The organism is Prosthecobacter gellanilyticus (genome assembly GCF_007992435.1).
GTDB classification, from domain to species: Bacteria; Verrucomicrobiota; Verrucomicrobiia; order Verrucomicrobiales; family Verrucomicrobiaceae; genus Prosthecobacter; species Prosthecobacter gellanilyticus.
The window spans coordinates 1-115343 of sequence record NZ_BKAG01000018.1; the positions used below are offsets into that span (position 1 = coordinate 1).

Below are 115343 nucleotides of genomic sequence, written 5' to 3' on the forward strand. Positions count from 1 at the left end.
TCACAGGCGCGGCAGCGCCCCCCCAAACCACCGGCAGGGACGAGCCCCGTTCTCCGTAGCAGAATGCGAAGGATGAATGTGCTCGTCCCAAGCTCAAACTCACCACACTGCGCCACCACCCCCAAGGTCCAAGCTTTCCCAACCCCACCCTCGCCCCTTTCTCCATCTCCCCCGAAGCCCTCCCCGCCCCGCCCATGCCTAATTAATTTTCAGTTTTCAGTCTACAATTTTCAGTCCTCTCCCACTGCGCGCCACCTCCCGTCCCCGTCCCATCTGCGCATATCTGCGTCATCTGCGGTTAAAAAAATCCCCGCCCCCCCAAGGCCCGAGTCTTTCCAACCTACCCTCGCCCCTGCACGCCCCCGAATCTCGCATCACTCCCCATGAGCCACATCCGTCCCATAAGACCTATTGGCTCCCGTCCCCCCGTTCCGGGTATTTCGTAGCCTAAACTTTAAACCCTGCCGCACACCCCAAACCCCATCGAAGAAAAAGCACTTTCAACCTCCACCCTCAACCCAACCAGCTTCCCTCGAAGTGAACCCAGCGTCCACATTCTTCACAACCGAGAACGGTGAACCGCGAACCGAGAACTACCTCACTCCCCCCTCAAAACAATACCATCTGCTCGCTCCGCCCCACCAGCACATCCGCCGCCAGCTTCACCTTCCGGCGCGCCACCTCCACGGTCATCGTGCCGCAATGCCTCTCGGCACACAGCACCTTCGTTTCACGCACCCCCACGCGATGCAGCGACTCCTGCATGCGCTTCACCACACGGTCAGGATCATTGCAGTCATCACTCAAATGCCCGAGCACCACATGATGCAGATCCGGATGCGCAATCTCCTCCAAAAGCTCCGCCGCCTGATCATTGGAAAGATGTCCATGCCGTGAGCTGATGCGCTGCTTCGTCGCCCACGGACGCTTCGTGTCCGCATCCAGAAGCTGCGTGTCATAGTTCGCCTCGATGAAGAGACTGTCGCTCGTCCGCAGGCGATCTTTGATCAGATTCGTCACGTGCCCCACATCACTCAGCACACCGAGGCGCGACTCATCATCCGCGATCACAAACCCCACCGGATCCACCGCATCATGCGGCACAGGAAAGCATTCAACCCGCAGATCCTGAAGCTGAAAGGCACAACCGGTCGACATCACCTTCCAGCCCGGTTTGCCGCGGAACTTCAGCGAGGAAAGCAGCGTCTCCTGAGTCAGCGGCGTCGCATACAAACAAAGATCACGCTTACCGCTCAGCACCTCCAGCCCGCCCGTGTGATCCTGGTGCTCATGCGTGAGCAGCACCCCATCGATCTGGTTCAGCGAGTATCCCGCCGCCTCCAGCCTCAGACAGATCTGCTTCGCGCTCAGACCGGCATCGATCAGCACCGTGGTGAGACCTGTGGACACGACCGCGCAATTGCCTGAACTGCCGCTGCCGAGAACTGTGAGTCGCACCATATCCCCTGGATGTAACTCCACCCCGGCGACGGGCAAGAGGGGATTTTTCGGACCCTCGCTTCTCCCTTGTGTCCCCTGCCCTCTCTGAGGCAAAATCCGCCCATGAAAATCGCCCACTGCCAGTTCGAGTCCTGGTGCGGAGACTTCGACCACAACCTGAAGCGCTTCGAAGAAGGCCTCAGCAAGGCCGACGCGGCAGGAGCGGCCATCGTGACCTTCCCCGAGTGCTTCCTCACCGGCTATCCCGACAAGGAGGAATCCGCCCGCGCCGGTGCCTTTGCCAATGACTCAGACTCCATGATGCGGGTGCTGGATGCCACCAGCCGTCACGAGGCCCTGGCCATCGTCGGCTACAACGAGCTTCGCGGCCCCGACCTCTACAACACCGTCGTCGTGGCGCATCGCGGCCACCTGCTCGGCACCTACAGCAAGTGCTCCGCCTATCAGAAGTTTCACAAGCAGGGCCGCGAGTTCCCCGTGTGGAAACACCAAGGCATGAAGTTCGGCGTCATCATCTGCTCGGACGGTGGTTACATCGAGCCCGCGCGCATCCTCGCTCTGAAAGGCGCCACCACCATCTTCGCGCCGCACTTCAACTACATCCCCGGCCCCAATCTCCTCTCCCACTTCACCAAGGTGCGAGCCGACCACACCGCGCGCGCCATTGAAAACAACGTCTACTTCGTGCGCGCGAACAATGTCGTGCTCGACAACACCAAAAGCGGCATGACCCGCCAGGACGGCGTCGGCTATGGCGACAGCTACGTCATGAACCCCGATGGCGAGATCCTGGTCCAAAGCCGCCGCCATGAGGAAGACTTCCTCACCGTCGAAATCAATCCCGCTCCTCCAAAGAGCACCGCCTGGGGCCTCCCCAAATCCGCCTGGAGCTGGCGCGAATTCCACACGCACGTGGAAGCGGCGATGAAAGCTGCATCCGCCTGAGCATTCGTCACTCTCTGCGGCGTCGCAGGATCAGCCATGCGATGCCAATCATCACCAACAAGCTTCGTGAAGGCTCGGGAATGCCAAGCGGCATTTTGGGACTCGCATTCGGATCTCCAGGGTCCAGCCCTGCTGCGCGATACTGCTCCAAGGTCTCCAGCACCACCGCCCCGGAAACTGGCGTGACGAGATGATGCTGGGCCGCCAGAGCTGCGAGCCCTTCCGCCGCCGCACCGTTTTGATAACCCTTCATGACTTCATCAAAAACAGCCGCGCGAGACAGATGGTCCCACACCTTTTTTCCAGCCGCTGGTGCCGCTTCGCCACGTGCATAGTCCCATCCTAGGTTAGGCCGGAGACCCGAGCATAGGTCCAGCGCCGCAAGCAGAGAAGGCAGGTCAGGACAACGCGCCGGGCTTTCCACCGAAGCGTGGCGGGAGAGCGACTCGAGGAATCGATTCGGTCCCTGCACAAGCGCCAGCGCATGAAGACTCAGAGGCGGGTGGGATCGCTCGATGAGCTGCTGCAAAGCCTGCAGGTCAGCGAAGGCAAAAGGCTGCAAACCATGAAGCCAGAGCACCTCCGTCCCAGGCTCGGTGCGGGCAAGATCAAGAGCATGGGTCAGCGCCGCTGAATTGTCCGATCCGCCGCGAAAGGCACTTGCCACCGGAGTGTCATCCTTGCCCAGCTCTTCATAGCTTCCGCCGATAGCGACCAGCGTGCGAACGGAAGCCGTCTTCCCCAAATGCTCCAGGGCGCTCCGCACATCATTCAGGCGTGGCCGGAGTGATTCTGAACCATCAATCACCACGATCCACTTCTTCACGGGCTCGCCTGCCTTATCACGAGGAGTGGCCGTGACAAAGCGCGGCTTGTCACCTGCCAGTGGATCTTCACACCAGAGAGCTTCGGGTTTCGCAGGGTTGGCCAACCGGCAGCTCAGCATCGCCAAGTCCGCATCCTTCAGTTCTGCCCTCCACCGATAGGGCTGGCCGGATGCAGCCGTTGCCTCCGCGCTGCCCGCACTAAAAGCCGATGTACACTGTACATCCACCGCATGACGTAGCACCTCCATGACCATAAAATTCCGCTCCAGCAAAAGCGGCAGATGCAGAACACCCTCTGGCAGCGGAGCCGTGATGCCCAGGCGGATCTTCATGCTGCCATCCGCAGGCACGGGAAAGCATTGAGTAAGCACACGGTCCGGCCCCACCTGGGTGACCAGCACCGGATCACGACGCTCTTGCACCGCCACCTTCTGATAAGCCTCTCTCACCTTGGCCTGCCCGGCAAAGGCTGCCTCACGCGGCTCGCCGTTCACCCACAGCGTCAGACGTGAAACGAACGCACCCGGTGGCAGCAGCATCTGACAGCGCGCCTCCTGAGCATTGGCGTGCCGGTTGTAAAATTCCAGGGTCCACTCTCCATAAGCAAGACGCGACGCCTCATCCAAATGCCAGTCAATGCGTGATCCCTGAAGCCGGAGGCCTTTCATTTTCGCCCCGCCCACCGTGGTGCCGCCCACATCACCATCCCAGGCAAATCCGTCCGTGGAATCGGGCCCACGTCCCTCTCCATCACCCAGTATCATACTGCGCATGCGGGGCGGACTGTCCGTGAACAGGCGCCCGTAAGCGCGGTAATACAACTCTCTCGCCAAGGAGGAATCCAAGCCAGGACCACTGTCCCACGTGCTCATGACAAGACCACCATTCAAGATCCAGACCCAGGGACCGGAGTTTCCCTTCGTGTTTCCATACGCTGCGGCCTGCAGTGTCCGTTCACTACCCCACTTGCGCACCCGCATCGCGAGCACGGCACGGTCGATGGAGGAAGCCGCCTCGGCTTGCCTGTTTGCCTGAACTGTCACCCATGCAGGAATCTCGACCACGGCGAGGACAAGCAAAGCAACCACGAAACTCAGATCCGATGACAAACGGCTTTTTGATTCAGTCTGCAGGTGCCGCCGCGCTCTCCACAGAAAGGCCCATCCCAGAAGTGGCCCCAACGTTAATGCGGGTAAGAAAGCAAAAATCTGGCCCTGCGCAAAACCCAGCAAGGCGAAGGGCAGCATCATGATGGCATACAAGTTCAACACCGAAAGGCTGGCCGTGTAGAAGGTCGCCACCCCCCAGGCCACCCCCAGCCCGCATCTCTCCCATGTACTCACAGGTGGCGGGTTTGCCAGCCCTGAGCGCCACCAGGCACGCCAACTGATCCCCGGGACGCTCAGCACTGCCAGAACGTTGATCCAAGTGGGCAGCGGATCAAAAAAGGATCCCCCGCAAGCATGGGTGGCGAGCTCAAAGAGAATGGTCGCCAGCGGCCAGAGCACGCCGACCATGAGCCAGAATAAGGAGCGCTTTTGTGCAGGAGGCGGGGAATCGGGAGTTGCCATGGCTGGAGCCTAGTAAGACTCCAAAGACCTGGCGATGCTCAACCCTCATGCGAATAGGCTCACCATGGGTGTTGTGGCCGAATCCGGAACAGGCTAGAAACCCGTAGAACTGCTCATAATGTCCAAACGCCTTTTCCTCCTCGATGGCATGGCGCTGCTTTACCGCGCGCACTTTGCCTTCATCAAGAATCCGATCCGCACCAGTGACGGGGTGAATACCTCCGCGCTCTACGGGTTCACGAACACGCTGCTGGACATCATCGGCAATCAACAGCCCACGCACCTCGCCGTGGTGCTGGACACCTCCGCGCCCACGCCGCGGCATGACATCTTCCCGGAATACAAAGCGCAGCGCGACGAGATGCCAGAGGATATCTCCACGGCCATCCCGCTGATCCACCGTCTGTGCCTCGCCATGAACATCCCGCTCATCAAGAAGGATGGACTGGAGGCCGATGACATCATCGGCATCCTCGCGAAGCGCGCGGAGAAGGAAGGCGGTTACGAGACCTTCATGGTCACGCCGGACAAGGACTTCGGCCAACTCGTTTCCGACTCTGTGAAGATCTACAAACCCGGCCGCCAGGGCAGTGATGTGGAGATCCTCGGCGTCGCGGAAGTTTGCGCGCGCTGGGGCATCGAGCGCCCCGAGCAGGTCATCGACATCCTCGGCCTCATGGGAGATGCGGTGGACAACATCCCCGGCATTCCCGGCTTCGGTGAAAAGACCGCCACCAGCCTCATCCAGCAGTATGGCAGTGTGGAGAACCTCATTGCCAATGTCGCCAAGCTTAAGGGCAAGCAGAAGGAAAAGGTGGAGGAGCACGCCAGCAAGGCCCTGCTCTCCAAACAGCTCGCCACCATCATCATCGATGCACCGGTCGAGGCCACCCTGGATGATCTCGATCTCAAAGGCCACGCCACACCCGAACTGAAAGCCCTCTTCACCGAGTTTGAGTTCAACGCCCTCGGCCGCCGTGTCTTTGGCGATGAGTTTAAAGCCGGTCGTGGCCGCATGCTCGCCAAGGAAGAGAAAGCCACTCCTGCTGAAGGCTCCAGTGACTCGGCATCTGGCGGTGATCTCTTTTCGTCCTCGGAAGTGGCGCAGCAAAGCTCCCACAACCTGCGCACGATCGCGGACACAGAGCATCAGTACCATCTCATCCAGACCTGGGACGAGCGTAAGAAGGTCATCGCAGCCCTCGCTGACCAAAAGAGCTTCTGCTTCGACCTTGAGACGACCTCGCTCGATCCACGTGATACTGACATCGTCGGCATCGCCCTCTCCTGGAAAGCGGGCGAAGGCTACTTCGTCTTCTTCCCACGCGGCAAGGTCGAGGGTCAGAAGGTGCTGGAAGAGTTCCGCGAGGTTTTCACGCGTGAAGGCATTGAGAAGATCGGGCATAACCTGAAGTTCGACCTCAGCGTCATGCTCGCGCACGGCCTCGAAGTCATCGGGCCGTTCTTTGACACCATGCTCGCTCATTCTTTGATCGAGCCGGATCAGCGACATGGCATGGACTACTTGTCCGAAACATTCTTGAGCTACACGCCCGTGCCGATCAGCGCCCTGATCAACACCGGCAAGGAGAAGGACCTCTTCAGCACTCAAAGCATGGCAGACGTGGCCGAGGCCGATCCCCAGAAGATCGCCGACTACGCCGCCGAGGATGCGGACGTGACTTGGCAGCTCGCCGAGAAGCTCCGCCCGCTCCTGCCGCAGCACGGTGCCGAGCGTGTCTTCTATGAGATCGAATGCCCGCTGCTCCCCGTGCTAACACGCATGGAGAATGTCGGCGTGAAGATCGATGTGCCGGCTCTCTATGAGTTCGGCCTGCAGCTTGAGAAGCGCGCCAACGAACTGCACAAGCGCATCCAGGACTATGCGGGCATGCCCTTCAATCTGAACAGCCCGAAGCAGCTCGGTGAGATCCTCTTTGAAAAACTGCGTCTGACCGAGAAGCCAAAGAAGACCACCACCGGCCAGTATCAAACCAACGAGCAGGTCCTGCAGTCGCTCATGGGCCTGCATCCCATCATTGCCGAGATCCTGGAGTATCGCGAGGTGACGAAGCTCAAGAGCACCTATGTCGATGCCCTGCCCGGCACAGTATCCAAAGTCACCGGAAGAGTGCACACCACCTTCCATCAGCTCATGGCCGCCACGGGCCGCATGGCTTCCAGCAACCCCAACCTGCAAAACATCCCAATCCGCTCGGACTCCGGCAAGGAGATCCGCAAAGCCTTCGTGCCCGGACCTCCCGGCTGGGTGCTGCTCAGTGCGGACTACAGCCAGGTGGAGCTCCGCGTCATGGCCGCCATCAGCGAGGATCCCGCGATGATCGAGGCCTTCCAAAACGGCCTGGACATTCACCAGGCCACCGCCGCTCGTGTCTATGGCGTTCCGGTGGATGGCGTGCTGCCAGAGATGCGCCGCACGGCGAAGATGGTGAACTTCGGCATCATCTACGGCATCAGCGCTTTTGGTTTGGCCCAAAGGCTCGGCATCCCGCGTGGCGAGGCCGCCACCATCATCGACAACTACTTCAAACAGTTCCCCGGCGTGCATCGCTACATGGAGCAGATCGTGAAGGACGCGAAGCGCCACGGCTATGTCGAGACCATCACCGGCCGTCGTCGTGTGATCCGTGACATCGGCAGCGCCAATGCCACCATTCGTGGCGGAGCCGAGCGCATGGCCATGAACACTCCCATCCAGGGCACCGCCGCAGACATGATCAAGCTCGCGATGATCAACGTGGATCGAGAACTGCAAAAAGCAGGCCTCAAAACACGCATGCTTCTTCAAGTGCATGATGAACTGCTCTTCGAAGTTCCCGAGAACGAAGTCGCCCAAGCCGAACAAATCATTCTTCAACAGATGCGCGATGCTTTGCCTCTCGGCGATGTTCCGTCCGAGGTCGAGGCAGGCACCGGCATCAACTGGCTCGAGGCTCACTGATATGAACGCCGTCCTCATCCATGCAGACGGCACCGCCGAGGTGGTCTTCGGAGAGTTCTCCGGAGATCTCACCTCCGTCGCCGTGCTCACGCAGGCAGCCATCTCTGCCTTGGAAGAGAGCGCCGGCACAAGCCAGATCATCCAGTGCCATCAGAGCGGTGCCTGCATCACCTTCGTGCGTCGTGAGGATGACTCATGGCTGCGTGTGACTCACGAGGCTGGCGTGCCTGCGGAGCAGGTGCGCGAGTGGGGGCTCAAGCTCAAGTCTAACAAAACATCTGGCAAATCATCGATCTCAGGTCCGCTTAGGGTTCCCAGCCTGGCAGATGCCCTGAACATCGGTATGCCTTGATTCTTGTCGTGGCGGGGTGCGTTTAGACACTTGAATAAACCGGGGGTTCAAAGTCGCTGCGGCTTGTTTTGAGGCTTGATTCACGCCCTCAGAATCCCGTAAAAGTTCAATGAACAAACGCAGGTCCCCCTGCATCAAAGGTGTCATGAGAGCTTTGGCATGGCCTATGCTAAGGTAATCAGAGAAACAACTCCCAAACCAATGATTGCTCGATTCCCCCGCCCCGGTTGCTGGTATCGGTTTTCAAACGCCGATTGGAACTTCATCCGCGACTCCCTTGCCCTGACGCAGCGAGATCGAGATGGTTTGATAGCCCTCCTGGATGACCCAGAGGCAGTGCGCATGATCCTGGATCATCCACGACTCTTCGAGGCCATGGTCATGCCGCAAAAGGCAGCCATCCTCTCTCCGGAGTTTTACTTTTTCGTCATGGTCCGCCACACCCTGAAACGTGCCGGCGTAGATGACCTGGAGGTGGCGGACTACATCGCCGCCGTGTGCGCTGACTTCGGCCTTCCAGCCACCGCGCGCCAGCAGCTCCCTGCGAGCCGCCTGGCCAGCCTTTACAGCGTGGACTACATCCAGGCCCTGGAGAATGCCGGTGCCCATGACCGCTTCTTCATCCACGTACAATGCGCTAACCAATTCCTTGTTCTGACCTGTCTGTATCCGGACTTCCTGCACCGTCGCGCGGAGCGCCGAGGTGCCCCGGATGTGGACTTCTATGAGAAGGTCGTCATCAGTCATCTCGAAGCCGCCGGCAAGCATGCGCTCGCCGAGGAGTTCGCCATGGAAGACACCCTGGCCCATGTGGCCAGCGCCTTCCCGCCCGTGCGCCGTGCCATGAATCATACGGTGCGCGAGTATCTGAGTCTCGGTGCGTGAGGATCATGGCCCTCACAACATCCGTCCAAACTCAACCTGCCCGCACGTCACCGATCCATAGCCGGCCAGCTTTGCGCCGGAGGTGACGATTGCCGGGCAGGTTGATCTTGGCGGGGCCTCCTGGCTGAAGCATGTCAAAGGCAAGCTCGACCTCGGCAAAACCAATGTTTTTGAGATGGTGAACGCTCACCAACCACTGCCGCAAAAGCCGTAGCAGAAGAGCAGGATGCTCTTGCTTCAATTCTGGTGTGATCCGCAAGCTACGATCCGTATTCAAGAAAGTTTCCAGCAGACGATCAGCCTGGCTTTGAAGAGCATCGTCATCCAATGTCGCGAGCGATCCCAAGCGGGCGATGATCGGTGACACATCTCTTTCGAAGATCTGGTTCAGCAAAGGCAGCACGTCCAATCGCAAGCGGTTGCGACGCGGACCCCGGGTCTTGTTGCTCGAGTCTTCGCGAAAGCTCAGCCCATGCTCCTGAATGTAGGCATCGATATCTGATCGGCGCCAGTCGATCAACGGCCTCAGAAGCTGAAGCCGCTGCCCTTGGTGAAAAAGAAACCCTTCATACTGCATCCCCGACAGGCCGCTGATACTGGTTCCCCGGCAGATGTTCGCCAAAATGGTTTCCGCCTGATCATCCGCATGATGAGCCACAAAGACGGTCTGTGTGCCATGCTTCACCGCCATCTCACTCAGGAAGTCGTGGCGCAAAAGCCGTCCGGTCGTCTCCATGGAAAGCCGGTGAGCCTTCCCATACGCAGCCACATCCACCTTCCGCACCTCACAAAGAAGTCCATGCCTCTTGGCAAGCCGTCGAACAAACGCCGCATCCTGCCCTGACTCACCACCTCTCAGTCCATGATTGAGATGGCAGACCACCAGATTCTTCATCCCCTGCCCCAAGAGCCAATGCAACAGCACCACCGAATCCCGCCCACCAGAAACGGCGACGAGTGCGGGCGCGGATGAAGAGTTGGACATGAGCCTGGAAGCTATAGCGAGTCCCGCACCACCTGTCAGCGCCGAAGTCGCGAAGCGTCCTGGAGTGCTCCAGTCCTCTGGAGCTTTCCGCCGGAGCAGTGGATACACACCGCTCCAAGGACTAATTGACCTCGACAGACCTTCGCATGCCCGCTGCGCGAAGGATCTCGTTAGGCCTTGGAAAGCGCCGGAGGACCGGCGCCCTCCACGACGCTCCGCGACAGTCACGCCCCCCAAAAAAACAAAACCGCCCTCAACTTTCGTCGAGGGCGGCTGAAGTAAATAAACCAACGCACCGATCAAGCAAACACACCCGTCACTGGCTGACCGCGGTCAGCAATGGTGAAGGGGCGCTTGCTTGGGCTGTAGATGACCTGGTCCAGAGGCAGGCCGAGGGCATAGGCGATCGTGGCATTCATGTCCATGATCTGCATCTTGTCCTTCACGACCTCGCGGCCTTCGGCATCCGTGGCACCGTAGGTGTAGCCACCTTTCACGCCACCACCGAACATGGCGGCGGAGAAGGCTTTCGGGTAATGGTCACGACCGACGTTCTGGTTGATGTCCGGCGTGCGGCCGAACTCCGTGGTCACGACCACCAGCGTGTCCTGCAGGAGGCCGCGGTTGTGGAGATCACTCAGCAGAGTGGAGAGACCCTTGTCGAGCGTTTCGCAGCGCTCAGGCACAGCCACAAAGTTGGCATTGTGCGTGTCCCAGCCACCGAGGGAGACCTCGACGAAGCGGACACCACGCTCTACGAGGCGACGGGCAAGCAAGCAGCCCTGGCCGAAAGCTTCCTTGCCATAGGAGGCGCGGAGGTCGGCAGGCTCGTCGCTGAGATCGAAGGCCTTCAAGTCTTCCGACCTCATCATGGCGATGGCGTCATCATACATGTCGGCATAGGCCTTCACATTGCGATGCTTGAAGGTGCTGCGGAAATCAGCGTCCAGGTCGTCAGCCAGTTTCAGGCGGGAGTTGAACTTTTCCTCGGTCAGCCCGGGCTGCATCTTCACATTCTTCAGGCCGCTTTCGGGATTGTTCACGAAGAGCGGAGCCTGGGCAGCCGGGAAGAAGCCAGAACCCGGATGGCGGCTGTCATTGCCGACATACACATAGTTAGGCAGAGTGCTGTTGCCACCGCCCTGGAAGACGTTCAGCCAGGCTCCCATGCCCGGATGGCGGATGGTGCCGCGCATCTCATAGCTGGTGTGCATCATGTAGTTTCCCTGCTCATGCGCGCCCTGCGTGGAGGTCAGCGAGTTGATCACGGTGCCGTGGTGCATCTGCTTCGCGGTGAGCGGCAGGTTTTCAGCAAGGCGTACGCCGTCAGCGCTGGTCTTGATGGCCTTGGTAGGGCCGCCAGTGACGGTGCCGGGCTTTGGATCCCAGGTGTCCAGATGCGTCTGGCCACCGCTCATGTAGAGGTAGATCACGTTCTTCGCCGTGGCCACCTGCTTCAGCTTCGAGGAGTGCTCAAAAGCCGCGAAGGAGCGGCTCGTCATGGAGCTGCCGAGCAGCCCGACGCCGAGGAGTGAGGAGGCCGTTTTGGCGGCAAAGTCACGGCGTGTGATTTCGCCAGATTGGAGGAGCTTGGAGGCGAGTTCTTGTTTCATGGGAGGGTGGTATGTGGAGGGTCCTGAGCGCTAGTTTAACAAATGTTGGTGAATTCAGCTTACTGGATGAAGATGAACTGCTGGGTGTTCAGCAGGGCAAAGATGAGGTCCTCGGTGCCGGTGAGGCCTTTGTCCTGGGCATTGAGCCAGGTCTGCTTTTCCTTCGCGGTAGGCTGGCGGGAAAGGATGGCCATGTAGGCGGCAGCGATCTGGTCATCAGGATACTGCGCCTTGCTGATGGAGAGCATGAGCTGGCTGTATTTGCTGAGGATGTTCGGCATGAGGTTGCCGTTCATCATGAAGAGGCTCTGCGGCACACTGGCATCGTAGTTCGCGTTCTCGATGGTCTCGCGGTCGCTCTGGCCGAAGTCACGAAGCGGATGACCGCGCTGGGCGGGGCTCTCCAGCTCGGCGGAGCGGACATAGTTGCGGCCCTGCTCGGCACGGGCGCGGAAGTAGTCGCGCTGCTGCTTCTCAGGGATGCCGTAGTAGCCAGCCTCTTCCTTGTAGGCTTCCTGGCGCTTCGCTTCCTCAGCCTTGCGCTCTTCTGGGGTTGGCTCTGCGCGGTCATAACCAGGGATCTTCACACGCTCGGCACGGATGCCGTTGGACATCATCATCATGCTGTCACCGGCCATCATGCTTGGGATCTCAGCGGTGGCCTCGCCAGGCTTGCCGGGCTTGGTCATCGCCACATTCTGGTAGGGCTTGCCTGTGACTTTCTCATACAGCTTCTTGTAACCAGGAACGAAGACTTCGGCAGCGGTGACGCGGCGGCCTTCACCCTGGATCGTGTTCACCTCGGAGCGGAAGGCCTGGACCTTCTTCTGGGCTTCAGCCACCTGCTTCTCCATCGCGTCACGCTCTGGGCCGGGCTTCAGCATGTCCAGCTTCTCCTGGAGTTCCTTCTGGGCAGCACGCGCCTCGATGTAGAGCTTCTGCTTGTCTTCAGTGCGTGAGCGGTTCTTGCCATACACATCAGCGGCCAGCTTGAGCCCCTTCATCGCTTCCTCAGGAGTCAGTGCCTCGATGCCATCAGCATTTTTCTTCGCCTGGAGAATGCGCTGCTCCATCTGCTCACGGGCGGCGGCATTGATCATCTCCGGATTCGGATTGATGAGGGTCACAAAGCTGTCCCACATCTGCTCGGCGCTCATGCGGCGAAGCACCGGACCGGTGAAGTGATAAGCAATGCCAGGGGCGATCTCGTCACGCGTGACCTGACGCTGATAGGCGCTGGTGTTATAAAGCACACGCAGGTAGGCCTTCATGTCATAGTTCAGCTCCTTCATCAGACCTTCCAGATTTGTCTGGAGTTCGGGGACCATCGGGATGGTGCCATCCATCAGTTCGTCCAGCGGCTCGATCAGCGCGAGACCGAAAGCCTTCTTCCAGAGGCGGTTCACGATCACCGTGGTGAAGCGTGGATTCTCCTTCGCGGTCATCCAGCGGGCATAGGCCTGCAGCGGCGTCTCGCCGGGCTGGGTCACGCACTCATGACCCATCATGGTGCCAGCGGTCACCACGGACTTGGGCTTGGCATCCGTGTATTGATAGTCATGCGGCAGGGTCACCTTGCGGTCACGCTCACCCACGCTGGTGTAGCGCATGGTGTCGCTGATGTCCCGCATCGGCTCCTGGAAGTTCCGGTGCTCCTTGCGCAGAGCCTGACGGGCCTCATCCTGCTTCTTGCGAACTTCCTTCGAGGCGGCCTGATAAGCTTTCTCGTCCTCGTTGTACTTCTGTAGCTTGGCGGCGAACTCCTTCTCCAGTTTCTGGCGTTCCGCACTCTCGCTCACCTCGAGCTTCTGGCGGTCTTCCTTGCTCAGCTTCTGGCGCTCATCCTTGCTGACCTTGCTGTTGAATTGAACTTTGTTAGGGCGCTGCGGACGTGTGGGCTCCGGAATGGCCTTGGCAGCCGCTTCTTCCTTCTCCTTCAGCAGGTCACGCACTTCACCGAGGGTGCCGCCATAGTAATCCTGGGTCTGCACACCATAGGTGAAGGCAGCCATCTTGAAGAACTGCATCTGGCTCCATTTATCAAACGGATGGTTATGGCACTGCGCGCACTCGATGCGTGTGCCCAGGAAAACGCGCACGGTGTTCGCCATGTTGTCCAGCGGCATGCCGCGGTCACGCATGTAGTAGCCGATGGCACCGTTCTCCCACGCCATGCCCTGTGACGCCACCATGTCGCGCACAAACTGGTCGTAGGGCTTGTTATCACGCAGGCTCTTCTTCACGAAGTTCGAGTAAGCTGCTCCCGTGATGGCACCGGTCTGGTTGCCGTTGGAGGTCACGCGCAGCACGTCCGCCCAGTAGCTGAACATGTGCTGGGTGTGGCCTTCGGAGTCGAGCAGCTTGTCGATCAGCTTCGTGCGCTTGTCGGCATCCTTGGAGGCCAGAAAGTCCTCCGCCTCGCGTGTGGTGGGGATGCGCCCGATGATGTCCAGATACAAGCGGCGGACAAAGGTGTTGTCATCCACGGCAGGATTGCCCTGGACGTTGGCCTTCTTCCAGTCAGCCTGGAGGATGGCATCGATTTTCTTGGCTGCATCCTGAGTGCTCGGCGCGGCTTGCGCGGCGAAAGCCAGGACGAGGAGGGGGAGGGTGGTCAGGGGGCGCATGGCGTGCGTTGTTCAGCATAACCAACGGCGCGACTGAAAAATGTTTTTCACAATCCGAATAAAATACTTCTCTAATGCCCTTCCGAACAAACATGATCTGTCCATCAGGAGCCCGCAGTATCAGGCACGCACGCTCAGCGACGAAGCGCCCTTTGGCATTTTCACGCATGCGCATGTCATTTCCCCCTCGCGGCACCATGTGCCCGGCTTGAGATGAAGCTTTGAATCCACCTTCTGCAGCGGCTGCGCTTCACTCTCCGCCTTGGGCTGCCAGTGCGGCACGCCTTCAGCAAAGGGCAGTGACAGCGTGAACTCATCACAGGCAAAGGGTGCTTGCAGCATCACCAGCTCCTCATCCTTCTTCAAAGTGATCTTCGTCAGCTCCTTCGCGGCCCAGTAGCGCGCGATCTCGCTGAGCTTCATCCAGTGAAGATGATCAAAGGTCGCATGCAGGCGCTTCACCACCTCGCGGAAGATCTCAAAGCCGATCTCGAGCCCGTTCCAATAGATGCCTGTCCAGTGACAGACGATGATCGCCGGCTCGCCACGCTGGATCACCTCCACCATGCGGCCAGTCTTGCCATCTTCCGCGATGAAGGCATCCGCACCCTTCGGCGTCACACAGTCCCAGCCACCCGTCCAGTCTCCCGTGCAGCCGAGCACATGCACGACACAGCGCGGATCATCCGAATCCAAGCCAGAAGCATTTTGCACAATGGGTGCCACGCTTTCCGTGCCGCTCGCATGCAGGTCACGGAAGTAATGCGGGATCTCCGTTTGAAACACATTTCGACAGGCCTCAAAAGATGCCTGAGCGAGCTGCGGACGTGCCTTGCCACCGAAACCTCCAGGCGTGGTGATGCCCTCACAAGGCAGGCCGATGTTCTTCAAGATGGTGAGCGCATAGCTCATATAATCCGCGATCTCATCCGCCGAACGACCATTGCACCAATCCCAGTTCTCTATGAAGCGCGGACTGATCTCCGGATACGGATGCCCGGTCTTCGTATCAATGATGCGCGTGTGCGTGACCATCTCCGGATGGATGTCCCAGCTCGGCATCATGCGCTCGCGAACGAGATCAATGCTGTTCTTCAGTTCCTTCTGCGTCCACCCGGGGATCTCACGGTCCAGCCGCCCCACACAGGCAGGAAATGGCACAATGCTGTATTTGCCCTTCACCCCGTTTTCATCGGCCCAGTCGGCAAACTTCCGCACAAAACTGTCCGGGATCTCGTCCGGCCAGCTCTTCCACGGGTAGTGATCATACCTCCCGGGATTCACCGCCGCGAACTGCGGGATGGCAAACTTGTTCAGGTTCACCAGACAGGTGGAGTCATCAATGATGATGCTCACCGGCACCCGGCCCCGTGGATTCAGCACCTTCACGCCCGCATCCTGCCCCGGCCGGTCCCCTGGAACCTGGCCAAACAAGGGCGCCCCCAGGGCCAGGGCAGAGGCTTCCAAGAAACGGCGACGGCTGGGATGGTGGCGCATAGGCTATCCTAAACGTCCGAAGCGCCCCATTTTTCGACCTTGAAAGGCCCCTCCGGACCGCTAAAGAACACGCCCCCCTGCGCCCGGCCGCCTCCGGCGCTTCTTTGCCCCCTTGACCCGTCTACCCAGACTACTCCTCTCTCATGAACAAAGCCCTCCTCGCTCAAGCTGCCAATGAAGCCCGTGGCCTCGCCATGGACGCCGTCCATAAATGCTCCTCCGGCCACCTCGGCCTGCCCCTCGGTGCCGCAGACATCGGCGCCGTGCTTTTTGGCGAGACCCTCCAGTGCAACCCTGCCGAACCCAAATGGCTGAACCGCGATCGCTTCATCCTTTCCGCCGGTCACGGCTCCATGTTCATCTACAGCTGGCTGCACCTCAGCGGCTATGACCTCTCCCTGGACGAGCTGACCAAGTTCCGCGTGCTCGGCAGCCACACCCCAGGCCATCCGGAGTCCTTTGAAACCGTCGGCGTCGAGTGCACCACCGGCCCCCTCGGCCAGGGCATCGGCAATGCCGTCGGCTTCGCCCTCAGCGGCAAGATGGCTGCGGCGAAGTACAACACCGCCGATCACAAGATCCTCGACAACCACATCTTCGCCCTCGCTGGTGACGGCTGCCTTCAGGAAGGTGTCGCCCGTGAAGCCGTGGCCTTCGCCGCGCACAACCATCTCGACAACCTCATCGTCCTCTTCGACTCCAATGATGTCACGCTGGATGCCATGGCCAAGGTCACGCAGAGCGAAGACACGCAGGCTCTCTACACCGCCCTCGGCTGGGACGCTGTGACCATCGACGGTCATGATCTCGACGCCATCAAGGCCGCGATCGAGAAGGCCAAGTCCGACAACAACGGCAAGCCAAAGATCATCATCGCCAAGACCACCATCGCCAAAGGCATTCCAGAAGTTGCCGGCACGGCCAAGGGCCATGGTGAAGGCGGCGCCAAGTTCGTCGACGCGGCGAAAAAAGGCCTTGGCATCCCCGAAGGCACGCACTTCTACGTCAGCCCTGAAGTCACCGCTTACTTCGCCGACCTCAAGGCCAAGCGCGTGGCCGCTCATGCCGAGTGGAACAAGACCTTCACCGCCTGGGCCGCTGCCAATGCGGACAAGGCCGCTGAACTCAAGGCTGCCCGCGAAGGCAAGCTGAATGCAGAAGACCTGCTCAAGGCCATCCCTGAATACCCGGCTGAAGGCAAGGCCGCCACGCGTAACAGCGGTGGCGAGATCCTGAACAAGATCGCCGCCGTGGTGCCAAACCTCATCACCGGCAGCGCTGACCTTTTCGGCTCCACGAAGAACTACATCACCGGCGGTGGTGACTTCAGCGCCACGAACCCGACCGGTCGTAACATTTGGTTCGGCATTCGCGAGCACGCCATGGGCGCCATCTGCAATGGCATCGCTTATGACGGCCTCTTCCTCGCCAGCGGCGCCACCTTCCTGGTGTTCGCCGACTACTGCCGCCCGAGCATCCGTCTCGCCGCTCTCTCCAAGCTGCCCGTGGTTTACATCTTCACGCACGACTCCGTCGGCGTCGGTGAAGACGGCCCGACTCATCAGCCCGTGGAAACCGTCAGCGGTCTGCGCGTCATCCCGAACCTCGATGTCATCCGCCCTGGCGATGCTGAAGAAGCCGCTGCCGCGTTTGCCGCTGCCATCAGCCGTCCAGATGGTCCTACCCTTCTCGCCCTCAGCCGTCAGGATCTGCCCCACCAGGGCAGCGCCAGCGCTGCTGCCCGCCGCGAAGGCACCCTCAAAGGTGGTTATGTCCTCGTGAAGGAAACCGCTCCGCTGGAAGCCATCGTCATCGCCACTGGTTCCGAAGTTCAGTGGGCCGTCGAAGGTGCCAAGGGCAAGCCCGGCGTCCGCGTCGTCAGCCTTCCTTGCTTCGAGATCTTCGACCGCCAGAGCGCCGAGTATCGTGAAAGCGTGCTCCCCGCCGCCTGCACCAAACGCATCGCCATCGAAGCCGGCGTCTCCGGCCTCTGGTGGAAATACGTCGGCACCCAGGGCCAGATCATCGGCATCGACCGCTTCGGCCTCAGCGCCCCTGGTAACACCGTCTTCAAACAGCTCGGGATCACCGCCGAAGCCGTCGCGAAGGCCCTGGCTTGATGCATCCATCGTAAAACGAATTTTCCAATTCGTTTTCCCCGAGACTTCAAAACCTCCCATTGCCTTGCAGTGGGAGGTTTTATTGTTTAGGCATCATCCATTCCGGTGCCTCATGAAATCCTTGATCCATGTGCTTCTCCAAGCCGCCAGGGAGATCGGGAAACAAGCCTCGGATGACACCACCGCATCAGCCCGTGCGTGGTGGGAAGCACGCCGCTGGCGCTACAACAAGGGTCTCGTCATCGCCGGTCTTCTCGCCTTTGTTGGCTATTCCATCGTGGGCTCAGTCTTTCTCGCCGACGATGTGGAGTTTGAGATCACTGTGTTCACCACGATCTTCCAAGGCATCGGTTATCTGTTCATGATGGTCGTGGCAAATGTCTGCTACTTTCTTGGCCCGCTTTCAGAGCGTGGAGTGGACAGTAAAGACCTGGAGCAGCATCGCCAGCGCTACTACCGCCTCGGCTTCTGGTTTTCCGTGCTGCTGCCCTTCTCCATCCCGTTGCGCTGTTGTTGATTCACGCCTGAGCGCCTTGCCTGAAGACCGGCAGAGGCAGCGAGACGGCAGTCATTTCATCGTCCGTGCGCACCTCGAGAAACCAGCGATACACAGGCTTCGTTGAAGCACTGCTTTCATACGGACTTCGCGGCTGAGCAGGCAGCAGGGCATTCACATGGGCTTTTCCATCCGCGTCAGGCATCACCTCCCAGGATTGATCCCACAGCACTTTCACCCACGGGGCGGTGCTGCGCTGCTGCGGAATCTCATGCTGGCAGCGCGCTCTCAGCTTGAGCTTGGTGCCTGGAGGAAGCGGCTTGGTGAACTTCAGTAACCCTTGAAACCGGCCTTTGGGCTTGGCGGGCCATGTTTCGGGAACGAGGGACACCTTTCCCATGACTTGTCGCGCCCTCCAGCGGTGCCGAGCCATGACCAGGGGCCAGGCGACTGCCGCCAAGGGCAGAATGACGACCAGGGCTTCCGGCTCTGCGGACAAAACACCGCTGTACAGCACCGTGACCACCAATGGAGCAGTGACGACACCTAACCAAATACATGTCATCACCCAAGGCCAGAAACCATCCGGGCTGGCGGTGATCTCAGCCCCCGTCCATTCAGGCTGCCATTTCCAGGGTTGTCCGGGATGGCACTGGCGGAGCCCTCTGAGACACCGGCTCCTCGAAAGACCCTTCATGCTCACCCAACACACGTGGGCACCGAACCAAGTGAGCAGGACAAGGGGGATCGACATGCTTGTCAAAAGTCCCCAGCGCAGATCCCTGAACAGGATTGCGTCTTCCGGGTCGGCTGGATTCACCAGGCAGCGAAAAGGCTCCTGGCTGATTTCATAAGGTCGCAGCCGGGCATGGATGGCCGATTCATAGGCTCCACCCCATTCAGAGATCAAACTGACCCGCCGTCCCTTCCGCTGCTGACCTCCGGCTTCATAAGTGTAGAGCGCCTCAGTCATCACGCGCCGATTCCCTTTTGACGTGGTCGTCTCCTTGAGATGCGAGTAGACAACCTTGCACGGCACTTCCTGCCAGTTCCGTGTCTGCCACCACCCGACCAGCCCTGGTATCCAGTAGGCCCAGGCGATGGACAATCCCACACACACGGCCACAACCCCTCCAACCATGGCCAGCAATGATCTGGGCAGGCTCGCCTGATGATCCGGCGGTGTCTGCTGCGCATCGATCATGGATTCGTCGGGCATGATTTAGTGGATGTTGAAGCTGCCTCCATTCTTGAACCCTCACGATTGTCACTCGTCCAGGCCAGTAGTCCCAGAAGCCCAAAGCCAAAGGCATTCAAACTCCCGTGCACAGCCCACATCTGCGGCATCGTGAGAGCGAGAGAGGGAATGAAGTAGCGCACACCAAAACCCAGCGCGAGCAGCATGGCAATGAGCAAGGCCAGCCCCGAAACCACGAAAGCCGCTCGCCGCCACACCGGCCGCCGAGCCTCCACACCTAACTTCATTTGCGACAACGCCACACCCAGAGCTCCTGCCACAAGTACCAGCACACCCAGCGGCTCCACCCAGGCCAACCGGCCGAAGTGAGTCAGTGTGATGCCCGTGGCCACCAGCGGCACACCTGCCAGCACCGCCACGCATGACCATGAGGTCCAGCGCCCGGGCCGCGCCCGACCAAGCAGTCCCGCAATGAGCGGCAGCGTGAACCCGGCATGATGAAAATGCGCCGCCGTGAGCAGCACGATCAAGCCATCAAACCCAAACAGCATCCAGCCCGCACAAAAGGCCACCAGCCACATGGCACCGATGGCCGGAAACACCGCAGCGGCCAGGAGACAGAGGTCCGCCGGATGCGTGGAGGGTGACTTCCGCCACTGCCACAGGGCTCTTACGGCACGGTCAGCACGCACCATCAGCCAGCATGAAGCAAACAGCGCTCCCGCCGCGCTGCCAGCACCCACCAGGCCGTTCACCAAAAAGAGATAGTAGAAGAAGCGCACGGGATCACGCTTTGGCAAAATGCCTGCGGCCATGAGCATGGGCTCACCGAGAGGCATTAAAACCACCGCCGAAAAGAGCAGCAAGGCAGACACCCAGGCGTGGGCAGGATGCATGGACAGCGCCAGCATAAGGTAGCCGAGCCACAGCCCCAGATGTCCCAAGGATCGTAAGGTGGGCGAAAACTCCTCCGAGGAGTCTGTGCGCATGGCCTGCATCAGCATGATCCACAAGCCTCCCTCATCCGCTGCTGCGAGTCACGCACGAACCGGCACTGCCACCAGCGCGCGAGCGGAAACCCGAGCCGTGCCAGCCAGTGCCTTGGCCGCGAGAAGGCCCGGATGACATACCAAACACGGCCTGCTTCATCCATCTCCACGGCGAACATCTCCTCACCGCACTCACTGTGCTCCGGCAGAGTGCCGTAGACGAAGCCATGCCTGCCAGCGGTGTCCACCCGGCGCAGTACACGGCAGGGATTGACCCACCACACGCCCAGGATGCGCACGATCATGGCCACGATGTCTCCGGGCTGCTGGCTTCGATCCCGCTCACGTCTGACCTCTGCCCACAGGGGAAACATTCTCCAGCTGTCCAGGGCGCAGCAAGCATGCTCATAGGTGCTCCCGCCCTGACCGAGACAAATGCGATGCTCATCCAGGATGAAGCCTTCCTCCGGAGGTGAATCCACACCTCCCTCATGCGTGTAGCTCAGCGGCTCATCCTGCCATGAACGGAGCAGCTCACGAAGAGCCGTGTCCGAAGGTCGATGCCGGGAAAGCATGACACAGTCTCTGCACGCGATTCGGCGGAGTTGAAAACAGAATCTCGCCGCTTTCATCACTTCAGCTTTCAAGCCTTTCAGAAGCTGCGGCACACCTTGAAAAACAGCTCCTGCGCATCCCCTGCCGCACGAAAGGCGGCAAGGTGATCACGGAGTTGTGAGAGCAGTTTTTAGCCCCCGAAGTCCAGCGGCCTCGCGGCCTCGTTGATCGTCGGGCGGATGACCACGAACTCTCCCAGAATCTGCTCCTGCTCCACCTGCAGGTGGTTCAGCTTCATGAGCTCCAGCACGGCCAGGAAAGTCACGATGACCTCCACGCGGCTCGCCGCATCGCTGAAGAGTGTCTCAAAGCGCACACGTCCGCCGATGGGGACGATTTCCAGCAGATGCTCGATCTTGTCCGCCACCGTGAAGCGGTCACCCACGATCTCACGGATGTCCGTGGTGTTCTCAAAGCGCTTCAGCACCTTCTGGAAGGCGCGGATCAGGTCAAAAATGCCCACACCGGCCACGGTCATGATGGGAGCCTCGAGGTCGATAGGCTCAGGGCTGGTGGCGAAGAACTCATCCCCCTTCACCTCCTGCACGCCCAGGAACTGCGCGGCGTCCTTGAACTTCTTGTACTCCACCAGCTGGCGGATCAGCTCCCAGCGCGGATCTTCCTCATCCACATCTTCCTCAGGCGGCTGCTGGCTCTGCGGCAGCAGTTCGCGGCTCTTCAGATACATGAGGTTCGCCGCCATCACGATGAACTCGCTGGCCAGCTCCACATTCAGCATTTTGAAGGTGTTGATGTATTCCAGATACTGCTTCGTGATGCGCCCGATGGACACGTCATAGATGTCGATCTCATCCTTTTTGATGAGATACAAAAGCAGATCGAGGGGGCCCTCGAAAATCTCCAGCTTAACCTTGTAATCCTTGTCTTCCACGCGGCCAGCTAGAACGGGAATGGGTGGGAAGCGAGAGGAAAATCACTTCACCGTCGGCGGCTCGATGCCCAGGTCCTTCAGCAGCTTCTGGGTCTCGGAGAGCTGCTCAGGCTTCACAAAGAGCGCCTGGTAGAAATTTCGCTCCAGGACCACAAAGGCCGGCGCAAAGCCGCGAGTCTTGTAGCTGGCCACTTCCTCCTCCATCGACTTCTCGCTGTAGATCACGTCCCAATACCAGCCGTTGAAGCGGATCGCCTTCGAATGGATGGCCCGGTACTGCTCCTTCCCTTCGTGGTACTCGAAGTAGATCATCTGTTCGCCAGCTTCCCGCTTCTTGTCATTCAGCGTCCTCAGCGCGCTGATGGGCATCCATTCCGTGAAAAGCTTCTCGCGCTCCCTCCCTTTGGCGGAACTGACCTTCGAGGGCTTGACCTTCACGGGCTTGGTCTCGGGAGCCTTACCGGGCGCCGAGCCCGGTTTTTCCTGGGCCGATACCTCGGCAAAGAGGCCAAAAATGCAGACAAGCGGGAGAAGAAGTCGGGAGCTCATAATATTCCTTTGGAATTTCACCGAGACGCTAGGGATTCCCCTAAACGAAGTCAATCTTGCTCAAGAGAAACCACCGCCTTCACCACACCGCTACCCGGTTTCACCCATCCCGGCATGCTCTCCGGCAGGTCCGCCAGAGCACAGCGATGCGTGATCCACGGCCGTGTATCGATCTGACCCCCCTCGATCAGCCCCAAAATGCGCGGGAAGTCCGAGGCCACCGCATTCCGGCTGGCCAGCAAGGTCAGCTCACGCCGGTGAAACAGCGGGTCATCCAGCGGCACCGGCTCCTTCGTGATGCCCACGTAAATGATGCGTCCGGTGAAGCGGGCCAGCCGCAGCGTACCCGCCATGGAGCCGGGATGACCGGTCGCATCAAACACCACCTGCGCACAAGGCTCATCCGGCAGTGACTCCACCACCTTCACTCCCGCATAGTGCTGCTGCACAAAGGCACGACGCGTTTCATTCAACTCCAGCACCGTGATCGCAGCCCCCGTGAGACGTGCAAACTCCAGCACCGTGAGACCAATCGGCCCGGCACCGATGATCAGCACATCATCACCCGGCTGGATGGCTGCGCGATTCACCGCATGACAGCCAATCGCCAGTGTCTCCACCAGCGCGAGCTGCTCAAAGCTCAGCGCATTGCCCGCATGCAGCTTGTGCGCCGGCAGGATCATGCGCTCACGCATCGCCCCATCACAATGCACACCGAGCACCTGCAGGCTTTCGCAACAGTTGGTTTTTCCCTGACGGCAGGAATGGCAGCTGCCGCAGTTCAGATACGGCTCCACCGAGCAGCGATCCCCTGGCTTCACGTTCGTCACACCTTCTCCCACCGCCAGCACCTCCACCCCCAGCTCATGCCCAAGAATGCGCGGGCACTCAATGAACGGCATCTTCCCCAGATACCCGCTGATGTCCGTGCCACAGATGCCGATCGCATGAATCGCCACCAACGCCTCTCCCACCGCAGGCGCAGCAGCTTCAGGCAGCTCGATGAACTCAAATCGTTCCGTGGCAGTGAGGCAGAGGGCTTTCATAACTTGTTAAACTTGTTGATTGGGAATGCCAAGAATGGGCTGTAAAGCAACAAACTCTGGATCAACATCTGCATCCCAGGGATAACAACCGTCTTTCCCCGACGGCCACACGACCTGGAAAACCGGGAACTCTTCGCCGTCGTTGAACCGTATGGCCGAGAGAACATAATCCTGGAACTCTTCTTCAGGGACCCTGACGAAAAAAGCGTCGCAGTCTGCAAAGAGTCTATCGGTGGGCTTAGACATGTCGAACGGCGCGCCTTCCCGGGCTTGGTGCGCCATGTCAGACAACACTCCGTGGGCTGTGGACGGAGGCAGGCCGAACACAAGCATCTCCGGGTGACCGTATGACTTGAACAAGCCAACGGTATAGGAATACGAACAAGTCTTGCCCTTCACGGACACCGTGGAGAAGCCATGCTGGGCAATCTGCTTCTCTTGTTCATCGAAGAACGTTTTTTTGAATTCCGGGCTCATTCGTTGTTCCCTTTCGTCTTTAGCCTAACAAGCAGACGAGAGTCATCTTGTCGAGCATGCCAGCTGTATCGATGAGAGTTTTGCCCCGCCGCTCACAGACGGTGAAGGACCATGGATATAAAGGCATCAGGCGGAATGTCTGAATGCCCCAGACACCCCAGCCTCGCGGCTGTAGAAACCGGATCGAATCGACGAATCAATGATGCGCAACTCCTGAGAGATAGAGTCATCATTCTCCTGCCCACACACAATTGTGTGAGCGAAAATCACCAGCCGAAGTGAACGTGGCATGATGGGGACAGCCACATGCCATCTGTAAATGGCCAACGCCTCTCCTTTTTCACTCGCAGGCGCAATGTAGGTGCGCAGTCTTAAACCGTCCTGGAAATCTTCATCCGACATTCCCTCCTCGGGACGGAAAACGGTGCGAACCATGTCGCTCGCGGTAATCGTCTCTGGACCTTCAAAGCCAAGTACATTGAGCCGAAGGGTTCCTGAATCCGGTCGGTCCTCATAAAATGTGGCACCGCCCTCATCTTCATACTCTTCCACCCAGTTGGCAGGCAGCGTAAACTCGAGAATACCACCTCGATACGTGATGCGTTTCATTTCCATAAGGAGCGTCGATCTTTGTTTGGTCTGACTACCGAATAGAATCAATTCTCTCGAGTGGGTCAATAGCATAGAGGCAGTGGCTTTGAGGACGTCCACCGGCAGGCTGACGATATGCCACAAGTCCTTAACTCCACTCTCCCAAGCCCGGCAGTTTCACCACATGCCGCAACATCGCATCTCCCGGCTCGCCCGTGGCACCCAACCAAAAGTGCGTCCACAAAGCCTCTCACGCCACTCCACCAAACCTTCGGTGCCGGTTCTCGTAAGAGCGGATGGCTTTGACGAGGTCCGGCTTGCCAAAGTCCGGCCAGAGCGTGTCGGTGATGTAAAACTCGGTGTAGCTGAGCTGCCAGAGCAAGAAGTTCGAGAGGCGCATCTCACCGCTGGTGCGGATGAGCAGATCAGGATCCGGATAGTAGCGCGTGTAGAGATGCTTCGAGAAGACCTCTGTGTCGATCATGCCCTTGTCGAGGTGGCCCTTTTCCACGCTGTCGATCAGGCTCTTCACACCATCGATGATCTCCTCGCGACCACCGTAACTCAGCGCGAGGATGAGCGTGAGGCCTGTGTTTTGGGAAGTCTGCTCGATGCTGCGATGAAGCTGCTGCTGGCAGGACTGCGGCAGATCATGCAGACGGCCGATGGCCTGCAGCCGCACGTTTTGCTCCATCATCTCCGGTGTCTTCGAGCGCAGGAACTGCTCCAGCAGCTTCATCAGCGCCTCCACCTCGCGCTTCGGGCGCTTCCAGTTCTCCGAAGAGAAAGCATAAAGGGTGAGGTACTCCACGCCGAGCTCGCCACAGGCTTCGGTGATGATGCGGACGCTGTCGGCTCCACGCCGATGCCCCTCCGTGCGCGGCAGGCTACGTTCCTTCGCCCAGCGGCCGTTGCCATCCATGATGATGGCAATATGGCGCGGGATGTTTTTCAGGTCGTCAGTCGCGGAGGCAGGCATGGAGGTCGGAAAATGTCTACGGAATCACATTCAAGCCCGTGAGTCCAAAAAGAGGAGCTGCAGCGAGGAGGTGACGATCATTGGAATAGATTTCGGTGAACTGGTTCTCCGCAGCACAGGCCAGATGCATGGCATCCGCAGCACGCAGATAGGTGGCCGTGGTAGCTTGACGGTAAGCCGCTTCGACACGCTGGATAACGGAATCTGTCAACGGCAGCCAGCAAAGACCGCCCGCCGCAGTATCTGCCTCCATCTGGGCCAGGAAGGCCTCTAATTGTGCCGGAGTCGCAGCACCCTCGCGAATTTTTCGATGACAGGCGGAGACAAATTCCGCTCGCCCATGCATGCAGCAATAAATCACATCCATCGTGCGGACGTGCAGGCCCACCTCAGTGCTGCCATGTTCGCTGCATTGCAGCTTCATGAGGTAGCTCACATCGTAGTAAGCGCGGATCATCGGTCATCACGCTCCCCGGAGATGATGGCGGTGGAATCCGTCCCGTCACGAAAGGCTCCCAGGCGGACGGCCAGCTCGTATTCCGGCAATAGTGGACGCCGGGTCCAGTAGGAACCGCTCCCCGCTGGAGTAGTCGGGGCAGGCACCTGCTCCACCTCAAGCGCAGCCTGGATCAGGTGGGTGGCCTCCTGTGCCACGGACCTGTGATGCGCAGCCGCCACCTGCCGCAGCCGGAGGTGCAGAGTCTCAGGGAAGGAGTCGATGATGAGGGCTGGCATGGTTTCGAACAAAAAATAACCGCCCGCCGCAGGCAAGCAAGGCAGGACATCGCCAACCGTGCTCAAATTCCCTTTTTTCAGATCTGGGCACGTCGGCAAGTCTTGCACATTGGACGCTGACCGTCAGAATCCTAACGATGAAGCCCGCCTCCCGAACATCGGTCCTCTCCGTCTTGGCAGTCCTGGCCACGGTATTCTTTGCCCCCGCAGGATTCGCCGCGGACCGTGATAAGGACTTCAAACCCCTCTTCAATGGCAAGGACCTGACCGGCTGGCAGATCGTCCACCCGGACAAGAGCCGCTGGAAAGTCACGCCTGACAAGCTGCTGGTGAACCCGTGGAGCAAGCGCCAGCCGAGCTCGGATCTCATCAGCGAGAAGAAGTTCAAGAACTTCACCCTGCGCTTTGACTATCTCATTAACGAAGGCGGAAACTCCGGGGTTTATCTGCGCGGCCGGCACGAGATCCAGCTTCTGGATGATGATGGACCGCAGGACCGCAGCATCATCTCCAACGGCGCCATCTACAATCAGGTGGCCCCTTCCGTCTTCGCCTCCAGACCCGGTGGCGCGTGGCAGACGATCGAAGCCACCATCATCGGCAACCAGATCACCGTGATCCTGAACGGCAAAAAGATCCACGATCGCGTGGTCTGCACCAAGCCCACCGGCCAGGCACTGGATAGCAACATCAATGCCCCCGGCCCCATCCTGCTGCAGGGCCGTCTCGGCGACGTCAAATTCCGCGACATTCTCATCAAAGAGCTTCCGGAGTGATCTTCATGCTCTGCGACCGAATGCAGATGGAATGAAACTTTCCCCTGCCCTGCTGTGTTCAAGGTCGTCTCCATGAACAAGCCGCTCTTCCTGCTCGCCCTCAGCCTGCCTGTCACCGCTGCCATTGCTCAGCAGACTCCTCCTGCGCCCGCTGAGCGTGCAGCACGGATGTTTGAGGCGCTGGACACGAACAAGGACGGCAAGCTCAGCAAAGAGGAGATGCCCGAGCGCTTCCGCGAGAACTTCTCCCGCGTTGATGCAAACAGCGATGGCAGCATCTCCAAGGAGGAGCATGTGGCGGTCCTCACGCGCAGTCAGCAGCGGCAGGATCAGGCCAAGAAAAAAGACGGCTCTCAACCACGCCCCGTGCCCGAAGGCATCGAGGCCCAGCGCGATCTCGCCTATGCGGACACGGACAATCCGCGCCAGAAGCTGGACCTGTATCTGCCCAAGGCACGCAAGGATAACAAACCACTGCCGGTCATCGTCTTTATCCACGGCGGTGGCTGGAAGGCTGGCGACAAAAGCGGTGGCCTGAACAATGTCGCCCGCTTTGTGCAGAGCGGCGAATATGCGGGCGTGAGCGTGGGCTATCGACTCACCGATGAAGCGAAGTGGCCTGCGCAGATCCATGACTGCAAAGCCGCCATCCGCTGGATCAAAGCGAACGCGAAAGAATACAATCTCGATGCCAGCAAGATCGGGGTCTGGGGCACTTCCGCCGGCGGACATCTCGTCTCTCATCTCGGCACCAGCGGTGATGTGAAGCAGCTGGAAGGCACGCTCGGCAAGCACCTGGATCAAAACAGCAGCGTGACCTGCGTGGTGAACTTTTTCGGCCCTGAAAACTTCCTCAGCATGGTGCGTCAGCCCAGCACCGTGGACCGCACGAAGGGCAAGGACTACCCTGAGGCGCTCCTGCTCGGAGGTGCCGTGCCCGACCGCGAAGCCGTGGCCAAGGAAGCCTCTCCTGTGACTCACGCGAGCAAGGGTGACGCTGCCTTCTTTACCGCTCATGGCACCAAGGATCCGCTGGTGCCCTATGCGCAGGGCGAGGAGATCCATGCCACCCTGCAAAAGGCCGGTGTGCCTTCCCTGCTCCAGGAAATGACCAATGGCGGCCATGGTTTCCGCAGCCCGATTCTGGATGAGCGTGTAAAGCAGTTCTTCGACCTGCATCTGCGCGGCATCCCGGCAGAGATCGTCACCTCGCCCATCATGGTCGAGGGCAAATGAGCGAATCTGTCCGCGAGCCACGTTTAAGGGCGCATGAGATTTCTCCTCTGCGCCTTTTTCGTCGCTGCCTCGTCCGCATATTCGGCGGAGCTTTTTGACATCGTCCTCACCAACGGGCGCATCGTGGATGGCACAGGCTCTCCTTGGTATGTCGCTGATGTCGGCATCCGTGCGGGTCGCATTGCGAAGATCGGCAGGCTCGCCGATGCCGAGGCTCCGAAGAAGATCGATGTCAAAGGTCTCATCGTCGCGCCGGGCTTCATCGACATGATGGGCCAGACAGTCACGCCGATGATCGACAAACCCGAGGTCGGTTTAAACCTCATCACCCAGGGCATCACCACCATCCTCGCCGGTGAAGGCAGCTCAGGCGCGCCGCTTTCAGATGCAGCCGCCAAGCAGATGGGCTGGAAGACGATGGCGGAGTATTTTCACATCGTCGAACTCAGCGGCCTGCCAGTGAATGTGGCGCAAACCGTGGGTCACACGCAGGTGCGCCGTCTTGCCATGGGCGAGGAAGGTCGCAAGCCCACCGAAGCCGAGCTCAACCAAATGAAAGCCATGGTACGTGAGGCCATGGAAGCCGGTGCCATCGGCGTTTCCACCTCATTGATCTATCCACCAGCCGTGTATGCAGATACGGATGAGATCGGCGCGCTCGCTGCTGTGGCCGGAGAGTTTGGCGGACGCTATTTTACTCATATGCGCAATGAAGGTGACCGACTTCTCGAGGCCATTGATGAAGCCATTGAGATCGGTCGCAAAGGCCGCACGCCCGTGCACATCTTCCATCTGAAAACCGCAGGCCGTGGCAACTGGTCGAAGATGGATGGCGCGGTGAAAAAGATCCGCGATGCACGCGCCCAAGGCACGGAAGTCACCGCGGACATCTACCCCTATATCAACAATGGGTTAGGCATCGAGGCGCTCGTGCATCCGCGCCACTTCGAAAAAGGCCGTGAAGCCTTTGTCAGCAAGCTCAACGATCCCGAACTGCGCAAAACCATCCGTGACGAAATGGAATCTGATCAAGGCGAGTGGGAAAACTGGTACAAACACATCGGCCGTGACTGGAACAAGCTCATCATTGGCAAGAGCAACAGCCTGCGGCACAAGGTGGAACCAGGCTCCAGTCTCGCCGGTGCGGCGAAGACGCTGAACCTCGATCCCTGGGAGCTTTTCTACCATCTCGTCGGCACCGGTGCCTTTGTGATGCCCGAGACGATGAGCGAGGACAATAAGCGCCGCCTTATCGGTGAGGATTTCATTTCCTTCTGCACGGATGTCGGTCCTGCTGGTGGCAGTGGCATCGCCTCTCATCCCCGTGCCTATGGTTCCTTCCCTCGCCTGCTCTCCCGCTACATTCGTCAGGACAAGGCAGCCACGCTGGAGCGCTTCATTGCGCAAGCCTCCGCGCTCGGAGCCAACGAAGTCATGGCCCGGGATCGTGGCCGCATCGCCGAAGGTCTCGCTGCGGATGTGATCATCTTTGATGAGGCCAAGGTCACGGATCATGCAGACTTCGCGAATCCCGCCAAGCTCTCCGAAGGCATGAAGCACGTTATCGTGAACGGCCAGCTGGTGCTTGAAGATGGCAAGCAAACCAAGGCACGTCCGGGCCGTGTGCTGCGCGGTCCAGGTTGGCGCAAGGATCTGGCGTCCTCGTCCATCATCACAGGTGACACTGTGCCTGAACTCACGGCCCTGGACCGGCTCATGGCAGGCTTCATGGCCAAGCATAGCATCCCCGGAGCCTCCCTGTCCGTCACCGATGGCGATCGACTTGTCTATGCACGCGGATTTGGTTATGCCGATGTCGCCACGCGTGAAAAAGTGCAGCCCGAAAGCCTATTCCGCATCGCCTCCATCTCCAAGCCGCTCACCGCCGTGGCCATCATGAAACTGGTGGAGGAAGGCAAGCTCTCGCTCGATGACAAAATCTTTGATGTGCTCGATCACTACGATCCGCCGAAGCCGGATGCGAAGATGGATCCAAGGCTCAAGCAGATCACCATCCGTCAGTGCCTCCAGCACACCGGCGGCTGGGACCGCGACAAATCCTTTGATGCCATGTTCCGCTACCTGGACTTCGCCAAGGCTCTGGACCTGCCGCCGCCTGCCGACCAGAAGGCCATCATCCGCAACATGATGGCGCAGCCGCTCGACTTTGATCCCGGCAGCCGCCAGCTTTACTCAAACTACGGCTTCTGCCTGCTAGGCCGCGCCATCGAAAAGCGCACTGGCCTCGCCTATGATGCGTTTGTGCGCCAGAGCGTGCTCGAGCCCCTCGGCGCGCGCACCCTTGTGCAGGGTCACACCTTGCTGGAACAGCGTCAGCCTAACGAAGTGCATTACTACACACCGCTTCGCGGCCAGTCTGTCTTCGCCAACTCCCTCGGCACCATCGTCCCATCCACCTATGGCTGCTGGAACCTCGAAGCCATGGACTCTCACGGTGCCTGGATCGCCTCCTGCGTCGACCTTGCAAGGTTCGCCACCCGCTTCGAGTCCCTGCTCAAACCAGCCACCGTGGAGATCATGAAAGCCAAGCCTCCAGGCGGCGGCGCGCTGGATGACAAAGGCAAGCCCAAAGAGGTCGTGTACGTGTGCGGTCTCGCACGTCGCGAAACTCCCGCAGGCACCTCTTTCTCCCATGGCGGTTCACTTCCCGGCACCTCAACCCTGATGATGAAGCGTCCAGACGGCCGCACCTGGACCGTCCTCTTCAACACCCGCTCCAGCCCCCAGTCCGATGCCCTCGCCCGCACCCTTCAGCTCGACCTTGATAAGGTGCTCGACAGCATCCGCACCTGGCCAAAGCATGATTTGTTCGGCAAATTTCCGCAGCATGTGCCCTCGAAGTCGCGATAGCGTCCCGGAGTGCGGTGGCAAGCGCTAAGGCGCGACACCGCTAGGTGCGCAGAGAATACTTTCGAAGTGCCTGATGATGTGTGCGCTCGTTAGCGGTGTCGACGATGCACGGTGGCCCGTGCATCTCTGCCACCGCACCCCGGGACGCTCCGCGACTTCAGCGCTTCATAAACTCCAAAATCGCCACACGTGCCGGATCCCCTTTGTCTGCGATCTTGTTTCCCACGCTGCTGTGATCACGATCCGAGATAACCTTGCTGGTCACGCTCTTGTTCTTGGCGCCTTTAAGCACCGCCACCAGAAACGCATTCTCCTCCGCACGTGCCGGCATGTCTTTATCCGCCCAGATCACCAGCATGGGGGCGATGCCCTTCGCTTCAGCCCAGCGCACAGGAGCAGCCTCATCCGCGATGACGCTGAATTTACCGAGACCACGCTCTTCACGAATGGTGTAGTGAGTCATCGTCTGCGCGCTCACCGGAATCAGGCCCGCGAGGCTGCTGTGTTTCACATCAAACTTGGCCAGGCGGCTCTCATCCATGCCGAGCATGAGAGTCAAATAAGCACCGGCTGAGTGACCGCCGACAAACACACGCGTGGCATCTCCACCATGCTGCGAGATGTTCTTCAAGGTCCACGCCACGGCAGCGGACGCATCGTCGATATACGCCGGATACTTCGCCTTCGGGCTGAGGCGATAGTTCGGCACCACGACAGCAATGCCTTCCTCAGCGAGGCTGGCTCCAAGGCGCTTCATCACCTCGCCATCCTTGCTGCCGTTCGTCAGACCACCGCCATGAAACCACACCAGCGTGGTGAAGCCTTCTTTCTTCGCGGGCAGATACAGGTCCAGCTTGCAACGTTCCTTCTCATAGACGCTCAGTTCATCGCCTGACTTGTAAGCAATGTTGGTTGGCGCACGATCATCTGCCGCATGAGCAAGGCAGGTCAGGACGAAGAGGATGGAGGCAACGAGACGCGTCATGCTTCAGTCTTGCTTCACAAGGCGCACATAGTCGAGTCCGACATAGCGCTTTTGCACCGCGCTGGGATTCGTGCCGGTCAGGCGGATGGTGAGCTTGTGATCCCCCGCTGCCAGATCTCCCAGCTTGTTCTCTAACACGCCCGTCGTGCCGACCTTGCCAAACTGATACAGGTCGATCGGCGCTCCGAGGTCCTTCCCATCCAGAGTCAACTGCACGATGGCAAAGTCAGGTGCCTTGGTGAAGACGGCCTCAAGCGTGTAGGAACCCGCCGCAGGTGCGGCGACCTCAATCTCAAGACTGTCCCCTTCCTTGGCCCCCGTCCAGAAAAGCTGCGCGCCGCCGCTCCAGCGGCTGCCGGTGAAGTTCTTCATGTTCTGCACCTTGGCCGTGCCTGCGCTGGCCTTGGCATTCGCCGCTAGTGCCTCGCCTTCGAGAGCACCGGGCACATTCCCAGAACTCGCATCGATCGGTGCTGCTTTGCCATCCGCTGCGGGAGCTTCATCCGTGATCTTCACGGGCTGTGGCTGTGCGGCCTGCCACTCGGCCTCGCTCACCTTCTTCACCTGATGCAGCAGCACATGTGCGCCTTTCATTCCGCCGGTGAGAATGTCCGGCAGCTTGTCACCATTCACATCTTTGACGATGATCTGCCGGCCGATGCCCGCTTCACCATCGGCCTTCATCGGCACCCAGTCGACACCCTCCTTGCCACGCACAAGTTTGAACCAATAGACCACGGCACCATCGTCCCAGCCCTGAGACTTCTTGTGATGCGACCAATAGGTCTTTCCGGTGACGATGTCCTTCAAGCCATCGCTATCCATGTCGGCAAGCTGCACACTGTGAAGTTCGCTGAAGTGGATTCCATAATTGTTCAGCCCCGGACGATCTCCCATGATGAGATGCTCTTTAAAACCTTCCGGCGTCTGCTCATGCCATGCGAGCCCATACTCATGCGCGGCGAGGCTGGTGATCACATCATTGTCACCATCACCATCCACATCATAAGCATACATCTCCGCACCCCCGGCCTGCGCAAAATTGACCTTATGCAGATCCCAGTAGCCCTGCGTGAGGTCTTCCGGTTGTTCGAGCCAGCCATCCTTCATCAGGATGTCCAGACGACCATCCTTGTTGATGTCTCCCACGCCAAGTCCATGACCAAATTTGGTTGGGGCAATCTTCTCCGAGAGCGGATAAAAATTCCACGGCTCGAGACCATTCGCCGGATTCACCTCCACGTAAACAAACTGTCCGTCACGGGTGCAGACCAGCTCCGGCGGATCATCGCCCACAAGGTTCACAAAGTGCGGTGACTCATTGGAAACCCAGTCATAGACCTGATGCTTCGGCCAGGGCTTGTCCATGCCCTCCGGACCCGGATTCTCATAAACATAGGCCGGTGTGCCGGGGAAACCGGCCGTCAGCACATCCACGCGGCCGTCTTTGTTAAAGTCATAGGGCCAGGAGAAGAAGTTGTTCGCATAGGCCTCGCGATTCTGCGGCGGGGTCTGATAGATGATGTTCTCCTTTTTGAAATCCGGCCCAGCAAACCAGAACGGGCCGTGGATCACGTCCATGTACCCATCGCCATTGATGTCCGCCGCATTGATCCCCTCCGAGTAGTAGCGGTCCATGAGCTGGACTCGCTCAAAAGTGTGCAATTGAGGCTCAGCCGCGTGTGCGAACCCTGTGACGACCAGAAACCCGAGGAGGATGGAACCCGTGTTCATGCGGCGAGACTACGTGGCCGGGTGGCCCGGACGAAGCCAAAAATGCTTTTCAGGCCTCAAATGGCCTCCCGGAACCTCTCTGGCAGCTTGCAAACCGCCTGCGCAGAGGCAGCATCGCGGTCCAATGCCGACCCCCATCCTCCAGACTGACACCGGACCCCTCATGCACAAAGCCGTGGAGGAGGCCACGCGTCTGCTGAAAGCCGGGGAAGTCGTGGCCCTGCCCACGGAGACCGTCTACGGACTGGCGGCCGATGCCCTGAACCCGGAAGCCGTGGCCAAGGTCTTCGAAGCCAAAGAGCGCCCCAGTTTTGACCCCCTCATCGTCCACCTGCCGAACAAGAAGGCCCTGGACCAGGTGGCGGAGGTGCCTGCCGACATCCAGCCCGTCGTGCAGAAGATCATTGAGCAAATGTGGCCCGGCCCGCTGACCATCGTCCTGCCGAAGAAACCCTGCGTGCCCGACATCGTCACCGCAGGCCTGCCCAGCGTGGCCGTGCGAGTGAGCAAAAACGCCGTCTTTCGCCGTGTGGCCGAGGCTCTGGGCCGCCCCATCGCCGCTCCCAGCGCCAACCGCTTCGGCTCCATCAGTCCGACCTCCGCAGGCGCTGTCGCTGCGGAGCTGGATGACCGCATCCCTCTCATCGTGGATGGTGGTGCCTGCCTCTGCGGCATTGAGTCCACCATCATCAAGATCGAACCCGGCTCGCCAAAGCCCATCATCACCATCCTGCGCCCCGGCCCCATCACGCCGGACGACCTGAAGGTCTATGGCAAGGTGAAGCATGCCAGCCGCACCGTGGTGGATGAAGCCACCGAGGCCCCCGGCCAGCTCGCCAGCCACTATGCCCCACGCACCCCGCTGCGCCTGCTGAGCAAGCCCGAGGACTTCATCCCCGAGCCCGGCAAGCGCTATGCCCTCATGAGCTACCGTGGCGATGTCGAAGACGGCTACACCGGCCTCACCGAGTGGGTGCACGTGCAGATCCTCAGCCCCGGCAAAGGCAAGCTCCCCGAGGCAGCCGTGCGCTTCTTCTATGTCCTGCGTGAGCTCGACGGCCTGGGTGTGGACGAGATCATCGCCGAACCCATGTTTGAGCACGGCATGGGCATCGCCATGATGGACAAGCTCCGGAGAGCTGCGGTGAAGCATTGAGACTAGACCTCATGAGCTCCCCCAAGAAAGAAAACAACTCCCAGGCCAAAAGCACCAGCATCGTCTCCATCGCGATCCTGTGCAGCCGTGTCCTGGGACTGGTGCGGGACCAGTTGCTGAATGGCCTCTTCGGCACCCACTTCACGGGCATCTTCACGGCGGCATTTCGCACGCCGAACATGCTGCGCGATCTCTTTGCGGAAGGCGCTCTCTCCACAGCCTTCGTCACCACCTTCACCAAGAAGATCAAGACCGAGGGCGATGACGCCGCCTGGCAGCTCGGACGCAAGATGCTGGCGCTCTCCATCTGCTTCATGAGCATGGTGGCGATGGCTGGTGTGGCCGTGGCCCCCTGGCTGGTGCGCTTCCTGAATCCCGGTTGGGACAGCGAGGCCAGCATCCAGCTCTGCACGCAGCTCGTCCGCATCATGTATCCCTTCATCACACTGGTCTCCGTGACCGCGCTGGTCATGGGCATGCTGAACTCGAAGAGGGTCTTCTTCATCCCGGCGGTCGCTTCGGCTTTTTTCAATCTCGGGTGCATCGTCGGGGGCATCGCCATGGCCTGGGTCTTGGATCCTGGTTTTCGCGAAGGGCACATCACGGAGAAGGGTCTCATCGGCTTTGCCATCGGCACCCTGATCGGCGGTGTGATGCAGCTCGCCATCCAGCTTCCTTCCTTGAAAAAAGTCGGCTTCAAATTTGGCCTCGACTTCGACTGGAAAGACTCCGGCGTGCGCGAGGTGCTGCACCTCATGTGGCCCTCTCTCCTCGCCGCAGGCGGCACGCAGATCGGCGTGTTTCTGAACTCCATCTTTGCCTCGATGACACCAGGCAAGGAAGCCGCCGGCGCCTGGCTGGCGAACGCCCAGCGTTTGCAGCAATTGCCGTTAGGCCTCTTCGGCGTCGCCGTGGCCACCGTAACCTTGCCCATGCTCTCACGTCTCGCCTTGGAGGGCATCACCCCAGCCTTCCGCGGCGCCTTGGCCAAAGGTCTGCGCCTTGTGCTGTTCCTCACCCTGCCCTGCGCCGTGGGGCTCTCCCTGCTGGCGCATGAGATCGTCTCCATCCTCTTTGAGCACGGCAAGTTCACCGCCGCCGATGTGACCGCGACCGCCGCACCACTCCAGGCCTATGCCTTCGGTCTCGTCTTTTACTCCGCCATCAAGGTGCTGCAGCCCGCCTTCTACACCATCGGCAAACGTTTCATCCCCATGCTCGTCAGTCTCGGCATCATCGCCCTGACGGCCACCATGAACTCCATCACGGTCTTCATCCTGCATTGGGACCATACCGCGCTCGCCTGGGGCACCGCCATCGGCCTCGCCGTGAACTTCGCCACGCTCTACCTCTGCATGCGCAAGTTCGCCAGCGGCCTGGAAACCACCTCGCTGGTGCAGAGCCTCATCCGCCTGCTCATCGGCATCGCCGCCATGGGTGCTGTCTGCTGGGCCGCGAAGCTCACCATCCTCGTGGGATGGGCCAAGATGAGCTTCCTCATGCAGGCAGCCTCTCTGAGCGGCACCGTGGGTGTCGCAGCCATCGTCTACTTCTTCATCACTCAAAAGCTGCGTGTCGAGGAAGCGGGCGAGTTCATCGGCATCATCTCGAAGCGCTTCAAACGCTGATTTCCGCCTAACCAATAACCCACCATGCCACGCCAGCGCATCTGGATCACCGCCACAGTCCTCCTCGCGGCCATCTGGGGAGCCGTGGCCCTGGTCATGCACCAGACAGATGACCACGTCTCCTGGCCCGGCAAGGTGCAGACACTCGTGGAGGAAGCTCCCTGGCTCGCGGGTGAAAAGTGGAGCGATGAAAAACGCCGTGGCTATCTGGCGAAGGTCATCACGAACTACCAGCGCCTCGATGCCAGCCAGCGCAAAACCCTGCGTGAGGATGCCCACGACTCTCTGGACAAGTTCTTCGCCTCTCTCACCGAGGCCGAACAAAAAGAATATGTCGACCGCACCATCGAGCCGCTGTTTGAAGTGATCGACAAAGGCCTGAAGGTCATGCCGCTGGAAGAACGCAAGCGCATCGTCACCCGCATGCGTGGCGATGTGAAAGGCATGCGTGGCAACAATGCCGAGGGCGACCGCCTGGCCGAGCAGGACCGCAAGTTCATGGAAGACATCATGGCCGAAGATCCCATGCTCTTTCTGCGTGAGGCCAGCGTGAAGCAGAAACTGGAGCTGGCCCCCGTCCTGGAAGACATGCAAGGCCGGGTGCAGGGTCTGCGCCGATAGTCTTTTGCCGGCTGTTCTCGAGGGCCACGACAGACTTTCGCCTGAATACAAAGGGCGTTTTGACCGTATATTTCACAGGTCCTTTCCCTCGAAAAAGGAGCCCCAAACGCCACCGCCGCTCTTTTTTGTATAAGGAATAGTTTTCAACAATGGCGCAACGTTTTCGTCATAACCGCCTGCGTATTTAATCGCATAAGAAACTACCCCCACCCCCATGAAAAACCTCCCCCGCATCACCCTTGCCTTCGCATCGGCCAGTTTGCTCGGCCTCACGCTGCTGAAGGCGGACATCAAGGCCCCAGCGGTCAAGATCAGTTCTGATGAGTTCCACAACCGCCTGCTCAGGGACGAAACCGCCCTGCCCGCCGGTGGACAGCTCCAGATGAGCTACGCCAATGTCGTGGACAAGATCCTCCCCAGCGTGGTCACCGTCTTCTCCTATGGTGAGAAAGCCGGAAAAAGCCAGGGCGGCATGCCCGACCTCGACCGCCTGCCTCCTGGCTTCCGTGAGCAGTTTGAGGAATGGTTCCGCCAGCAGCAGGAAGAACAGGGCCAGGACGAAGAACAGCCCCGTCAGGCCCCGCGCCGCCGCGGCCAGGGCCAGCAGCCGCAGCAGCGCCAGGCCCCTCAGGAAAAGAATCTCCAGCCAAATGGCGTGGGTTCCGGCGTCATCATCTCTCCAGACGGCTACATCCTGACCAACAACCACGTCGTCGGTGATGCGGACAAGATCGAGACCATCGTCACGATCAATGGCAGCACCCGCCGCTATGAGGCCAAGGTCATCGGCGCTGATCCGCAGACAGACGTGGCCCTGATCAAGATCGAAGGCACCGGCCTTCCCGCCGCCGTCATTGCGGATAGTTCGAAGCTCCGCGTCGGAGACGTGGTGCTCGCCCTCGGCGCCCCCATGGAGCTCAGCCGCTCGGTGACCCAGGGCATCGTCAGCGCCCTCGGCCGCAGTGGCATGGGCATCATCGGCCGTCGTGACATGCAGGGTTATGAGGACTTCATCCAGACGGATGCCGCCATCAACCCCGGCAACTCCGGTGGCCCGCTCGTCGATGCCCTCGGCCGTGTCATCGGCATCAACACCGCCATCTACTCACGCTCGGGCATGAATGCCGGCATCGGCTTCTCCATCCCCATCAATCTCGCCCTCCGCATCGCTGAGGACCTGACAGATGACGGCGCAGTCTCCCGCGGCTACCTGGGCATCCTGCCTGCGGATATCGACGCGGAGACGGCCAAGCTTTGGAACCTCACCGATGAAAGCGGAGCCATCATCAAGACCGTGAAGAAAAACTCACCCGCCGCCAAGGCAGGTCTTCAGGTCGGTGACGTCATCCTCTCCGTTTCCGGTCAGCGCATCGAAAGCGCCTCCAAGCTGCCCGTCATCGTCAGCAACTACAAGCCCGGCGCCGAGATCAATCTCGACATTATCCGCGAAGGCAAGCCAATGACCAAGACGGCCAAGCTCGCCACGCTGACCCCCGAGATCCTCGCCGGCGGCGAACCTAACCAGGAAGATGACAGCGCAAAAACGGCTCCGGCCAGCGCCAGCGTGGGAGACATCCTTCCCGGCGTGACCATCCAGAACCTCACCCCCGGCACCCGCGAGCGCTATGAAGTGCCCGCCGAGATCACGGGCGTGGTCGTCACTCAGATCGATCCTGAAAGCCGCGCCGCCGCCATGGGAGTCGAGGAAGGCGACGTCATCACCGAAGTCGGCCGCAATCCCGTCCGCGCCGTCGGCGAAGCCCGCCAAATGGCCAAGGACGGCTCTGCCACCACCCTGCTCAAAGTCTGGCGCAAAGGCGACACCATGCTCTTCATGGTGGGTAACAAATAATTCAACAACGAACCCTTAACCCTTCACCGGCCATCCCTTCTAAAGAGGGATGGCCTTTTTCATGGGTGAGCGTCACGCACGCCGGACCAGAATGCAGGGCTCGGAAACATCCCTGTTCCCAGCCCCACTCCATCAAATCATCACTCCACCGTCACGCTCTTCGCCAGATTGCGCGGCTTGTCCACATCACAGCCACGAGCCACCGCAGTGTAATACGAGAACAACTGCAGCGGAATCACCGTGAGCAGCGGGCTCAAGTAGGACGGGCAGTCCGGCACATAAATCACATCCTTGGTTAGGCGCTCCAGCTCCGTGCGACCTTCCGTGGTCACCGCGATCACCGGCCCCTTGCGTGCCAGCACCTCCTCGATGTTGCTCACGTTCTTGTCGAAGACCGCATCATCCGGCGCGATGAACACGCTCGGCATGTCCGGCTTCACCAGCGCGATGATGCCGTGCTTCAGCTCCGCGCTCGGGTGTCCGCTCGCATAGATGTAGCTGATCTCCTTCATCTTCAGCGCGCCTTCCATGGCCACCGGATAGTTCGCCTGGCGGCCCATGAAGAGCATCCCTTCGGCATTCGCATGCTTCTCGGCGATCGCCTTGATCTTGTCTGCCTGCTTCAGGATGGAGGTGATCTTGTCCGGGATCGCCTCCAGCTCATCGATCATCTCCAGACCGTCCGCGCTGCTCAGGTGATGAATGCGGCCAAACAACATCCCCAGCAGTGTCACCATCGTCACCGTCGAGGTAAAAGTCTTTGTCGCGGCCACGCCGATCTCCGGCCCCGCATGGATGTAGCAGCCACCGTCACTCTCACGCGCGATCGTGCTGCCAACGCTGTTCACGATGCCCAGACAGCGGATACCCTTGCGCCGCGCCTCGCGCAGCGCCGCCAGCGTGTCGATCGTCTCGCCGCTCTGGCTCAGCACAAACTGCAGCGTGTTCTTGTCCGCCGGCACATTGCGGTAGCGGAACTCCGAGGCGATCTCCACCTCCGTCGGGATGCGCGCCAGCGTCTCGATCACATACTCACCCACCATCGCCGCATGGAAAGCGGTGCCACAGCCGCTCAGGATGATGCGGTCAATGCCACGCAGCTCCTGCGGCGTCATGTTCAGACCACCCAGGATCGCCGTCCCCTCATCGCGGGAAAGACGGCCGCGCATCGCATTTCGCAGAGACTGCGGCTGCTCATAAATCTCCTTTAGCATGTAGTGCGGGAAGTCACCCTTCTCCGCATCGTCCGCAGAGAACTCCACGCGGCTCACCTTCACCTGCGCCGCACCACCGGCCATGCTGGCCACATCAAAGCGGTCATTCGAAAGGCTGACGATGTCATGGTCATTCAGATAAACCACGTCCCGCGTGTGCGCCACGATGGCAGACACATCTGAGGCCAGATAATGCTCACCCTCGCCCAGGCCCACCACCAGCGGGCTGCCCAGACGAGCCCCCACGATCACTCCCGGCACATCCCCATGCAGCACCGCGATGCCGTACGTGCCCTTCACCTTCCCCAGTGCAGCCTGCACCGCAGAGCGCAGACGTGTCGGGCCATCCGTCTCATCACTCGCGTCAAAATATGTGCCCACCAGATGCGCCAGCACTTCCGTGTCCGTCTGGGATTCAAAAGAGTGACCCTTGGCCGTCAGCTGGTCGCGCAGCGTCTGGTAGTTCTCGATCACCCCATTGTGCACCAGCACCAGCTTCCCGCTCTGATCACGATGCGGATGCGCATTCTCATCCGTCGGCGCACCATGCGTGGCCCAGCGTGTGTGCGCGATGCCCGTGGCACCCTGATGACTCACCTCGGCCACTGCCGCGCGCAGGTTGTCGATCCGACCCGCCCGCTTGATGATGTTCACCGTCGCGCTGCCATTCAGCAGGGCAATGCCCGCCGAGTCATAGCCACGATATTCCAGCCGGCTCAGCCCATCCAGAAGGATCGGGCTGGCCTGCCGCTTGCCAATGTAACCAACAATGCCGCACATAAATGATTTTGTGACCGCTTCAGGGAAGGAAGCGGGCCGGACTCTAAACCCCAGAATCCGCCCAAGACAAAGCAAAAGGCAGACCGCCCGGGTATTTCGATTCGCAAAAAAGCCCCCTCTCCCACTCCTCACCGTCTCGCCCGGCCCGCACCCGAGGAATCGGCTTGCCATCCCCAGCCACTTCGCCTAAAAAATCAAATTCGAGGTGCATCGGCGACGTTGCACGCACGGAGTTTCCGGATCGACTCCGCCTCACGAAAACCACAGATTCGGGCTGTAGCGCAGTCTGGTAGCGCGCTTCGTTCGGGACGAAGAGGTCGTGGGTTCGAATCCCGCCAGCCCGACCACCCCAAGGGTTGTCTGAATCGAAAAGTTACAAGGGCCATCCTTCCCCTCGGCCAAACCGCCCGCCGCCCACGCTCAACGAGTGTCCTCGCGTCTGTGTCCAAACGTGCTTCCAGCCGACCGCTCGCTGCCCGAAGCCCCATTCCACCGTGCGACGCATCTTGCGACTACAGGACCACCCCACAGACCTCTCGAAACCAGCCAACCTGGATTGAGTTGGATCAACCTGGGTTGCCAACGTGGCCACATCTCTCCGAAAGCCGAGCCCGTCTCGGTAACGGGCATCCTTTCCCTCTCAGGACCAAATCGGACCTGGGTCTACTTGGATCCTCAGCCCGCGCCGAGCCTAAATCCCCTCTCCTGTGAAAATCGGCGTAGATTCACCTTGGCCGGAAATGGCGTCAGGGAGTTGCATGACTCGGAGGCAATGTTCAAATCTCTGAACAGTGATTCTACCAGCCGGTCCCCATCCTCTTTCGATCAGCTGCCGAAGGTGAGGCTCACTTTGGTAGCAGAACTCCCTCCCCCGAGTTTCCACCTTCATTTGAGATCCGATTGTGGTGTAGGTTGTCAATTTTTGCACACTGCCCCCATTTCCAGAATCAACTGGTAGGGCTCGTTTGGCTGACGCTTACATTTTCAACAATGCCAACCATGTACAACTGCCAAGTCCAAACGGACCGCAGCCACCGTCAACGCAATCAGCGCACTAACCGCAGCACGCATCTCCTCCGTCGGTGTTAGGTTCTCCCCTTCATGATCCTTCTCCATCTTTTGACACCACAGATTGGTGATGACATCGACGGACTCAAGATCACATACCGAAACGTATTTGACCCAATCCGGTGCAACTGAAAGAATCCCTCCATCTTCAGTATCAACGACAACCTTTAAATGTGGCCGCAAAAAAGTGGAATTACGGCCAGTCACTTCACCAAAGCACTCCGATAGCCGATCAAGATCTGTCGGAATCAGATGCAGTGAGAAGTCAGCTCTCAATAGATCGTCGTCGCGATCTAGCAGCCAATCGTACCAGTTCCCAGCAATGGCCTCTTGAACCGCATGCTCCGGCCCCGCTATAAACTCGAGTGACAGTCCCATATACAAAAAGTCTTTCTATCTAGGCCCGCCAGCCATCACCCTCTGACAACACAAGCGCATGTAGTGATACTCTGCCAGGAGATACCCGTCATACACCATGCCATCCAGCAACTGGCTCACGTTGGGGAAGTCGATCTCGGCTGCTTGGGCCAGCTTCGCGATCAAGGATGAAACCTCCTCACGGCGCTGGATTATCGAACTCGGTGAATAGGGCAGGTCTCCCGAAAAGTTGCCAAGCACCACATTTGCAAGCACCCCTGGAAACACCTTCCCCTTGCCGGATTTCCCTATTCGTCTCAATTCGCGAGTGGATTCCTTCATCCGCTGGTCTGGCCCAAAGACCTTTGCATGCAGATGCCACACCAACCACACGTCCATCCCGCCAGCCAAGTCCTGATACTGAGCCTGGTTGCCGCGAAGCCAGTCCGCATAGGGCGCGTCCGGGTCTTCATTTAGAAACCATTTCAGCATTCCCAGCAGCAGATATTCCATACTTGAGGTTCCACCAAATCCAAACACAAGTCGCTCGGCAACAATCAGAGCATCATGATGCTCATCCAGAATCATGAGCGCAAAGAGCTTGTTGCGAAGGTCAAACTTGCGATCGGAATCTGTTGCTGCGAGCGCCTGGAAATCGGGCTTAACGAAGTGCTCCTGTGGTGGGGTCATAATGTAATGCCTCTGTATCTTTCGGTAATTTGCCGCTCCTAATCTCCCTTGCCACTGTTTTTCGCCCATTTGCCGTATCGGGCTTGAAGTCGGCGTAATTATTGGCCGGACCCCAGGTTGAACCCGGATAAACCGTCTGGTCGGATGGGTGAATGCCACCGACGATTTCAACATCTGCCCCCCTTTGACCACGGGGCGTGTGCCTAAATACTGTTTGTGGATAACGGATATCAAGAGCGGTCGGCAGCGCCGTACCCGTTCCACCATTGCGGCTATCATAATGCACTTTGTTGCCAAATTGCATTTGCGCATATGTGTTATGTGTCAGCGTGTGGGTCTCACCGACAAAGTAACAGTGCTCCGACTCCACCTCGACGTTGTAAACCTGATGGATTCCGGGATTGGCGGTGACGGCGGCAACGCTCACGGTGCCTTTGTCCGTGCGGAGCATTTCACCAGTGCGCAGTTCGGACACAGGAACCCAGTCGTTGCGCTCGGCGGAGAACATTCGATGCGGGGCGGTGACTCCAAGAGTTTCACCGGAGGACAGCGTCAAACTGCGCACGATGTTGTTCTGGTGCGTCACGGTGCCTGTGATGACGCGGCCTTTGCCTCCATGCAGCGTAGGGCAGGGCAGAATTTCGACCACATCGGCCCAGCCTTCGGCTTTCAGTTCATCGAACTTGATCCAGACCTGCCTGCCTTCTTTTCGACTGTTCTCCTGAAGCCACTGCATCGGACGCAGCAATGTCACATTCCAGATGTCGTTCTCTCCGCTTTCCGCGTCACGGAACTGCACGCGGAACTCGCGCCAACTGGCAGGATCGACCTGGGTTGAGGTTTGACCGCTGCTGATCGAGTCTGGCGTGCAAGCACGCATGCCGACATGAACAGTTTCAATAGCCTGTTCACCATCTGTGGTCAGCACCCTGGTTCCAGGAAGGAAGCAGGTCTTCGAATACGCCCCCGCTATGCCACCCGTGGCAGCGCCAATGCCGAAGGCTGTCCCAGCTCCATTGCTCCAGTGTTCACCGTTCACCACGTTGGAGACGATTTGCTCGCCAGCGGCCACCGTTCCACCCGTCGCTGCACCCGCGACTGCCTTGGTGACAACTCCAGCAGCACAGCCAACTAATCGTCCCGCTGCATCTCCTGCTACACCTCCCAGAGCACCACCTACTGCTGCTCCCTTCCATCCTTCGTGCCACTCATTGCCGTTGGCGATATTTGAGTTGGCATTCCCTGCCACACCTGCGGCAGCGCCGATGGCTGCGACGGCTGCCACCTTTGCACTCGCCGTAATTGCAGCTCTTGCAACAAATGCGGACGCGCCACCTGTAACAAGACCAATAGCCGCAGCCCCAGCAACGCGAGCATAGTTTACGTTCTTGAGGCTATTGCCTTCGATAACTGTCTGAACAAACAGATCAACGCCTGCGCCAATGATTGCCCCCCAGAACAACCCTTCAGGATCGAACTTCGTCCAAGGGTTTTGTTGGACATAGGCATAGAGGTTTGGGCCGTCCACAAAGCCCGCCGGGTCACGGCTTAGCCACACTCCCGTCTCGATGTCACGATACCGGAACCCTTCATTGAGCAGTCCCGTTGGATCCTCGTCCTTCGTGTTGGCGCGCTGCTTGTCCGCGTTCGCGCCGGTCTCCTTCGTGCGTTTACCGAAGGCTTCGTAGCTTGTGGTCCAGGTCAGCGCTCCGCTGCTGTCACTCTGTGCCACGATGTCTCCGCGACCGTTGCTCAGGTTGTAGCGCTGGGTCACCGGGTTCTGCCCGTTCGGGGCTGTTGGCAGGCCTGTGCTCGCATTCAGCGGATTGCGCACGGTGTAGAGAAGCCCGCCCACGCCCCCGCCCATGTCCGGTCCCCGGATATACTGCACCGCCGGATGGCGGCCTGTGGCGATGTTGCCCGTAGAGTCGTGGGTCACGAACTCCGCCACGCTCAGCCCGCCACTGAAGATCACAGCGGTAAACTTGCTTGGCTGCCCACCCGCATCATCCTGGCCGATCGCCACACGACGACTCCGATAGTCATAGGTGTACGTGTAGGCTTTCATATCCGGCATCTGCACCCCCACCAGCTTGTCCAGCGCATCCCAACGGTAGAGTGTCTCCTGCGCGGCTCCACTGCCCACCACTCGGCTGCTCTGCTTCCGGTTGCCAAAAGGATCATAGGTGTAGGTGATCACCTCCGACGGAGCTCCGCCTGTGAACGTCTTGTCTGTCCTAACCAATTGGTTGGCCGCGTTGAACTGGCACACCGTGTTCCCAGCCTCAGATCCTCCGACGATAAGCTTACCGGTGCGATTGTTGGACGCATCGTAGCTATAGGTCGTGCTCACGCTGGCTTCACCGCTTTCCGCGATCGTCTCCACATTCAGACGGCCCGCCAGGTCATAGCTCATTGTCGTCGCACGAGATCTTGCCGCGCTGCCGCCTGCTGAGGCTGCCCAGCTTTCCTGCTGATGCGTCACCCGGCCCAACTCGTCATGCTCCCAACTGAAGGCTGCCAAGGTCGTGCTGCCAGAGCTGAGCGCGCGCGTCTTCAACCTCCCGATAAGGTCATGACCGTTCTCCGTTCGGTTCACCGTCTGCGTGCCGATCTTCTCCTCCAAGGTGACCGCGCGCCCTGCCAGATCATAGCCATAGAGCGTGTGCCGGTCGTCTGTCGTGGTGGCCGTGGTACCGTTGTTGTCCGTGATGATGTAGGGGCGGCCAAGCGCATCATGGCTCGTCGTGATCACCCGCGTCACGGCTCCGCACTTCAGGGTCGTCTTGCTGCGGTTACCCGCTAGGTCGTACTCGTGCACATGCGTCTGGCTCAGGGATGTCTCGCTCGCCAAGCGGCCCAAGATATCATAGGTGTAAGCGGAACCGGCGTAAGAATTCCAGTTCTCTGCAATCCCCGCGCCAGGCATGGCTCCGCTGAGACCTGTGTCCGTTACCGAGGTCAGACGACCGTCCGTGTAAGTCAGGGTGGAAGTTCTGTTCCCGCCGTTGGCCGGATCCTCGTTCACCGCATTCCTAGTGACCAGGCGGTGACGCTTGTCGTAGATCATGCCCACGTTACGGGCTGAAATGCTGCCCTTCCAGGTCAGGTCTAAATACCGCTCAGGAACATCGCCCGAGACACCGGCCTGATAAGAAGAGAACCACTCCGTGCCATCGGCGAACTTCTCGCGGATCACACGCCCAAAGGCATCGTAGGAAAACGTGGTCGTGCCACCACGCCCGTCCTTAACTGACATGCGGTTGCCATTCACATCATAGCTGAACTCATTGACGATCCCCGCCGCGTCCGTGGTGCTGGTCAGGAAGCCTAACGAACTGTAAACATTGCTTGTGGTCTGGTTCAGCGCGTTCGTTGTGCTCAGCACCTGGCCCGCCGCGTCATATCTCATGCGGCTGCGCTGGTTCAGTGCGTCAAAGCTGGCGATCACACGGCCTGCGGGATCATAGACACTGCTGGTCACCGCGCCGAGCGGATCTGTGACAGCAATCACACGCCCCAGCCTGTCATAGGTAGTCTGGGTCACCGGATGCACAGGAGCCGTGGAGGTGGAAGAAGCATCCATCACCGGCGGCAGCACCGTCATCACCAGACGATTGCGCCCGTCATGGATCTGGCGGGTCTCATGGCCTAACGGATTGGTGATCGTCGTAGGATTCCCTGACAGATCATAGACGGTCTGCGTCACGGGATTGAGGGCGCTGTTCGTGGTGCTCACCTGCACCGTGCTCTTCACGGGCAGCCCGGCGGAGTTATACTCCATGAACGTCCACAGGCCGAACTCATCTTTGGCTTTCCAGGGCTTGCCAGCGGGAGCGTAGTGTGTCTCGACCGTCTTGCCATCTGGAAGAGTCACCAGACGGGCATTCCCCAGAGCATCATAGCTGGTCAATGTGGCACCGTAGTCCTGATGAGCCTGGGAGGCGCCGGGCGCGCAAGGCTCGGTGATCTTAATCACCTGGCCGAGGTCGTCGTAGGTCTTGTGGATGATGCTGACGTTCAAGCCCCCAGGCAAATCCGCGTCAGGCCGGATCTCTTGCACCTGCCGGTAGTGGCCGTCATACACGAAGGAGGTCTTGAAACCTCGTGGATCCGTGACACGCACGGGTCTAAATCCACTGATGTCAAAGACACTGCTTCCAGCCTCAAGGCCGCCATTGATGCCCGTTGCCTTATACTCATAGGTCGTCACCTGGGCGGGATCGGTGGTGGAGGGTGTCTCGCGCCAGTTCACCGTTTTTTTCGTCAGGCGGCCCAGCAGGTCATACTCCAGCTTTGTGACCACCCCGCGCCCGTCCGTGATGGTGTCAGGCAGGTTGAACCGATTGTAGCTCGTCTCCGTGACCAAGTCCCCATTGTAAGGTGAGCTGGCGGGCGATGTGAGCGGTGCCGTGACATCCGCGTTCACCACGCTAGTGTAGCGCGCATCCGGCACACCATTGCGGTTCAGGTCCAGCGTGGTCTTGATGCGCCGGTTCAGCGCATCATAGACATGGAAGGTGGCGGTGCCGAGTTCGTCCGTCTCCTGGATCAGATTTCCATGCGCGTCATAGGCCAGAGCTTTGAAGGAATCATCCGGATGCGTGACTCGGATAAGGCGGTGCCGTGCATCATAGTCAAAGGTGGTGATGTGCCCGCGCGGATCCCGCACCATGCGCTTGTTGCCATTGAAGTCACTCCAGGTCGTGGTGGTGGAGTTTTCTCCATGGATCTGCACGGTCTCACTGATGGTGCGCCACCAGGCGGGATTGACGTCATCATCCGCAGGCTTGGGTTCCGTGCTGCGCTTCGTCACCACTTCGGGCACCTGGCTCTCCATGGGCACAGTGTTGGTTGGGCCATCCGTGGTCGGGCGGACCTGGGGAGTCGTCAAACGCTGCTCACGCACAAAACCCGGCAGGAGCACGTTCGCATCAGGCACGCCATTTTCATCCACGTAGCCGTGGAGGAAGGTCTGCTTCCTGCCTCCTGAGATGCTGCTGCCATTCACACCCTTCACCGTTTCCGCGATTCGACGGCCCAGGCCGTCCACCTGATACTCCGTGATGACGGCATCATTGGCCGCAGAACTCCTGGAGACCGTGGTGCTTTTTAGAATGCGCGTTTCCGAATCATAGACCATGGTCTTGGTGATCGTGTGCCCGCCAGATGTGCTCGTCTCCCGGGTCGGATCATCATAAGGGTAATCCATGTCGGGGGGGGAATCACCATACTCAAAGACGGTGTCACGACCGTTGCGATCTCTCACACAGGTCAAGACCATGCTGTTGGTAGAGTCATGTTCCGCACGATTCTCCAGGTAGTCGTAGAAATAGGTTTCCACGCCGGAATCCGCTGGCGCATAGTCTGGAGCAGTCCCCTGAACTTTGTCGGGTGTGGTGATGACCATCTTCTTGTAACCCATCGTCGAGTGATCGGTCTGTGTGGATGAGCCGATCAAAGGAATCACCTCAGGATCCGAGAACACATAGAAATACGGTTTCTGTGCTCCAGCGGGCAGGATCCGCACTCGGACTCCGGGTGGAGAAAAGTTACTAGACCCCATGGAGAGGCGGGGATTGTCCTTGCCAAAGGGAATTCCTCCATGATCCGTTACATCGATATGGGTCGTGCCGATGAGCGGCGATGTCACATCCGTCAGGAACATTGGCTGCCCCCAGGCGGTGACCATTGAATCCCCGCCCCAACTGGCTACGGAATAGTTTGGCTGATAGGTGAAGCTGTAGATTCCGCCGCGCTCGTCCATGATGGAAGCCAGTTCCAGATTCGTATAACGGACGGGCTTGTCGACGAGCGGATCTATCACCTCGTTCTCGGTGACGATGGTGTCCGTACGCCCATTCACGTGCACGGTGTTCATGAAGTAGCCATACTGGACCATGTCCGTCCCGCCGGCGTTTTTCTTCACGCGAAGCAGGACCCCAGAGGCACCGTCAGCAGGCAGTTCTCCCGCAAGGTTGCCATACTCATAGGTGATGGTATCCCCACCAGGACCGCGCACTCTTATCACGCGACCGCCATCCTCCTGGATAAGGATCTGATGCCCTGCCCGGGCCGGGTCATGGATGCGTGATGGAATGAGGGTGGAAGAGTTTGGCGGATATTCGTAGAGCAGCACGTTGCCCATGCGGTCCGTCACCTTGGTCAGGCGGGCATAGAGATGGGTGGTGTAACCGCCGTCTCCTTTGATGCGGTCTCCGCGATAGAGCTGCCTGAACCCTCCGGTGCCGCCCGGGTTGATGGTCTGATATTCGCAAACGGTGCCGAATTTTTTGACCAGTTTGATGTTGTTGTAGACAGTGTAAATCATGTTGTCCAACACCGGGAAGGTGGGGTTGTCCGTGGTCAGGCGGTTCATGAAGCTTTTCATATCCCGTGCTTCCTGACCGTCATGATGCCACAGTGCCCCGCCACCGTTCAGGAAGCGCTGGCTGCCTCCAGACTCATCCACCACGTTGGCGGTGATGGTATCATCCGTGTAATCAAAGCGCACATGGCTGCAAATGTTTGACTGCCAGCCCGGACCGAAGGGTTGGTTAGGCCGCTCATCCGGGCGCAAGCCGTGACGGTCGTTCCAAGCATCAGATGCCACATCACGCCTGACGGTCAGCGGCAGCAAGGTGGCCTCGTCAGTCACATACACGTCACTCACCGAGTGGCGCAGCTGGGCGGAGAAAGCGTCAATATACGTCTCCTCTTCTTCCTCACCATTTTCATTTTGCACCTGAGGTTTGGAGTCAGGCATCGGAATGCCATTCAGGCCCACTTTGCGGTAACGAGGACCGGCGGCATCTCCGACTGAAAAGGGAGACGGCGGAGCATCCTCAGCGTCTCCAAAGTCGGGCGTCAGGATCACGAAAGCTCCTTGGTGAAGCAGATCATGCCGGTGAAAGGAAGCCCCTGCCGGTTCGCCTGTTGCGTTTGAAGAAATCTCCAATTCAGAGGTCCAAATGAAATCAGCGGAGAAACTTGAAAAACGCCCCTCAGCGGAGAAGCCTCTGACGATTGCATTGGGATTTGCAACCTGGCGGCTGATGTAAATCTCCACTTCCTTAGACCACGTTTTGGCATAGGCATTGTCACAGTAGTTCTGCGTCATAGAGAGAGGTGGGTTCTGCATGGTGTAGTTGATGCCGAGCCACTGGTACCCATTGGCACCGTTGATTGCCACGAAACGGTCGGTCGTGCCATGTTGACATCCACACTTCGTTTGGTTCTCAGTAATGGGACTCACACTTTCGATTGGGATGACGGCCTCGCATTGGGTAGGCAAACTATCGAGCGATGCCTCCACAGGTCCCCTCGCAATTCGCCACTGAGGGTTGCCCAGAACATTATAGTTTTTGTCTCTTTCAACGATACGATAACGCCATTGCACACCCTCGGGAGGGGGATCCTCATTGTTAGAGTCGCTCGATCCCAAATGAACAAAATTGAAATCTCCCGAATTTGAAGTCCCCGGAGATGTGGACGGCTGGAGGTGCAGTGGCGGGGCTGTGCCGCTATTGATGTGAGGATCCGCAGGGCTAGTCGGTGCAGGAACGGCACCGCTGGGATCCACTACCAGAGGATGGCGCCAAGTTTGGTATTCAACGAGGTTGCTAAAGATGTCTCCATCCAGGTTGCCGGCAGCATCGAGGGCATTGTGCAGGTCCATGCCGTCTGCGGCTGTATGGGTGAGGGTGCGGTAGCGGTGCTCCCAGAAGTCCGGGATGGTGTCATTATCCGCGTCGCCATCACCGGTGCCTTTGACCACATGCGCCAGATTCATGCGCTGCACGAAGACGGTGTAGTCTTCGCTGCCGGTGATGGAATGGGCGTTCAGCAGGTTCAGACCGCTGCGTACCTCATCATAGTTATTCACGCCATCACTGTCCGGATCTTCCACCGCGTCATTGAAGCGCAGTTTGTTCAGCGAGCCGGGGGACATCACGTTGTAGTAGTCTTCCATGGCATTGGTGATGCCGTCCCCATCCGTGTCCAGGATGCTCAGGCCGTCCAGCAGGGAGATGCCCTGCTGGTAGCGCTGAAGGTTTGTCAGCGCACCTCCGCCGATGATGCCCGAGGCATCCGCCGGATCGTTCGGGTTCAGGCCGAACCAGCGTTCGACGGCGTTGGGGATTTGGTCATCGTCATCGTCTTCAAAGGCCGTGCTCTGCGTGCTCTGCACGTAGTAGAAGTCGACTTCCGTCTGGCCGGGGGTGGTGCGGATGGCCAGAGGATTGGTGGCGAAGATCATCAACTCCTCATAGTCGGTGAGGTAGTCACCGTCCGTATCCACCAGGTAACGATTGGTGTTGTGGGTGACGGTTTCCTGATAGTTGGTTAAACCATCGCCGTCATCGTCCGCGTTCTGCACGGAGTCATTCCAGCCATTGTTGTCAAAGTCTTCCCACAGGGTGCCGTCTTCAGGATGGCTGTCCTCGCCGATATTATAGCCGTCATCATCCATGTCATCCCAGCGAGCTGCGTTTCGCGGATGGGAATCGTAAATATCTGCGACGGTGTCCTCATCACCGTCGGTGTCGTTGTTGTCTCCATCGCCGTTCCAGTCACTCCACAGGCTGTTGTTCGTGGGGTGGCTGTCGTCATCGTTGAGATGGCTGTCCCCGTCCACGTCCGAGTTGTCATTGATGCCATTGTTATCCCAGTCAGTCCACCAGGATGGATCATAGGGATGGGAATCGCTGGCATTGGCCCATCCGTCCTCGTCATAGTCATCGTCACTGTTGTCACCGTCGCTGTTCCAGTCAGACCAGAGGCTGGGATCACGGGGGTCGCTGTCCTGCTCATTGGGGATGTTGTCTTCATCCCCGTCGCTGTCATTGTTGTCTCCATCGCCGTTCCAGTCACTCCAGTAACTGTTGCTGTAGGGGTGGCTGTCATTGATGTCCAGCCAGCTGTCGAAATCGGTGTCCACCAGCTCAGCGTCGTTGGTTCCGTCACCATTGAAATCAACCCACAGCCCCTGGTTGCGGGGGTGAGTGTCTGATCCGTTGGCATAACCATCTTCATCGCCATCGTCTTCATTATTGTCCCCATCGTTGTTCCAGTCACTCCAGAGATAGTTGACCTGAGGATGGCTGTCGTTGGCATCTGAATAGCCGTCAGTATCGGTGTCCAGGCTTTCGGGGTCGTTGGTGCCGTCATTGTTCCAGTCACACCACAGGGCCGCGTTGCGGGGATGGGAGTCAGCTCCGTTGGCCTGGCCGTCCTCGTCGCCATCGCTGTCGTTGTTCAGGTAGTTGCCATCCCAGTCGCTCCAGAGAGAGTAGTCTGCCGGATGGCTGTCATTGGCATCAGAGTGTCCGTCGCTGTCTGAGTCTAGCGACTCGGGGTCATTGTTGCTGTCATTGTTCCAGTCACACCACAGGTTTGGATTGCGGGGGTGGGAGTCCGACTCGTTGGCGTGGCCATCTTCGTCGCCATCGGTGTCGTTGTTGGTGGTGTTGTCGTTCCAGTCACTCCAAAGCCCGCTGTTCTCCGGATGACTGTCATTGGAGTTGATCCAGCTGTCACCATCGTCATCAAGGCTGCCTGGGTCATTGGTGCCGTTATAGTCCCAGTCACACCAGAGGTTTGCATCTTTAGGGTGTGAGTCATTGGAATTGAGATTTCCATCCTCATCCCAGTCATCAGAGGAGTTGTCCCCGTCACCATTCCAGTCGGTGTAAAGATATTGATCCGTTGGGTGGCTGTCCTCGGCGTTAAGCACGTTATCCTGGTCGACATCTTCGTCATTGTTCGTTCCATTGTTATCCCAGTCACTCCAAAGGTTGGAATCAGACGGGTGACTGTCTCCATACTGAGTGCTCCCGCCCGACCACCCATCGCCATCCCAGTCGTCCCAGAAGGCTGGATTGTGGGGATGAGAGTCAGAGCCGTCCGCGGTTCCGTCTTCGTCCCCGTCATTGTTGTTGTTGTCTCCATCTTGGTTCCAGTCACTCCACAGACTGGAGTTGGCTGGGTGGGAATCGTTTTCTGAGTTATATCCATCCCCGTCCGAGTCACTCCAGAGGTAGGAGTTTTCGGGGTGCGTGTCGTCTCCGAGATTGTGCCCGTCATTGTCCCAGTCGGACTGGAGGCCGGAGTCAGTCGGGTGGCTGTCCAGTTCGTTCGCCACTCCATCCCCATCGTCATCCTGGATGTTATTCGGATCATCCGGCCACGAGTCTTCGTGATCCATCATGCCGTCATTGTCACGGTCAAATGGAAGGGCGTCCGCCAGATTGGGAAGGCTGTCGCCGTCCGCATCATAGTAACTCGCGAAGGTGAAGCCGGAAGGTAGGCTGGAATAGTTGACATTGAAAGGCGTGGAGTGAAGCCAGTGGTAGAACTCGTCGTGGTCGGAGTAGCCGTCTGAATCGCTGTCCCAAAGCCATGGATTCGTGGAAGTCACCCCATCGATCATCGGTGGGGTTAGATCACGCTCGTCGCGGTCGGTAAGGCCATCGAAATCGGAATCGATGCGGTAGGGATCTGAGCCGAAGAGCGCCTCTTCAGCATTGGTCATCTGATCACCATCACCATCTTCCTCCCACCACGAATCCTCGGGTGAGGGATCCTGCACCCAGTCTTTATCACCGTCGTTATCGATGTCCGACCAGTAGGAATTGACGGTCAGAGGCTGAAGAATCATGCAAAGCATGGCCACCAATTGGAGAGCCTGGGTCCAGCGATTACGGAAACGAGCAAGAATAGGGCGATAACTTTGCATATACGTATGACAGAAAATGCGTTTTTAAAGACGGCGGGTTTGGGTTGCTAGTAAATTACTTGTTTAATTTTCACTGTAAGAAATTCGTTTGAACACTTCAACATGATTATATTGTCCCGCTGTCAACAAGTGTGAACTAGTCGCCAACGTGTTTCTATCCTCTCTGAGATACCTAACAACGATTAGCGAGTTATCCTTAGAACCCAACAGCCTGATCCTGATCGAGTTAAATGTGATCAGAACTTTCAAGCGAGGTTTCGAAACACCTGACAAGTGGAGCTCATCAGCCATAACGAGGGCTTTTCGGATCTTTCCTGGTGTCCTTGTTTGGAAACGTGAAACACAGCAGTCAAAACGCTAGTTCCACCATGATTTTTGGCCCCATCAGTCTTCGGCGGGCGAAGGAAGAGCTGAGACCCTTGTGTCTTGAGGGGCGTAGCCATTCTGCCCGTTTCGGGGAGGGTCATCTGAACTGACTCATCATGAGCTATCGTCTTCGAAAGCAATCCATCTCCCATGAGGTGCGTCGTGTGGCGCGGAAGGCGCTCGAAGGGGGGCTGAAGGAGATGTTGACCCTCGATGAGCGCGGTAGCGACACGGCAGTGCATGAGGCCCGCAAGCACCTCAAGAGAGTCCGCGCTCTGATCCGGTTGATTCGTCCCGCCATGGGTGATGCTTTCTACAAGCGGGAGAATGCCGCGTTGCGTGAAACGGCCCAGCGCATGGCATCCATTCGGGACGCTCACGTGCGCGTGCAGACCATCCAGAAACTGATCGCTCGCTCAAGGTCACATCGCGCGGCGTTCGACTATATCCATGAGGCGATGAATGCCCGGCTGCAGGAAGTGCTGGATGAAAGCGGAACGAACCACTGGAACCGTCACGTGGCAGCTGACATCGAGCACGCGATTTGCCGCGTCGACGACTGGCCGGTGCAGGAGCTCGAAGCCAGCTCATTGAGGGATGGATTGAAGAGCGCCTTCAAGAAGGCCCGCCGTGCACTGGCAACGGCGCAACTTGACCTAACCGACGATCATCTTCACACCCTGCGCAAACGCATCAAGGATGTGAGGTATCATCTGCAACTGCTAGGAGGCGATCATCTACCGCAGATCGAGGCATTGACCCAGAAGTTCCGCGATCTTGGTGACACCCTGGGCGACGATCACGACCTAGCAGAACTGCTGACGGCGCGCGATGAAACTCCCCTACCCCACTCAGTCGACTGGGCTAACCTCGAAAGGGCAATCGCCGCGCTTCGGACGCGATCACAACGCGCCGCGCTTCGTCTCGCGACCAGCCTTCTGGCGCCGAAACCTCGAGCCTTTGCAGATCTCATTTTAGATCATTGGGAGAAGTGGCGATCAAGCCCATGAGTGTTGATGCTCGGATCGCGACTGAGCAGTATGACAGGTTGTTGTTTTGAGTGAAACGTGCACGGCTGGTAGTGTGCCGTGGTCGGGACTGCGTTTCTTGGACTGCCTGGATGAGCGCTTCCGAGCTTATCTTCGGCTCAGCCGCAGCCATCAAAATGTCACTGCGGCGAACGCTCGCAGACATACCCCGATGATCTCACCCGCTCCATACTATGAGACTGTCACCCTCTCATGGCCGCTGGCGATTCACCGGCAAGCCCACAGTCGCGCCATCGCCACAAGGTCGTAGAACAACTGCTTATGCCATAAAATTAACAACAAACCATCAGGCTAGGTCTCAAGTTAGCTATTTTCTCAAAATTGACACGCGGTGGCAGTTGACTGTTTGAGGTCTTTCGGATCAAAACAGAAAATACCTAAATATGTATAAACTGCTATCGCTCCCCACGGTTTCTTTCGCTTTAGTAATAATACTCTCCGCCTTAGCAACTGCGCAGGCAGATACCGGGACAGGCACAGCCATCGTCCGTCACGGACCGAATATCAGCGGAGCCACGGTGGAAGGCTCGCTACAAATGATTCTCCCTGAATCGTTGGATATCAATGGAAACACCACGGTCACCCGGGAGTTGCAGGTGCCAGGAAGCCCGACCCTGATCCGCCAGGGAAACACCAGCATCGGAGCCGTCATCACCGGCACGGGAAGCGCATCCCCCACCAACTATCAAATCCGGCTGAACGGCCGGGTAGCCATCGGCACTTTCCGATCCCGGGTGGATGCCGTCACAATGCCTACGGTGGCTGTGCCTCCGTCCCCGGCGGGGACCCGGTCCGTCAACGTGAACGGCCCGGGCCAGAACCTCGGCTCCTGGGCGACGATCCGGAACCTGACTCTCAATGGCAATTCAGGCAGCTATGCGGTCCCGGCGGGTAACTACGGCAGCTTCACAGCCGGTGGAGGCAGCACCTTCACCATCGGCGTCGCCGGAGCCACCACCCCCTCGGTGTATTCCTTCCAGTCTCTCACCATCAATGGCGGCGGGCAGATTGCCGTCGTGGGTCCGGTCGTGGTGACCATCGACACCAGCCTGACCATGAATGGAAACAGCGGCACCACCGCCAACCCATTCTGGCTGGACCTGCGTCTGGCCCGCTGCGGTGTCACGCTCAATGGGAATGTCTGCCTCGCTGCCAATGTCACCGCTCCAAGCGGAACCGTGATCATCAACGGAGGATCACGTCTTGAAGGTTCTCTCATCTGCGACCGCCTGACCCTGAATGGCAATGCGCTGCTTCGTCTTTGTGATAACACAACGCCGGCCAACCAGCCGCCGAATGCTCTTTCCCAAACGCTGACCACGGCTGAGGACAATGCGCTTGCTGTCACGCTGACAGCCACGGACGCGGAGAACAGCACGCTCACTTACAGCGTCCTGACCCAGCCGGCAAAAGGTGTGCTCACCGGCACTCCGCCCGCGCTGACCTACACGCCGAATGCGAACGTGAGCGGCACCGACAGCTTCACCTTCCATGCGAACGACGGCACCCAGAACTCAGACACTGCCACGATCAGCCTCACCATCACGCCGGTGAATGACCTGCCGGTGGCGGAAGCGCAGTCTGTCTCCCTGGCCGAGGACACGCCAGCCTCCATCGTGCTGGCAGCCAGTGATGTGGAGGGAAGCGCCCTAACCTACAGTGTGACCACGGCACCCGCGCACGGCACGCTCAGCGGCACGGCTCCCAGCCTGACCTACACACCTGCGGCGGACTACCACGGCACGGACAGCTTTGTCTTCCGTGTGAATGATGGGACGGCCGACTCGGCGCTTGCGCTGGTCTCACTGACAATCACCCCTGTGCAGGATCTGCCAGTGGCATCACCCTTGACCGCTTCTCTGCTCGAGGACAGCAGCACCACACTCGCGCTCGGCGGCTCGGATCCTGACAATGATCCTCTTACCGCCATTGTGGTCACCCAGCCGGCTCACGGCACTCTGGGTGGCACACTTCCAGATCTCACTTACACTCCGGCGGAAAACTATTTCGGGGCGGACAGCTTCACCTACCGTGTCACGGATGGCAGCAGCAACTCCGCCATCGTCAGCGTGTCTCTGACGGTGATCGGTGTGAATGACGCACCGGTTGCCCAGCCTAAAACAGTGCCCCTGGCCGAGGACACCAGCGCGGCTTTCGTGCTCAATGCATCGGACGTGGATGGCAATCCGCTCGCCTGGACTTTGGTGACGACTCCCGCACATGGCGCGCTCAGCGGCACGGCACCGAACCTGACCTACACACCGGCTCCAAACTTTCACGGTGCGGATGGTTTCACCTATTCGGTATCGGACGGGATCGAGAGCAGTGATGTCGTGGCAGTCTCTTTTGTCGTGACCCCCGTGAATGACGGCCCCGTTCCTGTCTCCGATGTCGCGACGACTCCCGAGGACGGCCCTCTGCAGCTCGTGCTGCGCGCGGATGATGTGGATGGTGACAACCTCACCTGGACCCTCACCACGCAGCCTGCTCATGGCACGCTCTCCGGCACCGCGCCGAACCTGACCTACACGCCGAACGCCAACTTCTCCGGCACGGACAGCCTCAGCTTCGAAGTCACGGATGGCACCGTCACCGCCACCGGCACGATCAGCATTGTGGTATCGCCGATGAATGACCTGCCCACAGGCCAGACCCTGGCGTTCACAGGCGGCGAGGACGGCATTTTTAACTTTCTGTTAGGTGGCGCGGATGCGGATGGTGATGCGCTCACCTTCACCCTGCTCTCCATGCCGGCTTATGGCACGCTCACCGACAGCCTGCCCTCGCTGAGCTATGTGCCGAATGGCAACTTCCATGGCACGGACGGTTTTAGCTACGTGGTGTCAGATGGCCAGGGTTCCTCCGCACCCGTGACCGTGACCTTCACCGTCACCTCCATCAATGACGTGCCTGAGGCCCACTCGCAGTCACTCACGACTCCTGAGGACACGGCTCTGCCGGTCACGCTGGCGGGGACGGACGCGGATGGTGATGCTCTCACCCACGTGATTCTGAGCCAGCCTTCTCATGGCACTCTCAGCGGCGCCGCGCCAAACCTCAGCTACACACCGGCCACGAACTACTCCGGCGCAGATAGCTTCACATACAAGGTCAATGACGGCACCGCCGACTCAGCCACGGCTACCATCAGCATCAGCGTGGGACCGATCAATGATCGCCCTGCCGTGAATCCAATCGCGGTCACCACGGCCGAAGATGAAGGCGTGGAGATTGAGCCCGAGGCTTTCGATCTGGATGGTGATGAGCTCACTCTCAGCGCCCTGACTCAACCCGGCCACGGCACTTTGACCGCCACTGCCAGCGGCTGGCTCTACACGCCGAATGCCAACTACAACGGCACGGACTCCTTCAGCTACCGTGCCAATGACGGTCTCGCTGACTCAGATGCCGCCATCGTCACCATCACGATCACCGCCGTGAATGACGCGCCGCTGGCCCAGGCCCAGTCATTGACGCTGGATGAAGATGATGTCGCCTCCGTGACCTTGCTCGGCTCTGACGTGGAGGGTTCGGCGCTGACCTTTGAAATCCTCACCCAGCCAGCTCACGGCACCCTCAGCGGCGCCGCGCCAAACCTGGTCTACACACCTGCGGCTCACTTCCACGGCGCGGACAGCTTTACCTTCCGCGTAAATGATGGCGATCTCAATTCTACTCCCGCCACCATCAGTTTGCAGGTTGAGTCCATCAATGATGCGCCCGTGGCTGACTCCCAAAACCTGTCTCTGGATGAAGATGGCAGCCTGGCCATCACACTCGATGCCACGGATGGTGACGAGGACACCCTGACCTACACTCTCACCCAGCTTCCAGCTCACGGGACACTCTCCGGCACGGCTCCCAACGTGATCTATGCTCCGGAAGCCAACTTCCACGGCACTGACAGCTTCGCCTTCACGGTGAGCGATGGCACCGCTGCCTCTTCTCCTGCGTATGTCAATCTGACGATCCAGCCAGTGAATGACACACCGGTTGCCCAGGCTGCCAGTTTCACGACGAATGAAGACACCGCTGCCAGCATCGTGCTCCAGGCCACGGACATTGATGAAGATACGCTCACTTACACTCTCGTCACCCAGCCCGCGCATGGCCAGATCAGCGGCACAGCACCCAGCCTGACCTACACACCTGAAGCGAACTACCACGGCGCCGACAGCTTCACCTTCACGGTGAACGATGGCACGGTCGACTCCACCACGGTGCAGATCAGCCTCACCGTGCAGCCAGTCAATGATGCGCCAGAAGCCATCGCTGGCACGCTCACCACACCGGAAGACACTTCCGCAGCCCTCGTGCTGACCGCCACGGATGCCGAGAACGAGGCACTCACCGCCCAGATCACCCTGCAGCCTCAGCATGGCACACTGAGCGGCACCTGGCCTAACTACACGTATGCTCCAGAGGCCAACTCCCATGGCACGGATGAAGTGCGCTTCCGCGTGAGCGATGGTCAGGCCTTTTCAAACATCGCTGCGGTGGTCATCACGGTGACACCGGTCAATGATGCGCCCACCGCCCTTGCTTTTGCCGCGAGCACTCCAGAAGACACCGCCCTGCCACTGGTTCTCACCGGCAATGATGTGGACGGTGACACACTGACCTACGCCGTCACCCAGCAGCCGCAGCATGGCACGCTCAGTGGCACCGCGCCGAACCTGACCTACACACCGGAGCAAAATTATCACGGCCCTGACAGCCTGGCCTTCACCGTCAGCGATGGCGCGGACACCTCCGCCGCAGCTCTAGTCACACTCACGGTTGGGCCGGAGAACGATGCGCCGGAAGCGTATCCCCTGGCCTTCACTCTGGATGAAGACAGCAGCGTGGCCATCACGGCAGATGGATCCGATCTAGATGGAGATGAGATCACCTTTGAGGCCGTCACAACACCTCAGCATGGCAGCCTCGTCGCCACCGCTGAAGGCTGGATCTACACTCCTGAGGCGAACTATCACGGCAGCGACTCCTTCACCTACCGCGCCAATGATGGCCTGGCAGACTCCGCGCCCGCTCTGGTCACGCTCACCATTGAATCGGTGAACGACACACCTGTCGCCAATGCAGTCGCTCTCAGCACCGATGAAGACACCGCTCTCACGGGCACACTCACAGGCGGTGACGTGGATGAAGACACCCTCACCTTTGCCATCAGCACAGCTCCACAGCACGGACAGGTGCTGCTGATCGATGGCGACTTCACCTACACGCCTCATGCCAACCTCCACGGTGGAGACAGCTTCAGCTTCACCGTGAATGACGGCACCACCTCATCCACGCCAGCGCTCGTCAGCATCACGGTCAATCCAGTCAATGATGTGCCAGTTGCGAACGCAACGTCGATCACGCTTGCTGAAGACGGCTCGACCTTGATCACCCTGACTGGCAGCGACACCGAGAACCAGACCCTGACCTATCTTTTGGTTAGCCAGCCCGGCCACGGCACTCTCACTGGTTTTGCGCCTCATCTCACTTACACACCGGAAGTAGACTTCCATGGCGCGGACAGCTTCAGCTTCCGCGTGAATGATGGTCTCGCAGACTCGGCCCTCGCCACCGTCAGCATCACGGTCGAGTCCGTGAATGACACACCCGCCGCCGTGGCTCAGAGCATCACGGTGGATGAAGACAGCAGCGCCCCTGTGACACTGGCTGGCACGGATGTGGATGCTGACAGCCTAACTTACACCGTGACCGTGCCACCTGCGCATGGATCTCTCACCGGCACGGCTCCGAATCTGATCTATACACCGAATGCTGACTATGCCAGCACGGACACTTTCAGCTTCACGGCGAATGATGGCACTGCCACCTCTGCAGCAGCGGTCGTTTCGATCACTGTATCTCCGATCAATGATGCGCCCGAAGCCGAGAATGTGATCGCCACCACTGCGGAAGACACGCCGTTGAGCATCGTCCTTCCAGGCAGTGATCCCGACCAGGATGCACTCACTTACATCCTGAGCACACTGCCAACTCATGGCACCGTGGCCTTGATCGATGACACCGTCACTTATACCCCTGACGCAGACTTTCATGGTGCCGACTCCTTTGGATTCAAGGTCAGCGATGGCCAGGTGCTTTCTGCGGAAGCCACCGTGCAGGTGACCATCACGCCGGTGAATGATGCGCCAGTGGCGCAGAACCTCAGCGTCGCGGGCATCGAGGACACGGCCACACAGATCACACTGACCGGCTCCGATGTGGATGGTGACACGCTGAGTTATGAGCTGCTCACGGCTCCAGCGCATGGCACCGCCACTCTCGCGGGTAGTGTGGTCACTTACACGCCTCATGCCCAGTTCCACGGTGCGGACAGCTTCACCTTCCGGACCAGTGATGGCACCTTGGCCTCCGCTTCCGCCACGGTCGAGATCCATGTGGCTCCGCGCAATGATGCGCCTGTTGCGCTCGCGCAAGAGGTGACGACCCAAGAAGACACTGCCGTGCCCTTCGTGATCACAGGCACGGATATCGATGGCGATGTGCTCACCTATGCCATCGTCACCCAACCAGCCCATGGCACGCTTTCCGGCACAGCACCGAACCTGACTTACACGCCAGCGGCTGACTTCAATGGCAGCGACAGCTTCACCTTCACCGTCGCAGATGCTGAGCTCACCTCGCCTCCGGCCGCTGTCACGCTGGTGGTCGGTTCGGAGAACGATGCGCCCGTGGCATCTCCAGTCACGGTCACACTTGCGGAAGATACTCCGACCACGATCAGCGCCATCGTCAGCGATCCCGAGAATGACACGACCACGCTGCAAACCATTATTCAGCCAGCGCATGGCACTCTTGCTTCAACCGCAGGCGGCTGGGTCTACACACCTGATGCCAACTACTTCGGCAGCGATAGCTTTACCTATCGCGCCAATGACGGCATGGCCGACTCCGCACCCGCTGTGGTCACACTGACGGTCACCCCCGTGAATGACACGCCGCTGGCCGCCGCGCAAAGCGTGAACGCGGTGGAAGACACTAGCACTTTGATCACGCTGAGTGGCAGTGACGTGGAGGACTCCACTCTCGTCTTCACCATCGTTTCCCAGCCTCAACATGGCACCTTGCTGCCTTCCGGCACCCAGTGGGCCTACCAGCCTGCCGCTGATTACCATGGCTCGGATGCCTTCACCTTCACAGTCACGGACAGCGAAGGTCTCGTCTCCATCGCGGCCACGGTTTCCGTCACAGTGAATCCCGTGAATGATGCCCCGGTCGCCCTTGCGCAATCTCTGACGACTCCCGAAGACACGAGCCTCGGCATCACGCTCACGGCCAGCGACATTGAGAACGAGGCGCTGACCTATGAGGTCTTGTCCCAGCCGCAACACGGCAGCCTCAGCGGCACGGCACCTCATCTCACCTACACACCGACGGCGAACTATCACGGCAGCGAGAGCTTCACCTTCCGCGTGAATGATGGCACGGCTGACTCTGCTCAAGCCACCATCAACCTCACGATCACCAGCGTGAACGACACCCCGGTGGCCGCGGCTCAAGCCGTCACGTCGAGCGAGGACACCGCCACTTCCATCACTCTGACAGGCACCGATGCTGATGGCGACACCTTGACCTATGCCGTCAGTGATCAACCTCAGCATGGCACCCTGAGTGGCACAGCGCCTGAGCTGACCTACACACCGGATGCCAACTTCCACGGCAGCGATAGCTTCAGCTTCACCGCCAATGACGGAACAGTTAGTTCGGCAGCCGCCGCTGTGACTCTCACGATCACGGCGGAGAACGATGCTCCGATGGCCTTGGCACAAAGCCTCGGGTCGGCTGAAGACACAGCCCTTCCCGTGACACTGACCGCCACCGATGCGGATGAAGATGACCTGACTTACACGGTCGTGACGCAGCCATCCCATGGTGTGCTCTCTGGCACCGGCGCAGCCCTCACCTACACTCCTGCGGCGAACTACTCTGGTCCCGACCTCTTCACCTTCCGCGCTTCTGATGGCACCGCCAGCTCCGCGGTGGCCAGCGTGGAGATTGTCATCTCTCCGGTCAACGATGCCCCTGTGGCTAATGCGGTCACGGCAAGCACGGCGGAGGATACCTTTGTGGACATCCTCCTGACAGGCACGGATGTGGAAGGAAGCGCCCTCACTTTTGAGCTGACCTCGGCACCTGAGCATGGCGCGGTCTCGCTCACCGGTTCCGTGGCACGCTACACACCTGCGACGAACTACCATGGTGCGGACTCCTTTGAGTTCCGTGCCTTTGATGGCGCGGCGCATTCTGCCCCGGTGAGCGCCTCCATCACCATCACCCCGGCCAACGACGCGCCTCTGGCCGTTTCGCAGCAGGCCAGCACTCCGGAAGACACCGCCCTGCCGCTGACTTTGCTCGGCACGGACACGGACGGAGACGCTCTGACCTATGCCATCACTTCCCCGCCTCAGCATGGCGCTCTCAGCGGCGCGGCGCCTAACATCATTTACACACCTGCCGCCAACTACCACGGTGCCGACAGCTTTGCCTTCACGGTGAGTGATGCTGATGCAACCTCCGCATCTGCGTTGGTGATTCTCGAGATCGGCCCGATCAATGATGCGCCGTATGTCAGCGACATCACCGTGGCCCTGGATGAGGACACTACCACGGAGATCACTCCTGAGGGCGATGACTTCGATGCGGATGAGCTGACCTTTGACATCGTCGCCGCCCCACAACACGGCTCGCTCACCGCCACGGCCACGGGCTGGATCTACACTCCTGCGGCTGACTATCATGGCGCGGACTCTTTCACCTATCGTGCCAATGACGGCCTTGCGGACTCTGCTCCAGCACTGGTGAGCATCACGGTGCGTCCCGTCAATGATGCGCCGACTGCGACCACTCAATCTCTGGTCGCCGTGGAGGACACTCCTCTCTCCATCACGCTTTCGGGCAGTGATCCTGAAAACACCGCGCTGACCTTCGCCATCACCTCCCAGCCTTCTCATGGCACGGTGACTGTCGCTGGCGCAGCCTGGACCTACACACCGGCTCTGAACTACTCCGGCGCGGACAGCTTCACCTTCACCGTAACGGATGAAGGTGGCCTCGCCTCTGCTCCAGCAACCGTGAGTCTCACCGTCACGCCCGTGAATGATGCCCCGAGTGCGCAGGCGCAACAGCTCACGCTCGCCGAAGACACATCATTGCCTGTCACACTCACAGGCTCTGATGTGGATGATGCCGAGCTCACCTACACGGTGCTGACGGCACCTGCTCACGGGGTGCTTTCGGGCACCCTGCCCGCTTTGACTTACACTCCGAATGCCGACTATCATGGCACGGACAGCCTAGTCTTCATCGCCCAGGATGGTGAGACGGATTCCGTTCCTGCCACGATCAGCTTGGTGATCACACCGGTGAATGATGCACCCGTGGCGCTGGCTCAAGCCGTGAATGCGCAAGAGGAGATTCCTCTGCCCATCACCCTGACTGGCACGGATGCCGATGGCGACACGCTCACTTACACCATCACCACACAACCCGCGCATGGCACGCTCACTGGCACAGGCGCGCAGGTCACCTACCAAGCCTCGGCGAACTACTTCGGCGCGGACAGCTTTGCCTTCACCGTGTCCGATGGCACGGCCACCTCGGCCGCAGCGCAGATCAGCATCAGCGTGACAGGCATCAATGATGCACCCGTCATCGCCACAGTTCCTGCCCTAACCACGAATGAGGACACGGCCCTGGCAGGCAGCCTTACAGTGACCGATGCCGATGAAGATCCTGTGACGGTGGCTGTCACCACGGCTCCAACCCATGGACAGGTCGTCTTCAATGGCCTCAGTTTCACCTACACCCCCGGGCTCAATTACCATGGAAGTGACAGCTTCGCTGTGAAGGCCAGCGATGGTGAACTGGAGTCCGCTGAGCGCGTCGTCTCCATCACCGTCACGCCCGTGAATGATGCTCCCGTGGCCGCGAACCAGTCCCTGGTCTACGTCAACGGCACACCGCTCTTCCTGCCCTTCGCCGCGACGGATGTGGATGGCGACGCCCTGACCTATCGAGTGGTCACTCCTCCGACGAAGGGACAGGTCACCGCACTGCCACGCGGCACGAGCTTTGACCTGGCCTATCTGCCCAATGCAGGCGGCAGCGGCGATGACACCGTGGCCTTTGTGGCGAATGACGGCCATGTGGATTCCAACCAAGGCATCGTCACCATCACCCTCGGCAGTCTCTTCACCAGCAAGACATGGACAACGACCGCTGACTTCTATGAAGGCAGTCTGGATGGCCTGGGTGCCGTGGGCGACAAGCTCGCCATGGAGCTGAATGCGAAGAGCATCAACTTCGTGCATGTCCCGCTCAATGACGGCAGGCTCCTGCGCATTGATCCCGACAGCGGCCAGATCATCGGCGAATTCCGCACCTCACCTGATGGTGAGCATTCCCTGCCCTCACGGACAGCGGTGGACCAGGAAGGCAACCTCTGGGTGGCCAACCGCGCCACCAACAGCCTAACCATGATTGCAGCACCCGGCAGCGGACGCTGGGTGGACCGCAACGGCAATGGCAAGCTGGATACCTCCACCGGCATCATGGACCGCAAGGCCTGGCCTGTGGGAGGTCAGCCCGTGGATGAATTGATCGTCACCCATGTGACTCTGCAGGTCACCACGCCTAACAGCCTGGCCGTTTCTTATGACAACCGTGTGCTCGTCGGTGGTGGTGGTGGCTGGCAGTGGCTCTCCTGGCCCGCAGCCAATACGCTGGAGATCGAGCCGCACCGCAATCTGGGAGGCTATGGCAGCATCATCAGCACCCAGGGAGTGCACTGGTCCGCGGGCAAATTCCTGCGCTGGCCGCTGAGCCAGAAGCTGGCTGAGGTGGACCTGAATGGTTCATGGAATGATGGCACCACTCCCTGGTGCGTGGCCGAAGCGCCAGATGGTCATATCTGGACTGCCTCTGAACCTGGAGCTGAGGTCCGGAAGTACACCTCTGACGGACGTCTCGTGGGCAAATACAAGCACGGCTGGCCGGATGCCCAGGGCATCGTGGCCGACCATCGCGGCCACATCTGGGTGGCACACACGCACTGCGGATCCACGGTGGGCCACCTCCTGCCGGATGGCACACTGGTGGGCGTGGTCCGGACTGCGGGAGGTCCCGTGGCCGTGGATGTGGACCGCTCTGGCCGCGTGTGGGTGATCGCCTCTCGCTTCATCCAGCGTGTCGACACCAACGGCGGTCCCTTCGGCTCTGATGGAGTGACACGCCTGGGCGCCGTGGATCTGACCATCCCGCTGCCGGAGACCTCACGAGCGCATTCGCAGTTCGCCCGTCCCGGTCAGGTGCTGCACAGCACCGAGGGGACATGGACTGGTGTGTTTGACTCCGGCATCGTGGGTGCCGCCTGGGAGCCCGTGCGCTGGAACGCCGACGTGTGCAATGATGGCTTGGTGGAAGTCTCCGCAGCGCTCAGCGCGGACGGTGTGACCTTTGGCGCATCGCAGGCGCTGACCTCGCTGGGAGCAGCACCCGCCGGTGCCGGGCGCTACATCCAGGTGCAGGTGCACATGGCTCAGAATGGCAGCCTCGTCTCTCCTGCCCTGAAAGATATCACCGTAGGCACCACGGGCGCTCCGGTGCCGGTTCCCGCGGCGGGCTGGTCTGCCTCTGCAGGCGATGACTTTGAAGCAAGCTGGCCCACGCCGATGAAACTGCGCGGACAGTTCTGCCACGCCGACCAGCCCGGCTATGAAGCCGCCACCTATTTGTGGACCAAGGTCAGCGGCCCCGGCCAGTTGATCGTCAATGGCAGCGGTCCAGAGCCGCTGGTGAACTTCACCGCCTCAGGTGACTATGTGCTGCGTTTCTCCGTGACGGTCGATGGCCTGACCCAGACGGACGATGTGAATGTGAAACTGCGTCCGGTGAACCAGCCGCCTGCCATTAGCCTCCGTCAGCGCCACTATCTGCGTGGTTTCTCAGACGTGTTCCAGATCAGGCCTGAGATCACCGATGACGGCCAGGGCAGCGCAGCCCTGAGCGCCACCTGGCAGCTCCTCTCCGGCCCTCCAGGAGCCACCGCCACCTTCACGGCAGTACCGGCGTCCGGAGTCGGCGCGGTGGACGTCACGATCGGAGGCAGCACCAGCTTCCCCTACTCAGGACTGGCAGAGTACCTTTTCAAGGTGACGGCCACGGACGGCCAGCTCGCCAACACCCAGGTGATCAGCATGCGCCGCGCTCTGATCAATGCCAGCGAAGCGCCGTCTGGCATGATCTCATGGTGGGAGATGAACGACGCCGGTGAGGAGCATGTGCACGGCAACACCATCTTCCCCGAGCAGAATGCGCGCTTCGTCACCAACTCGGGCACGCGTGCTCTCGAGCTGCTGGGCACGAACGACCGGGCCCGCGCCTTTGCCTCCGAGTCACTGAACTCGTCCGTCAACGGCCAGGGCTTCAGCTTTGAGTTCTGGATCAACGACGCCCAGAGCACGACGGGAAACTATACGACCGTGCGGCCCATCATGGGCTGGTCCAGCGCCACAGGCTACACCACGCACCTGGCCATGACCCGCACCTCCGCCAGCGTCGGCACGCTGAACCTTAAATTGTTAGGCCTCGATGGAGCCACCCGGGATCTGGTCGGCACCATTCCAAGCACGACGCTGACCGGCAGCTACCCGCTGATGCACGTGGTGGCCACCTATGACTCGGCCACGAAGACCGCGAATCTGATGGTGAACGACGTCGTCATCGCCACCCAGACGTTCAGCAGCCTGATTCTCGACACCTCAGGCGACTTCGTGCTGGGTTCCCCAGTCAGTGGCGGTGCCAGCTTCGGCGGCTATCTGAAGCATGTGCGCCTGTATGACCGCGCCCTCACAGAGGACGAGTCCTACACCATCTGGAAGGGCGCCCTGGACGGCATGTCCCCGCCGGACAACAACACGCCTCCAGTGCCAAGCGCAGGTGAGGACATCGTCTTCCAGCCGGAGAACTACAACCTCGTGGCCAATGGCCAGGGTGTCTGGCCGGTGATCTCCATCACGGGCTCTGTCAGTGATGATGGCCGCACCAACCTCACGCCCGGCACCAAGACGACCTGGCGCTTCATTTACCCCCGGTCCAACATCTCCGGAGCAGGCACGACACCACCTTTCTCCAATGTCAATGGACTGACGACTGACGTGACCATCTATTCCAGCGGCGTCTACCTGCTGGAGCTGACTGCCGAGGACGGCTCCTTCACCCGCCGTGACTACCGCGTGCTCAGAGCCGGCCGCCTAACGAATAGTTCCAGTGGAGGGGGGGCGGGCTCCGTCTCGCCAGACCTGCTGGCCTGGTGGCCCTTCATGGAAGGCAGCCGCTATGACATCATCGGCCAGAAGCCGGTGGATCTGCACTACGACGCGGTGCTGGATGACACCAAGCTCACCTTTGACGGAGCCCGCGACTATGGGCAGGTGGCTCCATCTCCGACCTTTGACTTCACGGACAAGCCTGGCTTCAGCATGGAGTTCAACAGTGTGGACTCCAATCAAACCACCGGACCGATCAGCGGCGATGCATGGTTTGCCTGGCAGAAGTCCGGGCAAAACGTCATCTCACTCCGCCGCTTCTATCTCGGTGGCAGCTCGTGGAAACTGCGTGTGGATGGCTTCAAAGCCGATGGCCAGCCCTTCTTCCTCGAAGCTCCGTGGACGGTCGTCAGCAATGCTGGCAACAACTACAGCGAATACCACCATTCGTGGACCTATGATCGTGCCACAGGCCGCATGGCCCTGGCGCAAAATGGCTATGTTCGTGCCGAGGCCATCGTGGGTGACATCAGGCTTCCTGACGCAGCAACCACCCTCTACATCGGTGGCGTGCCTGGAGAGGCTGTCTCCATGAAAGGCTGGCTGGATGACGTGTGCATCTATGGCCGCAGCCTCTCAGATCAGGACACCTATGACATCTCCCGCTACAACAACGTGGGCAAGCAGCTCTTCATCACCAACAAAGCTCCGGTGGTGAATGCCGGGCCTGACCTGATCCTGGGCAACGGGCCGCAGACCATCAATCTTCAGGGCCTCGTCACCGATGATGGCCTGCCGGTGGGTTATCCGATCAAGTCCACCTGGAGCATGCTCAGGACCTCTTACGGCGGTTCCGTGCCCTTTGCGAACATCAACTCGCCCACCTCCAGCATCACCCTGCCGGCGAATGGCACCTATCTGATGCAGTTGATGGCAGATGATGGTGAGCGCTACTCCACGGACATCGTCCACATCCAGGTAGGCAGCCAGGCACGCTCGCCAGTGCCAGATGGTGCCGTGGCATGGTGGCCGTTTGATGGCAGCAGCAAGGACGTCATCCAGGGCATCAATGCTGAATTGAGATACGGAGCACGCATGATCGTCTCATGGCCGGGTGGAGGCAGCGGCCTCATGCTCACGCTGGGCAGCCCGAGCAGCAACGCCACGGACCACGCCTTTGTCAGCCCCAATGCGGGTCTCGACTTCACCGGCACGGATGGTTTCACCTGTGAGTTCTGGGCCACCGACCAGAGCGCAGTGACGGCGACAGCGCCTAACAACAAGGTTCCCGTGATCACCTGGCACAATGGGCAGCAGGTGACCCTGCAGCTGTCCCGGCAGTACAATGCCACCGCTGGCAGCTCGCAGTATCTCACCCTCGAATATCGCAATGCACAGGGGCAGATGCAGTCAATCGGCGCTGTGCGGCCTCTTTATACCTCCATCCAGGGCTTCGCCACCACGCCGCTGCATGTGGCCATCACCCATGACAAGGCCACCGGAGAGCTGGTGCTCTACGCAGGTGGAACCGTGCTGGCCTCCGTGATAAGCCCCGGCATCCAGATGCCGTCCTCCTCGGACACCATGTATCTCGGCACCGCGCCTGGCACCACGCTGAATCAGAGCGGCATCATCGATGAGCTCACGCTCTACAACCGGGCCCTCTCCTTTTTCGAGATCAACGAGATCAACAACATCCCTTCAGCCTGGGGCAAGCTGGCTGATGATGGCAACCTGGCTCCGGTGGTGGATGCCGGCCCGAACCGTGATGTCCTGACCTCCGGCGGCTCCATCACCCTGACCGGAACAGTCACGGATGACGGGCTGCCTTCTAACTCCACTGTCCGCACGACCTGGTCGGTGATTGATTATCCTGGGAGCACTCCCACTCTCGGCACTCCGAATGCCACCAGCACGACCATGACCGTCCCTTCCGACGGTTACTACATCCTCCAGCTCTCTGCTGACGATGGCACGCGCATCAGCAAGGACACCGTCATTGTCCGGGTGGGCCGCAACGCTGGCATCAAGGCACCCACCGGCCTCGCCGCATGGTGGCCCTTCAATGGCGATGGCAGCGAGCTCGTCCGCAACATGAAGGCCGAACTCTCCAGTGGTGTGGAGTTCAACTCCTATGCAGGGGTCAACGGGCACCTCACGCTCGTGGGCAGTGACATCGTTCATGTTCCGGCTGACCACACTCTGGATTTCAGCAGCAGCCCGGGCTTCAGTGTGGAGTTCGGCCTGCAGGACTCCATGCAGTTCTCCAGCGGCACAGCGCTGCCTCGTGTGATCCCATGGCTGACCTGGAGCAATGGCTCTCAGGTCGTGCTCCGCATCAAACGTCACAGCACCACGATCGGCGATCTCGGCAGACAAGGTGTCATCACGCTGGAATACCTGACATCCGCCGGCGTCCCCCAGAGCGTCAGCCTCTCGCCTAACCAGCGATGGGATTTCAGCCGCTTCCTGCTCACGTATGACAAGGCCTCAGGCACTGCGAGCCTGTATTCAAACGGCCTCGTCATCGGCACCGCCCAGATCGGCAGCATCCAGCTGCCTTCGGCGACCAGTGAGATGAACGTGGGCTGGAAGCCGAACATGGACACCCAGCAGTTCAGTGGCTATGTCGACGAGCTCTCCCTCTACGCCCGCGCACTCACGGCGGATGAGTCGGCCCTGCTCGCCTCCGCCACGGTGTGGGGCAAAGAACCGCTGGATGGCAACCAGGCCCCGCTGGCACTCACGGGCGGCAATTTCAGCGGCAGCTCCGGCACCAATGTCCCGATCACCAGCACCGCCAGTGATGACGGTCTGCCCGCCGCCTATGGCCTGGCCACCAAGTGGACCAGTGTGACCACCGGAAGCTCGGTCACTTTTGGCAACTCGGCAGCTCAGAACACGACCTTTAACAGCTTCTCCAGCATGGGACTGGCTGTCCTGCGCCAGGATGCCCAGGACGGGGCCCTGACCACCCCTGCCTATGCGGAGTTTCGATTCACCAACACTTCGGCGGCTGCGGTGCCTGCCAATCTCGTGGCCTGGTGGCCGTTCAATGTCAGCCTGTACGATGTGGCGGGCACCAACCATCTGGTGACCACCTACGGCCGCCCAGCCTGGGCCGGCGACTCGCTGGTGGGTGCGCATGTCAGCTTCGACGGCACCGATGACCGTCTCGTCATCACACCAAATGCCGCGATCAGCTTCACCGGTGCTCCCGGCTTCACCGCTGAAGCCCTGGTCTATGACAACGCCAGCCACGTGGCCGGCAGCGAAGTTCCATGGCTGGTCTGGCATGATGGCACGCGCGCCATCATGCGCCTGCACCGCATCACCACCTCCAGCTCCACGGACTACTATGGCACGATGGCGCTCGACTACATCGACAGCACGAACACCGAGCAGACCATCCTGCTGACACCGAGCGAGCGGGCTGACACACGCCGCCACATTGCCCTAACCTATGATGCTACCAGTGGTGAGATCCGCTACTACAGCGCGGGCACCTTGAAGTCGACCACCACCGTGGGCAGCATCCGCCTGCCGGCGGGCACGGACACGCTGCACATTGCCAATGCCCCGGGCGACACACGCTTCTGGCGTGGTGGCATCGATGAGCTGTCCCTCTACTCCCGCGCGCTCACGCAGACGGAGATCAATGGGCTCGTCACCGCCAGCACCGCACGCCAGGGCAAGGTCAGCCCCGCGCGCAATCAGACGCCGCAGGTGAAGATCAACGTGCCTCTCACCGTCCGCGTGGGAGACATCGTCAACATCACCGCCAATGCCCAGGATGATGGCCTGCCCGCCGGCAGCTCTCTCAGCTATGCGTGGACGATTTCCTCAGGGCCTTTCAGCGTCACTCCAAGCTCGGCGACGAGCGCCAGCACCACGGCGGTCTTTGCTGAAGCGGGCATCCACCGCATCGAGTGCGCGGTGTCAGAGGGTCAGCGCACCGGACTCGGCTCCGTGGACATCCGTGTCCTGCCGCCGCTGGTCAATGTGACTCCATCTGTCACACTCTCCGCGCCAGCCATCGTGCAGCTTCCCGCGAGCGGTCATGCTTCAGTGGTGGCCACGGACGATGCCCTGCCTGCAGGCTCCAGCCTGAGTTATACCTGGAGCAAAGTCAGCGGCCCGGGCACCGTGACCTTCAGTGCGTCCACAAGCGCCGCCACCCAGATGACCTTCAGCCTGGCTGGAACCTATGTCATCGCCGCGGCTGTCAGTGATGGTGATCTGACCACGAATGTGCAAGCCACCGTCACCGTGCAGGCGGCTCCGCCAAACCGTGCGCCTACCATCTCCTGGATCAGCCCTTCACCCACCACGGCACTGATCACGAACCAGAGCCTGACCTTAAAGGCGGCAGCGCAGGATGTGGACGACAACATCACCCATGTGCAGTTCTTCGATGGCAGCACCCTGCTCGCCACGGACACCACACAGCCCTATGAGCACACCATCACCAATGTGGCTGAAGGCCCGCACGCCTACTCCGCCAAGGTGACCTCGGCCGGAGGGCAGACAGCCACCACGGTGACGCTCGCCCTCACCGCGCTCACGCCGGAGGATCCGAACCATGAGGAGATCGTCATCATCACCGCACCCACGGATGGCACGGTCATCACCGCACCCACCAGCATTCGCGCCACGATCGATGTGCAGAACGGTTATCGCTGGGTGCTGCAGCGCCGTCTCACCGGTGCGCGCAATGCCATCTGGCAGACCTTTGCCACGGGCGAGTACAGTGGCATCCTGACGGATCAGGCCATCTCCTCCTTTGATCCCACGCTGCTCGAAAACGGTTCCTGGGACATCAAGCTGCAGGCGCACAAGCGGAATGGTGTCTACTATGAAACCGTGCCCACCACCGTGCAGGTGGATGGCGCGATGAAGCTCGGCCAGTTCACACTCGCCTTTGAGGACTTCACGCTGGACGTGCCCGGCATCCCGATCTCCGTCACTCGCAGCTATGACTCACGCATCGCCGCCACGGGCAGGCCGGGAGACTTCGGCCCGGGCTGGCGCGTCGGCATGCGCAGCGTCACGATCAGCAAATCAGGCACACTCGGCGAAGGCTGGTATCACAGCCTCGCAGGCTTTGCGGATGTCAGCTGGTTCCCGCTGCCGATCTACAATCTCTCGCCGGTGGGCAAGAAGCGCGTCGTCGTGACTTTCCCAGACGGACGTTGTGAGATCTTCGAGACCACCGTCGTCACCGCAAACTCCTCCGGTATCACCGTCGGCCCGGTCAGCATCCCGGCCACGGATTCGTCCAATCAGTATGGCAGCCCCATCAACGTGGCGAACATCGGCTTCAAGCCCGTAGGTCCGTCGCGCGGCACACTGCGCATCGCAGGCACGGAAAGCGCCAGCCGCTTCGTGAATGTCGGCGGAGCCTTGGGTGATGTGGACCTGCGCCTCGAAAGTAATCTCTTCAACACTTTCGATGCCTCCACCTTCATCTTCACCGATGATGACGGCACCGAGTACACTATCAACGAGTCCACCGGTCTGCAAAAGGTGCGTGATCGCAACGCCAACGAGCTCACCATCGCCACCAACCAGATCGCCCATAGCAACGGTCAGAAGGTGCTCTTCACCCGCGATACCGCCGGACGCGTGACCGCCATCACCGATCCCGCCGGGAAGCAGATCCTGTATACTTACAACACGCTCGGCACGCTCGGGACCGTGACGGACCGTGTGAACAATGTCACCACGTTCCAGTATCAGAACAGCAGCTTTCCTTACTACCTCACCGGCATCATCGACCCGCGTGGCATCCAGGCCATCCGCACCGAGTATGACACCGCCGGCCGCATGATCCGCCAGCTCGATGCCGATGGAAACCCCATCCAGATCCAGCATAACGTCACCGCCCGCACCCAGCGCATCACCGACCGTCTCGGCCACGCCACCGTCCACACCTTCGACGAACGCGGCAACATCACCCGCACCGTCGATGCCCTCGGTGGCGTCATCCTACGGACCTATGATGCGAATGACCGAGAGATCACCACCACCGATCCCCTCGGTCACACCACCAGCCGCACTTATGATGCGCAAAACAACGTGCTGACCGAGACGAACCCGCTCGGACACATCACTCGTTATACCTATAACTCGAAGAAGCAGCCGCTGACCATCACGGATCCTTTGGGACGTGTGACTAGCATGGCCTATGACAACCAGGGCAACATGACGAGCGAGACGGATGCCCTCGGCCGCACCACCGGCTTTGTGCCCACCAGCAACGGCAGCATCTCTCGTCTGCAAGTACCCGGCGGCATGACGTATGATTTTACCCTGGATGGCAACGGCAACAGAACCTCGCAAATCATGCGTGGAACCGATGGCAAAGTGGCCGCCTACCAGACCTTCACATACAACTCTGTGGGGGACACCACCGGACAGTCTGACTATCTAGTCCCAGCCAACGCAACGGATGTGGTCGCTGCCACGAAGCTCCGTGATAATGTCCATACGTATGATGCTGAAGGGAACATGACAGCCACACAAATCAGGGACGCGCTGGGCAATGTGCTGCAAAGCCAGTCTTGGACTTACAACGCCAACGGCGACGAAGTGACGTACACAGACCCGATGGGCAAGGTTTCCACTGAAGAGTACGATAATCAGGGCCGCAGCATTCGCAGCACCTACACGGACAACACTGAGAGCCAGCTGGAATATGATGCTGAAGGCAACATCACCCGCTCTGTAAATCGTAGCGGCGGCGTCATGACCTATGAGTTTGATGCCTTGGGGCGTCAGACCCAGATCTCCAATGTGGACGGCACTTTCTCCACCGTCGTGTTCGATGCCGCAGGACGTGAGATCTCCAAGACCAACGAACTGGGTCAGACCACCACACTCACGTATGATGATGCAGACCACTTGCTCACTGAGACCAATGCCGCAGGCGAGACCGTGACCCACACTCTGGATGCCGCCGATCAAAACACGGCCGTCACAGATGCGCTCAACCGCACTACCAGCACGGTGCTGGATTTGGTCGGTCGCCCGACCCGCATCACCCATCCAGACGGCAGCTTCACCAGCATCGGCTACAACTCAGCCAACCAAGCCATCACCCGCACCGATGAGGCAGGAAACACCACCCACTTTGACTACGATCCGCAGGGCCGCCTGCTGGGCGTGGTGGATGCGATGAACCACGGCACAAACATGGTGTATGACAGTGTGGGCAGGCTGCAAAGCTGGACGGATGCGGAAGGCAACAGCACCAGCTACACCCATGACACCCTGGGCCGCCGGACGAGCCGCACGCTGCCAGGCAACCAGACCGAACACTTCACCTGGGACAGCATGGGCCGCCTCCAGACCCACACGGACTTCAACGGCTTCACCACCAGCTACTTCTACGATGCGGATCACTACCTTGTCGAGAAACGAGCCGATCCGGGGCATCCATCCCTCTCGCTGCCTCATGCGGCAGCGAAGGTTCTCTTCACCTACAATGCGTTCGGCGAGCCTGCGACGGCTGAGGTGCGCAATGCCAATGGCACCGTCATTCACAGCCAGATCTGGAGCTATGACGACTACGGCAGGCTCACGGGCACCAGCACACCGCATGGCAATCTTGGTTATACACATGATGGTCTGGGCCAGGTCTCCGGCCTTGCCACCTCTCATGCGGAAGGTCCGCAGCTCGCCTATGAGCGTGATGATGCGAACCGGCTCGCCGCCATCAATGACCTGCGGACGCAGCCATCCAAGCAAACCAGTTATGGTTATACTCTCACAGGAGCTTTGAACCAGATGACCGCTGCCAACGGCATGAGGCACTCCATGACCTACAACACGCGTGACTTCGTCAACTCTTTGAACGTGACAGATGCAGCCAGTGCAGGCATCGAGAGTTTCAACTACACCTTGAACGCCTTGGGTCAGCGCGAGCGCATCGATGAAGGCAATGGCCGTGTGGTGCAATTCCAGCGCGATCCCCTGGGCCGCCTGACGCATGAGCAGATTAGCAACGCAGGGCCCGCCTCCTCCGGCATCCTTGGCTACAGCCACAACAGCGTGGGCTACCGAACCGCACGAACGAGCACCCAGCCTGCAGTGCCCGCCCAGTCCCTTACGCTCAATGCCAATGGCCAGGTCGCTGGCGTGAGCTACGACAGCAACGGCAACACCCTCGCTGCGAATGGCAACACAGATGTGTACGACTTTGAAGACCGTCTCATCCGCCGAACCAAGCTTGATGGCACAATTATCGACTTCGTCTATGACGCCAATGGCCAGCGTGTGGAAAAGCGCATGACCGGGCGCCAGCCCCTGGGTTACCTGATTGACACGCAGAGTCCCTCTGGATGGCCGCAATGCGTGGCCGAGGTGGCATGGACTGGCACTGAATGGCAGCCGCTCACCACCTACACTTACGGTGCGGCAGGCCCCATTAGCCAATGGAACCACATTCAAGGCGAACACTACTTCCTGCGTGATGCTCATGGAAGCATCCGCGCTCTGGTAGATGCCAACGGTCAAGTTGTCAGCGCCATGGACTACGACTCCCATGGCGTGCCTCTCAGCGTCACACCTGCCGGCGCACCGAAATCTGCCCTGGGTTACAATGGCGAACATTTCGATGCCGATCTTGGCCTCGTCTATCTGCGGGCACGCTGGTATGACCCAATGTTAGGCCGGTTCCACACGCGCGATCCGTATCAGGGCATGTTCGAGGACCCGATGAGCCTGCAAGGCTACCTCTTCGCTCATGGCGATCCTGAAAGTTTCATTGACCCGAGCGGGAATCTAACTCTTGCTGATGCATTGACCACACTGCGCATTCAGATCAAGCGCATCAACGACAGCATCGTTAAGCTAGACAAGATTGTGAATCCTGCGATTCAAGTGGTGACCGCGATTGAGGTTTTGAAAAATTATGCCTCCACAGGTGATTCCATTCTTCAGCACGGATTTCAGGGCAAGCCTGGTGATTTCTTCAAATGGGGCCGGATGACTCTGTCCATGCTGCCTGCGCTCAAGTACCAATACGCCCAGCTCAAGATACTCAAAAACGAGAAACAAAAGAGTGGAGCCGTGAACTCCCTTAGAAGGTGGAGCTATTTTGGGCAGCTGCAAAAGGCACTGGCTACTTCCAAGAGAAACGCGATTGCGAGTGGACATACATTCATCGTGAAGAGCAACGGTCTGCCAGACCTAACTCCGAACGCTTCTGCATCGATCTTCCTTAAAGGAGGGCTAACAGGCCGTAGATCTACAGACAACACCCGATCCCAGGCTCAGGCCCGAAGGGCCACAGGCACTTGGCATCACCATGAGGTCATGGGTATCATGCAGTCCGTCGATGTGACAGCACACAGTGCGGTGTCTCATCATGGCGGGGTATATTTCTGGAGTCTCTGCAACAACAAGACATATAAAAAATAGACATCTCGCAAAGCTCATCATTGGTGAGCGGCACTCATTCATGCCGCTCACTCGATATCGACACGGCAGGCCTGATCCAACCATCACTAACCCATTGAGGATAACGCAGTGGGGGTTCTGAACTCGGCTACCTCCGCAGCCATGTTACCCAGCTTGATTCTCGCTAAACAAAGAACGTATCCTCGTGCGAATACGGCGGGGCGCAGCAGCAGAGGAAGCGGAGGGTTTGGGTGGCGGTGATCTGGTGCCAGGCACCCGGAGGGATGAGGATGGCATCACCAACGGTCACGGGGCGTTCTTCGCCGTTGATCTCCATGGTGCCCTGGCCTTCGAGGATGAAGTAGAATTCCTCACTCAGCTTGTGGTAGTGGCGCTCGGTGGGGCGGCCGATTGGGACGGTGGCTTCAGCGAGGCTCTGGTTCTGCACGGGGGCATTCGTGCGGTCCAGGATGCTGCGGATGGTGCTGCCATCCTTGGTGGTGAAGGGCGGCTGCTCGGAAAGCTGGTTCAGGGTCATGGGGGAGGGTGTAGGCACCTTGGAAGGTGATGCGAATGTATTTTCCGGAAAAGCGTACGGCTCCATGAAACAGAGAACCCTTCTGCGCACAGGGCTGGCCTATGCGAAGAAGGGTTTAACTGTGCGATCAAGGTCGCTCGCTCATCACATGGAGTGTGATGGCTACTTTCCGGCGCGCACCTCGTTCACGAACTCTTCCATGAGGTCCATGGCTTTGACGATGAGGTCGGGGGCGGTGGCGTAGCAGCAGCGGACGAAGCCTTCACCGGCCGCGCCGAAGGCACTGCCAGGGACAACGGCGACGCTCTTCTTCTCAAGCAGGCCGATGGCGAATTCCTTACTGGTGAGACCGGTGCTGCGGATCTCGGGGAAGACGTAGAAGGCTCCGCCGGGATTGAAGCAGTGCAGGCCCATGCCGTTCAGGCGGCTGACGATGATGTTGCGACGCATCTCGTAGCTCTGGCGCATTTCCTCATAGGCGCTGGCACCCATCTTGAGAGCCTCGATACCGGCGATCTGGCTCATGATGGGAGCGCAGAGCATGCAGTACTGATGCACCTTCATCATGGCCTCACGCAGGGGCGCAGGAGCACAGGCATAGCCGAGGCGCCAGCCGGTCATGGCAAAGGCCTTGCTGAAACCGTGCAGGAGCACGGTGCGCTCACGCATGCCGGGATATTCGACGATGCTCTTGTGCTGGCGGTTGTCGTAAAGCAGCTCGCTGTAGATCTCGTCGGTGAAGACGAACAAATCATGCTTCACGGCCAGGGCGGCGATCTTCTCCAGCTCCTCAGGTGGCATGATGCCGCCGGTCGGATTGGTGGGGAAGTTCAGCGCGATGATCTTGGTCTTCGGCGTGATGGCCTTTTCCACGTCCGCAGCCATGAGGGCGAAGTTGTTTTCCTCGCGTGTGTTCACCACCACGGGCACGCCGTAAGCCATCTTGATGCTGGGGCTGTAGCTGACGTAGCACGGCTCATGATAGATGACCTCGTCACCCGGATTCAGCACGGCACGGAAGGCGATGTCGAGCGCCTCGCTGACACCGACGGTGACGAGGATCTCGGTCTTCGGATCGTAGGTGACGCGGAACTGCTTCTGCACGTACTCGCTGATGAGCACGCGCAGCGGCTCAAGACCGAGGTTGGAAGTGTAGCTGGTCTGACCCTTTTCCAGGGAGCGGATCACCGCTTCACGGATGGGCCAGGGAGTGGATTTGTCGGGTTCACCAACGCCGAGCGAAATGACATCGCTGCGGCCAATGACGAGCTCGAAGAAATCGCGAATGCCAGAGCGCGGAAGGTCGCGGATCTGGGTGCAAAGTTTGTTATCGTAGTCCATGAGGTTGGGCAAAGACAGTGGGGCTCAGGGACAAGATCACGGGCTCACCGGCAGACGTTCCTCGTCGCCGGAACCATTGGCCAGGAAACCAGCCTGCTTGTAGGCTTTAAGCTGGAAGTGCGTGGCCGTGGAAAGCACACCACCGATGGTGCTGAGCTTCTCGGCGATGAAGTTGGCCACATCGAGGAGGTCTTTGCCCTCGACGATGATGGCGAGGTCGTAACCACCGCTCATGAGGAAGCACTCACGCACCTGATCAAATTTGGCGATGCGGCGGGCCAGGCGGTCGAAGCCACCTTCACGCTCAGGGGTGATCTTCACCTCGACCAGCGCGGTGACGCCGCGATGGCCAGCTTTCTGACGGTCCACCACGGCATTGTAACCCAGGATCGTGCCATCCGCCTCGGCGGCGGCGATGCGGCTGCGCACTTCGTCTTCCGTGAGGCTGAGGATTCCAGACAGCTCCTTGGCGGAGCGGTTGGAGTTGATGGCGAGGAGTTGAATCAATGGGTCCATAAGGATGGGGGGCGGATTTAAGCACGGTTCGTCCACTGCGCACGCACTTGTTGCACCCGGGTCACTTCCGGACGTGCAAAGCCAACTTTGGGTGCAATACCGCCGGAGCCGGAAGCGTGATGTCTGACCTTCTTTTCCACCATGAATTGCCTACGCACCACGCTCCTCCTGCTAGCCCTCGCGGGCATCGCCACCGCCCAGACTGCCAAAGCACCGGCCAAACCGGAGGCTGCCAAGGGCGCCGAAGGCTCTGATGTCTCCAAGCTGGACCCCGCCATGGGGGCGAACAAAGCCGCTGCGGAGAACGTGGAGTGGCATGATGTGACCCAGTGGGGCGTGGAGGGCCGCATCCTCCCCGACCAGGAGCGCAAAAGCTGGTTTGACCGTCTGCCTGCCAGTGCCGACGGCAAAGTGACTCCCACCGTATGGCAGCTCAGCCGCGACAGCGCGGGCATGATGGTGCGCTTCAAGACGGACTCCGAGGCCATCCATGTGCATTACAAGGTGACCAAGGCCACGCTGGGCATGCCGCACATGCCAGCCACGGGCGTCAGCGGTGTGGATCTCTATGCCCGCGACAAAGATGGCAAGTGGAAGTGGGTCTATGTGACCAAGCCCGCCACGCAGGAGATCAAGGTGGAGGTCATCAAAGGCCTGGCCCCTGGCGAGCGCGAATACGCGGCCTACCTGCCGCTCTACAATGGCGTGGAATACCTCAAGATCGGTGTGGAGAAGGGCCGCAAGTTCACGGGTCTCGAGCCACGCAAGAAGCCCGTCGTCTTCTACGGAACGAGCATCACGCACGGCGCCTGCGCCAGCCGTCCGGGCATGGTGCACACGGGCATCCTGGGCCGTAAACTAGACATGCCTGTGGTGAACCTGGGCTTCTCCGGCAACGGCCGCATGGACAAGGCCGTGGGTGAGTATCTGGTGCAGGTGGATGCCGCTTGTTATGTCATCGACTGCTTGCCTAACATGCAGCCCGCGATGGTCACGGAGAAGTGCGTGCCGCTGGTGAAACAACTGCGTGCTGCGAAGCCTGAGACACCGATTGTGCTCGTCGAAGACCGTCGTTTCACGAATGACTGGATCACACCAGCCAAATACAAGTTCCACACGGACAATCACGCCGCGCTGAAGGCTGCCTATGACTCGCTGGTGAAGGAAGGCGTGAAGAACCTCTACTACATCCCGGGTGATGTGCTCTATGGCGATGACACCGAAGGCGCCACCGATGCCTCCCACGCGAGCGACCTGGGCTTCATGCGCCAGGCGGAGATCTTTGAACCCGTGCTGCGCAAGGCTCTGGGCAAGTGATCTGGCCTAGCCAAAAGTATGGTTAAAACAAAACTCCCCTGCCCTGCTTTCTAGGGAGGGGAGTTTTTTGTGATCTATCGCAGAGGCTTATTCAGCCTTCTTCTTGGCGGCAGTGGCTTTGCCTTTGCCCTTTCCTTTGCCTTTCGCGGCAGCAGGAGCTGGGGCCACTTTCTCACCGGGTTTCGGCAGAGCAGCCTTCGCGGTTTCCCAGCCGGGATTCAGCGTGGCCTCGCGGATGGTGAGATTACGGAAGTCGACCGACTGTCCAGCGACGGTGAAACCAGGAGCGGCCTTGGTGGTCTTGAAGAGCGGATCGCTGCCCCAGGCAATGAGGTCATCCACCTGACCGACCAGGGTATCTCCCACCATCTCGAGCCGCACCTTGTGCCAGGTGCCCGGGACAAGCTCAGCGGGGAAGCGAGCGAATACGACCGCCTTGTCCGGACCTTCGTGGTCGTTGTCATCACGCTGGATGGCGATGGATTTTGGCGTGATGGAGATGCGCGCCATGTGGTCTTTGACCGCATTGATGGAGAGGCTGGTGCTCTTGCCGCCTTCAAACTTGAACTCATACTCGACCACGAAGTCTTGCAGTTGGTTTGGCAGACGGGTCACAGCACCGTGCTTGTCTTCCGCGAGTTCAGAACCGCGCAGCACGCCCTCCACTAGCTCCCATTTGCCTTTCGCCGTCTTCCAGGGAGCGCCCGGGGCGGTGTCGAGCTTGCTTTCATAGATGACCTTGCCGGGGACGGCGAGGAGCGGCTGGGCATCCGCAGCGAAGGCTCCAGGGCTGGCTAAAAGGAGAGAAAAAAGGAGGTTAGAGGGTTTCATGGGTGCCCGGAAACGATAACTCTTTGGCATTATTGCCCCAAAAAAGCTGGTTCTCAGTGAACAAATGTGCCGTAATCCCGACTAACCCCCGTCTCCTCGACACTATGAAGAACATCGTACTCTCCCTTCTCGCCATCGTTTCCATCTCCTCCTGCGCCACCGGCCCGAATGCCCAGACGGGCACTGTTGTGGGTGCCCTTGGCGGTGCTGCGGCAGGTGGCATCATCGGTCACCAGAGCGGTCGCGGCCTTGAAGGCGCAGCCATCGGTGCCGGCCTCGGCGCCCTCGGCGGCAACGCCATCGGCAATGCCCAGGACCAGCGCAACCAGCAGTATTACAACCAGCAGCGCTATAACCAGGGCTACGGCAATCAGGGTTACCAGCGCCAGCCAGACGGCTACTATCCGAACGGCCAGCCTTACTGGCGTTAATCATCATTTCCGGTCTCCGGAAATCCTTCACGAAGCGCGACCTGGATGCAGGTCGCGCTTTTTTGTGCGCTGATCCATGCCAATGGGTGCATGACTGCTCATCATGAAGAAACCGGAATTCGTCTTTGCCACCTGCCGCGCTGGATCTGAACCCTCGCTGAAACGCGAGGTGGCTGCACGTCATGGCGGCTGGCTGACGCCGGCCTTCATGCGGCCGCAGCTGATCACCTTCAAGGCCAAGACGGAGATGCGGCCGGACTTTGAGCTGGATGCGGCCTTTTCCTCCGTGAGCGGCTTCTCCGCAGGCATGGCCAAAACACCGGAAGAGGTGGCTGCAAAGGTGCAGGAGCAAGGTCTCGAGGTCTCACAGGTCCATGTCTATCCGCGGGTGATCGGTGAGGATGGCGTGGCGGATGAAGTCTGGCAGCGTGTGGATGCCATCCATGGGCAAATCACGCCTTTGGTTAGTCTGACGAAGACGAGCCAGCTGATCCTGGACGTCATTATCGGCGAAGAGGGCGAGCCTTGGTTCCTCGGCATTCATCGTCGCACGCCTGCAGCGCATCCCAGCCCCGGAGCACTGCCACGGGTTCAGCTTCCACCCGAGGCCCCCTCACGTGCCTGGCTGAAGATGGAGCAGGCGCTTTCTTGGTTAGGCCTGGATGCGCCGGACGCCTTGAAGGGCAAGACGGCGCTCGAGCTCGGTAGCGCACCGGGTGGCGCTTCGTGGGCACTTTTGCAGCGTGGCATGAGGGTCATTGGCCTGGACACTGGCAGCATGGATGAGCGCGTGCTTCGTCATCCGAACTACCATCACCTCTCCATTCCTGCTGGCGATGTCTCCTTGCGGGAGCTTCCACGCGAGGTCGATCTCCTCGCCTCCGACATGAACCTGCACCCAGGCCTCGTGGTGAAGTACATGGAGCGCTTCACTCGTGAGCTGAATCCGCGCTGGCTGGCGCTGACGCTGAAGATGAATGACGGCCAGGTGGAATCCCAGATCCCAAGTCTGCTTCAGCAACTCCGCCGTTTTACCCCCGGCGAGGTCTATGCCCGCCAGCTCCCGGCGAACCGCCGGGAGATCACGGTCATCAGCCATTGAGGCCGGGCGACCTTACTTAAACTCTGGGTAGAAGGGATTGTGCGCCTTCTCCTCACCCACCGTGGTGAGCGGGCCATGACCAGGCGCGACGACGGTTTCACACGGCAGGGAAAAGATCTCCCGGCGGTTCGTCACCAGAGCATCGGCATAGGAGACCATGCCGCCGCCCATGGAACTGGCAAAAAGCGCATCTCCCACCACCGCCACAGGCTGGGCCAAACCACTCACGACGTAGGTGATGCCGCCCTTGGAGTGTCCCCAGGTGGAGCGTGACTCGATCGTCAGCCCGCCCAGTTCCCAGGAGGCTCCTGGCGCGAAGGTCTCTGCCCCGTCATGCGGCTCGTTCTTGCCCACATACACCTCGGGCGCATTCAGCGCGGCGATATCTGCCACGTGGTCGGGATGCGTATGGGTCAGGAAGAGGTATTTCAGCGTCAGGCCCAGTTCATTGATCTTCTCCAGCATGGGGGCTGCCGTGGCCCCGGTGTCAAAGGCGGCCGCCTCCAGGGTCTGCTCATCCCACACGAGGTAGGAGTTCACCGTCATGTCATGGTAGGTCGTGTTAAACTGCGCCAGACCGGCCAGCGACACCGGTTTGGGATACCACTTGCCCTCCGCCATGGCCACCAGGGCCTGGCCATGCAGGCCCAGCACGGGGGCCAGCTTCAGCAGTACAGTGGCGTCATTGTCACCGGCACGGGCGGCCTCGATCTCGGCCTCCGAGACATGGGATTTCTCAGAAAGCGCCGCCAGCGAGAGGCCGAGCCCCCGCTGCGCTTTGCTCACGACGTCATTAAAAAGGTCTTCGAGGGGAATGCTCATGCCCCATCCAAAGTCAACCCGCCCGGGGCGGCAACCCCAATTTGGAGTATTGCAAATTCAGTTTCGGCTTGCAGATTTCAGCCGTAAATTCCCCGTATGCTCGAAATCTTCTCCAACCCCTTCTACACCTTCTGCATGGGCCTCGGCCTCGGTGCTGTGTTCCTGGTCATGGCCGTCATCAACCACTGGAAGACCAAGGGTGAGTTCCGCCGTTACAAAACCCACCTCAGTGACAAGCTGGAGCTGGAAGCCCGCCAGATGCAGGAGACCAACAAGGAGAAAACCCGCCTCTCGGGTGAGAACGAGAGCCTCCGCGTCCAAATCGCCCGCCTGAATGAGCGCCCGGACAACAAGCTCTCCCGCGAACTGGAGATCCTGGCCCGCGCCGAGAAGCACATGATGATCAATGCCCCCGGCTTCGCCCCCGCCTGGGAGCTGGCCAAAGCCTCCGCCATGTCCCAGCTCGAGTCTGAGGAAAAAGGCTCCTCCTTCCCCCAGAAGATCTTCCGCAAGCTGATCGGCAGTGGCAGCGGTAGTAATGGCACTGGGCCGACCTCCCTGCCTGAGGCTTCGGTGAGCTCGGGCAAGTCCTCCTCCACCAGCACAGCTGCCGCCTGATCCTGCCATGATCCGGCCCGAGAAGGTCAAGTTCATGATCCTCGCCGCTGACATGAAGCGCGCGGTCAGATTTTACAAATCCGTCTTCGGGCTGGATGAGATCTTTGTCAGCGATTTCTGGAGCGAGCTCGCGCACGGCACCGCCGTCATCGCCTTTCACGGCGGTCACGATGGCTCGCCAAATTCCACCGGGCTCAGCTTCCAGTTTGAGGATGTCTTTGATGCCGCTGAACGGATCGAGAAAGCCGGTGGCACCGTGCTGGAAGTGCCTAACCAAAGGGATGGCGAACCCATCCTGCTCGGCCGCTATCGTGATCCTGAGGGTAATGAGGGCTTCATCACCCAGTATGCTGGCTGAGGCCGGCGGGAGACGATCACCGCACCGCGCCTCAGTAGGCGTCCCTCATCGCTGAGTCCGCATCACGTGCCGGCGGGGCCGTGGGAGGTGCGAACCCCTCCGTGGACATCGCATCCGGCGGGGCATCATCCAGCACACCCACCTCCACCGTCTCGTTGTCAAAGAGTCCCTGCATCAGTTCCCACGCGCCTCGCATGTCACCAGACTCAGCCAGCACGGAGGCCATCTCCCGAGGGAGGAAGACCGGGCTCCCAGGCAGGCCCATCACCCGCTCCAGCGTCTTGCGCGCAGATTTCAGATCACCGGCGGAGCGCTGCGCATAGTAGAGCTCCACCCCGGGCAGCGGGTCGATGGGGTTCAGCACATGCGCACGTTCCAGACGCGGGATGTCCGCTGAGGTCAGCGTGGCGGACCGTGCCGGAGCCGGCAGGTAGCGTGCTGCCAGCTTGAAGGCCTCCTCAAACTTGCCGGAGGCGGCCAGATCCTTTGCCAGAGCCTGCCAGCCGTAGGGTTGCAGTGTTGGATGGTCCTGAAGATAAGCCACCATCTCCTTCAGATCTCCCGTCTGCTGCCAGCGTCGGAAAAAGAAGCGCTTCTGCGGCTCATTCAGTCCCACGAGCGCCGGATGCTGGGCCAGGAACTCCCGCTGGCACTTCAGCCAGAAATCTCTCGGCTCGTTCACATGAGCAAGAAACACCAGTTGCAGCGAAGGACGATCCGCCACCCTCCAGAGCTGCTGGCTGATCTCCGGAAAGGCCTTCGCCTCCAGCACGATCTCCTGAAACCTCGGCATCGCATTGCTAAACTCCCGCGGGTATCGGCGCATGCCCTCCTTCCAGGGGATCAGCGCCATCGGTGGATCAAAGAACAACCAGTAGCGGCCTTCCTCAAAGCATACCGGACCATAGCGCGGCTCCAGCGCACGCACACGGCCGAAGTCCTCCAGCGCCACGGCACTGCCATGGCGCATCACTAGATGCAGCTGCGCGCGCAGGAAGTACCAGCGGTACTGCAGAGGCGTCAGCTCGATGGCACGGTTGATCAGCCGCATCGCTTCCGCACGCTGCCCCTGGGCTGCCTGCGCCACGGCCCGGTCATGCAAAAGCGTGGCCCCGGAGGCGGTGCTGACCTCCGTCTGGCCAAAGGCAAAAGCCATCCACAAAGCTCCCCACGCAGCCACAGCCACACCCGCGCCACGGAAGGCCAGGCTCAGCGCCGGCTGGATGCGCGCGGTCAGGTAGCGGCCACGCACTGCCTGCGCAGTGACCAGGGCAAACACCATGAAATAACCAAAATTGTGCAAAGGCACATCGAAGATGCCATGCATCAGCGCCAGCCCTGCGGCGATGCCGAAGGCGCGCCGCACACGTCTGCCCGCACGGCTGTCCTGGCTGCGCTTCCTTCTCCGGGAAGACATCCACGGTCCTGAGGTCTGAAACAACCAGCCCACCAGGATCAAGCACGGCAGCACGAGCATCAGGCCGCCCTCAAACAAGGCCCACAGAAGATCACTCTCCGGATGCATCGTGCGCGCATCGGGATAGAAGCCATCACAGACCTGCGGAAACACATGATCAAAGACACCCAGCCCGCGCCCTGACCACGGCGCGTCCGCCGTGGCCCGCAGCACATGCCCCGCCAGCCACAAACGCAGATCAGAGCTCAAGGACGTGCTGATTGACTTGTCAGTCAGTCGTTCGCCCAGGCGCCCGCCCGAGGCGACCGCGATGGATACCACCGCCGCGATGATGGCCATCGTCACCACCAGCTTGCGCATCACCCCGCGTCTCATCGCCGTCGTCGCCAGCCAGAGTGTCATGCCGGTGAAGAAGAGCAGCAAACCGGCGCGCGAGGTGTTCACCAGAATGCAGCCCAGCAGCAGGAGCACTCCAGCGCCGAAGATCATCCATGAACGTGACTTCTGCTTGAAGGCATCCACCATCGCCGCGGCACACAGCACACTCATCCACGCAAACAAACTGGAGCTGTGGTTCTGGTTCGCAAAAGGACCGAAGCCCGTGGCGTCTTGGGTCGTCGCGTCCGCATGGCCCCGCGGCCACCAGAAGGCATCCACCCAGCCCGCCTTGTCCAGCAGGGAGAGGACCGCCAGTGGCAGCACGCCGAGACAGAGAAGACGCAGCAGCAGGCGGCGTCCGCCATCACTGAAATTCTGCGCCAGGCAGCACCAGAACCAGGCCACGCCCACCACCGTCACCAGCCATGCCTCCAGTGTCAGCTTCCATTCAGGTGAGAGCGTCGAAGGCATGTCAATGCCCCACTCCTGCCCCAGCGTCTGCCGCCACGGCTCCATACCGCCGAACCAACTAGATGGCAAAAGCCCCGCTCCCGGCACCAGGGCCAGGATCACCAGGATCATGGAGGGCAGCGGCCGCAGCTTCATGCGCGGCGGGGCCATCACCATCGCTCCGCCCATCAGCAGCAGCGCCAGTCCGCGGGCCCAGGGCTCGCGCGCTGCCCCGCAGAAAAGGACTACCATCACCACGATGCCATACACCCACGCACGCCAGTACGGTCTCCGCCCGGCGGCCACGTCCTCGGCATCCAGCGCCTCCGTGGCGGAGTCAGTGTCCTCGCTGTCAGGCAGCTCGTCAGCCTCCACAGGTTCAGATCGGTTGTCGGCATCGGCCGGCTCCGGTGATGAGAGGGGGGCACTCATGAAGCGGCGGTTGGGGAAAGCTTGGTGAAGGAGGAAGTCGGGCGCCCCTCCTCGATCTCAGGACCTGGAATCACAAAAGACGGCAGCGTCCCCCAGCGCTCCAGGCAGCGCTCAAAGAGGCCGGAAAAGGCATCCGCGCGGTTGAACCAGTCAGTCTCCAGACCATCGTTCACCGGGCAATGCAGCACCACCTTCGTCCCGCCCTTCATGGGCAGCAGCACCGGATGCGTCAGATCTGAGGGCGCGGTCTTGAACCCGATCCAGCGAAAGCGATGCCCCAGCAGATCGCTAAACTCCTCTAACGAAACGCATTTCTCGATGTCGAACTCCAGCACCCGGGCATGCACACGGATGTGCTCCAGCCGCTTCCTCCGGTCCAGCGCCTCCGCCACCTGGCCACGCAGTTTGCTCCAGCTCTTCACATAGCCCAGGTAGCGTGCCGCGCCGATCGCCAGCAGGAAGAACACCGCTCCCGCCACCGGCAGGGCCACCCCCTTCGTCAGCAGGATGCTGATGCCCACAAGACTCAGCACCAGGCAGACGCAGTACATGGCCACCAGCGCCCGCCCCTTGCTGTAGCCTAACAAAATAAGCCGGTGATGAATGTGCTCCGCGTCCGCGCTGAAGATCGGCACCCCGCGGATGCTGCGCCGCAGGATGGCAAAGAACGTGTCCAAAATCGGCACGCCCAGGGCGATCACGATCACCAGCAGCGCCGCGATCACGGAGCCCTTTTGCGAGCTCTTCAAGGACACCGACGCCACAAAGAAACCAATCAGATAAGCACCGCCATCGCCAAGGAAGATGCGCGCCGGCGGGAAATTGAAGAAAAGAAATCCCGTGAGGGCTCCCGCCATCAGCACCGAGAGCAGCATCACCTCCGCGTGACCGCCCACATAACCCACAAAGGCCAGTGTCAGGGATAGGAACAGCCCGAAGCCCCCCGCCAGACCATCCATGCCATCGATCAGATTGATGATGTTCGGGATCGCCACCAGCCAGAAGAGCGTGATCGGCAGGCTCCACCAGCCCAGATGCAGCGCCCCCTCGCCAAAAGGATTGCTCAGCATGTCGATGGAGATGCCTAACGAATAAAGAATCAATGCCACCCCGATCTGCCCCACCAGTTTCACCCGTGCGCCCAGCGCCTTCAGGTCATCGAAGAAGCCCACGCTGAAGATCAGCAGGTTGCACAGCATCAGCGCTCCATATTCACCCCAGCGCACGCGGTCCAGCCCCAGCATCACCACAGATCCGATCACCAGCGCAGCAAAGATGGGCGCGCCACCCAGGCGCGAGATAGGCTTCTCATGGTGCTTGCGCCGTCCGTCCGGAGCATCCAGGCCGATCGTTCCTTTTCTGCCGACGATGTAGAGGGTGCCCACCAAGGCCACGATCAGCGCCAGGACATAGTAGACCGTCAGTTCCGGCCAGAGCGGCATCTGGGGCGCAGGAGGCCCGATGAATGCTTCAGCGCTGGCGGCGGCGATCATGCAGAAAGGAAAAAGGGTGGCAGGTCGGTTTTCAGGCAGCGTGTCCCTGCCCTGCGGCAGCAATCACGTCAATCAATCGCGGACGCAAGCGGCTCTGTGAGAACTCCGCGGCAAGCGCCCGGCTCTCCTCAGAGGGTGGCAGAGGCCCCGTGGCAGCCGCCTCGCGCAGCACCTCCACCAGCCCCTTCACATCCCCATGCCGGCCTATCCGCGCATACCTGCGGTCAGGCAAACGTGCCGCCAGATCTGTCAGATGACACTCCTCCGGGCCTATTCCCAGGAACGGCAGCCCCAGCGCCAGAATGTTGTACACCTTGCAGGGATGCACCATCCCCACAAACGGCGTCCCCATCACCACCAGGTGCAGGTCCGCAGAGGAGAGTGATGACGAAAGCCTCTCCTTCGGCTGATACGGCAGGCAGGTGATGTTCTTCAGTCCCTGGTTCTCCGCAAAAGCCCTCACCTTCCCATGCTCGCTGCCCCCGCCGACGAAGAGGAAGTGCAGCGTCGCATGACCGGCCAGTTCCTTCGCCGCCTCCAGCACCGTGTCCAGCGGATGGCAGGGACTGTGATTCCCCGAATACATCACCACAAACTTCCCGGTAAGACCGTGTTCAGCACGGAAAGCCTCCCTCCCCGCCACATCCCAGCGCACCGCATCATCGTGAGACCACGGCGCATCCACATGGATCGCATCCGCCCTCACCGACTTCGCCCGCAGCCGTTCCGCCATGAACCGGTCCAGCGCCACAATGCGCGCCGCCCGGCCAAAACTCCACTTCTGCAGCGTGCTCATCACCTGTTCAGCCAGACCGCCCTGCTTCAGCCAGCCAGCGGCCACAGCCTCATCCGGATTCAGGTCCATCACCCACGGCACCACTGCCCCACCTTTGAGTGAGGCCATCACCTGCCCCAGCGATGAAATCAGCGGCGGTGACGTCAGGCACACCGTCACATCAAAGCGCCGCAGCCTCAGCAGGATCAGCGTCGCATTGATCCAGAAGGTCGCAAAATCCACCAACCGCCGCCACCTTGCCTTCTTCCCCAGGCCTGGAGTCCAGATGCGGCGGATCTCCACGCCCTTCCAGGTTTCGCGTACCGGAAATCGCTTCTCCGGATTGTCATACCCACGGCTGGAAGCCACCGCCACCACCTCATGCCCGGCCTCAGCCAGCCCCTCCGCCAGATCCGTCAGATGCTGCGCCGACGACACATGATCCGGATAAAAGCACTGGTTCAGCAGCAGTATCCGCAGCCTCCTCCCCTGCCCCTTCCTTTCACGATCAAGATGCGATACCGGCAGGTCTGAAGACATGTAAAAGAGAGTCGGACAAAGTTGGAGTGAGGTCCCGTGATACCCCAAACCCACCCCCCAGCGCAAGGTGCGAGTGCCCCAGCCCCACCCCCCGCCGCCAAAAAACAACCTGGATCAGCCTGGATTCACCTGGATCGCCCCCTGTAGCGGCTGGCGTCAGCCTGCCGTTCTTTGAACCCGCAAACCGCCTTCCGCTCCATCCGCCCCGAGCAGGTCGGATCCGGTCGGATTGACTCGGATCGGCCCCAATGTGGCCAGCTTTCTCCGAAAGGTGAGCCGAGGACTCTCGAACCACCCCTCAGCTTCGAAAAACAGCCTGGATCCACCTGGATCAGCCTGGATTCGCCGACAGCCCCCCAAGCGAAGCGCTTCAGCAAAGTAGCCATCGCACTCCGAGTGATGAGCCCAAGACCCCGCAAACTCTCCTCCCCACCCCTACCGCGATCAGGTCGGATCCACTCGGATCTCCTTGAATCAGCTCTCCTCTTCCCAAACCACCGTAAACAACTGCAAACCACCGTGAACAATCCATTCTCCGAAGCATTCTGCGAAGAGCGAGCCGTAAACGCCGCCCTCCCAAATCCGTCGAAGAAAAAAGTGCATTCATCCTCCACTCATAGCCCCAAACTCACTCCACCCAAGTGACCCAAGCGGACCCTTTGGACACCGCGAATCCCCCCTCCTTTTGGCCCTGCCCATGAACTCTCCCGACAACTTTCACATCACCCAGGCAGACCTCGCGCGCCCAGATCACCAGCAGGCCACGCTCCAGATGATGGATGCCTATGCGAACGATCCCATGGGCGATGGCAGACCTCTCTCAGCTTGGGCCAGAGAGCATCTCATCTCCGGCCTCCGCGAGCATCCTACCACCCTTGTCTTCCGCGCCTTTCGCGACTCCGAACCCGTCGGCATCGCCACCTGCTTCCGCGGCTTCTCCACCTTCGCAGCTCGACCTCTCCTCAACATCTCCGACTACTACGTCCTTCCTCAACTCCGCGGCACTGGCATCGGCCGCCAGCTTCTGCAAGCCATCGAACAATCCGCACGCTCGCTCGGCTGCTGCCGCCTCACCCTCGAAGTCCAGGAAAACAACCATCGCGCCCGCGCCATCTACACCGCCGCCGGTTTCGCCCAGGCCATCTACGTCCAGGAAGCTGGAGGCTCGCTCTATTTGACCAAGCACCTTTGAATCATCTTTCAGAACCACCCTTTCACGCTCATCTTTATCTTGTGCATGAGCGATCATCGACACCATCTGCTCAATCTGCTGACATGACCGGCCAGCAAACACCCAAAGTCACCACGGCCGACGTCACACGCATCATCATCCGGGACTTCGGCCCCGATCGCAGCGATGAAGTGACGAAGATCCTGTCTGCCTATGGCAGGGAGGATTGGCAGCAGGAGACTCCACGCGTCTATCTTGCCATTCTCAAGCTTGCCAGCGGTGATCTCGAGAAACTCCGCCATGAAACCAAGATCGCGTGCTCGGATTTCCGGGACGTCATCAGCCCTGCGGAATACCGGCGCTATGCCGAGATCGGATGGTCTGCCTCAAATCCTGACAAGCACGCTGAAGAGAGAGCGATGCAAGAAGACTGGAAGGAGTACCAGGAATGGCTGAACCGGCGGTAACGCAATAGTTGCAATGGCCGCTGAACGAACCCCATGCACCCCTCCGATCTCGCCACCAGCTACGACACCATCGCCCATCAATGGCTGGAGCCGCACCTCGCCAGGAATGGCATCCGCCAGCATGAGCACGCGCTGAAATTCCGCGAAGGTGGCGGTCTGGCCCTGGATGTCGGCTGCGGTTGCAGCGGCCGCTTCATCGACCTGCTTACCAACCATGGTTACCAAGTCGAAGGCCTTGATGTCTCCGCCCAGATGATCGCCCTGGCACGGACACGACATCCAGACACCGCCTTCCATCACGCCGACATCTGCACCTGGCAGCCGAACCAGAAGTATGACTTCATCACCGCCTGGGACAGCATCTGGCATGTGCCGCTGGCGCATCACGAAGACGTCCTGAAAAAACTCTGCGCTGCTCTCGCACCCAGCGGCCTCTTCATCTGGACCACCGGCGGCCTTGATGCCCCCGAAGAAAAACAAGACTCCTCCATGGGCCCGCCCGTCCACTACAGCGCCCTCGGCATCCCGAGAACACTGCAAGTCATCACCGAAGCCGGCTGCATCTGCCGCCACCTCGAATACGATCAGCTCCCCGAAAAACACCTCTTCATCATCGCCCAAAAGCCCTCATGAAAGTGGTGCAAGCTTCCAGCTTGCTTGCCCGTCCATCAAACGAGCGAGGCACTTCACTCCATCGCTCCCTCTTGAGCGCCAACGGCGCGGGCCATACCAGCCTAGGGCGCAAGCCCTAGGACCTCATGCGCACACTGCGCCAAGCGCTGAAAGCGCGCCTCATGCACGCCTAACCACGAATGCACCCACAGCCATGTCACCTCACAACGACTTGTTCCCCTTCACGATCTCGTCATAGATCCACGCATAGGTCATCTCCATGCCATCACGCAGGCGCGTGCTCGGCTCCCAATTGAAGACCTGCTGAATGAGCGTGTTGTCACTGCTGCGGCCGGCCACACCCTTCGGCGCGTCCAGTTGATACGTGCGGTGCAGCTTCACGCCGGCGATCTCCTCCACGATGTCCACCAGCTGGTTGATGCTCACCATCTCCGCACTGCCGATGTTGATCGGCTCCACGTAGTCGCTGTTCGTCAGCATCTGCGTGCCATACACACAATCCGTGATGTACATGAAGCTGCGTGTCTGCTCGCCCGTGCCCCAGATGTCGATCTCCGGGCGGTTGTTGATCTTGGCCAGCGCCACCTTGCGGCACACCGCCGCAGGTGCCTTCTCACGACCACCATCCCACGTGCCGTAAGGTCCGTACACATTGTGATAGCGCGCCACACGTGTCTTCAGGCCGAAGTCCTCGCGGAAGTGACGGCACATGCGCTCGGAGAAAAGCTTCTCCCAGCCATAACCATCTTCCGGCAAAGCTGGATAGGCATCCTCTTCCTTCAGCGCGGGCACCTGAAACTCCTTCTGCTTGTCGCCATTGTACACACAGGCGCTGGAGGCATAGAAGAAACGCTCCACACCCGCATCCTTCGCGGCCATGCAGAGATGCGTGTTGATCAGCACGCTGAGCATGCACAGCGCCTTGTTGTTCTCGATGAAGCCCATGCCGCCCATGTCCGCCGCCAGATTGTAAACCGTGTGCGCATCCTTCACCGCCTTCTCGCAGGCTTCCTTGCCCTGCAGGTCCAGCACCAGGTTCTCCACATCATCAAAACGCTGATACCACTGGTCCAGCGGCTTCTGGTCCACGGCACGGATGCGGGTGTAGCCTTCCGAACGCAGATTTGCCACCAGCGCGCCGCCGATGAAACCGCCTGCTCCGCAGACACTGATGAGTTGGTCGTTTGCCATGGAAATGAGGGACTTGGATGGGGAGCCGAGGCTCCGGAAAACAAAAGAGGCGGGATTATTGAAATCCCGCCTCCGAAAGCAAGCTGCGAATATGGGGTGATTCACCCCTTTCCCTGCCGCCAGACCGCCCTCCGGGCCCGGATATGCGCCACATCCCGGGCCATGCGCCAGGAATCCCGCACAAGGTGCACCTTCCCGCCAGGGGTCTCATGCCAGTCGATCGGCACCTCCCGGATGCCGCATCCGGAATCCAGCAGCGCCACCATCAGCTCCACGTCAAAGGCAAAACGCATGATCGTCAGGCGATCCGCGATCTTCTCATAAGCCACCCTCGGCACCAGCTTCAGCCCGCACTGCGAGTCATACACCGGGATCCTCAGCATCTCGGACACCAGCGTGGCATACACACGGCCCAGCAGGTGCCGCTTCAGCAGCCGTTCCACCTTCCGCCCCAGCATCTTGATCCGCGAGGCAAAGATCGCCGTCAGCTCGCTGGGGTGCTTAAAATTCTGCTGCTGCGCCAGGGTGATCAGCCTCCCCACCTCGGCAGGTGAGCAGGAGCCATCCGCATCCACAAAGCCCAGCCACTCCGCTCCCTGGTGATCCTCCCAGCCCGCATACACCGCACCGCCCTTGCCCACATTCTGCGGCAGCACTTTCAGCGGCAGCAGGCAGGGAAACTGCGGCCGCAGCCGCTGGATCAGAGCCTGCATCTTCGCCGCTTCCTCAGGTCCAGAGCCATCCTCCACCACCATCACATACACATTCCCAAGCGCCGTCACCTCACGGCACAGGTCTGGCAGGAAGCTGATGATGCGCCCGCTTTCCGTATGACACGGAACCACCAGATGAATGCGCGGCACTTCAATCATGGTTCAGCTTCCTCTCGATGAGCCTCAGCGCCAGCAGCATCTCGGCGATCACACGTTGCAGCGCATAATACCAGCCGCGCCAGCCATCCCAGATCGTGCCTTTCACCAGCAGTGTGTAGATCAGGGACGCAGGCACCGCCGCCCAGCATGTGAGCCGCAGCTTGTCCTGCATCCGCAGCTTGCTGCGATCAGCGGCACGGAGCTTCTCCGCCTCCAGCAGCGCATACTTGTCTTGAGAAGAAAGCCACCTCGTCAGCGGCTTGCGGTCATCATGATCGATCTTGCTCGTCAGATGCCCCAGCACTCCCGGCACATGCAACAACTGCGTGTGCCCGTCCTGCACATAGCGGCAGCGGCTTTTCTGAAACAACACCGCACGCGGCGGATACAGCGACCCACGCAAGGCCTGACCAAAAATGAGGTAACGAAATCCCGCATCATACGCATCTACAGCACCATCCAGCGCCGCGAGCTCCTTCTCGAAACCTTCCCCCAGCACATAGTCAGCATCCAGTGCCAGCACCCATGCAGTGCTCGTGGCATCCACACCGTGATTCCACTGCTTGGTGTGGTCATCGAAAGCCCGCACCTCAAAGCGCACATTCGGAAACCGCGCCGCGATCTCACGCGTGGTATCCGTGCTGCCACTGTCTAGCACCACCACCTCACGCGCCCAGGCCAGCCGCGCCAGCGTGCGCTCGAGGTTCGGTGCCTCGTTCCACGTCAGGACCAGCGGGGTGATGTCAGCAAGGTTCATGTCACAGGTTTGTCGACACTCACCACCATGGTCATCCACAGCAGAGGCAGCCTACCAGCTCCGCGAAACTCGAAGTTCGCAAAACCGGCCTCCTCCAGCACAAAGCTCAGAGTCTTCGGACTCCAGAGCTTGATGTGCCCCCCGTCCCACAAAGGCGTCCAGTGCTTGTCCCAGCCATTGGTCAGTGAGATCAGCAGGTTCTTCCAATACCCATGATAGGGAGTCGTGCAGATGAACCGGCCTCCAGGCTTCAGCGCCTTGAACACACCCCGCACATACGCACGCGGATCATAGAGATGCTCGATGACTTCCGTGCTGACCACGATGTCAAAGGGCTCCACCCCCAGATTTTTCAAGACATCATCATCCGCTCCCAGCACCTCAAAGCGGGCTCCCGGGTGTGACTTCCGCGCGATCTCGATGCCGCTCTGACTCAGATCGATGCCTGTCACTTCGCAGCCCTTTTCCAGGAACATGCCGCAGGTGTATCCATTCCCGCAGCCGACATCCAGCACCCGCGTTCCAGGCTTCAGATCCCCGGCCAGCTCAAACACTCGCGGCATGAAATGACGGTGCATGTGGGAAGCTCCGTCATTGAAAAAACGATAGTCTGAAACAGGGGCGCTCATGGGTCGGTTGCAGGGTCAGGGAAAGACACCAGACGGCGATACAGTTCTTTCAGCCGGGATGCCATCAATTCGCTGGAAAACGCGCGCGCGGCCACTCGTGCACGACCTGCCAGTGCGGCGCGTGCCGTCGCATCGCTCAAAAGAGAGAGGCAGTGACCGGTCAGCGCGTTCGCATCATCGACTGGTGAGATCACCACGGCATCACGGCAGTCTTCCTCATGCACCAGGGCCACTCCCGGCGTCGTGACACAAGCCAGACCGGCAGCCATCGCCTCAAGCAGCGCGATCCCAAAATTCTCGGATCGTGAGGGCAGGACAAACACATCAGCACCGCCTAGAAGCGCACGTTTGCTCTCACCCTCCACATGTCCCGTCCAGAGGACAGCATCGCCTAACGAAGCAGCGCGCTCCTTCTGCGCCTTCACATAGTCAGGCGCTCCGCTTCCTGCCAGCACGAGCACGACATCAGGCCTGGTCTGCCGGATCTTCGCAAAGGCATCGATCAAACACTCCACACCCTTCTTCTCATCCAGGCGCGAGAGAAACAGCAGCACTTGCTTGCCAGAGGTCACCGGCCACTCCGCCTCCATGGCGGACCTGGCAGGCAGCGTGTCGAGACCGCTCAGATCAAAGCCCAGCGGCAGCATTTCCACAGGACTGCGCAGCCTCAGAGCCTTCACCTCCCCGGCCTCCTGCACACTGGTACAGTGGATGGCCGCTGCCGCATTCAGCACCGGCCGGTCCAGCAGCCGGAACGAAGCCCACTTCAACCAGCGGCGCCGATTCTCCATGCCCCAGGCACTCAGCGTGCCGAGCGGGCGCACCACGAAAGGCACGTGGCGTAGCATCGATGCCCAGCCTGCGGCCAGCGTGGCAAAGGAAAACACCGCATGCACATGCACCACATCGTAGTTCCCGGCCTCGCGCATCAACCACCTCAGCAGCGGCAGCGATACCTTGTAGAACTCCGTCTGCTTGGGGAAGTAGCGCAACCGCCAGCCATCCTGGATGATCCAGCCTTGCGCACACACGTCGTCCAGCCGGCAGCCTGGACCATCATCATCCGTGGTCACCACGTCCACCTGCACGCCTTCGGCCACAAGGCCCGCCGCCATCACCGGCAGCACCTTGCTCGGTCCGCCATGCTTGACCGAGAGTGAGGGAATGACATGCAGCACCTTCATGGTTTCATTCCCAGGCTCTCAATGCAGTGCTTCAGCACAAACACGCTCCATACCTGATACCAGTTCGGCATCGGCACGGGTGCTCCGGCGCCTGCCCTGGCAAACTCATCTCCCCATTCGCTGCCCAGCCATTTTTGATACGGGAAGAGAAACCCGCGCTTCTTCTGGTTCACCACCCATTCCGGCACCTCCGGCACCGCCTCCGTGAGCAGGGCCTTGTTAGGGCGCAGACGCTGCGGCGCGGGGATCTCTGTGATCCTCTCCGCCAGCACCCGGTCCACAAACGGCACGCGCAGTTCCAGGCCACGCGCCATGCTCATCACATCACTGTCACGTAATAATTGGTTGCGCATGTAGCGGGTGAGCTCGAGCTCGGAAATCTGATCCTGGGCGGCGCCATCATTCTTCCCGCTCTCCAACCGTGAACCGGGAACTGCGAACTGCGAACCTTCCCCCGTGATCCACCTTGTCAGCGCCGCAGCCTCCCCTTTGGAGAAAATCCCGCGCAGCGCCCCAAACGCATCCGCCACCGTGCCCGGGCTTCGCAGAAAGTCCGCCAGCCTTCGGTGCTGCGGCTTGCCTCTTTGCAACAGCATCGGCAGCCCTGGCACGCGGCTGAGCACGGGATGCAGGCGCAGCATCTTCGGGATCTTGGAGAAGCTTGAGTAACCTCCGAAAAGCTCGTCACCTCCCAGCCCGCTGAGCACCACCTTCATCCCATGCTGACGCGCCAGCGACGACACCGTGAAAGTGTTCAGCCCGTCGATGCTCGGTTGATCCAGATGCTTCAGGAACTCGCCAAAAAGGCCGCGCGCCACTTCCGCATCCAGCCTCATCTCATGATGATTCGATCCAAAGTGCGCCGCCGTGCGCCGCGCGATCGGCCCCTCATCCGCCACCTCATCATCCACCGTGATGGAAAAGCTGCTGATGCCTCGGTGTCCCGCCTCATTCGCCAGCGCCAGGATGGCCGTGGAGTCGATGCCACCGCTCAAAAACACACCCACCGGCACATCACTGACAAAATGATGCCTCACACTGTCAATCAGCGCCTCACGTGCATGCCGGATGTCATCACCGCTGAAATCAGAGCCGAAGCTCAGGTTCCAATATCGCTGACGCTGAGTCTTCCCAGCTTTCCACACCAGCGTGTGACCAGCCTCGAGCATGCGAACCTCCTTCGCCAGCGTCAGCGGCTCGGGAACCGTGCCTGTCTCAAAGTAACGGCACACCGCCTCTGCATCCAGCGCGGGCTTGAAGATCCCGCTGCCGCAGAGCGCGCGTAGCTCGGAGGCAAAGGCCAGTGTTCCGTTGGCTTCATGAACATACAGCGGCTTGATGCCCAGCGGGTCACGGGCCAGCAACGCTTCTTGTTTGTCCTCATCCCAAAGACAGAAGGCAAACATGCCGCGCAACTGCCTAACCATGTTTTCACCATGACGTGCATAAAGCTGCAGCAGGACCTCGGTGTCAGACTGCGTGGCAAAGACCACACCACGGCTTTCCAGATCAGCACGCAACTCGCGGAAATTGTAGATCTCCCCATTGAAGCAGATCACCCGCCGTCCATCAGCCGAGATCATGGGCTGATGCCCCGCCGATGAGAGATCCAGGATCGAGAGCCTCCGGTGCGCCAGTCCCACACTGCGGATGCCATCCATCCACACTCCACCATCATCCGGCCCGCGATGCAGCAGCGCGGATTGCATCCTCACAAGATTCGCCTCCAGGTCAGTGAGACCCGCAGGGCTGGAAAGAATGCCGGCAATACCGCACATGATCGTTAGTTAGGCAGCAGCTCGTTCAGCGCTCGTTGCAGATACATCTTGAAGGCTTCGTGACCATAAAGCTTCACCACCTCCCGGTGCAGAGTCTCCGGCTCATGCAGCCACGGCTGCTCATGCTCACGGCGGAAAAACTTCAGGATGGCCGCTGCAATCTTCTCCGGATCCCGTGGCGGCACCACGAAGCCCAGGCGGCCGTGATCCACAGCCTCCGGCGAGGCATCCTCACTCCCCACCAGGCAAGGGCGACCGCAGGCCAGAGACTCCAGATACACAATCCCAAACCCTTCCCCCGTGCTCGGCATCACATAGAGGTCAGCCAGCCGATAGTAGTCCGCCAGCTCAGCCTCGGGAATGAAGCCCGTGAAGATCACATGCTGCTCCAAACCAAGCTCCGCCACCATCTGGCGCAGTCGCGCTTCATCATCACCGCGCCCACCGATGACGTAGCGCAGTGTTGGCAGCGTCTGCACCAGCTTGGGTAGTGCCTGCAGCACCTGGTCCTGCCCTTTGTAGCGTTCTGTGGCAGAGAGCCTGCCGACCGTGAATAGCACCGGCTGGGCCGCCTTCAGTCCATGACGTTCCAGCAGATAAGCGGCCTTGGGGCCTGGAGAAAAGTTTGCTTCTCTGAACGTGTTCGGCACCACTGGCATCCGGCTCAGCGGCACCTGCCCTTCACGCTGGATCACATCTCGCGTGAAAGCACTGACCGGCAGGATCCCGGTCATAGAGCGCAGAGCGCTGCCAAAGCTTCCGCCGAGCTGCCCCCATACCTCGATGCCATGCGCCGCCGTCAGACACGAAATGCCAGCCCATCTCAGCGGAGACATCGCCTTGGCAAAATGCGGATGCGTGCTGAGCACAAAATCCGGCTTCTCCTTCAGCGCCCACATCACACCACTCGCCGCAAACGCCAGCGTGCGCGCCATCCCGCTTCTACTGCCGAAAGCATGAAAACCTCCCGCCGGATCATCACGCATGTCGTTCTTGCTGAACACGCGCAGCTCCGCCTGCGGATAAAGCTCCCTTAAAGCCCGGACACAGCAGTCTGAGTAGTGCTGGATGCCTCCAGTCTCCTCAATGCCGCTGACCCAAAGGTGGATGCGCTTCATACTAACAAATATTGCGGCAGTCCGGCCAGTTACTCCGGATAGCGCGGATGCCGCAAAGGCTTCACAGGCCTGTTGACAGGGGGCGCCGCGTAGGCAGCCCGCGCCGCCTGGAGCTGACCAGCCACATCATAATACCTTTTGAAGAAGGCCGTGTGTACGATCCAGACGAACACCGCGAAGGCCGCGCACGATCCCGTGGCTTCCGCCACAAGTCCGCCCGGCTGGAGGAGGCCCAGTCCAGGCAGGGCCCAGCGCGTCATGCTCCAGTAGTCACCCTGGTGGTAGTAAAACCCCGCCCTGCGGTCAAACATACCCGTGATAAAACCAATCACCAGGAAGCCGATGCAGACTCCATACCAGCCGAAGTTCACATACAACTCCAGCACGTTTCCGGCACCCACGCTCGTCCCTTCCGCGAATTTTTGCCCCGTGAAGTGACTCACCACCGTGCCGCTCCCCCCTGTTGCAGGCTTGTTGGGCCAGATGATGCGCGGCACCCACGCAATCGCGGCCACCCACAGGGTGTAACCGTGGGCATAGTCCACCTTTCCCTGCGCCAGTTGCCGGATCGCTTTGCCCACAAGGTTGTTCTGATTCAACCGCAAGTCGATCGACTCCAGGTGATACTGCGTGTTGACGTTGAGCAGCTCGAAGTTTTCGATGAGGCCATAGAAGCGGTCGACACGGTCCTCCAAAGTTTGCTCGCCCCAAACGGACTGCCGGATCTGCGCACGTTCACGCATCCAGTTCACATAAAACGTCAGGCCTCCGTACACCACCAGCGTCACAACGGCGAGCGAAAGCCAGCGGGGCCGGTAAAAGCGCAGCACAAACATCCACACCATCGACGCCGCAGTCGCCCCATAACTGGCGAAGCCTAGAAAGACAATCGTGATGAACGGGAACACGGCCGTCGCCAGCAATCCCAGCGCCAGTCTTTTCCCGTCCTTCAGATAGAAAGCTCTCGAGCAGTAAATGAAAACCGCCATCACAGAGACATAGGCACCCGCTGTCGCCATACTGCCCAAACTGGGAATCCGCTTCAGGATCGGGGCGCCGAAGAAGCACAGCAACGAGATCACCAGCAGCGTTCCAGGAAGCTGTGAGGTGATGCGCCGGTCCGCATGGAAAGCTTTCGGTTTGGGATCCGTACGCATCCACAACGTCGCAGCCAGAAGCCCCACCACAAAAAAGCAGAACCCAAAACAGGCCGCGCGAAAGCCCAGGAAAGTGTTTTGTAGCGTCACCCCATCCTGGATCAGAATCTCCGACCTTGGAGTGTAACCCGGAAGTCCATGTACAAAGGCCCCCACAGCGTAAATGAACGTGAAGGAAAAAGTGTAGGCGGTCGGCAGGCCGATCGCACGCCTGGAGTTCCACTGCTGCACCAGCAGCACCGAGACGGCGGCCAGATAGATCACCAGCAGGGTGTTCAGGTTGGCCTTGGTGGGTTCGGCTAGCAGGTCTTCAAACATCAGAGGACATTCGGTGGAGCATTGGGGGGTGGGGACGAGCGGGACATACGCGCAGGCGGCTCAGAATCCAGTGCGCAATAGGTAGCTTCACCGGACATCCGGTATGGCAGCTTCAGGTTCGGCGCAGCCCGGCGTAGGCTTTCTCGGACATGGTGAGGAAGTCATCCGCCACCAGGTCCCAGCCCCGCTTGTCTTGGATCAGCCAGAGATTCTCCACCTGTCTCGCCAGGGCTTCCCGGTCTTGATCATAGGAGGACAGCCGCTGGATAAAAAGGTCCGGCCGGCGCGTGGGGAGCACCCACCCCGTCAGGTCGTCCGTGATGAGGTCGGGACCAGCGCAGTGACTGGTGCAGAGAACAGGCAGACAGGCCGCCTTGGCTTGTGCCAGCACAGCAGCGAAACCGTCATGCAGGGTGGGAAAGAAGAACACATCCGCCTGATTGTAGATTCCAGGCAGCTCTGACTCCGGCACCCGCGGCACAAGCTCAAACAGCTCCGATGCGCCAGCCACCTGGCTCATGGCATCCGGGGTGACACCTCCCACAAGGCGGAATTCCATGCGCCCTCGCAAAGCCCGGGCCACGCTGATCATGTCCCGCACACCTTTTTGCAGTGAGACATTGCCCGTGAAAAGCACCTTCAAAGGTGCGCCAGAGCGGATGCGAGCCAGCCGCTGATCCACCACCTCGCGCGAAGGCCGGAACATCGTGTAATCACTCCCGAGAGCAAGACGGAGGATCTTATCTTCTTCATACCCACGTTGAAGGAAGGAGTTCCGCGCGTAGGAGGAGAGGGTGACGATATTGTGAGAGACCTGATACTCCTGCCGCTCACGATGCATCATCCATGTGCTCGGCAGCTCCACTTGAGCTCCGGCAAGGCGTGATTCACGGTGGAGCTCCTTGTATTGATCACTGATGTGGGCGGATCCCCGCATCAGCAGGCGCAGCACGGGTCGCCGACGACGTTCCAGGTCACGATACGTTTCCAGCGCCACTCCGCTAAAGGCATGCACAATGTCCGTCTCATCCTGCATAATGCATCGGCTGGTCCAACGGGAGAACCCCTGATGAAGCAGACGCTCGAGGGCCTGGCATTTCTCCACCCAGCCCCAGCGGTAACCATAACGATGCAGCAACCCGAGCAGGGGAAGGCATTTCAAGTTACCTCTCGGCACACCAAACTGCTCCGCTTTGAAGGCAGGGTAGTTCGTGTACAGCTTCAGCGGCACACCTTTCTTGATCAGCGCCTCGGCCAATGCGAAGGCGTGAAAGCGGCCCTGAACCACGATACTGACTGACAAGGGTGCGCTCATGCAGAAGGAATAAAACGTCCTTGCTCATGACCGAACAAGGTTTGCTCCATGGTTTCGAGCCTGCAGGCGTAAGTTGCGCCGGAGCTAATAACACGGTCACGTGCCGCAGCCGCCATGTGGGAGCGTTCAGACGCCGGCAGGGCCAGAAGCCGGCGCGCCTGGGACGTCATGGAAGCCGTGTCCGTGAAGTAGCTCACCGCCTCCCCCTCTTCGCCAAAAAGCCTCCGGTGATCTTCCGTGTCCTCCACCAGCAGGCAGCCTCCGATGGCGGGCAGTTCATAGCTCCGCATCGAGTGTCCGTCACGATTCGCCCGCCGCACAAGGCAGAGATTGGCACCCGCAGCCGCCACAATCTTCCGGCAAGTGGCCGCGTCCGCATGACCGTGGGCGTGCGCGGCGAGGTCCGGATAGTTCTGCCAGTAACCTCCCCACAGTCCCAGCGGCACACCAGCGTCATTGAGCGCACGTGCGCAGGCCACGCGATCAGCATCCGCACCGCCGATGAAAGCCACCAGGCCTCCCCAGCGCTGCCGGTCGACCTCTGTGACATCGTCCGGCGGAAAATGATCCTCCGGCGCATAAGCAAAGGGCAGGTAGAAGACTCCCCTCACACCGTGCGCACGGAGGTCATCTTCATTCGCATGCCTCGGCGTGAACACATGCCGATAGTGCGGGAGAGCGCGCATGAACCACGGCGCACGGTGCTGCCGGTTCCAGGGATCATCCGTCAGAAAGTTCACCACCGGAATCCCGGCCCCATCCATTCTCTGCAGCGTCACTTCATTCAGAGGCGCCAGCCCGGTCACCAGCACCCAGTCAGGCTTCACACTCTGGCACCTCGCCCAGACAGCCTGGCTGAACTGCCCCATGCGCGGAGCCCGATGTCCCAAAAGGTGCCAGCAGACACGCCTCCACCACACGGGCCCTACGCTGGCGGCGTTTACATCCAGCAGTTCCACCTCGTGGCCCGACGCGCGTGCCGCATTCAGAAAATGCAGGCCCACATGAGAGGGTTGTGGAATTCCAATGATGAGCAACCGCACGGACAGAGAAGCAACTAAAGTTAGGCGTATTTCACACGCTCCCAAGCCCGGCACACCCCAGCAGCCGCCTGCACGATGCTGTAGCGCCCCACCAGCTCTCGGCAGCGCCGGCGTGTGGCTGCGGGATCCTCGAGCGACCATGAGGCGCAGCGCTCCAGCGCGCAGGCCAGGGAAACAGCATTCCCCGCCTCGCAGACCTCGCCTGTCCTCCAGGAAGCGATGAGGTCCGGCGCACATCCCACAGCATCACTCACCACCGCAGGCAGTCCGTGATGGAGGGCATCATTCACCACCAGGCCCCAGGTCTCCATCTCTAGGCTCGGCAGCACCAGCACATCCGCCGCATGATACCAGGCGCTCAACCCTGACTGGTTCACAAATCCCGTGAAATGGCAGCGCATCCCCAAATCACGCGCGCAGGCCTCCTCCAGATCCTGCTGCAGCTCGCCTGAGCCCACGCAGACCAGATGCCCACGGTCACGCAGTTTCTGGGGCAGCGATCTCAAGGCCTCGGGCAGCAAAAGCACCCCCTTGCGCCGGGAGAGTTTTCCGGAAAACAAAACCACCCATGCATCCGCGGAAACGCCAGCCTTCACACGGGTCGGCAGGCGCAGCGCCTCCCGCGCGGCCTCGCCCGTTTGAAAGGCAGATGTGTCCACGCAGTAGGGAGAATGAATGAGGCGCTCCTCATCATCCACACCTAACCTTTGATAGTGTTGGAGCGAACGCTCCCCAAGGTAGAGACAGACGGAGCAGCGGCGGTACAAGCGCCGGAGCATCATGTCCCGCAGCAGCGCCCGCCACCAGTTGCGCTTGGAGTGTGGCACATCACTTGTCTCGCCTCGGAAAAGCAGCGGTACCTTTCTCTTCACGGCCCATTTCAAAGCCGCCCGATCCAGCGGATGATGATACCCCAGCGCCAGCACCGCAGCGGGCTTCATGTCATCCAGCGCAGCCTCCAGGCCTGCGGCAGTGACACTTTCATAATCAGCCGCGGCGGGCTGCAGCACTTGATGGGAATAACCGGCCAGCAGGTCCGTCTCCCACTGGAAAGAAGCTCCAAACTCCCGGTCGCGATATCCACGGACACTGAAATCACCTCCGTAGATGACATGCAGCGGCACCTTCTCGGCCGCACGCCTCCAGACCGGCGCATGATACTGCACCGGATGAGTCTCAATGATGGCGAGCCGGCTCATTTCAGGTGTGACGCCTGACTGTTCATTTGGGGTGAGCGGGGAGGCACCGGCCTTCTCCGGGTGATCGGATCTCCAGCACGCTCCTCCATCTGTTCCAGCACACTCGCGAACTGCTTCTCATAGTGCCACTCTGCCCGTGCCATGGCGTGACCACGCCGTCCCATTTCAGCCACTTCATTCCTGTGACCGGCCATCCAGCAGAGCACATCGGCCAGCTTCTCCGCATCTCCCATCGGGCAGCTCATGGAGCAGCCCACGGCGGCATACAGACGCTCCCATTCAGCATCCGGAGGAATGATCAGCGCCAGCCCCTGCGAGGCATAGTCAAAAGGCTTGTTTGAGGCACCGGACATGTGTTGCATGTTGATGTCTCCCTCATGGATGCGCAGCATGCAAAGCCCCACATGGCAGCTGGATCCGCGCGCCATTAGCTCCGCACGCTGGGGAATGGTGCCCAGGTATTCAAACCGGTCGCTCACCCCCAGCCGCGCAGCCTCCGTCATCAGCACATCCCGGTACGTCATGTTCGAAAGCGGGAAATAACCGATCAGCGTCAGCCTCACGTCCGCCTGGCACAGCGCCAGCGCCTCCAGGATGAACACGCCAAAGCGCTCAGGCACGATGGAGCCGTGATACAGGACCTTCAGCGGCCCCTCCAGCGGACGTGATGGAGCAGACTCAGGTATCTCGTCCAGACTCGGGCAGTTCCACACGCAGAAAGCAAGCCCGCGAGAGGACGTGGTGTCGAGAAAGTGATCAAGGCGCTTTTGGTTAGGTAGCAAGATCAGATGCGCATCACGGCCCAGACGGTTTCGGGACTTCCGCACCTGGCGCAGCACGCTGCCGTCCTGGGCTCCGCACCCGACCGGCGAGTCGTGCTCATGATAGACCAGCCTGGCCAGCCTCAGTTTCAGGATGATCTCCGCCGCCGGTGCCGACAACACGTCCGAGGCATACACCCACGCCGGCCGCCAGCGCAGCGCGCCCCACACGCACCAGAGGATAAAGCCCAGATAATGCAGCTTCTGCATCACACCCGGCTTCTGATACCTGATGCGCCGGACCCGCACACGCGGATGCGGCGCGAACTCCAGCCCGTCTGAGCCGTTGCTGTGGATGCCGCGGAACTCCACCTCCCATCCTGAGCGGGCCAGCATGCGCGAGGCATGCTCCAGCGGCGGATAGCCCGCAGGATTTGTGTACTGGATGAAAAGCACACGCCGCGCCTTGGGCGCAGCGCTCAGGCGCACCACCAACCGTCCATCCCTGGACGTTGAGGTGAGCAGGAACCGCCTTTCCTTTTGCCGGTGATGGCGCCAGACCTCCAGCAGCGAATAACGCCGCACATACCCTTGGTAGTGGATGGCATGCGGCAGGCTGTAGGCGAGCTGACGCAGCAGTTCCAGCCAGCCCACCTCATGCCGGTGCCTCCACACATGCCTCACCGCACGCACCCAGCCCCACGGCTGGCCGATCCTCGGAAACCGCAGATAGGCCAGCAGCACTTCATTGCGGATCCACGGCAGCACGGAGTGCCCGTGGTCCGCATACGGACGGTCATGCCAGGCGCGCATCCACAGGCAGGACAGTATGCTCCAGCCAGCCGCCTGAATCTGCAGGGACAAGTCTGCCTCCTCCACACCATAGGCCGCAGGCACGGGCACATACCCCGGAAGCTGCGCATACATGGATTTCCGGTTCACGGAGGCGCTGCCCTCAAATGACCTAACAAGGGATGCTTCCAGCATCGGCATCAGTATCGGTTTCTCCCGGAGATACACCGCGGGTGACATCACTGCCGCGTTCGGAAAGGCCTCCATCACAGCCAGAGCTTGGGCGAAATATTCTCGATCCAGCGGCCAGGAGTCATCGTCAAAACTGGCGATGATTTCACAAGCCGCCTCATGGAAGAGGCGATGCCTTCCACCACCCGGCCCTACATTCTCCGCCGACTTGATGAGCCGGACTGGAACGGGCAGTCCCGCGAATGCCCCGGCAGCCAGTTCCCAGCCGCCATCACAGTGAATCAGTATCTCCTGGGGCAAAGGCCTGCAGTCACAGATATAACGCAGCGACCTGCAAAGCGTCTCATCACTTCGATACGCAGGTATCGCCACACTGACAGGCACGGAGTTAGGAATCTGAGCAGCCTCCATCAGCACAAAAGTTCACGGTAAATTTCATCCATCTTTCTCGCCACATCCGTCATGGTCGGCGGTGGTTTAATGCCTGCACGCAGGCGCTCACGCAGAGAAGAGTCCTGGGTGAAGCGCCTCAAGGTCTCTGCCCATGCCACCGCATCACCTGCGGGTGCCAGCAGACCATTCTCTTCATGAGTCACCCATTCAGCGATGCCCCCGAGATCCGATCCCAGCACCGGAACGCCTGCGGCAAAGGCCTCCAGCATCACCAGTGGTCCAGTCTCAAGACCAGTCGAAGGCACGGCCACTGCATCATAGCCAGCCATCGTCTGCACCACCTCGTCCGGAGATACTGGCAGATGGATCCGCACTCTCGCATCAGCCATCAGCATGTTGAGGAGATCCTGCATCCCCGCCTGAATATCCTTCTCGCGGACCAGATGACAGTGCAGTTCCAGCCGCAGGTCCGCCGCGTGTCTCAGCGCGGCTGCCAGCACATGCAGGCCCTTCACCGCATCCAGACGCCCAAAGAAGCCGATCTTCACAGATCCCTTTGAATCCTTCCTCGGGCTTCCAGCCGCCTCGCACGCCTTCACGGCCAGCCCATGGCGCACAATACGGAGTTGTTCGGCGGTCACTCCATTTCGCCGCATCACCTCTCCACCCCATCGGCACAGTCCAATGACTCTCGACTGTCCTGCGAGCCACCTCAGCGCTGCCTCGGTGCGTCTCCGCACCAGCGGCCAGGCACGGAAAGGCACGCGCCCGCTGACATGCTGCATGACGGGTGAAGACAGGGTCAGCGCCCATGAAGCAGCGCTGCCCACACCCAGTCCATGGAGCATGCAAGCAGAGCAGCGCAGAGGCCTCATCTCACCATCACACGGGGTGTGTCCCCAGCGCATCAAAGTCCCTCGCATGCATGTCATTGTGGGCGTGTGATAGGTGTAGACACAAGGCAGCCCCCTTTGTCTCGCCGCCTCCAGCCACAGCACGGAGACGGCCGGACTGTACGCATGAAAATGCACCACGTCTGGCTTCTCCGCATCCAGCACTTCCGCGAACCCGCGTGCCGTCTGCACCTCTCCCGCGCCATACAGAGCCGCCTGCGTGAGTTTCTCGGGCATCTGGATGCGGTGCACCAGCACTCCATCCAGCACGTCCTTTCCACCATCCTCCGCCGGTACCGCCACCTGGCTTGACCATCCTAGCGAGGGCAGCTCCCGGATCAGCCCCCGCACATACACCTCCGTGCCACCGCAGGCCGCCGGAAACCACGTGAAGGGAATGTGCAGCACCCTTTTCATTCAAAACCCGTGCATGCCCGCGGGCACATCGCCATCAGCCCTGGGTGCGGGATCTCCAGGAAGCACAGATCTCCTCAAACACCTGATGCAGCGGCACCGTAATGCCCCAGTTAGGATAGTGGGCACGGCACTTCGCCAGATCACTGATATAGCAGATGTGGTCCCCTTCTCGGTTCTTGTCGAGGTACTCATACTGCATCTTCTTCCCGCTCACCTCTCCGGCGATCTCGAAGGCTTCCAGGATAGACACACTGTTCGCGCGCCCGCCTCCAAGGTTGTACACCTCACCACAGCGCGGCGCCTTGGCGAACTCCTCAATGAAACGCGCCACGTCATGAGAGTGGATGTTGTCCCGCACCTGCTTGCCCTTGTAACCAAAGACCTTGTAGAGACGCCCTTCAAGATTGCACTTCACCAGATAGCTGAGGAAGCCGTGCAGCTCCACACCGCTGTGATTTGGTCCCGTGAGACAGCCACCACGCAGGCAACAGCTCTTCAGGCCAAAGTAGCGGCCATACTCCTGCACCATCACATCTCCAGCCGCCTTCGAGGCACCGAAGATGCTGTGCTTCGACTGGTCGATGGAGAAGTCCTCGCGGATCCCGTCATAGTCGTCGGCATCAGCATAGTCCCAGCGCGTGTCGAGTTCCTGCAGCGCCAGCGTGTTCGGGCGGTCCCCATACACCTTGTTCGTACTCATGTGCACAAACACTGCCTCCGGAGCATGGCGGCGCGTGGCCTCCAGCAGGTTCAGCGTGCCCACCGCATTCACATCAAAGTCATCAAAGGGCCGGCTTGCCGCCAGGTCATGACTCGGCTGCGCCGCCGTGTGCACGATCACATCCGGCTGGATCTCCTCCAGGCACTTCAGCACATTCGGACGGTCACGGATGTCCAGCTCACGATGCGTGAAGTCAGGAAAGACCTCCGTCAGTCGCTGCTGGTTCCACCGCGTGTCACCCTGCGGCCCAAAGAAGTCCGCGCGCATGTTGTTGTCCACGCCATAGACCTTCCAGCCCAGCTTCGAGAAATGAGTGACGACCTCCGAGCCGATGAGGCCGGAGCTACCGGTGACGAGCAGTTTTTTCATGCGTGAAGGTTTCTTAATAGGGAATGCATACAGATTGGCAAGGTCGGCACCGGGGGCAAATGCATGAGCCTTTAAAATAGCTCATGGAGCACAGCTCCACACCGTGTTTCCAAAGGTGAGCTCACACATGTAACCGCAGCTTGCCAGGAAGCGCTCGATCTCGCTGCAATCCTTGCCACGCGAGTTCAGAAGACTGGGGTGCAGCTCCAGGGCCAGCGCACGCACCCGGTGCTCTTGAAACACACGCGGAGAGCCCAGGATCGCCTCAAACTCATAGCCCTCGATGTCGACCTTCATCACGTCCACGGAATGCACCTGCTGCTCATCCAGAACCTGCTCCAGAGTCATCACCCGCACCTCCTGGGTGGGCACCTTGTATTTGGTGGCGCAATGCAGACCACTGCTGCCCGTGTTGGTGCTGGCCGCCAGATGTATCAGAGCCGTTCCCGCCTGCTCGCCCACGGCGGCATTCACCAGAGTGACATTGGCCAGGCTGTTCAGGCGCAGGTTTTCTTCAATCACCGGCTGGAGACGAGTCTGGGGCTCGATCGCGATGACACGCCCTCCGGCACCACATAAGCGAGCACCGATGACGGTGAAGTATCCCTCGTTCGCGCCAAGATCGACAAAGGTTCCTCCAGCCATCAAACATTGCTCCAGAGTCTGGATCATTCCTCTTTCATACACCCCTTGCTGGCTGAGGGCCGCCCCCATCACACTGACCGGATCGATGAAGAAGACCCCTTGCGGTGTCTCCAGAGGCACACGCCGGACCCCTAGCAGTGATTTGAGAAAAGCCGCCAGCGTACTCGGGCGGACTCGCATGAGCACAGCCTGCAGGATAGACTGATACATTGTTAGTCCAACGCGGATCATCATGGCATCTTCGCTCCCCAAAAGAGCGTCTTCACTCTGTCATAAATTCCTGCGGGCAGAAACGCAGCCAGCCACAATCGCAGATGAGGACCGCGTCTGAACGAGCCAGGCTGCCACCTCCAGGCTTCCGCGAAGCAGCGCCTCGCATCTCGCCTCATCCGGTGGCCGAAATATTTGTGGGCAAAGTCGAGATACTGGCTCGCATGAACGTCCCCCTTGGCAGATTGCTTCTGCCGTTCCTGTTCAGCCTCCGGCTCAGCCTCAGCATACACCATCTGAAGCAGCCTCATGACCGAGCGTTCCTCACTGCCATCCACGCTGATCTTGCTGTGATGATTGCTGCCGTGCACCCGGTAGTCCGCCAGCACACGGTCGCAGTAATGGAACTTCCAGCGCCGGGCCAGCATGATGTTGAAGTACCAGTCATTGAAGGCCAGCCCCTCAGGCACTGGCCATGCCGCCATCCACGCCTCCCGCCGCGCCAGCACCGTCGGTGCGCAGATGAAGTTTTTCTTCAGCAGCGGAATGAATTCGTTCCCGGTGAAGTCATGACCTCCGTGCTGGGAGTCAGCCCTTTCCACGGTCACGGATCCACGGTCATCAATGATGTTGATGTTTCCATACGCCAGCCCGATGGATTCGTCGGCTTCCAGCACGGGCACCAGAGTCTCGAGGAAACAGGCATGATGCCGGTCATCGGGATCAATGCGCACCAGATACTTGCCGCGAGCCTCGGCGATGCCCTCATTCACCGTGAAGATGTGCCCGCGGTTCACCTCATGATTGATCACCCGGATGCGCGCATCCTTGCTCGCATACTCCTGCAGGATCGCCAGGGACTCATCGGGAGAGCAGTCATTGATCGCGATGATCTCAATCTCGCATTTCAAAGTCTGCGCCAGGACTCCATCCAGGCAGTCACGCAGATATCTGGCATAGCCGTAGCACGGCATCACAATGCTGACGAGCGGCACGCTGCTCATGATTTTGATTCCTTCACCGGGCAGATGAAACAGTCCCTGCCATGCACCGCGCGCAGCCCGTCCTGTCGCAGCAGCCCCTCCGGAGTAATGGCATGATAGCTGTAGGCCACCAGGGACTTCGCCAGCGCGGCCTCGATCCCCGCCGCATACTCCGGCAGCACTTCCAACAAAATGTCCGGCCGGTGGCTGGCCAGCACCGGGGCCAGGGACTCCAGCACATTCGCCTCATAGCCTTCCACGTCGATCTTCAGCAGCATATGCCTGCATCCGTCTAACAAAAACCGTAGCATGGCAGCATCCACCACCAGCACCGGCCTTGACCGCACGGCCTCGCTGAACTTCCCAGCAAATCCCGCCAGCAGTGATCCATTCGTCAGACATCCCTGCGGCTCAAAAAACATCTGGAAGGACGTCTCGCTGCCCACGGCAGCATTGAAGGCATTCACCTGCTCCAGCCCGTTCAGACGCAGATTCTCCACCAGCCGGCCATAAGCCTTCGGCGCGGGCTCGAAGGCATAAATCTTCGTCGCAGTGTTTCGCAGCTTCTCACCGAACATGCAGGTAAAGACGCCTACGTTTGCACCGATCTCCACTACCACGTCATAACTGCTCAGACGGCCCTCCAGAAAGTCAAAGACCTCGCGTTCATAGTCCAGAGTGCCTCTCAGAACCGCGGCAAAATCAAACTCCCTCTCATGCGGCGTGAAGCGGATCACCGGCCCTTTCGCACCCAGTTTCACACGCCGTGCGCACAGGCTCGCCGCAGGCCATGAAGTCGTGGAGAGTGAGTTCAGCAGTTGCTGCCTTCTCTTCGTACTCAGGAGCGGGGCCACCAGCGTCACCACCTGTAGATACAGCCACGCCAGAGGAGAAAGCGCAGCCATGAGGCGGTGCCACACGGAGGCTGCTTTCACCAGCCAGACTGGCGCGGGATCAGTATTCATGCTGAGGCATGCTGGCGGATGATGCGCGCTGGCACACCCACGGCGATCACTCCCGGCGGCAGGTCGCGGATCACCGCGGCACCCGCACCCACGATGGCGCCTGCGCCAATCTTGATTTTCTCGATCACAGTCGCGCCCGCGCCGATGGAGCAGCCATCACCGAGATGCACCGCACCACACAGGGTCACACCTGGATTGAGATTGCAGAAGTCTCCCACCACGCAGTCATGCGCCACACTGGCTTTGACATTCAAAATGCAGTGCCTTCCGATCCGCGCGCGGGTCGTCACAAGACTGCCAGGTGCCAGCAGGGTCCCCTCACCTGCCTCGACATCGTGTCCCGTCCACGCAGAGCCATGCATGACATTCGCAGCCTTCAGCCCTGCCAGATCGAGATCTTCCAGCTGCCTGACAATCTTCCGCCGCAGCAGGTTACTGCCAAAAGCAGTAATGTAACGCACCTCCCCATGGATCCGGACCAATTCAGGCAGCACTTCCAGCCCGCCCAGAATTCGTGAGCAATTCCACTCTCCCGGCGGCTTGCCATCGTCCAGCACACCCAAAAGATTCAAACCAAGGTCATGGGCGTAAGCCGCCACTTCGGCCCCATGACCACCTGCTCCAACGATGACCCAGGGCGCTTTCATGAGAGGGTCGCAACCACATGCCCGTAACGAGAAATGCCGGCCACAGGCTCCCCGTGTAAATCACAAACTCGGTAGCCATGCATGCTCAACTCCTTCAAAAGAGACTCTGAAGTCGTGCCCGGCGGCCCCCAGGCATAGGGATGCACCTCCACCACCATCATGCGTGGCCTGCGTTTCTCGTCAGACAGCAGTACACGGGCTCCGCGCAGCACCTTCTCCTCGAAGCCTTCCACATCGATCATCATCAAGGAGTACACACGCTCTCCACAAACCTCATCGATCTTCCTCAATGAAATGGAGGTGTCACCCTCCTGCCTGACTTTCGATTCCAGGCTCCCCGAGACGATGAAGCCCTCGCCACTCTCATCAGACATTCCAGCCGGCACCACTTCCACGACCTGGCTGAGGCAGTTCAGCTCGATGTTGGCACGCAACAGATGCAAATTGGCCGGATCAGGCTCAGCAACCAGCACATGACCTGACTGGCCCACCCGCAGACCGAATGCCACGGCGTATAGTCCCCAATGCCCTCCCACATCGATGACCGCATCTCCCGTCTTCACGCACTTCATCGCCTCCGCCCACACTTCCGGCTCATAGGTCTCTCCGAGCACACGACACTCCGGATGCAGACGTAATTCGTCCGTGCCGTTCATCCGGCGCACCAAGCCGCTTCTGCCAATGAACGCCAGTGTGCGGCAATACAGGGGACGCACAAGGTCCCAAAGTGGCGCCACCCCTTTGAAGAGAGAGGAGTGCCTCACAGATTTCGCCAGACGTTCGAATCGATATAGAACCGCCATAGTGTTTGCTTGGGTTTGGAGATTTGATCCAGCCAATGAGACCTTTGGACAAAAGTTCAAAGCGCCGGAACACCAAAAGCCTGGCTTCCGGCCAGCCGCGCCTGTCTCCATTTATCGAGGGGATCTTCCACGTATCGAAC

At 60.0% G+C, this 115343-nt stretch carries 74 protein-coding genes and 1 tRNA gene (1 of these 75 running past the window's edge); 24 read left to right on the forward strand and 51 right to left on the reverse strand.

Features of this window, described 5'->3' with window-relative positions; translation table 11 throughout:
- Positions 1-609: 609 nt before the first annotated feature.
- On the reverse strand, positions 610-1461 hold the full coding sequence (locus tag BGE01nite_RS13680) for an MBL fold metallo-hydrolase (RefSeq protein ID WP_146851040.1): 852 nt from the start codon (positions 1459-1461) through the stop codon (positions 610-612).
- A 102-nt stretch (positions 1462-1563) separates the two neighbouring features.
- On the opposite strand from BGE01nite_RS13680, the gene BGE01nite_RS13685 reads away from it, so the two are divergent.
- A complete protein-coding gene (locus BGE01nite_RS13685) occupies positions 1564-2406 on the forward strand; it encodes a carbon-nitrogen hydrolase family protein (RefSeq protein WP_146851041.1) in 843 nt (280 codons plus the stop codon).
- Positions 2407-2413: 7 nt separating this feature from the next.
- Here the strand turns inward: BGE01nite_RS13685 and BGE01nite_RS13690 are convergent, their stop codons facing one another.
- Positions 2414-4321: a VIT domain-containing protein gene (locus BGE01nite_RS13690; RefSeq protein WP_170266778.1), complete on the reverse strand. Its 1908-nt coding sequence runs from the start codon at positions 4319-4321 to the stop codon at positions 2414-2416.
- Between the two features lie 601 nt (positions 4322-4922).
- Here BGE01nite_RS13690 and polA point away from each other — a divergent pair.
- From polA to BGE01nite_RS13705, 3 genes are all read left to right on the forward strand, one after another.
- Positions 4923-7766: a DNA polymerase I gene (gene polA, locus BGE01nite_RS13695; RefSeq protein WP_146851042.1), complete on the forward strand. Its 2844-nt coding sequence runs from the start codon at positions 4923-4925 to the stop codon at positions 7764-7766.
- Between the two features lies 1 nt (position 7767).
- Positions 7768-8118 carry a hypothetical protein gene (locus tag BGE01nite_RS13700; RefSeq protein ID WP_146851043.1) on the forward strand — a complete coding sequence of 117 codons (351 nt, stop codon included), beginning with the start codon at positions 7768-7770 and terminating at the stop codon, positions 8116-8118.
- 342 nt (positions 8119-8460) lie between these two features.
- Positions 8461-9003: a hypothetical protein gene (locus BGE01nite_RS13705; protein ID WP_146851044.1), complete on the forward strand. Its 543-nt coding sequence runs from the start codon at positions 8461-8463 to the stop codon at positions 9001-9003.
- Between the two features lie 31 nt (positions 9004-9034).
- On the opposite strand, the gene tilS is transcribed toward BGE01nite_RS13705, so the two are convergent.
- The 4 genes from tilS to BGE01nite_RS13725 form a co-directional block, all read right to left on the reverse strand.
- Complete coding sequence (gene tilS / locus BGE01nite_RS13710) at positions 9035-9988, reverse strand: tRNA lysidine(34) synthetase TilS (protein ID WP_170266779.1); 954 nt, start codon at positions 9986-9988, stop codon at positions 9035-9037.
- Positions 9989-10287: 299 nt separating this feature from the next.
- The gene (locus BGE01nite_RS13715) at positions 10288-11601 is read right to left on the reverse strand and encodes a DUF1501 domain-containing protein (protein ID WP_146851046.1); all 1314 of its coding nucleotides are present in this window, start codon (positions 11599-11601) and stop codon (positions 10288-10290) included.
- A 59-nt stretch (positions 11602-11660) separates the two neighbouring features.
- Positions 11661-14228 (reverse strand): DUF1549 domain-containing protein, encoded by a 2568-nt coding sequence (locus BGE01nite_RS13720; RefSeq protein ID WP_146851047.1) that lies wholly within the window; start codon positions 14226-14228, stop codon positions 11661-11663.
- Between the two features lie 120 nt (positions 14229-14348).
- Positions 14349-15725: a hypothetical protein gene (locus BGE01nite_RS13725; protein WP_146851048.1), complete on the reverse strand. Its 1377-nt coding sequence runs from the start codon at positions 15723-15725 to the stop codon at positions 14349-14351.
- A gap of 143 nt (positions 15726-15868) precedes the next feature.
- Here BGE01nite_RS13725 and tkt point away from each other — a divergent pair, with 143 nt between their 5' ends.
- Both tkt and BGE01nite_RS13735 read left to right on the forward strand, forming a co-directional pair.
- Complete coding sequence (gene tkt / locus BGE01nite_RS13730; RefSeq protein WP_146851049.1) at positions 15869-17845, forward strand: transketolase; 1977 nt, start codon at positions 15869-15871, stop codon at positions 17843-17845.
- A 112-nt stretch (positions 17846-17957) separates the two neighbouring features.
- The gene (locus BGE01nite_RS13735) at positions 17958-18362 is read left to right on the forward strand and encodes a hypothetical protein (RefSeq protein ID WP_146851050.1); all 405 of its coding nucleotides are present in this window, start codon (positions 17958-17960) and stop codon (positions 18360-18362) included.
- A gap of 1 nt (position 18363) precedes the next feature.
- Here BGE01nite_RS13735 and BGE01nite_RS13740 read toward each other — a convergent pair whose 3' ends face one another.
- The 11 genes from BGE01nite_RS13740 to BGE01nite_RS13790 form a co-directional block, all read right to left on the reverse strand.
- Positions 18364-19560, reverse strand: coding sequence for a DUF3592 domain-containing protein (locus BGE01nite_RS13740; protein WP_146851051.1), 1197 nt, complete (start codon positions 19558-19560; stop codon positions 18364-18366).
- Entirely contained in the window at positions 19542-20528 is a 987-nt protein-coding gene (locus tag BGE01nite_RS13745; RefSeq protein WP_170266780.1) for a YndJ family transporter, read from the reverse strand. The genes BGE01nite_RS13740 and BGE01nite_RS13745 overlap by 19 nt, the downstream gene beginning before the upstream one ends.
- Positions 20529-20536: 8 nt before the next feature.
- A complete protein-coding gene (locus BGE01nite_RS13750) occupies positions 20537-21103 on the reverse strand; it encodes a DUF1990 domain-containing protein (protein ID WP_146851053.1) in 567 nt (188 codons plus the stop codon).
- A 170-nt stretch (positions 21104-21273) separates the two neighbouring features.
- Positions 21274-22035, reverse strand: coding sequence for a segregation and condensation protein A (locus BGE01nite_RS13755; RefSeq protein WP_146851054.1), 762 nt, complete (start codon positions 22033-22035; stop codon positions 21274-21276).
- 42 nt (positions 22036-22077) lie between these two features.
- A complete protein-coding gene (locus tag BGE01nite_RS13760) occupies positions 22078-22584 on the reverse strand; it encodes a hypothetical protein (protein WP_146851055.1) in 507 nt (168 codons plus the stop codon).
- A 50-nt stretch (positions 22585-22634) separates the two neighbouring features.
- Positions 22635-23630, reverse strand: a complete 996-nt coding sequence (locus BGE01nite_RS13765) for a zinc-binding alcohol dehydrogenase family protein (RefSeq protein ID WP_146851056.1) — start codon at positions 23628-23630, stop codon at positions 22635-22637.
- A 6-nt stretch (positions 23631-23636) separates the two neighbouring features.
- Positions 23637-24107, reverse strand: a complete 471-nt coding sequence (locus tag BGE01nite_RS13770; RefSeq protein ID WP_146851057.1) for a DUF4262 domain-containing protein — start codon at positions 24105-24107, stop codon at positions 23637-23639.
- Positions 24108-24233: 126 nt separating this feature from the next.
- A complete protein-coding gene (locus BGE01nite_RS13775) occupies positions 24234-24716 on the reverse strand; it encodes a hypothetical protein (protein WP_146851058.1) in 483 nt (160 codons plus the stop codon).
- Between the two features lie 232 nt (positions 24717-24948).
- Positions 24949-25677 carry an undecaprenyl pyrophosphate synthase gene (gene uppS, locus BGE01nite_RS13780; RefSeq protein WP_146851059.1) on the reverse strand — a complete coding sequence of 243 codons (729 nt, stop codon included), beginning with the start codon at positions 25675-25677 and terminating at the stop codon, positions 24949-24951.
- A 16-nt stretch (positions 25678-25693) separates the two neighbouring features.
- Positions 25694-26134: a type II toxin-antitoxin system VapC family toxin gene (locus BGE01nite_RS13785; protein WP_146851060.1), complete on the reverse strand. Its 441-nt coding sequence runs from the start codon at positions 26132-26134 to the stop codon at positions 25694-25696.
- Positions 26131-26412: a FitA-like ribbon-helix-helix domain-containing protein gene (locus tag BGE01nite_RS13790; RefSeq protein ID WP_146851061.1), complete on the reverse strand. Its 282-nt coding sequence runs from the start codon at positions 26410-26412 to the stop codon at positions 26131-26133. Before BGE01nite_RS13790 ends, BGE01nite_RS13785 begins: the two co-directional genes overlap by 4 nt.
- 137 nt (positions 26413-26549) lie before the next feature.
- On the opposite strand from BGE01nite_RS13790, the gene BGE01nite_RS13795 reads away from it, so the two are divergent.
- From BGE01nite_RS13795 to BGE01nite_RS13805, 3 genes are all read left to right on the forward strand, one after another.
- Entirely contained in the window at positions 26550-27188 is a 639-nt protein-coding gene (locus BGE01nite_RS13795) for a 3-keto-disaccharide hydrolase (protein WP_146851062.1), read from the forward strand.
- Positions 27189-27260: 72 nt separating this feature from the next.
- On the forward strand, positions 27261-28424 hold the full coding sequence (locus BGE01nite_RS13800) for an alpha/beta hydrolase fold domain-containing protein (RefSeq protein ID WP_146851063.1): 1164 nt from the start codon (positions 27261-27263) through the stop codon (positions 28422-28424).
- 33 nt (positions 28425-28457) lie between these two features.
- Positions 28458-31295 (forward strand): serine hydrolase, encoded by a 2838-nt coding sequence (locus BGE01nite_RS13805; protein WP_146851064.1) that lies wholly within the window; start codon positions 28458-28460, stop codon positions 31293-31295.
- A gap of 157 nt (positions 31296-31452) precedes the next feature.
- Here the strand turns inward: BGE01nite_RS13805 and BGE01nite_RS13810 are convergent, their stop codons facing one another.
- Positions 31453-32280: an alpha/beta hydrolase gene (locus BGE01nite_RS13810; RefSeq protein WP_146851065.1), complete on the reverse strand. Its 828-nt coding sequence runs from the start codon at positions 32278-32280 to the stop codon at positions 31453-31455.
- A 3-nt stretch (positions 32281-32283) separates the two neighbouring features.
- Positions 32284-33918, reverse strand: a complete 1635-nt coding sequence (locus tag BGE01nite_RS13815) for a carbohydrate-binding protein (RefSeq protein ID WP_174770049.1) — start codon at positions 33916-33918, stop codon at positions 32284-32286.
- Positions 33919-34138: 220 nt separating this feature from the next.
- Between BGE01nite_RS13815 and BGE01nite_RS13820 the strand changes: the two genes are divergently transcribed.
- The 4 genes from BGE01nite_RS13820 to BGE01nite_RS13835 all read left to right on the forward strand — a co-directional run bounded on the left by BGE01nite_RS13820 (position 34139) and on the right by BGE01nite_RS13835 (position 39271).
- Positions 34139-35170, forward strand: coding sequence for an L-threonylcarbamoyladenylate synthase (locus BGE01nite_RS13820; protein WP_246145724.1), 1032 nt, complete (start codon positions 34139-34141; stop codon positions 35168-35170).
- Between the two features lie 11 nt (positions 35171-35181).
- On the forward strand, positions 35182-36798 hold the full coding sequence (murJ, locus tag BGE01nite_RS13825; protein ID WP_146851066.1) for a murein biosynthesis integral membrane protein MurJ: 1617 nt from the start codon (positions 35182-35184) through the stop codon (positions 36796-36798).
- 24 nt (positions 36799-36822) lie between these two features.
- Complete coding sequence (locus BGE01nite_RS13830; protein WP_146851067.1) at positions 36823-37419, forward strand: hypothetical protein; 597 nt, start codon at positions 36823-36825, stop codon at positions 37417-37419.
- A gap of 214 nt (positions 37420-37633) precedes the next feature.
- A complete protein-coding gene (locus BGE01nite_RS13835) occupies positions 37634-39271 on the forward strand; it encodes a Do family serine endopeptidase (RefSeq protein ID WP_146851068.1) in 1638 nt (545 codons plus the stop codon).
- A 140-nt stretch (positions 39272-39411) separates the two neighbouring features.
- On the opposite strand, the gene glmS is transcribed toward BGE01nite_RS13835, so the two are convergent.
- Positions 39412-41265: a glutamine--fructose-6-phosphate transaminase (isomerizing) gene (gene glmS, locus BGE01nite_RS13840; protein ID WP_146851069.1), complete on the reverse strand. Its 1854-nt coding sequence runs from the start codon at positions 41263-41265 to the stop codon at positions 39412-39414.
- 270 nt (positions 41266-41535) lie between these two features.
- Here glmS and BGE01nite_RS13845 point away from each other — a divergent pair.
- Positions 41536-41612 (forward strand) — tRNA-Pro (locus BGE01nite_RS13845).
- 637 nt (positions 41613-42249) lie between these two features.
- Here BGE01nite_RS13845 and BGE01nite_RS13850 read toward each other — a convergent pair.
- The 3 genes from BGE01nite_RS13850 to BGE01nite_RS13860 are packed head-to-tail and all read right to left on the reverse strand — an operon-like array spanning position 42250 to position 54040.
- Positions 42250-42711 carry a hypothetical protein gene (locus BGE01nite_RS13850; RefSeq protein WP_146851070.1) on the reverse strand — a complete coding sequence of 154 codons (462 nt, stop codon included), beginning with the start codon at positions 42709-42711 and terminating at the stop codon, positions 42250-42252.
- Between the two features lie 15 nt (positions 42712-42726).
- Entirely contained in the window at positions 42727-43380 is a 654-nt protein-coding gene (locus BGE01nite_RS13855) for a hypothetical protein (protein ID WP_146851071.1), read from the reverse strand.
- Positions 43352-54040 carry an RHS repeat-associated core domain-containing protein gene (locus BGE01nite_RS13860; RefSeq protein ID WP_170266781.1) on the reverse strand — a complete coding sequence of 3563 codons (10689 nt, stop codon included), beginning with the start codon at positions 54038-54040 and terminating at the stop codon, positions 43352-43354. The genes BGE01nite_RS13855 and BGE01nite_RS13860 overlap by 29 nt, the downstream gene beginning before the upstream one ends.
- Before the next feature lie 560 nt (positions 54041-54600).
- On the opposite strand from BGE01nite_RS13860, the gene BGE01nite_RS13865 reads away from it, so the two are divergent.
- Complete coding sequence (locus BGE01nite_RS13865; RefSeq protein WP_146851073.1) at positions 54601-55494, forward strand: CHAD domain-containing protein; 894 nt, start codon at positions 54601-54603, stop codon at positions 55492-55494.
- A 575-nt stretch (positions 55495-56069) separates the two neighbouring features.
- Positions 56070-78242 carry an Ig-like domain-containing protein gene (locus BGE01nite_RS13870; RefSeq protein WP_170266782.1) on the forward strand — a complete coding sequence of 7391 codons (22173 nt, stop codon included), beginning with the start codon at positions 56070-56072 and terminating at the stop codon, positions 78240-78242.
- Between the two features lie 163 nt (positions 78243-78405).
- On the opposite strand, the gene BGE01nite_RS13875 is transcribed toward BGE01nite_RS13870, so the two are convergent.
- The 3 genes from BGE01nite_RS13875 to BGE01nite_RS13885 all read right to left on the reverse strand — a co-directional run bounded on the left by BGE01nite_RS13875 (position 78406) and on the right by BGE01nite_RS13885 (position 80616).
- Positions 78406-78759 carry a cupin domain-containing protein gene (locus tag BGE01nite_RS13875; protein ID WP_146851075.1) on the reverse strand — a complete coding sequence of 118 codons (354 nt, stop codon included), beginning with the start codon at positions 78757-78759 and terminating at the stop codon, positions 78406-78408.
- A gap of 162 nt (positions 78760-78921) precedes the next feature.
- Positions 78922-80100 (reverse strand): aminotransferase class I/II-fold pyridoxal phosphate-dependent enzyme, encoded by a 1179-nt coding sequence (locus tag BGE01nite_RS13880; RefSeq protein ID WP_146851139.1) that lies wholly within the window; start codon positions 80098-80100, stop codon positions 78922-78924.
- Between the two features lie 36 nt (positions 80101-80136).
- Positions 80137-80616 (reverse strand): Lrp/AsnC family transcriptional regulator, encoded by a 480-nt coding sequence (locus BGE01nite_RS13885; RefSeq protein WP_146851076.1) that lies wholly within the window; start codon positions 80614-80616, stop codon positions 80137-80139.
- A 141-nt stretch (positions 80617-80757) separates the two neighbouring features.
- On the opposite strand from BGE01nite_RS13885, the gene BGE01nite_RS13890 reads away from it, so the two are divergent.
- Complete coding sequence (locus tag BGE01nite_RS13890) at positions 80758-81933, forward strand: SGNH/GDSL hydrolase family protein (RefSeq protein ID WP_146851077.1); 1176 nt, start codon at positions 80758-80760, stop codon at positions 81931-81933.
- A gap of 87 nt (positions 81934-82020) precedes the next feature.
- On the opposite strand, the gene BGE01nite_RS13895 is transcribed toward BGE01nite_RS13890, so the two are convergent.
- Positions 82021-82764, reverse strand: a complete 744-nt coding sequence (locus BGE01nite_RS13895) for a 3-keto-alpha-glucoside-1,2-lyase-like domain-containing protein (protein ID WP_170266783.1) — start codon at positions 82762-82764, stop codon at positions 82021-82023.
- Positions 82765-82868: 104 nt separating this feature from the next.
- On the opposite strand from BGE01nite_RS13895, the gene BGE01nite_RS13900 reads away from it, so the two are divergent.
- Both BGE01nite_RS13900 and BGE01nite_RS13905 read left to right on the forward strand, forming a co-directional pair.
- Positions 82869-83195: a glycine zipper domain-containing protein gene (locus BGE01nite_RS13900; protein WP_146851079.1), complete on the forward strand. Its 327-nt coding sequence runs from the start codon at positions 82869-82871 to the stop codon at positions 83193-83195.
- Between the two features lie 103 nt (positions 83196-83298).
- Complete coding sequence (locus BGE01nite_RS13905) at positions 83299-84297, forward strand: SAM-dependent methyltransferase (protein ID WP_146851080.1); 999 nt, start codon at positions 83299-83301, stop codon at positions 84295-84297.
- Positions 84298-84309: 12 nt separating this feature from the next.
- Here the strand turns inward: BGE01nite_RS13905 and BGE01nite_RS13910 are convergent, their stop codons facing one another.
- A complete protein-coding gene (locus BGE01nite_RS13910; protein ID WP_146851081.1) occupies positions 84310-85119 on the reverse strand; it encodes an MBL fold metallo-hydrolase in 810 nt (269 codons plus the stop codon).
- Between the two features lie 96 nt (positions 85120-85215).
- Between BGE01nite_RS13910 and BGE01nite_RS13915 the strand changes: the two genes are divergently transcribed.
- Both BGE01nite_RS13915 and BGE01nite_RS13920 read left to right on the forward strand, forming a co-directional pair.
- Positions 85216-85737 (forward strand): hypothetical protein, encoded by a 522-nt coding sequence (locus tag BGE01nite_RS13915; RefSeq protein ID WP_146851082.1) that lies wholly within the window; start codon positions 85216-85218, stop codon positions 85735-85737.
- A gap of 7 nt (positions 85738-85744) precedes the next feature.
- The gene (locus BGE01nite_RS13920) at positions 85745-86095 is read left to right on the forward strand and encodes a VOC family protein (protein ID WP_146851083.1); all 351 of its coding nucleotides are present in this window, start codon (positions 85745-85747) and stop codon (positions 86093-86095) included.
- A gap of 31 nt (positions 86096-86126) precedes the next feature.
- On the opposite strand, the gene BGE01nite_RS13925 is transcribed toward BGE01nite_RS13920, so the two are convergent.
- From BGE01nite_RS13925 to BGE01nite_RS13935, 3 genes are read right to left on the reverse strand one after another with little or no spacing between them, the layout of a single operon-like run.
- Positions 86127-88772: an O-antigen ligase family protein gene (locus BGE01nite_RS13925; protein ID WP_146851084.1), complete on the reverse strand. Its 2646-nt coding sequence runs from the start codon at positions 88770-88772 to the stop codon at positions 86127-86129.
- Positions 88769-90265, reverse strand: a complete 1497-nt coding sequence (locus tag BGE01nite_RS13930; RefSeq protein ID WP_146851085.1) for an MraY family glycosyltransferase — start codon at positions 90263-90265, stop codon at positions 88769-88771. The genes BGE01nite_RS13925 and BGE01nite_RS13930 overlap by 4 nt, the downstream gene beginning before the upstream one ends.
- A gap of 31 nt (positions 90266-90296) precedes the next feature.
- Positions 90297-91580 carry a glycosyltransferase family 4 protein gene (locus tag BGE01nite_RS13935; RefSeq protein ID WP_146851086.1) on the reverse strand — a complete coding sequence of 428 codons (1284 nt, stop codon included), beginning with the start codon at positions 91578-91580 and terminating at the stop codon, positions 90297-90299.
- Positions 91581-92277: 697 nt separating this feature from the next.
- On the opposite strand from BGE01nite_RS13935, the gene BGE01nite_RS13940 reads away from it, so the two are divergent.
- The 3 genes from BGE01nite_RS13940 to BGE01nite_RS13950 all read left to right on the forward strand — a co-directional run bounded on the left by BGE01nite_RS13940 (position 92278) and on the right by BGE01nite_RS13950 (position 93851).
- Entirely contained in the window at positions 92278-92772 is a 495-nt protein-coding gene (locus BGE01nite_RS13940; protein WP_146851087.1) for a GNAT family N-acetyltransferase, read from the forward strand.
- Between the two features lie 83 nt (positions 92773-92855).
- Complete coding sequence (locus BGE01nite_RS13945; protein WP_146851088.1) at positions 92856-93218, forward strand: hypothetical protein; 363 nt, start codon at positions 92856-92858, stop codon at positions 93216-93218.
- 33 nt (positions 93219-93251) lie between these two features.
- Positions 93252-93851, forward strand: a complete 600-nt coding sequence (locus BGE01nite_RS13950) for a class I SAM-dependent methyltransferase (protein WP_146851089.1) — start codon at positions 93252-93254, stop codon at positions 93849-93851.
- A 201-nt stretch (positions 93852-94052) separates the two neighbouring features.
- On the opposite strand, the gene BGE01nite_RS13955 is transcribed toward BGE01nite_RS13950, so the two are convergent.
- From BGE01nite_RS13955 to BGE01nite_RS14050, 20 genes are all read right to left on the reverse strand, one after another.
- On the reverse strand, positions 94053-95042 hold the full coding sequence (locus BGE01nite_RS13955) for an NAD-dependent epimerase/dehydratase family protein (protein ID WP_146851090.1): 990 nt from the start codon (positions 95040-95042) through the stop codon (positions 94053-94055).
- A 101-nt stretch (positions 95043-95143) separates the two neighbouring features.
- A complete protein-coding gene (locus BGE01nite_RS13960; protein WP_146851091.1) occupies positions 95144-95914 on the reverse strand; it encodes a glycosyltransferase in 771 nt (256 codons plus the stop codon).
- Positions 95907-96671 carry a glycosyltransferase family 2 protein gene (locus BGE01nite_RS13965; protein WP_146851092.1) on the reverse strand — a complete coding sequence of 255 codons (765 nt, stop codon included), beginning with the start codon at positions 96669-96671 and terminating at the stop codon, positions 95907-95909. The genes BGE01nite_RS13960 and BGE01nite_RS13965 overlap by 8 nt, the downstream gene beginning before the upstream one ends.
- Positions 96668-97300 (reverse strand): class I SAM-dependent methyltransferase, encoded by a 633-nt coding sequence (locus tag BGE01nite_RS13970; protein WP_146851093.1) that lies wholly within the window; start codon positions 97298-97300, stop codon positions 96668-96670. Before BGE01nite_RS13970 ends, BGE01nite_RS13965 begins: the two co-directional genes overlap by 4 nt.
- A complete protein-coding gene (locus BGE01nite_RS13975; protein WP_146851094.1) occupies positions 97297-98484 on the reverse strand; it encodes a glycosyltransferase in 1188 nt (395 codons plus the stop codon). The genes BGE01nite_RS13970 and BGE01nite_RS13975 overlap by 4 nt, the downstream gene beginning before the upstream one ends.
- Positions 98481-100262 (reverse strand): asparagine synthase (glutamine-hydrolyzing), encoded by a 1782-nt coding sequence (asnB, locus tag BGE01nite_RS13980; RefSeq protein ID WP_146851095.1) that lies wholly within the window; start codon positions 100260-100262, stop codon positions 98481-98483. The genes BGE01nite_RS13975 and asnB overlap by 4 nt, the downstream gene beginning before the upstream one ends.
- A 5-nt stretch (positions 100263-100267) precedes the next feature.
- Entirely contained in the window at positions 100268-101380 is a 1113-nt protein-coding gene (locus BGE01nite_RS13985) for a glycosyltransferase family 4 protein (protein ID WP_146851096.1), read from the reverse strand.
- Positions 101381-101409: 29 nt separating this feature from the next.
- Complete coding sequence (locus BGE01nite_RS13990) at positions 101410-102855, reverse strand: hypothetical protein (protein ID WP_146851097.1); 1446 nt, start codon at positions 102853-102855, stop codon at positions 101410-101412.
- Between the two features lie 112 nt (positions 102856-102967).
- The gene (locus BGE01nite_RS13995) at positions 102968-104170 is read right to left on the reverse strand and encodes a glycosyltransferase family 4 protein (RefSeq protein ID WP_146851098.1); all 1203 of its coding nucleotides are present in this window, start codon (positions 104168-104170) and stop codon (positions 102968-102970) included.
- Positions 104167-105039 carry a CgeB family protein gene (locus BGE01nite_RS14000; RefSeq protein WP_218032985.1) on the reverse strand — a complete coding sequence of 291 codons (873 nt, stop codon included), beginning with the start codon at positions 105037-105039 and terminating at the stop codon, positions 104167-104169. The genes BGE01nite_RS13995 and BGE01nite_RS14000 overlap by 4 nt, the downstream gene beginning before the upstream one ends.
- Positions 105040-105233: 194 nt before the next feature.
- The gene (locus BGE01nite_RS14005) at positions 105234-106412 is read right to left on the reverse strand and encodes a glycosyltransferase family 4 protein (RefSeq protein ID WP_146851100.1); all 1179 of its coding nucleotides are present in this window, start codon (positions 106410-106412) and stop codon (positions 105234-105236) included.
- Complete coding sequence (locus BGE01nite_RS14010) at positions 106409-108568, reverse strand: glycosyltransferase (RefSeq protein WP_146851101.1); 2160 nt, start codon at positions 108566-108568, stop codon at positions 106409-106411. The genes BGE01nite_RS14005 and BGE01nite_RS14010 overlap by 4 nt, the downstream gene beginning before the upstream one ends.
- The gene (locus tag BGE01nite_RS14015; RefSeq protein WP_218032986.1) at positions 108568-109851 is read right to left on the reverse strand and encodes a glycosyltransferase; all 1284 of its coding nucleotides are present in this window, start codon (positions 109849-109851) and stop codon (positions 108568-108570) included. The genes BGE01nite_RS14010 and BGE01nite_RS14015 overlap by 1 nt, the downstream gene beginning before the upstream one ends.
- A gap of 43 nt (positions 109852-109894) precedes the next feature.
- Entirely contained in the window at positions 109895-110950 is a 1056-nt protein-coding gene (locus tag BGE01nite_RS14020) for an NAD-dependent epimerase/dehydratase family protein (RefSeq protein ID WP_146851103.1), read from the reverse strand.
- A gap of 81 nt (positions 110951-111031) precedes the next feature.
- Positions 111032-111829, reverse strand: a complete 798-nt coding sequence (locus BGE01nite_RS14025; protein WP_146851104.1) for an FkbM family methyltransferase — start codon at positions 111827-111829, stop codon at positions 111032-111034.
- On the reverse strand, positions 111826-112809 hold the full coding sequence (locus BGE01nite_RS14030; RefSeq protein WP_146851105.1) for a glycosyltransferase family 2 protein: 984 nt from the start codon (positions 112807-112809) through the stop codon (positions 111826-111828). The genes BGE01nite_RS14025 and BGE01nite_RS14030 overlap by 4 nt, the downstream gene beginning before the upstream one ends.
- Complete coding sequence (locus BGE01nite_RS14035; RefSeq protein WP_146851106.1) at positions 112806-113753, reverse strand: FkbM family methyltransferase; 948 nt, start codon at positions 113751-113753, stop codon at positions 112806-112808. The genes BGE01nite_RS14030 and BGE01nite_RS14035 overlap by 4 nt, the downstream gene beginning before the upstream one ends.
- The gene (locus BGE01nite_RS14040) at positions 113750-114400 is read right to left on the reverse strand and encodes a NeuD/PglB/VioB family sugar acetyltransferase (protein ID WP_146851107.1); all 651 of its coding nucleotides are present in this window, start codon (positions 114398-114400) and stop codon (positions 113750-113752) included. Before BGE01nite_RS14040 ends, BGE01nite_RS14035 begins: the two co-directional genes overlap by 4 nt.
- Entirely contained in the window at positions 114397-115116 is a 720-nt protein-coding gene (locus BGE01nite_RS14045) for an FkbM family methyltransferase (RefSeq protein WP_218032987.1), read from the reverse strand. The genes BGE01nite_RS14040 and BGE01nite_RS14045 overlap by 4 nt, the downstream gene beginning before the upstream one ends.
- 143 nt (positions 115117-115259) lie before the next feature.
- On the reverse strand, positions 115260-115343 hold the 3' portion of the coding sequence (locus BGE01nite_RS14050; RefSeq protein WP_146851109.1) for an acyltransferase family protein. It continues 957 nt past the right edge of the window; the window shows 84 of its 1041 coding nt (coding positions 958-1041); the start codon falls outside the window, past its right edge; the stop codon is at positions 115260-115262.

Excerpts from the sequence above, each read along its gene's own strand:
- BGE01nite_RS13680 (WP_146851040.1), bottom strand. The coding sequence starts at position 1,461 with ATGGTGCGACTCACAGTTCTCGGCAGCGGCAGTTCAGGCAATTGCGCG.
- BGE01nite_RS13735 (WP_146851050.1), top strand. The coding sequence starts at position 17,958 with ATGAAATCCTTGATCCATGTGCTTCTCCAAGCCGCCAGGGAGATCGGG.
- BGE01nite_RS13850 (WP_146851070.1), bottom strand. The coding sequence starts at position 42,711 with ATGGGACTGTCACTCGAGTTTATAGCGGGGCCGGAGCATGCGGTTCAA.
- BGE01nite_RS14010 (WP_146851101.1), bottom strand. The coding sequence starts at position 108,568 with ATGGAGGCTGCTCAGATTCCTAACTCCGTGCCTGTCAGTGTGGCGATA.
- BGE01nite_RS13720 (WP_146851047.1), bottom strand. The coding sequence starts at position 14,228 with ATGCGCCCCCTGACCACCCTCCCCCTCCTCGTCCTGGCTTTCGCCGCG.
- BGE01nite_RS13855 (WP_146851071.1), bottom strand. The coding sequence starts at position 43,380 with ATGACCCCACCACAGGAGCACTTCGTTAAGCCCGATTTCCAGGCGCTC.
- murJ (WP_146851066.1), top strand. The coding sequence starts at position 35,182 with ATGAGCTCCCCCAAGAAAGAAAACAACTCCCAGGCCAAAAGCACCAGC.
- BGE01nite_RS13870 (WP_170266782.1), top strand. The coding sequence starts at position 56,070 with ATGATTCTCCCTGAATCGTTGGATATCAATGGAAACACCACGGTCACC.
- BGE01nite_RS13835 (WP_146851068.1), top strand. The coding sequence starts at position 37,634 with ATGAAAAACCTCCCCCGCATCACCCTTGCCTTCGCATCGGCCAGTTTG.
- tkt (WP_146851049.1), top strand. The coding sequence starts at position 15,869 with ATGAACAAAGCCCTCCTCGCTCAAGCTGCCAATGAAGCCCGTGGCCTC.
- BGE01nite_RS13770 (WP_146851057.1), bottom strand. The coding sequence starts at position 24,107 with ATGAGCCCGGAATTCAAAAAAACGTTCTTCGATGAACAAGAGAAGCAG.
- BGE01nite_RS13915 (WP_146851082.1), top strand. The coding sequence starts at position 85,216 with ATGCTCGAAATCTTCTCCAACCCCTTCTACACCTTCTGCATGGGCCTC.
- BGE01nite_RS13750 (WP_146851053.1), bottom strand. The coding sequence starts at position 21,103 with ATGCTTTCCCGGCATCGACCTTCGGACACGGCTCTTCGTGAGCTGCTC.
- BGE01nite_RS13830 (WP_146851067.1), top strand. The coding sequence starts at position 36,823 with ATGCCACGCCAGCGCATCTGGATCACCGCCACAGTCCTCCTCGCGGCC.
- BGE01nite_RS13895 (WP_170266783.1), bottom strand. The coding sequence starts at position 82,764 with ATGAAACCCTCTAACCTCCTTTTTTCTCTCCTTTTAGCCAGCCCTGGA.
- BGE01nite_RS13995 (WP_146851098.1), bottom strand. The coding sequence starts at position 104,170 with ATGAGCGCACCCTTGTCAGTCAGTATCGTGGTTCAGGGCCGCTTTCAC.
- BGE01nite_RS13740 (WP_146851051.1), bottom strand. The coding sequence starts at position 19,560 with ATGCCCGACGAATCCATGATCGATGCGCAGCAGACACCGCCGGATCAT.
- BGE01nite_RS13865 (WP_146851073.1), top strand. The coding sequence starts at position 54,601 with ATGAGCTATCGTCTTCGAAAGCAATCCATCTCCCATGAGGTGCGTCGT.
- BGE01nite_RS14000 (WP_218032985.1), bottom strand. The coding sequence starts at position 105,039 with ATGGGGCAGTTCAGCCAGGCTGTCTGGGCGAGGTGCCAGAGTGTGAAG.
- BGE01nite_RS13810 (WP_146851065.1), bottom strand. The coding sequence starts at position 32,280 with ATGACGCGTCTCGTTGCCTCCATCCTCTTCGTCCTGACCTGCCTTGCT.
- BGE01nite_RS13990 (WP_146851097.1), bottom strand. The coding sequence starts at position 102,855 with ATGTTTGAAGACCTGCTAGCCGAACCCACCAAGGCCAACCTGAACACC.
- BGE01nite_RS13705 (WP_146851044.1), top strand. The coding sequence starts at position 8,461 with ATGATCCTGGATCATCCACGACTCTTCGAGGCCATGGTCATGCCGCAA.
- BGE01nite_RS13960 (WP_146851091.1), bottom strand. The coding sequence starts at position 95,914 with ATGATTGAAGTGCCGCGCATTCATCTGGTGGTTCCGTGTCATACGGAA.
- BGE01nite_RS13805 (WP_146851064.1), top strand. The coding sequence starts at position 28,458 with ATGAGATTTCTCCTCTGCGCCTTTTTCGTCGCTGCCTCGTCCGCATAT.
- BGE01nite_RS13760 (WP_146851055.1), bottom strand. The coding sequence starts at position 22,584 with ATGAGCTCCCGACTTCTTCTCCCGCTTGTCTGCATTTTTGGCCTCTTT.
- BGE01nite_RS14030 (WP_146851105.1), bottom strand. The coding sequence starts at position 112,809 with ATGAGCAGCGTGCCGCTCGTCAGCATTGTGATGCCGTGCTACGGCTAT.
- BGE01nite_RS13935 (WP_146851086.1), bottom strand. The coding sequence starts at position 91,580 with ATGTCTTCAGACCTGCCGGTATCGCATCTTGATCGTGAAAGGAAGGGG.
- BGE01nite_RS13700 (WP_146851043.1), top strand. The coding sequence starts at position 7,768 with ATGAACGCCGTCCTCATCCATGCAGACGGCACCGCCGAGGTGGTCTTC.
- BGE01nite_RS13815 (WP_174770049.1), bottom strand. The coding sequence starts at position 33,918 with ATGGACCGCTACTACTCGGAGGGGATCAATGCGGCGGACATCAATGGC.
- BGE01nite_RS13795 (WP_146851062.1), top strand. The coding sequence starts at position 26,550 with ATGAAGCCCGCCTCCCGAACATCGGTCCTCTCCGTCTTGGCAGTCCTG.
- BGE01nite_RS14025 (WP_146851104.1), bottom strand. The coding sequence starts at position 111,829 with ATGATGATCCGCGTTGGACTAACAATGTATCAGTCTATCCTGCAGGCT.
- BGE01nite_RS13910 (WP_146851081.1), bottom strand. The coding sequence starts at position 85,119 with ATGAGCATTCCCCTCGAAGACCTTTTTAATGACGTCGTGAGCAAAGCG.
- BGE01nite_RS13920 (WP_146851083.1), top strand. The coding sequence starts at position 85,745 with ATGATCCGGCCCGAGAAGGTCAAGTTCATGATCCTCGCCGCTGACATG.
- polA (WP_146851042.1), top strand. The coding sequence starts at position 4,923 with ATGTCCAAACGCCTTTTCCTCCTCGATGGCATGGCGCTGCTTTACCGC.
- BGE01nite_RS14005 (WP_146851100.1), bottom strand. The coding sequence starts at position 106,412 with ATGAGCCGGCTCGCCATCATTGAGACTCATCCGGTGCAGTATCATGCG.
- glmS (WP_146851069.1), bottom strand. The coding sequence starts at position 41,265 with ATGTGCGGCATTGTTGGTTACATTGGCAAGCGGCAGGCCAGCCCGATC.
- uppS (WP_146851059.1), bottom strand. The coding sequence starts at position 25,677 with ATGCCTGCCTCCGCGACTGACGACCTGAAAAACATCCCGCGCCATATT.
- BGE01nite_RS13715 (WP_146851046.1), bottom strand. The coding sequence starts at position 11,601 with ATGAAACAAGAACTCGCCTCCAAGCTCCTCCAATCTGGCGAAATCACA.
- BGE01nite_RS13775 (WP_146851058.1), bottom strand. The coding sequence starts at position 24,716 with ATGAAACGCATCACGTATCGAGGTGGTATTCTCGAGTTTACGCTGCCT.
- BGE01nite_RS13985 (WP_146851096.1), bottom strand. The coding sequence starts at position 101,380 with ATGAAGCGCATCCACCTTTGGGTCAGCGGCATTGAGGAGACTGGAGGC.
- BGE01nite_RS13890 (WP_146851077.1), top strand. The coding sequence starts at position 80,758 with ATGAATTGCCTACGCACCACGCTCCTCCTGCTAGCCCTCGCGGGCATC.
- tilS (WP_170266779.1), bottom strand. The coding sequence starts at position 9,988 with ATGTCCAACTCTTCATCCGCGCCCGCACTCGTCGCCGTTTCTGGTGGG.
- BGE01nite_RS13685 (WP_146851041.1), top strand. The coding sequence starts at position 1,564 with ATGAAAATCGCCCACTGCCAGTTCGAGTCCTGGTGCGGAGACTTCGAC.
- BGE01nite_RS13900 (WP_146851079.1), top strand. The coding sequence starts at position 82,869 with ATGAAGAACATCGTACTCTCCCTTCTCGCCATCGTTTCCATCTCCTCC.
- BGE01nite_RS13765 (WP_146851056.1), bottom strand. The coding sequence starts at position 23,630 with ATGAAAGCCCTCTGCCTCACTGCCACGGAACGATTTGAGTTCATCGAG.
- asnB (WP_146851095.1), bottom strand. The coding sequence starts at position 100,262 with ATGTGCGGTATTGCCGGCATTCTTTCCAGCCCTGCGGGTCTCACTGAC.
- BGE01nite_RS13940 (WP_146851087.1), top strand. The coding sequence starts at position 92,278 with ATGAACTCTCCCGACAACTTTCACATCACCCAGGCAGACCTCGCGCGC.
- BGE01nite_RS13970 (WP_146851093.1), bottom strand. The coding sequence starts at position 97,300 with ATGAGCGCCCCTGTTTCAGACTATCGTTTTTTCAATGACGGAGCTTCC.
- BGE01nite_RS13955 (WP_146851090.1), bottom strand. The coding sequence starts at position 95,042 with ATGGCAAACGACCAACTCATCAGTGTCTGCGGAGCAGGCGGTTTCATC.
- BGE01nite_RS13745 (WP_170266780.1), bottom strand. The coding sequence starts at position 20,528 with ATGCGCACAGACTCCTCGGAGGAGTTTTCGCCCACCTTACGATCCTTG.
- BGE01nite_RS13965 (WP_146851092.1), bottom strand. The coding sequence starts at position 96,671 with ATGAACCTTGCTGACATCACCCCGCTGGTCCTGACGTGGAACGAGGCA.
- BGE01nite_RS14020 (WP_146851103.1), bottom strand. The coding sequence starts at position 110,950 with ATGAAAAAACTGCTCGTCACCGGTAGCTCCGGCCTCATCGGCTCGGAG.
- BGE01nite_RS14035 (WP_146851106.1), bottom strand. The coding sequence starts at position 113,753 with ATGAATACTGATCCCGCGCCAGTCTGGCTGGTGAAAGCAGCCTCCGTG.
- BGE01nite_RS13885 (WP_146851076.1), bottom strand. The coding sequence starts at position 80,616 with ATGGACCCATTGATTCAACTCCTCGCCATCAACTCCAACCGCTCCGCC.
- BGE01nite_RS13930 (WP_146851085.1), bottom strand. The coding sequence starts at position 90,265 with ATGATCGCCGCCGCCAGCGCTGAAGCATTCATCGGGCCTCCTGCGCCC.
- BGE01nite_RS13820 (WP_246145724.1), top strand. The coding sequence starts at position 34,139 with ATGCCGACCCCCATCCTCCAGACTGACACCGGACCCCTCATGCACAAA.
- BGE01nite_RS13925 (WP_146851084.1), bottom strand. The coding sequence starts at position 88,772 with ATGAGTGCCCCCCTCTCATCACCGGAGCCGGCCGATGCCGACAACCGA.
- BGE01nite_RS13975 (WP_146851094.1), bottom strand. The coding sequence starts at position 98,484 with ATGAAGGTGCTGCATGTCATTCCCTCACTCTCGGTCAAGCATGGCGGA.
- BGE01nite_RS13785 (WP_146851060.1), bottom strand. The coding sequence starts at position 26,134 with ATGATCCGCGCTTACTACGATGTGAGCTACCTCATGAAGCTGCAATGC.
- BGE01nite_RS13800 (WP_146851063.1), top strand. The coding sequence starts at position 27,261 with ATGAACAAGCCGCTCTTCCTGCTCGCCCTCAGCCTGCCTGTCACCGCT.
- BGE01nite_RS13790 (WP_146851061.1), bottom strand. The coding sequence starts at position 26,412 with ATGCCAGCCCTCATCATCGACTCCTTCCCTGAGACTCTGCACCTCCGG.
- BGE01nite_RS13905 (WP_146851080.1), top strand. The coding sequence starts at position 83,299 with ATGAAGAAACCGGAATTCGTCTTTGCCACCTGCCGCGCTGGATCTGAA.
- BGE01nite_RS13880 (WP_146851139.1), bottom strand. The coding sequence starts at position 80,100 with ATGGACTACGATAACAAACTTTGCACCCAGATCCGCGACCTTCCGCGC.
- BGE01nite_RS13725 (WP_146851048.1), bottom strand. The coding sequence starts at position 15,725 with ATGCGCCACCATCCCAGCCGTCGCCGTTTCTTGGAAGCCTCTGCCCTG.
- BGE01nite_RS13945 (WP_146851088.1), top strand. The coding sequence starts at position 92,856 with ATGACCGGCCAGCAAACACCCAAAGTCACCACGGCCGACGTCACACGC.
- BGE01nite_RS14040 (WP_146851107.1), bottom strand. The coding sequence starts at position 114,400 with ATGAAAGCGCCCTGGGTCATCGTTGGAGCAGGTGGTCATGGGGCCGAA.
- BGE01nite_RS13860 (WP_170266781.1), bottom strand. The coding sequence starts at position 54,040 with ATGATTCTTCAGCCTCTGACCGTCAATTCCTACTGGTCGGACATCGAT.
- BGE01nite_RS13875 (WP_146851075.1), bottom strand. The coding sequence starts at position 78,759 with ATGACCCTGAACCAGCTTTCCGAGCAGCCGCCCTTCACCACCAAGGAT.
- BGE01nite_RS13950 (WP_146851089.1), top strand. The coding sequence starts at position 93,252 with ATGCACCCCTCCGATCTCGCCACCAGCTACGACACCATCGCCCATCAA.